The sequence below is a fragment of the Nonomuraea sp. NPDC059023 genome (genome assembly GCF_042740095.1).
Lineage (GTDB): Bacteria > Actinomycetota > Actinomycetes > Streptosporangiales > Streptosporangiaceae > Nonomuraea.
Genome location: NZ_JBHYIO010000030.1, coordinates 1 through 112,868 on the forward strand (window position 1 = coordinate 1; position 112,868 = coordinate 112,868).

The following is a 112,868-nucleotide window of genomic DNA, read 5'->3' on the forward strand; positions in this document are numbered from 1 at the left end:
GAGATCTTCGCCGCCGTGCTCGCCGTGCCCTCGGTGGGCGCGCTGGACGACTTCTTCCACCTGGGCGGCCACTCCCTGCTGGCCGTACGCCTGGCCGGGCGCGTCGCCACCGAGTTCGGCACCGCCACCACGGTCAGGACGGTCTTCGAGGCTCCCACGGTCGCGGCCCTGGCCCGGCACGCGTCCGGCGCCGTTCAGGACCACGGCAGGCCGCCGGTGGTGCGGGCGGAGCGGCCGGACGTCGTCCCGCTGTCGGCGGCGCAGCGGCGGCTGTGGTTTCTTCAGGAACTGGAAGGCGCCACGGCCACCTACAACGTGCCGTTCGCGGTCCGGGTACGCGGGCCGCTGGACCACGACGTCCTTCAAGCGGCGCTCGGCGACGTGGTGGCCAGGCACGAGGCGCTCCGGACGCTGATCGGGGAGCGGGACGGCGAGCCGTACCAGCTGATCCTTGACTCCGTCGAGGCACGGCGGCGGCTGGTCGTGCGCGACGGGGAAGGCGAGCCCGAGCTGCCCTTCGACCTGACGGCCGAGCTGCCGATCCGGGTGTGGGCGCGGGCGGTGGGCGGCGACGAGCACGAACTGCTGCTGGTGCTGCACCACATCGCCAGCGACGAGTGGTCCGTGGGCCCGCTGTGGGCGGATCTGTCCGCCGCCTATGCCGCGCGGCTGCGGGGACGGGCGCCGGACACCGAGCCGCTCGTGGCGCAGTACGCCGACTACACGCTGTGGCAGCGCGACCTGCTCGGCGACGAGGACGCCCCCACCGAGCTCGCCACGCGGCAGCTCGCCTTCTGGCGGGCCGCGCTCGACGGGGCCCCGGACCGCCTGCCGCTGCCCCACGACCTGCCGCGCCCGCCCGTCGCCTCGCCGGAAGGGGACTCGGTCGCCTTCGGCGTCGACGCGGACGGCCTGCTCGGGCTGGCGCGGGGGAGCGGGGTGACGCCGTTCATGGTGGTGCACGCGGCGGTGGCGGCGTTGCTGACCCGGCTGGGGTCGGGGACGGACATTCCGCTGGGTACGCCGGTGGCGGGCCGCCCGGACGAGGCATTGGCGGATTTGGTCGGATTTTTCGTGAACACGGTGGTGTTGCGGGCCGACACCGGCGGCGATCCGACCTTCCTGGAACTCCTGGAACGGGTCCGCGAGACCGACCTCGCCGCGCTGGAGCACGCCGACCTGCCCTTCGACCGGGTCGTCCGCGAGACCGCTCCGGCCCGGACGCTCGCCTGGCACCCGCTCTTCCAGGTCATGATCGCCCACCATGCGGCACAGCCGCCGCTCGAACCGCTGCCCGGCCTCGACGTCGAGCCCACCGGCGCGGGGACGGGCACGGCCAAGTTCGACCTGGCCGTCGCCGTGGGGGAGGACGGCTCCGGGGTGATCGAGTACCGGACCGACCTGTTCACCCGGCAGCGCGCCGAGGCGCTCGCCGACGCCCTGGCCACCCTCCTGACCAGCGCCACCGCCGACCCGTCCGCCCGCCTATCGGCCCTCCTGCCCGGCCCACCCGCCTTCCCCCGCCCCGACGCACTTGAGCCCGCCTTGGCCTGTCCGGACGCACTTGGGTCCGCCTTCGCGCGTCCCGACGCACTCGCGCCCGGCGGGCACGATGCGGCCGTGGCGGAACGGCTGGCCGGGCTGTTCGCCGAGGCGCTGGGCGGAGCCGTCCCGGACCACGAGGGGAACTTCTTCGAGCTCGGCGGCCACTCGCTGCTGGCCGCCAAGCTCGTCAACCGGATCCGCGCGGAACTCGGCACCCCGGTCTCGATCCGGGACCTGTTCGAGGCCCCCACCCCCGCCGGTCTGGCCACCAGGCTCGCCGCCCCCGGAGCCCGGGAAGGCGGGGCGCTCGACGCGCTGCTGCCGATCCGGACCGGCGGGGGCGGGCCGCCGCTGTTCTGCGTGCATCCGCTGTTCGGGCTGGCCTGGTGCTTCATGGGGCTGGCCGGGCTCATGGACGGCCCCGTCTACGGGGTGCAGGCACGCGGGCCGGCGGGGCCGTACCCGCTGCCCGGGACGCTTGAGGCCATGGCGGCCGACTACGTCGAGCGGATCCGCGAGGTCCAGCCCAGCGGTCCCTACCGCCTGATGGGCTGGTCGTTCGGCGGGGTGGTCGCCCACGCGATGGCCGCCGAGCTGGTACGGCGCGGCGAACACGTCGACCTCCTCGCCATGCTCGACTCCTACCCGCTGGGCCCTGGCGAAGAGCCGGAGACCGGCGACAATGAGCAGGACGCGCTGCGCTTCCTGCTGCGCGTCGCCGGACTGCCCGAGCCCGTCCGGCGCGTCGACCGGCGCGAGGTCGTCGCCACGCTCAGGAGGCGCGGCGGGCTGCTGGCGGAGCTGGACGAGGCCACGGTCGGCGCCATGATCGACGTCGCGGTGAACGCCGAGGACCTCATCAGACCGGGCGCGCACCCGGTGTTCGAGGGTGACCTGCTGTTCGTCACCGCGACCGCCGACAAGGCCGGTACCACGCTGGACGCCGCCCGCTGGCGCCCCTTCGTCACCGGCGCCATCGACGAGCACGAGATCGACTGCGAGCACTACGAACTGGCCGACCCGGAGCCCCTGGCCCGGATCGCCGCGATCATGAAGGAGAGACTGCGATGACCAACCCGTTCGAGGACGCCGACGGCGTGTACGTGGTCCTCGTCAACGACGAGAACCAGCACGCCCTGTGGCCGCAGCGCCTGCCCGCCCCCGCCGGGTGGACCCAGGCGTACGGCCCGGCGGGCCGCGACGCCTGCCTGGAGTACGTGGAGGAGTCCTGGAAGGACATGCGCCCGGCCAGCCTCATCCGCGCCATGGATTGACGTACCCGTCTGCCATCCTGTCCCGGTCGTTGAACGGAGAAAGGATGGCTGATGAGCGCTGACTGGTCGGGCATGGGATGGGACGCCTGGAGCGACCTGGGCACGGTTCGCGCCAGGTTAGCGGCGGGCGCGTCCCCGGACGCCGACGCTGACTATGGCCGGACGGCTCTGCAGGTCGCGGCCGAGGAGGGATCGACCGGCGTGGTCGCCGAACTGGCCGCCCGCTCCGCCGACGTGGACGCCGAGGTCGACGGCAGGACCGCGCTGTGGTCCGCGGTCTTCGCCGGCCGCGCGGACAACGCCCGTGTCCTCGCCGAGGCCGGGGCGAACCCGTGGCGGCCGATGATGAACGGCTGGCCGCCCGGCCGCCTCGCGCTGGCCGGGCCCACCCCCGACCTGTTCCCCAGGCCGGACGGCGAGCCGGGTCTCACCGACGAGGAGAGCGCCTTCGTCTCCAGGGCGCGCGGCCTGATCGCCGCCCTGGACGACATCACCGACGACGGTTACAGCGTCACGTGCGTCGCCGGGATCGACGCGGCGGAAGCCGTCCGCAGGCTGGGGGCCACGCCCGCCGCCGACGAGGAGATCGAAGACATCTACGAAGATCCCTTCGACGACATGGATGAGATCCTGAAGGTCCTTGGCGTGACCGACGTGCCCGGCGGCTGCGTCGTGGCCCAGCCGTGGGGGTACGGGGCCGGCATGCCAGGCGTCCAGAAGGCGCTGTCGGCCGGCACCCGCTGCTACGGCCTCTACGCCAACCCCAAGAGCGGCACCCAGGGCAGCGCCGCCGCTGACGGTGTCATCGTCGAGTGGGACACGCACCCGGGCGGGGGATACACCGACGAGTCGAAGTCGACGGAGGAGATTCTGCGGGCGTATCTGCTCCAGGATCACGCGGAAGCCGAACTCTGCTCCCGCGCGGGCCTGCTGCCGGCCGATTCGCGCTCGATCACCGGCACGCCCGACCTGTGGGTGAAGCTGCCGGACGGCGACCACTGGTCCTGATGCCGTCAGCCGCCGGCGGGCAGCGGGCGGGCGCGGCGCAGGGAGGGGATGGCCACGGCCAGCGTGACCACCCCGGCCACGCAGGCCAGCCCGCCGATCACCGCCGCGCCGCCCGGCGGTGCGAGGCGGGCCAGGCCGCCGGCGACCACGTTGCCCAGGGCCGGGCCGACGGTCGCCTCGGTCAGCCACAGGCTCGACACCCGCCCGAGCAGCCGGTCGGGCGTGCGTGACTGGATGAGCGCCCCGGCCAGCACCTCGGAGACCACCTGCCCGACCCCGGACAGCGCGAGGAACGCCAGCGCCATCGGCAGGCTCACCGGCAGCCACGCGCTGGCGCCGAACCCGGCCACCGCCAGCCCCCACAGCGCCACCGCGCCGATCAGCACCCGCCCGGGACGGCGTACCCGGCCGATCCAGCCGCTGGCCAGCGCCGCGAGCAGCGCTCCCGCCGCGGGGGCGCTGTAAAGCAGCCCGGCCGTGGCCGCGTCGCCGCCGTAGTGCGCCGCCACGAACGCGGGAAACAGCGCGTACGGCGTGGCCATCAGCGTCCCGCTGAGATCGAGCAGGATCACCCCGCCGATCACCGGATCACGCCGGGCGAAACGGATGCCTTCGGCGATCGAGCGCAGCGGATGGGCCTCGCCGCCGCCCCCGTCGGGCCGCAGCGGGCGCAGCATCCACAGCAGCACGGTCGTCACGACGGTGGTGGCGCAGGTGAGGGTGTAGCAGGCGCCGAACCCCGGCCCGGCGACCAGCAGCCCGCCCAGTGACGGCCCGGCGATGGTCCCGACCTGCGTGGTGATGGAGGTGAGCGCCTCGGCGGCGGCGAGCTTGTCCCGGCCGACGAGCGCGGGCACGGCCGCCATGAGGGCGGTCTCGCTGAGCCCGTCGGCCAGCCCGATCAGCCCGGCGCTCAGGTAGATCACCCCGAGCCGCGGCTCGGGCAGGAAGGCGTTGACCGCGAGCACCGCGAACCCCGCCGCCGCCCCCGCTCGCGAGCCCACGATGAGCAGCCGCCGGTCCATCCGGTCGGCGAGCACGCCCCCGGCGAGCGTGCCGGCGAGCAACGGCCCGCCCAGCGACAGGCTGATCAGGCTGACGTGGAGTGACGAACCGGTCATCGCGTACACCTGCATGGCCAGCGCCACACCGGTCACACCGATGCCGAGGAGGGAGACCATCCGGGCGGCGAAGACATAGCGGAAGTCGCGGCCGGTCCGTAGCGGAGTGATGTCGATGACCACGTGTCCCAGGCGCACGAGTCTCCCCAGACGGTCAAGATGACGTTAGATTACCCTAAAAAAGGGAAGCCTTACCTAACTTCTGAGAAGGGTAGTTTCATGGCATCCGGCATCACTCGTCGTCAGGCCCTCCGCGGCGGTTCCCTCCTCACGCTCGGAGCCCTCGCCGCCGCGTGCGGCACCGACGGCCGCGGCGGCCCGCCTGCCGCTCCCGCCGGCGCGGCGTCCAAGGCGGCGAGTACGGCGGGGCCGTGGTCGTTCACCGACGACCGGGGCAAGAAGGCGGAGGCGCCCGCCGCCCCCAAGCGGATCGTCGCCTACGTGGGCGCGGCCGCGGCGCTGTGGGACTTCGGCGTCCCGTCGGTCGGCCTGTTCGGCTCCACCACGCTCAAGAACGGCTCCAAGGACCCGCTCGCCGGGGACGTCGACCTGGCCAAGGCCACCTCGATCGGCACCGGCTACGGCGAGTTCAACGTGGAGAAGTACGCCTCGCTCCAGCCCGAGCTGCTGGTGACCACCAAGTTCAACGACCTGGTCTGGTACGTGCCGGAGAAGCAGATGGGCGACATCGAGGCGCTGGCCCCGCTGGTCGCGATCGAGACCGTCAAGGGCACCGACCTGAAGAAGGTCCTGGGCCGCTTCGAGGAACTCGCCCTCTCGCTGGGCGCCGACCCCGCCGCGCCCGCCGTCGCCCAGGGCAAGAAGGCCTTCGACGAGGCCTCGCAGAAGGTGACCAAGACCGCGGAGAAGGGGCTGAAGGTCCTCGCGGTCGCCGGCGGCCCCGACCAGTTCTGGGTGGCCAGGGCCGGGGCCGGCGGCTACACCGACCTCACCTACCTGGCCTCCCTCGGCCTCGCCATGGAGAAGGGCGCCGGCGACGACCCGCTGTACGAGACGCTGAGCTGGGAGCAGGCGGCCAAGTACGAGGCCGACGTCGTCCTCTACGACGCGCGCAGCCAGTGGCTCACGCTGGAGGACATGAAGAAGAAGGCCACCTTCGCCCAGATCCCGGCGGTCAAGGCCGGCCAGGTGATCCCCTGGGTGGTGGAGACCCCCTACAGCTACCAGCGCCAGGCCGCCTGGCTGGACAAGCTGAACGAGCAGTTGTCGGCGTTCAAGCCCCTGTGACCTCAGGCGGTACGGCGGCGGCCCAGCATCCACAGCAGGTAGCCGCCGCCGATGGCGCCCGTGACCACCCCGGTCGGCAACTGGGCCTGGCCGAACAGCCGCTGAGCCGCCAGATCGCTGACCACCATCAGCAGCGCGCCCATCGCCGCGCTCGCCCAGATCGGCGGACCCACCACCCCGGTCAGCCGCCGGGCCAGCTGCGGCGCGGTCAACGCCACGAACAGGATCGGCCCGGCCGTCGCGATGGCCACGCAGGTCAGCGCGCTCGCGCAGGTCAGCGCCGCCAGCCGGGCCCGCTCGGCGCGCACGCCCAGCCCGACGGCGACCTCGTCGCCCATCTCCAGCAGCCGCAGCCGCGAGGACATGGCGGCCAGCACGGGCAGCAGCACCCCGCACGCGATCCAGATCGCCGCGACATGGCCCCAGCGGCTCCCGGCGACGCTGCCGACCAGCCAGGTGGCCGCCTGATTGGCCGACCAGAGATCGGCCCGGGTGATGAGGTAGGCGTTGACCGCGCCGAGCATCGCGGCCACGCACACCCCGACCAGCACGAACCGGGCGCCGCGCAGCCCGCCGCGGAAGGCCAGCAGGTAGACCGCCACCAGCGCGAGCGCCCCGCCCACGACCGCGGAACCGGCGATCGCCGCCGACCCGCCGCCGAGCACCAGGATGCCGAGCAGCGCGCCCGTCGCGGCGCCCCGGTCCAGGCCGATGATGTCCGGGCTGCCCAGCGCGTTGCGGGTCAGCGTCTGCAGGACGGCCCCGCCCACCGCCAGCGCCGCCCCGACCCCGAGCGCCACCAGCAGCCGGGGCAGCCGCAGCCGCATCACCACGAACTGCCCGGCCGCGCCGCCGTCGCCGGTCAGTGCCGCGATGACCTGCGCGGGTGAGAGCGGATAGTCGCCGCTGCCCAGGCTGACCACGCCGACCGCGAGCGTGACCACGACCAGCGCGCAGGTCACCACGGCCGCGCGCAGCGACAGCCGATACGACCAGCCGCCCGCGCGCATCCTGAACCGCTTGACCGGGCGTTCCGCCAGGGTTCTGGTCACAGCTCGCCCACCCGCCTCCTGCCGCGCAGCAGTGCGATCAGCACCGGGGCGCCGGCGAACGCCGTGATGATCCCGACCTCCAGCTCGGCCGGCCGTACGATGATCCGGCCGAGGACGTCGCAGGCCAGCAGCAGCGACGGCGCGATCACCATCGAGTACGGCAGCAGCCACCGCTGGTCGGGACCGATCAGCGCGCGCACGATGTGCGGCACCGCCAGCCCCAGGAAGAAGATCGGGCCCACCGCGGCGGTCGCGGCCCCGCACAGCAGTGTCACCGCGGCCACCGCCAGCAGGCGCGCCCGCCCGACGTGGACGCCGAGCGCGCGGGCCGCGTCCTCGCCCAGCGCCAGCGCGTTGAGCGCGGGCCCGAGCGCCAGCGCGAACACCGCCCCCGCCACCAGGAACATCCAGATCTGGCCCAGGGCGGCGGAGTCGACAGCGGCCAGCGAGCCCACCGACCAGAACCGGTAGCGGTGCAGCGTGTCGGAGTCGAGCAGCAGCACCGCCCAGACGATCGACAGGAGCGCGGCGTCGGCGGCGGTGCCGACCAGGGCCAGGCGGATCGGGGTGGCGCCGCCGTACCCGCGCGAACCCAGCGTGTACACCAGCACGGTGGCAGCCGCGGCGCCCGCGAAGGCGAACCACACCGAACCCCGCAGGTCGGTCAGCCCGAAGACGGCGAAGGCGAGTGCCACGCCCGTGGCCGCGCCCGCGTTGACGCCGAGGATGCCCGGGTCGGCGAGCGGGTTGCGGGTCAGGGACTGCATGATCGCGCCGGCCAGGCCGAGCGCCGCCCCCACCCCCAGGCCCACGAGCGTGCGCGGCACCCGCAACTCCCAGATCGCGGTCACCCCCTCCGCGCCCTCGCGGCGCAGCAGCGCGTCGAGGAGGGCGGAGGGGGAGAGCTCGGCCGAGCCCAGCGCGATGCTCGCCGCGCAGACGGCCGCCAGCACCGCCAGAGCGAGGGTGAGGTTGCGCGCGTGGGCGGTGCGGCCTTTCCTGACGGTGAGGGACGTCACGTCACCTTAGGTTAGCCAAGCCTTATCCCGATGGCGAGGGATCCGACAGGTGCGCTGCCTTGAGGCCGAGATGGACGACCAGGCGGTCGTCGCCGTCGTCCAGGTCGCGGTTGAGCGCGCGCTCGGCCTTGCCGAGCCGGTAGTAGAGCGTCTGGCGGTGCACGCCCAGCTCCGCCGCCGCCTTCTGGGCGTGCCCGCCCAGGTCGAGGTACGTCTCGACCGTGCGGGCCAGCTCCCCGTCGAGCCCCGCCACCTCCGCGGCCAGCTCCCGCAGGTCCGCCCGGCTCAGGCGGGCCAGCAGCCGGTGCACGCCCAGGTCCTCCCAGCGGGCGACCGGGGCGAAGCGGGTGAAGTGCTCGGCGATGCGCAGCGCCTGCTGGGCCTCCCGCCAGCTCTGCCAGGCGTCGGCCGGGTCCTGCCGGGGGGCGCCGATGCCGGCGGCGGTGCCGTACACACTCTGGAGGGTGTGCGCGACCTCGGCGGCCAGGTGCGCGGGGGACAGCAGCGCCACCGGCGAGCCCGCGAGGGCGAGCACGCCGCGCGGCAGGGTCCAGAGGGCGGCCACGCGGTCGGGCGACTCCCTGACGGCGAGCGCGGCCACCGGGCCCGGCATGCCGGTCGAGGCGGTGGCGCGCTCCTCGGGGTCGGCCGAGAGCAGGGCGCGCAGCCCGCGCCCGGCGTCCTGGCGGCTGCGCGCCTCGTGCGCCAGCGCGCTCGCGGCCCGCGCGACCAGGCCGCCGGCGCGGGCGAGCACCTCGTCGGAAAGGGCGCCGGAGTCGAGCAGCCAGAGGTAGCCGTAGGTCACCTCGCGATGGCGCAGCGGCCAGCAGATGCGCGCCTTCAGGTCGTGGTCGGCGGGGATGCGGACGGGGCCGTGCGCCTTGGCGATGCCGAAGCGCTCGAAGTAGTCGCGCACCTCGCCCGTGGCGCGGCGGCGCAGGATCGACTCCTGGCGGACCGCGTCGATCTCCCCGTGCTGCGCGTTGTAGGCCAGCAGGCGGAACGAACGGTCCTCCAGCGTCGCGGAAGCCCCGAGAACGCGGGCTATCTCGTCGACGGTCTCCTGGAGATCGGCGGTGTTGTGCATTTGTATGACAGCCTGCCACATCCCGCGTTACGGACGTCGATGGCTGCGGTCTGAACAGGAGTTTTAGGCTGGATGCATGCTCGGTCAACTGCTACTCGCCACGTCACGGAGCAGGCTCGTACGCCGCACCGTGTCCGGCTTCCCGCTCACCCGCAAGGTGGTCGACCGTTTCGTCGCAGGCGAGAGCGCCCACGAGGCGCGCGCGGCGATCGAGCGGCTGGTCGACGGCGGACTGACCGTCACCGTCGACCATCTCGGCGAGGAGACCCACGACGCGGGCGCCGCCGCGGCCACCGCCAAGGCCTACGTGACACTGCTGAACACACTGCGCCCGCTGGAGCTCGGCGAGCGCGCGGAGGTGTCGGTCAAGCTGTCGGCCGTCGGTCAGGAGCTCTCCGACGACCTGGCCCTGGAGCACGTGCGCGACATCTGCGCCGCCGCTGCCGCCAACGGCTCGGCCGTGACGCTCGACATGGAGGACCACACCACCGTCGACTCGACGCTGGGCATCCTGCGCAAGCTGCGCGAGGAGTACCCGTCGACCGGTGTCGCGATCCAGGCCTACCTGTTCCGCAGTGAGGACGACCTGCGCGAGCTCTCCACCGAGGGCTCGCGGGTACGGCTGGTCAAGGGCGCCTACAACGAGCCCGCCGCGGTCGCCCACCAGGGCAAGGCCGAGGTGGACAAGGCGTACGTGCGATGCCTGCGGATCCTCATGGCGGGGAAGGGATACCCCATGGTGGCGACGCACGACGACCGCCTGATCTCCATCACCGAGCTGCTGGCCGACCGCTTCGGCCGCGCCATCGGGGACTACGAGTACCAGATGCTCTACGGGATCAGGACCGACAGGCAGGAGGCCCTGGCCGGAGCGGGCCACACGGTCCGCGTCTACGTGCCCTACGGCGACGACTGGTACGGCTACTTCATGCGCCGTCTCGCCGAACGCCCCGCCAACGTCGCCTTCTTCCTTCGTGCCCTTGGAGGCAAGTAAATGGACGCCATCAGCAACGTTCCCGCTCCGGCCAACGAGCCGGTGTACGGCTACGCCCCGGGCAGCGCCGAGCGCACCGCCCTGGAGAACCGGATCAAGGAGCTGGCCGGCAGCTCCATCGACCTGCCCATGACCATCGACGGGAAGTCCCGCATGGGCGGCGGCGCGCCGATCGACGTGGTGCAGCCGCACAACAAGGCCTCCGTCCTGGGGCGTACCAACGACGCTACGGCCCAGGACGTGAAGGACGCGGTGGACGCGGCGCTGCGCGCCGCTCCCGCGTGGCGGGCGCTGTCGTTCGACGAGCGGGCGGCGGTCTTCCTCAAGGCGGCCGACCTGCTGGCCGGGCCGTGGCGGGCGACGCTCAACGCCGCGACCGTGCTCGGGCAGTCGAAGTCGGCGCAGCAGGCGGAGATCGACGCGGCCTGTGAGCTGATCGACTTCCTGCGCTTCAACGTGGCCTACGCCCGGCAGCTCTACGCCGACCAGCCCGTCTCCTCGCCCGGTGTCTGGAACCGGATGGAGTACCGGCCGCTGGAGGGCTTCGTTCTGGCGATCACGCCGTTCAACTTCACCGCCATCGCCGGAAATTTGCCGACTTCGGCCGCTCTGATGGGCAATGTCGTCGTCTGGAAGCCGTCGCCGACGCAGCAGTTCGCCGCGCACTTCACGATGAAGCTGCTGGAGGAGGCCGGTCTCCCGCCGGGCGTCATCAACCTCGTCACCGGCAACGGCGCCGCCGTCTCCGAGGCCGCCCTGACCCACCCCGCGCTCGCCGGCATCCACTTCACCGGCTCCACCGCGACCTTCCAGCACCTGTGGGCGACCGTCGGCGCCAACATCACCGGCTACCACGGCTACCCGCGCCTGGTCGGCGAGACCGGCGGCAAGGACTTCGTCCTGGCCCACCCCTCCGCCGACCCCGCCGTGCTCACCACCGCGCTGATCCGCGGCGCGTTCGAGTACCAGGGCCAGAAGTGCTCGGCCGCCTCGCGCACCTACATCCCGCGTTCGATCTGGAACCGCATCAAGGACGACCTGGTGGGCACCGCCGAGTCGCTGACCGTGGGCGACGTGGCCGCCGACCTGTCGACGTTCATGGGCGCCGTCATCGACGAGCGCGCCTTCGCCAAGCACAAGGCGGCGATCGACCGGGCCCGCTCCTCGGCCGGGATCGAGCTGCTGACCGGCTCCTACGACGACTCCACCGGATATTTCGTGAAGCCGACCATCCTGGTGTCGGACGACCCGTCCGACGAGATCTTCGTCAAGGAGTACTTCGGCCCGATCCTCGGCGTCCACGTCTACGACGACGCCGCCTACGACACCGTCCTCGACCAGATGGAGTCCGTCTCGCCGTACGCGCTGACCGGCTCGATCATCGCCCAGGACCGCTACGCCGTCGCCTCGGCCAGCGAGAAGCTCCGCTTCGCCGCCGGGAACTTCTACGTCAACGACAAGCCCACCGGCGCGGTCGTCGGGCAGCAGCCCTTCGGCGGCGCCCGCGCCTCGGGCACCAACGACAAGGCCGGCTCGATCTTCAACCTGATCCGCTGGGTGAACGCCCGCACGATCAAGGAGACCTTCGTCCCGCCGGTCGACCACCGCTATCCCCACATGGGCTGACCTGCCGGCCCATCGACGTACGCCCCCGGTTCCTGTGCTGCTCCGGGGGCGTACGCCGTTCTAGGCCCTTGACGCCTTCTCGTACCACTCGTGCAGCGGGGCCGGGTCCTCGGGCGGGAGCCAGCCGTTGACGATCGAGAGCAGGCGAAGGTAGCGGGTCCAGCGCGGGTCGCCGGCGGCCTCCATGAGCGGGTTGCCCGTCTCCACCAGTGCCTTGGCCTGCGGTGATGCCGGGTCGACTCCGGCCGCCATGGCCTGCCGTACCTGGGAGCGGATGATCACGACCGGACCGGGGCGGGGCACGGACGCGCCCGCTTCGTGGTGTTCGGCCAGAAAACGGACGGCGGCGCGGAAGCCGGGGTCCTGGGTGAGTTCGGCCAGTTCTACCCAGGCCTCGACCTGCTCGACGTCGGGGTCGTCCGGGAGTTCCGGGGTGAGGGAGCGGCGGACTCCGGCGTGGACGCCGGTGACCGTCGCGTCGAGGAAGTCGTCGATCAGCCGGCGGCGCTCGTCCTCGGAAAGTCTGGCAAGTTTGTGCATGATGTCCGTCTCCTCGGGGGTGGATCCACGCCTGGCGACCGCTCTCAGCACCGCGCGCCGCAGCCGCAGCGTGCGCATCTGGACCTCCAGCGCCTCGGCGTGCGCGGCGGCGACCTCGGGCAGCGACAGCTCCCGGTTCACGACCTTGCGGATCGTGGCCAGGTCGAGGCCGAGTTCGCGCAGCGTGCGCACGAGGTCCAGGCGGGCCAGGGCGTCGAGGTCGTAGAGCCGGTAACCGGCGTGGCTTCGCCCTGACGGCGGCACGATCCCCTTGTCGGAGTAGAACCGCACGGTCTTGACCGTCAGCCCGGTACGGCGCGCGAGGTCGCCGATCGTGTAGCCGTCCATGCCGTTCACCCTCGCGCCTCCCCTTGGTGGAGACTCAAGTTACCCTCGCCGCTATGACGAAAGTCCTGATCACCGGCATGTCCGGCACCGGCAAGTCCACCGCCCTGCGACTGCTGGGCGAGCGCGGCCACCGTACGGTCGACACCGACTACGGCCCGTGGAACCACTGGGTGACCGGCGAGGACGGCGAACGCGACTGGGTGTGGCGCGAGGACGCCATGGCGGAGCTGCTGGCCGGGCACCGCGAGGGCGCCCTGTTCGTGTCGGGTTGCACCTCCAACCAGGTCACCTTTTATCCGGACTTCGAGCACATCGTCCTGTTGAGCGCGCCCGCCGATGTCATTCTGGCCCGCGTCGCCGCGCGCACCGACAACCCGTACGGCAAGCGCCCCGGGGAACGCCAGGAGATCCTGGACAACCTGGCCATGATCGAACCGCTCCTCCGCACGGGCGCCACGCTGGAGATCGACACCCGGGCGCCGCTCGACGAGGTCGTCGGGCGGCTGGAGGCCCTCGCGAGGTGAAGTAAAGAAAACTAGACATGATGTCGAGTTTGCTTTACCTTGACGGCATGACGATGAAGGCAATCACCCACGACCGCTACGGCGACGCCGGCGTCCTGGGCCTGACGGAGCGGCCCCGCCCGGTGCCCGGCGACGGGGAGGTGCTGGTGCGGGTCAGGGCGGCCGGGGTCGACGCCGGGGTCGTCCATCTCATGAAGGGCGAGCCGTACCTCATCAGGCCGATGCTCGGACTGCGCGCGCCCAGGAACAAGGTGCGCGGCAGTGACCTCGCGGGCGTCGTCGAGGCGGTGGGGGCGGGGGTGAGCGGGTTCCGGGCCGGTGACGCGGTGTTCGGCGTCTGCGACGCGGCCTTCGCCGAGTACGCCGTCGCCCGGCAGGACAAGCTCGCCGCGAAACCCGGCGAGGTGGGGTTCGAGGAGGCGGCCGCCATCCCGTCCTCCGGGGTCACGGCGCTGCAGGCGGTGCGCGGACGGGTCACACCCGGGCAGAAGGTGCTCGTCATCGGAGCCGGGGGCGGGGTCGGCAGTTTCGCTGTCCAGCTCGCCAAGGATCTCGGGGCGGAGGTCACCGGGGTGTGCGGGGCGGACAAGGCCGGGCTGGTGCGGTCGCTGGGGGCCGCGCACGTCATCGACTACACCCGTCAGGACGTCACCGCCGGTTCGCTCCGTTACGACCTCATCGTGGACACGGCGGGCAACCGGCCGCTGTCGCGGCTGCGTCGCGTGCTGGCGCCGCGTGGCCACCTCGTCATCGTCGGCGGGGAGGGTGGCGGGCGGTGGCTGAGCGGGCTGCAGCGGCAGTTGCGGGCGGCGCTGCTGAACCTGGTCACCGGGCAGACCCTCCATGCCCTGTTCGCCGTCACCCGGGCCGAGGATCTGCGTGAGCTGGCCTCGCTGGCCGCCGCCGGACGGGTCGGGCCGGTGATCAGCCGCACGTACCCGCTGGAGGAGGCGGCCCTGGCGGTCGGGGAGGTGGCGGGCGGGCACGGGCGAGGCAAGATCGTCGTGACCATCGGCACCGCCTGACCAGCGGAGCCCCGGTAACCTTCCTGGCGGAACCCCCTTTCCCGCTGAGGAGAAACACCCGCCCATGGGCGCCAACCACTCCCACGGCCCCGCCGTACCCCCGTCGAAGAGAGCCGTGCTGGCGGCGCTCGCCGTGCTGGTTCCGCTGGCGGTCGCCACCGTCGCCGCGCTCGTGTGGTTGTGGCCCTCACCTCCCGAGGCGCCCGCCTCGCCGGACGGCGGCCTGGCCCGCTACACCGCCACCATCCAGGCCATCACCCTGACCCCGTGCCCGGAGGAACCGCCGGTCGACGGCGGTCAGAAGCTTCCCCCGCCCGACCCCGCCAGCTGCGGCGACGCCGTGGTCAAACTCACCAGCGGCCCCAGCCTCGGCAAGGAGACCAAGCTCCAGCTGCCCAGCGGGCCCGGCGCCCAGATCTTCCACGCCGGCGACGACGTCATCGTGGTCTACGCGCCCGAGCCCACGCTCGACGTGTCGCCGTACCGCCTGTCCGACCATGACCGTTCGACGCCGCTGTGGTTGTTCGGCGCCGCGTTCGCGCTGGCCGTCGTGGCGTTCGGCCGATGGCGGGGGCTGAGCGCGCTGTTCGGGCTGGGGGTGACGTTCGCGGTGCTCCTGCTGTTCGTACTGCCCGGCATCCTGGACGGCAAGCCGCCGCTGCTGGTGGCGATCGTGGGCTCTGCGGCCATCATGCTGACGGTGTTGTTCCTGACCCACGGCTTCTCCCTGCCGACCGCGATGGCCGTGCTGGGCACCCTGACCAGCCTGGTGATCACCGGCGCCCTGTCGTACGTCTCCCTCGACCTGGCCCACCTGGCCGGCATCACCGACGAGGCCGCCTTCAACCTCGCCATGAGCTACGACATCGACACCCAGGGCCTGCTGCTGGCCAGCATCATCATCGGCTCCCTGGGCGTCCTGGACGACGTCACCGTCACCCAGGCCGTGACCGTCGCCGAACTCTCCCAAGCCAACCCGGGCTACGGCTTCCGCCGCCTGTACCGCGCCGGCGGCCGGGTCGGCAGGGCCCACATCGCCTCGGTCATCAACACCATCATCCTGGCGTACGCCGGGGCGTCGCTGCCGCTGCTTCTCCTGATCAGCGTGGGACGGGAGCCGCTGGGCCAGGTCCTCACGAACCCGGTGATCGCGCAGGAGATCGTCCGCAGCGTGGTGGGCACGCTGGGCCTGATCTCGGCCGTCCCGATCACCACCGCGCTGGCCGCTCTGGTGGCCCGCCGTACCGCCGACCCCTCCCCGCCCCAGCCCCCACGCCGCGCCCGGCACGCCGCCCACCACCCTTAGGAGCCGCACCCGCACGATCGAGGCGTCGGCCTCTGCATTGGCATCTCCGCCTGACCGGCGTCTGCCTGGCGCGAACCGGACCTATGATCGGGCAGATGGAAGATCACGCGCCCCTGTTCCTGCTGGCGGGCGCGCCGGGCGCGGGCAAGACCACCCTGCTGCCCCACCTGCTGCGAGCGGGGGACGGCCTGGTCGTCATGGACATGGACGAACTGCTGGAGGACGGCGCGCTGATCGGCGTGCCCATCGCCGAGCCCGGGGCCGCACCGGTGTGGCCCGCCTACGACCGGATGTGGCGGCGCATCGTGACCATGGTCCGCCGGTCGGGGCACCCGGTGCTCCTGCTGTGCCCGATCCCGTCCCCCGACGAGCTCCCGCCCGGCGCGCGATGGGACGCTCCGCTGCACTGGGCCCTGCTGGACTGCCCCGACGAGGTACGGCACCGCCGCCTGCGGGCACGCTCATGGGACCGGGAGTGGACAGCGGACGCGATGGCGGACGCGGCGGCGGGCCGGGCGATGATGCCGCTGGTCTTCCAGTCAGAGGACGCCGCCGTGCTGGCCGCGAAGATCGTCGCCTGGACCCGCCACGAGACTCTTTCGTGATCGGCAAGAACTAGACCCAGTTCCCTGGGCGACCACAACGACGACGGGGGCCGCCCCCACCGGTCAGCTCCGCGCATGGTCGGGAAGCGCGTCAGGTTCTCGGGTCGCGTTCGGGTTGCCGGTGCGGAGGCCGTCGAGGGTCAGGGTGAGGAGGCGGTCGGCGCGGGCCGGGCCGGGGGCGGACTGGGCGATGCCGGCCGTCAGTTCGACCAGGTCGGTGAAGTCGACGTCGGGACGCAGGCAGCCCTCCCGCTGGGCGGGCAGCAGGAGGCGGTCGGCGGCGGCGCGGAGCATGGCCCAGCAGTCCACGCCGGCGGCCGTGGTGGGGAGCATCATGCGCGCGCCCAGGCCCTTGTCGGTCATGGCGTGGCGGGTCAGCAGGCGTAGCCAGGCGATGAGCGCCTCGCCCGGGGGCTTGGCCGCGGCCAGTTCCTCCGACTGCTCGCACAGCCTCGACAGGCGGCCCTTGAACACGGCCGCCAGCAGCGCGTCCCGCGTGGGGAAGTGCCGGTAGAGGGTGCCGGGACCGACGCCGGCGCGCCGGGCGATCTCGTTCAGGGAGGCGTCGGGACCCTCTTCGGCGACCACCGCGATGGCCGCCGCCACCAGCAGGTCGCGGTTACGGCGGGCGTCGGCGCGCAAGGTCACGGGCACCTCCGGGCGAGTTGAAAGCGGAGAACTTCTCCGATTATAGTCCCGCAGTATCCGGAGAGGTTCTCCGGATGGAAGGGAAGCATCATGACGGACCACGGCCTCGGCAGGATCGGCGTCTGGACCTTCGCCTTCGACGGGCACCCCGCGTCGGAGGTACGCGAGGCGGCGGCCGAGATCGAGGAACTGGGGTACGGGACGCTGTGGTTCGGCGAGGCGTTCGGGCGCGACTCGGTGAGCCAGTCGTGGCTGCTGCTGTCGGCCACGCGGCGGATGACGGTGGCCGCGGGGATCGCCAACATCGCGCTGCGCGACCCGATCTCGATGGCCGCCGCGGAGCGGGCGATCAACGAGGCGTACCCGGGCCGGTACGTGCTCGGCCTCGGCGGGCACCGGATCAGCGACGAGCCGATCAAGATGGACGGCTACTCCATCCCCAGCAAGGGCAGGGCGGTGGCCTCCATGAGCGCCTACCTGGACGCCATGGACGCGATCCCGCTGGTGTCGGCGGCCTCGCCGTACCCGCCGAGGAGGGTGCTGGCGGCGCTCGGGCCGAAGATGCTGGCGGTGGCGGCCGGGCGCACGCTGGGCGCGCACCCGTACTTCGTGCCGGTGGAGCACACCGCGCGCGCCCGGGAGGCCATGGGGCCGGACGCGCTGCTGGCGGTCGAGCAGGCCGTGGTGCTCGACACGAACGTGAGCCGGGCGCGCGAGGTGGCCAGGGAGCACGTCGGCTTCTACGCCGCCGCCGCCCCGCACCAGATCGCCAGCCTGCGGCGGCTGGGGTACGGCGAGGACGAGATCAGCCAGGTGGGGGACCGTCTGGTGGACGCGATCGTGGCCTACGGCGACATGGCGGCGATCGAGAAGCGGGTGCGCGAGCACGTCGACGCCGGGGCGGACCATGTGTGCCTGCAGGTGCTCACCGCCCGTCCCGGCGAGATGCCGCGTGCCGAGTGGCGGGAACTGGCCGCGCTCTCCTAGGAGAACGGCGTCTTGGGGCGGTCCTGGAGCACCTCGTCCACGTAGATGTCGAGCTTCTCGTTGTAGAAGGAGATCAGGCCGGCGACCCGTTCGCTCTCCGGCAGCGGAGTCCGGTAGGACCAGGCCAGGTCCTTGCTCCCGTTGACCGTCCAGTACTCGGCCGTGCCCTTGTACGGGCAGCTCGTGGCCGAGTCCGTGTGTTCCAGCAGGTCGAGGCGGACGTCGGTCTTGGGCAGGTAGTAGCGGGCGGGCAGCCCGGTCTCGAACAGGATCATGGCGTGGGTGGAGTCGGCCACCGTGACGCCGTCCACCTCGACCCTGATCCGGCGGGAACTGGGCAGGATGTCCACGCGGGTGTACGGGTCGCGCGGGTGCACGTACACCTCCTCGTCCTCTTCGAACCAGGCGTCCATGGAGTCCCAGTCGAGGCGCACGTGCCCGCGCAGTTCCTCGATGGGCGAGTCCGGATAGGTGAGGGCGGCGTTCTCGGCGACCTTGCCCCCGGCGCTCACCGCGTGCACGACCGCCTCGCCCCGGCTCGGCGACCGGCTGGTGGCCCCGCTCGCCTTGAGCGCCCCGGAGGCCACGTCGTCGAGCGGCAGATAGTACGTCGGGTAGTGCGGGCTCTCCCAGACCAGCAGGGCCCTGGTGGTGTCGGCGACCAGTTGCCCACCGAGGTAGGCGCGTACCCGCTTGGCCGTCGGCTCGACTCTCAACCGGCTCTTCATAGCTGCGGCAACCGTACGCACCGCCCCGCTATTCCGGCCGATCACAGACCGAACGCGGTCAGGGTGGCCAGGGTGGTGGTCAGGCCGATGGCGGCGCCGGCGCCCACCTGGGCGGGGGTGTGGTGGGTCAGGCGTACCCTCGCCCAGCACACCAGCGCCACCACCGCGCCCCCGATCAGCACGGTCGGTACGGCGGGCAGGACGTAGGCCATGACGACCACGGTGCCCGCGCACACGGCGGCGTGGAAGGAGATCTTCCAGCGCAGCGTGATCGGGACCGTCACCGCCAGCGCGGCCAGCATCGCGGTGACGGTCGCGACCAGCAGGGTCGGGGCGCCCAGGGCGACGAGGAGGATCAGCGCGGCGGCCACCGCCGCCACGGCGCTGAGCAGCGGCCCGGTACGGCGGGCCCGATCGACGATGTGGTGGGAGTCCAGGCGGCCCGATCGTACGCCCGCGGCGATCACCGCCGCCGGGACGCCGCCGCACAGGGCCGCGGCGAGCACACCCCACGCGGCTCCCTCCCAGCCCGAGGAGACCAGGCCCACCAGCGGCGGCATCGCGATGACCAGGACCTGCGGCGCGAGCAGGTCGGTCACCTTCCGGGCGACGAGATCGGCCGTCATGCCAGTGATCATGACATGACGGCCGAATCGGTCTTCGGGCGGGGCCGGGGGGTTTCTGGAGACTTGGGGAAACCGATGCCGAGTGCGCAGCACAAAAGCTCATGAATTCCGCCCAGTGGTATAAAGAGCCGTGGCCGAGATCCCCCTGCTGCAGGCGTTCGCCGAGGTCGGCTACCAGGTGGCGGGCGGAGGCGGCGCCCACGGGGCCATGGCCGCGCTGCGCCGGGTCGTCCCCGTCGACGCCTACGAGTTCGTGGCCTACGACCCCGACACCGGACGCCACCGCAGCGTCGTCTCCAGCGGCCACGAGCGCATCGACGGCGACGCCGCCGAGGAGTGCGCCGCCCTCGACGCCTACAAACGCGCGATGGCCGCCCGCGCCCCGCTGGCCATGCCGGATCCGGGCACCCGCCGCTACTTCCGCCGCCACCTGGAGCCCTACGGCTGGCGCGCGGGCCTGACCGCGCCGCTGTTCCTGGCCGAGGGCCGCTACACCGGCCTGCTCCACCTGGCCTACCGCCAGGCGCCGCCCGAGGCCGCGGGCACGCTGGTCGAGGCGGCGGCGCCGACGCTGGCCCACGTCACGGACCTGTCGCGGTGCGTGGTCACGCCCACCGCGCCGCCCGCGGGCTACCGCGCCGTCGCCTTCGACCGGGCAGGGGTACGGCGGGCCGTACCGGGAACCGAGCCCTCGCCCGCCCTGTACGGCGAGCCCGGCCTGGCCGCCTTCGCCCGCGCCTTCATCGACTCGCGCGAGCTGAGCAGGCGCGGCCTGTGGCTGGACGCGGCCGGCCAGTGGCGCGACGTGCGCGTGATCAGGGCGGGGGTCGGCTTCCAGGGTTCCTTGCAGGGGGCGGTGGTCGCCGAGCGGCCGTGCGGCCTGCCGTACGAGCTGACCGGGCGTGAGGTGGACGTGCTGACCCGCGTGGCCGCGGGGGACTCCAACCCGCAGATCGCCGCGGCGCTGGTGCTCAGCGTGCGGACGGTCACCACGCACCTGGAGCACATCTTCACCAAGCTCGGCTGCGACAGCCGCACCCGGCTGACGACCAAGGCGCTGGCCGAGGGGTTGTGCCGGTTAGACCTGTAGCGCCCAGACCGCGGGGACGGTGACCTGCAGCAGTTCGAACCAGACGCAGTTGGCCCCGTTGGAACGTTCGAACCCCCAGCGGTGGCTGAGCGCCTCCAGCAGCGGCAGGCCCCGCCCGCTGGTGGTCAGCCCACCGGCGCGGCAGGCGCACGGCGGCGCGTCGGAGCCGGCGTCCTCGACGCACACCCGCACCAGGTCGCCGGTGGCCCGCACGCTGACGGTGAACGTGCCCCCGGCGCCCGACTGGGTGTGCAGGACGGCGTTGGTGGCCAGTTCGCTGGTGAGCAGCACGGCCTCGTCGTGTAAAGGGTGATCGCGCCCGATCGCGCTGGTCACGGCGTTCCTGGCCCGTGCGACCTGGGCCGGCGCCCCCGGTAGCCGGACGACCAACTGGCTGTGAAAGTCCGGCGCTGCCATGGCGACCTCCCCGAATTCGCTGACGTCATGAGACGCGCGAGGAGGGGGTCGCAGATTATCGCGAAAAGGTAGGAATGCCCTTTCCCATGGTCGCCTGCGCGGCCGTTTGCCATGACCAAGTACGCTGCGATCGACGAGTCCGCCGACGGAGGAGAGCACGGGTGAGCAGCCTCGAGGCCGTGTGGGTGCGACCCTACGACCAGCCGGGCGCGGCGTACGTGACCGGTGTGTTCGACATCCTGCACGTCGGCCACGTGCGCTATCTCGACGCCGTGGCCGCCCGCGGGCTGCCGCTGGTGGTCGGCGTCGAGGACGATCCCCGCGTACGCGCGTGGAAGGGACCCACGCGCCCGGTCAACCCCGCCGCCGAGCGGGCCGAGGTGCTGGCCGCGCTGCGCTGCGTGAGCGGCGTGTTCGTGGTGACCGGCCCGCCGGAGGCCCACGGCCCCGAGGACTACATCGACCTCATGGCGCCCATGCGCCCCGGCGCGCTGGCCCACACCGCGGGCGACCCGCACGCGGGCGGCCGGTGCGCGGCCGCGGCGCTGCTTGGCGCCGAGTGCTGGGAGCTGGAGGCCATCCCCGGCCGCTCCACCACCCGGATCGTGAATGCGGCACAGGGACGCTGATGCTACGGTGACCCTCATGCAGCGCGTTCACGTCACGACGACGCCGGACCCCGTCCCGGCGCGCTGATTCCTGCTCTCCGGGCGAACGCCCGGAGACGCGCTCGAAGGTCGTTCGCCCCCTTTCCACTCAGGGGAACCACCATGAACGATCACCGCAAGCTCGGCCGCGAACTCGCCATCTTCGGCACCGACCCGCTCATCGGCTCGGGACTGCCCTACCTGCTGCCCGCGGGCGCCGCCGTCCGCAAGGCCGTCGAGGACTACGTCCACGAGCTCGAACGCCGCAACGGCTACCAGCACGTCAACTCGCCCGTCCTCGGCAAACAGGAGCTCTACGAGCTGTCGGGCCACTGGTCGCACTACAGCGAGGACATGTTCCCGCCGATGGAGGTGGGCGGCGAGCGCTTCGTGCTGCGGCCGAGCCTGTGCCCCCACCACGCGCTCATCTACCGCTCGCGCCGGCGCAGCCATCGCGAGCTGCCGCTGCGCCTGGCCGAGCTGGGCGGGCAGTACCGCTCGGAGATGTCCGGCGTGCTCGGCGGCCTGAACCGGGTGCGCTCGATCCAGCTCAACGACGGCCACGTGTTCTGCCCGCCCGAGCGGGCCGCCGCCGAGGTGTCGGCCGCGCTCGACCTCATCGAGGCCGCCCACGCCCAGCTCGGCATCAAGGCCGCCCGCTACCGGCTGTCGCTGGGCGGCGCGTCGGGCAAGTTCGTCGACGACCCCGCGCTGTGGGCGAGCTCGGAACGGGTGCTGCGCGAGGTGCTGCACGCGCGCGGCCGGTCCTATGACGAGGAGTACGGCGAGGCCGCCTTCTACGGCCCGAAAATCGACATCCAGATAGCCGACCCGGCGGGCCGCGAGTCGACCCTGTCCACCGTCCAGGTCGACCTCTACATGCCCGAGCGCTTCGAGCTGTCCTACGTGGGCGGCGAGCGCCCCGCCATGGTGCACCGCAGCGTCGTCGGCGGCATCGAACGGCTGCTGTCGCACCTGGTCGAGGCGCACGGCGGCGCGCTGCCCGCCTGGCTGGCACCGGTGCAGGCGATGGTGGTGCCGCTGTCGGAGGCGGAGCTTCCCGCCGCCCACGACCTGCTGCGGCGCTGCGTCGAGGCGGGCCTGCGGGCCGAGCTGGCCCACCCGGACCGCGGCAGCCTCGGGGCCAGGATCCGGGCGCATCGGCTGGTGCCGTACCAGCTGGTGGTGGGGCCGCGCGAGGCGGCGGAGGGATCGTGCGCGGTGCGACGGCGCGACGGCGGTCAGGAGGGAAACGTACCCGTCGCCGAGCTTGCCGCGCGTTCCCGCCCGATTTTCTGACCGCTGAATTATCGTCGAGAAATCAATGAGATAACGGACCCTTCCCAGGGACCTAAACAGGCTCGTAAAGTCCCCCCAACGCCATGTCGGGGAGGCAAGAACGTGACCGAAGTAAGTGACAAGCGTGCCGCCGAGTTGGTCTCGGCCGCGGAGGGGGAACGTCCGGCCCGTGAATTGTCCGGGCCGTTACGGCTCGGCGTCTGGATCATCGGCGGCCTCCTGTCGGCCTACTCCCTCGTCGTGGTCTTCCAGCCGGTGGAGCCGGTGCAGCACCGGATGACGTTCCTGGCCGTGGCGCTGCCGCTGGTCTTCCTGCGTTACCGCTCCGGCCTGGTCTCCCTGGTGCGGCGCCTGCGCGGGCAGGAGCCTCCTGAGCAGCAGCGCGGCGAGGCGCCCACGATCATCGACTGGGTGCTCGCGGCGCTGTCGCTCGGCGTCCTGCTCTACCCGCTGCTCGACATCGACGCCTTCCGTGACCGCGGCTCCAGTTCCAACCTCAGCACCTGGGACATCATCGGCGGGCTGGGCCTAACCGTGCTGCTCCTGGAAGCGGTACGCCGCACGGTCGGCAGCGCGCTCAGCATCATTTGCGGAATTTTCCTGGTATACGCCTACCTCGGAAACTATTTGCCGGTCAGCTGGCCGATCGGGCACCGCGGATTCGACCTCGGCCAGATCATCTCCCAGCTCTACACCGGCACAGAAGGATTCTTCGGCGTCCCGATGCAGGTGGCGGCCAGCTACATCATCCTTTTCACGATCTACGGCGCGGTCCTCGACTACTCCGGCGCCAGCAAGTTCTTCATCGACCTGAGCTTCGCCGCCTTCCGCAAGTCACGTGCCGCCCCCGGCCGTACCGTCACCACCGCGGGATTCCTGCTCGGCACCGTCTCCGGCTCCGGCACCGCCACCACCGTCAGCCTCGGCAGCGTGGCCTGGCCGGTGCTCAAGCGGGCCGGCTACCCCCGCGAGGCCGCGGGCGGCATCCTGGCCGCCAGCGGCATCGGCGCGATCCTGTCGCCGCCCACGCTGGGCGCGGCGGCCTTCATCATCGCAGAGCAGCTCGGAGTCAGCTACCTGACGGTGCTGCTCTACGCGACGATCCCCACGATCCTGTACTACCTCGGCATCTTCCTGGCCATCGAGATCGACTCGCGGCGGTTCGGCACCCACGCCGTCGAGGTGGACGCGCCCAAGGCCGGCAAGCTCATGCTGCGCTTCGGCTACCACTTCAGCTCGCTCATCCTCATCATCGTGCTGATGGCGCTGGACCGCTCGGCCTTCCAGTCGGTCGTCATCGCCACCTTCGTCGCCTTCGCGCTGTCCTTCCTCGACCCCGCCCACCGCATGGGGCCCAAGCGCGTCGGGCAGGCGCTGGCCAAGGGCACGCTGGAGGTGCTGCCGGTCACCGCGGTCTGCGCGGCGGCGGGCATCATCGTCGGCGTCATCACCCAGACCGGGCTCGGGCTCAACCTCAGCTCGATCATCGTGGACGTGGCCGCGGGCAACCTGATCTTCACCACGATCATGGCGGGCCTGGCGGTCATGCTGCTGGGCCTGGCGGTGCCGGTGACCGCGAGCTACATCATCGCCGCGGTCATCATCGCCCCCGCGCTCATGACGCTCGGCGTCGACAAGGCCGAGGCGTACATGTTCATCTTCTACTACGCGGTGCTGTCGGAGGTGAGCCCGCCCACGGCGCTGTCGGCCGTCGCGGCGGCGGCCATCACCGGCGGCAACACCTATCGGACGATGATGATGACCTGGCGGTACACGCTGCCCGCCTTCCTGGTGCCGTTCGCCTTCGTGCTCACACCGAACGGGCAGGCGCTGCTGGCCCAGGGGCCGATCGGGACCATCCTGGCGCTGACCGCCGTCTCCGGGGTCGCCGTCCTGGCGCTGGCGATGGCCACCGGCGGCTTCACCGGATGGCCCGAGCGCGTGATCGCGGCGGGCGCCGGAATCCTGCTGCTCTTCCTCGAACCTGTCCCGATCGTCGCCGGATTCGCGGTTCTGGCCGTGGCGACAGCCGTACATCTCATTCGAAAAAGGAGAACACCAGCGTGAAACGTGTGCTCATCACCCTGGCGGCGGCTGTCGTGGCGCTCGCCGCGGCCGCGGGCTGCGGCGGCGGCAACAGGTTGTCCATCGCCACCGGCGGCACCACGGGCGTCTACTACGTCTACGGCGGCGGCCTGGCCAAGCAGATCCAGGCCAACGTCGCCAACACCCAGGCCACGGCCTCGGTCACCTCGGCCTCGGTGGAGAACATCAAGCTGCTGGCCACCGGCAAGGCCGACATCGGCTTCTCCCAGACCGACACCGCGGCCGACGCGGTCAACGGCGTCGGCTCGTTCACCGAGAAGCAGCCGATCCAGGCGATCGCCCGCATCTACGACAACTACGCGCAGGTCGTCGTCGCACCCGGCGTGGCCGCCACCAAGGTCGCCGACCTGAAGGGCAAGCGCGTCTCGCTCGGCCCGCCCAACTCCGGCACCCAGGTGATGGCCCGCCGCATGATGGAGGCGGCCGGGCTCAACCCCGACAGCGACGTCACCAAGTCGCAGCTGTCGATCAACGAGTCGGTGCAGGCGGTCAAGGACGGCACCATCGACGCCTTCTTCTGGGTCGGCGGCGTGCCCACCGCCGGAATCGTGGACCTGGCCAACAGCAAGCCGGACATGAAGATGCTCGACACCAGTGACGTGCTGGGCGGCATGCAGACCAAGTTCGGCAAGCAGTACGTGACGCTCGACGTGGACCTGGCGGGCTCCTACAAGCTCACCGGCGCGATCAAGACGATGGCCGTCGGCAACGTGCTGCTCGTGCCGGACAAGATGGACGAGCAGCTCGCCTACGACATCACCAAGACCCTGTTCGAGAAGAAGGCCGAGCTGGTCAAGGTGCACTCGGAGGCGAACAAGCTCGACCCCAAGCTCGGCCAGCAGGTCGAGCCGGTCGTGCTGCACCCCGGCGCGGCCCGCTACTTCAAGGAGACCCAGGGCTGATCAGGCTCCTGCTCGCGCTGCTCGCGGCCCTGGCGCTCGGTTCGGGCGCCGCCGCGGGCGGCCCCGCCGTCCACGGCCTGGCCCTGGGCCGGGGCGGCTTCGCCCTGACGTACGTGCACTCCGTGTACCACGCGCCCGCCGCGGAGATCTTCTCCGTGGCGGGCCGCCGTTTCACCATGCGCGCGGTGATCTCCGAGAGCGCCGGCGTGCTCGACTACTACGCCCTCGACGGCACCCGCTCGCGTACCGAGGGCGGCCTGTGGGTGCTGCGCCTGGCGGCGCCGGTCACCTACGACGGCCTGGACCTGATCGCCAGCCCCGTCGGCCGCCGCACGCTGGTGGCGGGCGGCCGCTGCCTGCCGCTCTACCCCGCCTCCGGCTCCACCCGGGTACGGCTGGCCGTCGGCGCCACCCCGCCGGGCGGCCCCGCCGCGGCCCCGTGCTACAACCAGTCCTTCTTCTTGAAGACGGTGTACAGAGCCACCGAGGCCCCCGCCACGACCATGGTCGACATCCAGAAGCCCCACGGCCGGCCCTCGCCCGGATAGGGCACGTTCTGCCCGTAGAAGCCGGTGATCGCGGTCGGGACCGCGATGATCGCCGCCCACCCGGTCAGCCGCTTCATGATCTCGTTGAGCTTGAAGCCCTGCTGGGCCAGGTGGGTCTCGCGCAGGTTGCTGATCAGCTCGCGCAGCGAGTCGACCCAGTCGGTCACGCGCAGCACGTGGTCGTAGACGTCCTGGTAGTAGGGGCCCATCTCGGCGTTGACCAGGACCTGCCGGTCGCGGCGCACCAGCGTCGAGAGCACCTCGCGCATGGGCAGCGTGACCTTGCGGAAGCGCACCATGTTCTTGCGCAGCCGGAACGTACGCCGCTGCAGCTCCCGGTTGTTGCCGCTCTCGCCGAACAGCGCGTCCTCCAGTTCCTCGACCTGGCCGTCGAGCGTCTGCACCAGCTCGAACTGCCCGTCCACGACGTAGTCGAGCAGCCCGTGCAGCAGGAAGGCCACGCCGTGGCGGGCGGTGTGCTCCCCGCTGGCGTCCCAGCGGGCGACCACCCCGTCGATGTCGAAGCGGTCGTTCTCCCGTACGGTCACCAGCGCGTTCTTCGTCACGAAGACGTTGATCTCCACCGGGTCGAGATCGCCCTCGTCGTCCAGGTAGATCCCGTACACGGTGATGAACAGGTGGCTGTCGTAGACGTCGAGCTTGGGCCGCTGGTGGTCGTTGAGCACGTCCTCCACGGCCAGCTCGTGCAGACCCAGTTCCTCGCTGATGACGCCGAGCTGGCCGGGGGTGGGGGAGCACAGGTCGAACCAGACCACGCAGTCGTCGTCGCAGACGTACTCGGAGACGTCGGCGATGGGGAAACCCTTCTTCACGACGACGCCGTCTTTATACAACCGGGTGCGCATTTACCGCATTATGGCCTATCGCTTAGCGGGCGCTGTTCCGGAACGGCTCCGCGGGCCTGCCCAGATTCGGCGTTCCCAGCAGTTTCCCGGACGAGAGCGCGTAGATGCCGTCGTTGGTGAACACCCACACGATCTTCCTGTCCCATTCGGTGTAGACGGCGTGGGTCTGGTTGCCGAGCGCGTAGTCGGGGACGGCGGCGCTGTATCCCGCGGGCACGAACTGGGCGGCGATCTTCGGCCGGCGCAGGTCACGGGTGTCGAAGAACTGCACGCCCGCGTTGTAGAAGGCGTAGGCGAGCAGGCCCTGGGCCGGGTCGCCGGGCGAGGTGTAGGAGCCGGAGCGCTTGGGGCCGAAGCTGCCGCCGCGCTGGCAGTAGTCGCCGAACCGGGCGCCCGGCGCGGGCTTCGGCCGGGGCAGCGCGCCGACGATCCTGGGCTTGGCGGGGTCGCGGGCGTCGACCTGGAAGACGTCCTTGTAGGGCTCGTGGCAGTCCTCGCCGAGCGGGTAGCCGGAGACGTAGACCATGCCGGTCTTCTCGTACTGGGAGACGTCCACGTTGTCGGCTTCGGTGCCGCCGGAGGAGACGGGGAGGTCCAGGTGCGCGATCTCCCGCATCTTGGACGGATCCGAAATATCGAGAATCGACAGGCCGTAGCCGCCCATGGCGGCGAAGCCGTACTTTCCGGCGACGAAGAACGGCATCCGGGCGCCCATCCACGACGTGCGGTTGCCGCAGCGCGGGTTCTTGGCGTAGGCGGCCTCCTCGCCCGCCACCTGGCCCTTGCGGTGCCACTCGCCGACCAGGCGCGGCCTGGTCAGATCGGACATGTCGTAGGCCTGGTAGCCGGGGGAGTAGAGGTAGGTGGGGACCTCGGTGTTGCTCCAGCTGTCCAGCGGCGCGACCGCGACGTACATGTACTTTCCGCCGGTCCAGTAGGGCACGTCGAGGGAGCCGGAGCCCTGCTGCACGCCCGGCTCCGGGCCGCTCAGCGTCGGGTCGGTGGTGACCGTGGACAGCAGCGTCCAGTCCTTCCTGCGCGGGCCGTCCAGGCGGTAGACCTTGAAGCCCTTGAACGTCGTCTGGGCGCGCAGCTTCGCCACGCCCTCCGGGTTGCCGAACTTCGACCGTTCCGGGCTGTCGCCGAGCTCCTCGACCTGCCGCTTCTGCTCGAACGACTGGATCATCACGTAGTGGCCGTCGCGCCACTGGATGGTGGCCGCGCCCCAGTAGTCGGCCTGCTTCCAGTCCTTGCCGGTGAGCCGCTCGACGATCTTCACCTTGCGTACGTCGGTGACGTCGTAGACCCGGGCCTCGGTGCGGTCGTACTGGAACAGGTAGCGGCGCCCGCCGAAGTCGACCACGTTCTGCCAGGTGTGGAAGTAGTCGGGGGTGAAGTCGGGGCCGCGGTAGGCCGCCTCGACCTTGATCGGGCCCTCGGTGTAGGAGCGGGGGTCGTAGCCCTTGGTCTTCGGGAACAGGTCCTTCGCCCCGCCGGGGAAGGAGTAGCGCTCCTCGCCCGGCGGGGTCAGGTCGGGGTGGCGGAAGGAGCCGTCGAGCTGCATGCCGTACGTGCCGGGGCCCGGGTCGTCGGGGCGGCGGTCACCGCAGACGGTGGGGACGCCGTCGCCGGCGGCCCGCGCGCTGGTCTTCGCGGTGGCCTGCGCGGTGGCCGGGGGGACTGTCAGCAGGCCGGCCACGCTCGCCGTGGCGAGGGCGCGGTGGAGGAGTCGGCGCATCGGGGGGTGCCTTTCGTGGGGGATGCGCCAAGAGTGCCGATCGCCGCTCATGTTCCCAAGAGCCGGTTCCACCGCGCGGAACCGGCCACGCGGCGTGGGTCAGGTGACGGCCAGGCGGACCGCGTACCTGTCCTCGCGCCACAGATCCTTCTCCAGTACCTCGGCCACGGTCTGGGCGGCGTTCCAGACGTCCACGTAGCGGGTGTAGAGGGGGGCGAAGCCGAAGCGCAGGATGTCGGGGGCGCGGAAGTCGCCGTGCACGCCGTGGTCGATGAGCGCGCGCATCACCGGGTAGCCGTCGTGGTGGTAGAAGCTCACCTGGCTGCCGCGGCGCTCGGGGTCGCGCGGGGAGGCCAGCTCCAGCCGGTCGCCGACCAGGTCGATGAAGAGCGAGGTCAGCGCCATGCTCTTGGCGCGGACCTGGTCGAGGTCGACCCGCTCCCACATGTCCAGCGCCGCCTCCAGCGCCGCGAACGACAGCACGTGCGGGGTGCTGACCGTGAAGCGCCGGATGCCGTCGGCCCGGCGGAAGCCGGGTTCGAAGGCGAACGGCTCGGCGTGGCCGTACCAGCCGGACAGGACGTTCTCGGCGGCGGCCTGGTGGCGGGGATGGACGCGCAGGAAGGCGGGGGCGCCGGGGCCGCCGTTGAGGTACTTGTAGGTGCAGCCGACGGCGAAGTCGGCGGCCGAGACGTCCACGCGCAGCGCGCCGACGCTGTGGCAGACGTCCCAGATCATCAGCGCGCCCGCCTCCTGGACGCGGGCGGTGACCTCGGGCACGTCGTAGCGGGCGCCGGTGCGGTAGTCCACCTCCGACAGCAGGACACAGGCGGCGTCGTCGAAGCGGCCCTCGCCGATGTCGCGCAGCTCGCCGAGGCCCTCGATCATGTAGTTGTCGGTGGGGAAGTTGCCACGGTCCACGACGATCACGTCACGGCCGGGGCGCAGGCGCATGGCGGCGTTGACGGCCTGGTAGACGGCGATCGAGGTGGTGTTGCCGGCCACGACCTCGCCGGGTCCGGCGCCGATCAGCGGGGCCAGGCGGTCGCCGGTGGTCAGCGGCTGGGCGTACCAGCCCGCCTCGTTCCAGCCGCCGACGAGGTGGCGGCCCCACTCGTCCTCGACGGCCTGCCGTACGCGCTCGGCGGCGGTACGCGGCGGCGCGCCCAGCGAGTTGCCGACCAGGTAGATCTCGTCCTCCGGCAGCACGAACTCGTCCCGGAACGCGCGCAGCGGGTCTTCTTGGTCCATGGCCAGGCAGGCCAGGCGATCAACCACTGGTCAGCTCCTCAATAAATGCACATTTAACGCCTATGTTGGTATAGAACCCCTGCTGGGGGATAGACAAGAATGCGTTCCGTGACACGGAACCCGGACCGTCTCTCGATGCTGGAGAAATCCTGGCTCGTGCTGGACGCCTTCCGCCCCACCGGCGGCCCGCTGCGCCTCATCGAGGTCGCCGAGCGCTGCCAGCTCCCCAAGACCACCGCCTACCGGCTCCTCACCGACCTGACCGCCATCGGCGCCGTCGAGCGCCGCGAGCGCGGCTACGTCCTGGGGCGGCGGCTGTTCGAGCTGGGCAGCACGGTTCCGCTGGAGCGCGACCTGCGGCACGCGGCGCTGCCGTTCATGCACGACCTGTACGAAGCCACGCGCGAGACCATCCACCTCGGCGTCCGCGACGGCCTCGACGTCGTCTACGTCGAGAAGCTGCGGGCGCACGAGTCGCTCGCGCTGCCCTCGCGCGTCGGCGGTCGGCTGCCCCTGAACTGCACCGGAGTGGGCAAGGCGCTGCTGGCCTACTCCTCGCCCGGCCTCATCGACGAGGTGCTCGCCCGTCCTCTGCGCCGGCTCACCGCGCACTCCATCGTGGACGCCAAACGGCTGGAGGAGGCGATCGGCCAGATCCAGGTGGCGGGGCTGGCCTATGAGCGGGAGGAGGCGCAGATCGGCGGCGCCTGCATCGCCGCGCCCATCTTCCGCGAGGGCACGGTCGTGGCCGCGCTCTCGGTGTCGGTCCCGCTGTCGCGCTTCCACCCGACCCGCCTGGCCCCCGCCGTCAAGACCGCCGCCCTGGGCGTCTCCCGCGCCCTGACCCGCTCCACCCTCCGCTGAAGACCCTCACCGAAGACCCTCGCCGGAACCCCGCTGGAAACCCCGCTGGAAACCCCGCTGAAGAGCCCCGCCGAAGACGCCGCCCTGACAGTGCGAAACCGGGGGCGAGCGGGCGTTACCGGGTGGCCGGAGCGCCGGTCACGAGGTCCTTGCTGCGGACCAGCGCCAGCGCGATGACCGCCGTCACGACCGACAGCCCCGCGGCCGTGTACATGACCAGGGAGGCGCCACCCGCCGCGTAGGGGATGCCGAGCAGGCCCACGCCCGCCGCCGCCCCGATGGCCAGCATGGTGTTGACCATGCCGGAGGCCATCCCGGCCCGTTCCTTCTCCACCACGTTGACCGCGAGCGTGGTCTTGGGCGTCGCGGCCAGGCCGCCGCCCACGCCCCACAGGATGAGGCCGGGCAGGAAGTCCCAGGCGCTCGCGCCCGGCGCGATGGTCATCGCCATGTGGACGCCGCCGAGCCCCAGAACGGCCGAGCCCCCGGCGATGAGGAACGACGGCGAGAACCGGGCCTGGAGCCTGCCCGCCAGCAGGCCGGTGAGCAGTTGGGGGATGAGGATGGCGGCCAGGAGCAGGCCGGTGGCCAGCGGGGTGAGGCCGAGCTCGCGTTCGAAGTACAGGACGTAGTAGACCGAGCTGCCGATCGTGGCCACCCGGGAGACGAACGCCAGCAGCGAGGCGGCCACGAAGGTCGGGATGCGGAACAGCGACAGGTCGAGGACCGGGGCTGCGGCCCGGCGTTCCACCAGGAGGAAGGCGGCCAGCAGGAGGACGGCGGCGGCGCCGTACCACCACTGGGCGAGGGTGAGGGCCAGGTTGGCCGCGGTGAGAAGGAGCAGCAGCAGTGTCGCGCCCGGCCAGTCGATCGGCGCGGTGCCGCGCGCGCCGTCGGCGGGCAGGACGCGGCGGCACAGGAACAGGGCCACGACGCCCACGGGGACGTTGACCAGGAACAACGCGCGCCAGTCCGCCACGGCGAGCAGGACGCCGCCGAGCACCGGCGCGGCGGCCCCCGCGGCGCCGAGCGTGGTGCCCCAGACGGCGATGGCCATGTTGCGGCGCTGGCCCTCGTAGGTCTGGGCGAGCATCGGCAGCGCGTTGGCCATGATCAGCGCGGCCCCGGCGCCCTGGGCGAGCCTGGCCAGGTCCAGGGCGAGCGCCGACTGGGCCAGGCCGCAGGCCAGCGAGGACACGGTGAACACGGTGATGCCCGCCGTGAACATCGTGCGCCGGCCCAGGCGGTCCGACAGCGAGGCGGCGGGCTGCTGCAGGGCGCCGAACGTGACGGTGTAGCCGATGATGATCCACTGCGCCGCGGCCAGCCCGCCGCCGAGGTCGGACTGGATGGCCGGCAGCGCGATGGAGACGATCGTGATGTCGATGACGAGCAGCGCGGTCGCGGCAATCGTCATGATCAGGACAGCCAAGGGGAGCTCCTTAGGGAAGGCTGCCCTCACCTTAAAGTCCACATGTGTGAACTTCAAGGCTGATAAGCTGCCGCCCGATGGAGCGCACCAGGAAACGGCCCGAGTTCCGCAAGGGGCGGCCGACGCTCACCCGCGAGGCCATCGGGCGCGCGGTGCTCGAACTCGGCGACGCGGAGCTGACCATGCGCGCGCTCGCCGCGCACCTGGAGGTCACGCCGCGGGCGCTGTACAAGTACGTGGCCGACCGCGACGACGCCGTACGCCTGGCCGCCGACCAGCTCCAGAGCCAGTGGCTCCTGCCCGAGCTCGACCCGGCCCACTGGCACGACAGCCTGCGCGAGCTCTGCCTCGGCCTGCTCGACCTCTACCGGCGCCACCCGGCGGCGCTGCGCCTGGCCGAGACCACCGCGCTCGACGTGCACGACAACACCCGGCGCTCCAACGAGGCCATGCTCGCCTTCTTCACGGCGCTCGGCCTGTCACCCGGCGACGCCCACCGCGCCTGGCGCCAGACGATCGCCGTCGTGGCCGGGCACAGCGAGATCGAGCGCTGGCGCGCCCGCGCCGCGGCCCACCGGGAGATACCCGCGGAGGAGGACACCTTCGGCGACGTCGTGGAGATGCTCGCCGCCTGGATCGCCACCCTCGCCGCCACCAGTACGTAAACCTTCCGATGCGCGCCCTGCCTGCCGAAACCACAATGGTGCCGGTGCCCGTCTCCTACACCCGGCTCGCCCCAGGCCGCACCGCCTTCACCGAGCTGGGCTTCGCCGCGACCGAACTGGTGCCCTCGTGGACCGCGAGCGCCCCGGAAGGCTCGTGGATCGAGGTCGCGCTGCAGGCCAGGCTGGACTCCGGTGAGCCGACCAAGTGGTACGTGATGGGCCGGTGGTCGGAGGAGCCCGGCCGTACGTCGGTGCCGGGCCAGGGCGACGAGCACGGCGACGTGGCCGTCGACACGTTCGTGGCCAAGGCGCCGGTGACCGCCTGCCGGGTGCGCGTGGAAACGCACGGCGCGGGCGCTCGGGTCAGGTCGCTCGGGGTGCTGGCCTCGGCGATCCCGCACCGCCCGAGCGTGGCGCCCACCCCCGCGGGTACGGCCGCGGCCGTGGAACTCGACGTCCCCCGCTACTCCCAGCGCGAGCACACCGGCCACTACCCCGAATGGGACGGCGGCGGCGCCAACTGGTGCAGCCCGGCCTCGGTCGCCATGGTCCTGGCCTACTGGGGCAGCGGCCCGGAACCCGCCGACCTGTCCTGGGTCACCCCCGGCGACCCCTGCCCCGCCGTCGACCACGCCGCCCGCGGCATGTACGACCAGAGCTACCAGGGCACCGGCAACTGGCCCTTCAGCGTCGCCTACGCCGGCCGCTACGGCCTGGACGGCTTCGTCACCAGGCTCCGCTCGGCCCTGGAACTGGAGACGCTCGTCAGGGCCGGTGTCCCGGTGATCACGTCCCTGTCGTTCAAGGAGCACGAGCTGCCCGGCTCGGGCTACTCCACCGGCGGCCACATCCTGGTCGTCGCCGGCTTCACCGCCACGGGCGACGTCGTCGTCAACGACCCCGCCGTCCCGGAGGTGCGCAGGGTCTATCCGAGGGCGGCGTTCGAGAACGTCTGGCTGAGGAGCTCGGGCACCGGCGGCATCGCCTACGTCCTGCACCCGTCCGGGCACGTGCTTCCCCCTTCCAACGGCAATTGGTGACCACCATGAGCATCAGCGCGATCGACGTGGCCAGAACCGACGGCGCCGCCCAGTGGGTGGAGGCCGTCCAGACGCCGGACGGCGTCGAGGTGTGGTGGGACGAGCCCCGCCCGCGGGAGGGCGGGCGCCGCTGCGTGGTGCGCCGCCTGCCGGACGGCTCGCGCCACGACGTCCTGCCGCGGGGATGGAACGCGCGCAACCGGCTCATCGAGTACGGCGGGCGGTCCTGGCGCCCGCTGCCCGGCGGCGCGCTCGTCTTCACCCACTGGGCCGACCAGCGCCTGTACCTGCTCCACCCGGAGAAAGACCCGATCCCCCTGACGCCCGAGGGCCCCCACCACTACGGCGACCTCTATGTGCCGCCCGGCCGCGAGGAGGTCTGGGCGGTCAGGGAGACCGGCGGCGCCGCCCGCGACCTGGTGGCGGTCCCGCTGGACGGCGGCGAGCCGCGGGTGATCGTCAAGGCCCACCACTTCCTCATGAACGCCCGCCTGTCGCCGGACGGGCGGCACCTGTCCTGGATCGGCTGGGATCACCCCAGCATGCCCTGGGACGGCACCGAGCTGTGCGTGGCGGAGCTGGACTCGGAGGGGGCGGCGGGGCCGTACCGGGTGGTCGCGGGCGGTGAGAGCGAATCGGTCGTGCAGGCCGAATGGCGCGACCCGGACACCCTCTACGCCGTCACCGACCCGACCGGCTGGTGGAACCTGCACGAGATCGCCCGCGACGGCTCCCGCTCGCGCAACCTGACGCCGGTGGAGCTGGAGTTCGGCAACGCGGTGTGGAAGCCGGGCGCCGCCTGGTTCGCGGTGGCGGGGGAGGGGCTGGTCGTCGTGTACGGCTCGCCCGACGATCGCCGGCTCGGGCTGCTCGACCCGGCCGGCGGCGCCATCCGCGACCTCGGCGGCGACGCCACCCACTGGGCCTCGACGGTGTCGGCCGCGGGCGGGATCGCGGCCGGGGTGGCGGCCTCGCCGTACACGCCGATGGAGGTGACGGCGGTCAGCCTCGCCGACGGCGCGCACACCGTCGTGTCGGCGCCCAAGCCGCTGCCGCCCCGCGAGCTGCTGCCCACGCCCGAGACCGTCGTGATCGAGGGCGTGCACGCCCACCTCTACCCGCCCGCGACCGGCCCCGCCCCCTACGTCGTCTTCGTGCACGGCGGCCCGACCGGCATGCACCCGCTGATGCTCGACCTGGAGATCGCCTACTTCACCTCGCGCGGGCTGGGCGTGGCCGTGGTCAACTACGGGGGCTCGACCGGGTACGGCAGGGCCTACCGGGAGCGGCTGCGGCATCAGTGGGGCGTCGTGGACGTGCACGACTGCGCCAAGGTCGCGCGCGGCCTGGTCGAGCTGGGACGCGCGGACGCGGCCAGGCTCGCCATCCGCGGCGGCAGCGCCGGCGGCTGGACCACCGTGGCCGCGCTGGTGCACAGCGACGTGTTCGCCGGCGGCGTGGCCCACTACGCGATCACCGACCCGGCGGCCTGGGCGGGCGAGACGCACGACTTCGAGTCGCGCTACCTGGACGGCCTCATCGGCCCGCTGCCCGAGACCGGTGAGCGCTACCGCGAGCGCTCGCCGCTGCTGCACGCAGGCCGCGCCTCGGGCCCCTGCCTGATGATGCACGGCCTGGAGGACAAGATCGTGGACGTGGGCCAGGCCGAGCGCTTCGTCGCCGAACTGGACAGGCACGGCAAAGAGTGGGCCTTGCTCACCTTCCCCGGCGAGCAGCACGGCTGGCGCCGGGAGGAGACTATCGTCGCGGCGCTCGAAGCCGAACTGGCCTTCTACGGCCGTATTTTCCACTTCGACACGCCGGAAGTGACCGCACTCGACCTTCGGGGAGCCAAGTGAAGAGCGTCGCCGAGATCTGCTCGGACCTGATCAGGTTCGACACCACCAACCCGGGCTCGGGCGAGCGTCCGGCCGCCGAGTACGTGGCCACGCTGCTGGAGGACGGGGGCATCGCCACGGAGGTGTTCGAGTCGGCGCCCAGGCGCACCACGGTCGTGGCCCGCATCGACGGCGACTCGCCCGACGCGCTGCTCATCCACGGCCACCTCGACGTCGTGCCCGCCGACCCCGCCGAATGGCGCATGCACCCCTTCTCCGGCGAGATCACCGACGGCTGCGTCTACGGCCGCGGCGCCGTCGACATGAAGGGCTCCTGCTCGATGACGCTCGCCACCGTCCTCGGCATGGCCGCGCGCGGCGAGCGCCCCAAGCGCGACCTGGTCCTGGCCTTCCTCGCCGACGAGGAGGCCACCGGCGAGTACGGCTCGCGCCACGCCGTCACCGAGCACCGCGAGCTGTTCGACGGCGTCACCGAGGCGATCAGCGAGTCCGGCGGCTTCAGCGTCCCGGCCGGCGACGAGCGCGTCTACCCGGTCGCCGTGGGCGAGCGCGGCACCGCCTGGATGAAGCTCACCGCCCACGGCGTGGCCGGCCACGGCTCCCGCCCCGCGATCGACAACCCGGTCGCCACCCTCGTCCACGCCCTGTCGCGCGTGGCCACCCACGAGTGGCCGGTACGCCTGACGCCGGCCGTGAAGGCCCTCATCCAGTCGTTGGCCGAGATCACCGGCGACCCCATCGACGTCGGCCGCCTGGACGAGGAGGCCGAGCGCCTGGGCGTGCTGGGCACCCTTTTCGAAGGCCAGATCCGCAACTCCGCCAACCCGACCATGCTGGACGCCGGCTACAAGGTCAACGTCGTCCCCTCCACCGCCTCCGCCCACGTGGACGGCCGCTACCTGCCCGGCCTGCAGGAGGAGTTCCTGGCCACCATCGACGACCTGCTCGGCCCCAAGATCACCCGGGAGTTCGTCAACCTGGAGGACGCCCCCGCCGCCCCCTACCCCTCGCCCTTCTTCGACGAGATGGCCGCCGCCCTGCTCGCCGAGGACCCGAAGGCCAGGCCCGTCCCGTACCTGATGAGCGGCGGCACCGACGCCAAGTCGTTCGCCAGGATCGGCATCGAGGGCTACGGCTTCGCGCCGCTGATGCTCCGCCCGGACCTGGACTACTTCGGCATGTTCCACGGCAAGGACGAGCGGGTGCCGGTGGAGGGCCTGGAGTTCGGCACCCGGGTGCTGACCCGGCTCCTTCGGGGAAATTGACCTTTCCCGACCGGAGACTTCACTAATAGGAAACTTTCCTTTTTTATGAAGGAGGAAGCAACCCCCTAGCCACCGTAGAGGAAGCATGACATGCGAAGGTTGATCACCTTCATTGCCATGGCGGTCGTCGCCACAACCACCGTTGTGTACAACGCCTCGCCCGCCTCCGCGCACGGCTTCATCACCAACCCGCCCAGCCGCCAGGCCAACTGCCACGCCGGCAAGGTCCCCAACTGCGGGCAGATCGTCTGGGAGCCGCAGAGCGTCGAAGGGCCCAAGGGCCAGCGCAACTGCCACGCCGGCGACGCCCGCTGGGCCCCGCTCAGCGACGACTCCAAGCCGTGGCCGGTCACGACCGTCACCAGCACCGTGAACTTCAAGTGGTACATCCCGGTCCCGCACTCCACCAGCACCTGGGAGTACTACGTGGGCACCGAGCGGGTCGCGGTGTTCAACGACCGGGGCAGGCAGCCGCCGTCCACGCTCACCCACACCGTCGACCTCGGCAACCGGACCGGCCGCATCAAGCTGCTGGCCATCTGGAACATCGCCGACACCCAGATGGCCTTCTACAACTGCGTCGACCTCCAGATCGGCAGCGGCCCCGGCGAGCCCACCCCCACCCCGACGCCCACTGTGACCCCGACGGTCACCCCCACCCCGACGCCCACGGCCACCGGTCCCGCCGGGACCTGGGCGGCGGGCACCTCTTACACCCCAGGCACGCAGGTGACCTACAACGGCGCCACCTACCAGTGCCTGCAGGCGCACACGGCGATCCCCGGCTGGGAGCCGCCGAACGTCCCCGCCCTCTGGCGCCGGACCTGACCTGACCCTGCCGGTGCCCGGTGAACCCGGGCACCGGTGGATGCCAGGGCGCAGCGCTGGATCATGCTGCGGTTGCCAGGAAAGAGGGGGCTTCGGGGTTGAATATGCGGAATGTAAACTGGTGGTCGTGACGCTGTCCGGCTGCAACGCCATCTGTCTCGGCGGGCCGTGCCATGGCGAGCTCGCCCACGTCGACCAGGACATCGGCATCCTGGACATCCCCGTCCCGCGCGGCCGGCCGGACGAGCCCGAGCGGCGCGCCGGGTACCGGATCACCCGCGAACGGGTCCGCTACTGGGGCCAGGCCGAGCCGTACATCGCCCTGCACTGGGCGGGGCCGCCCTGACCTCTAGGCCCTCCCCGTGGACAGGTCGGCCGTGATCTGGTCGGCGCTGATCGGCTCGCCGGGCAGCGGGGTCGCCTCCCGCGGGCGCAGGCCGTCCAGGAGCGTGGTCAGCATGCGGGCGCGTACCGCGTCGTTGAGCTGCTCGGAGACCGTCGGCAGCGGCCGGGTCAGCACGGCGAGGAACATCACCAGATCGGCCGCCCCGACGTCGTCGCGCAGCACCCCTTCCGCTCGGGCCGCCGCGAGGAGCGCCTCCAGCGCGTCCAGGAGTTCGGCGCGGGCCGTCTGGAACTGCGGGTCGGTCTCGACGTGGCCACCGAGGATGGGCAGCATCGCCACCACGCCCCGCTCGACCACCCGCGTGGCGAAGACCGTGAGCGCCCGCCGGGCGGTGGGCGCGGCGGCCAGGGTGCCGGTCGCCAGCGCGGCCATCTGGCCCATGTGATCGAAGGCCACGCACCTGATCAGCTCCAGGCGGGTGGGGAAGTGCCGGTAGAGGGTGGCGTTGCCCACGCCGGCCCGTTCGGCGATCTGGTCGAGCGGAGCCTCCGGCCCCTGCTCCAGGAAGGCCAGGTGCGCGGCGCGCAGGATCTGCTCCCTGTTGCGCCTGGCGTCGGCGCGTAGCTCTTTCACGGACCGCTCCCTAACCGTGGACACTCTCCCCGGTTATGTTACAGTCCGAACGAAGCGGGGAATTTGTCCCCACTTAGTGAAGGAGTGAGATGGGATCCATCGCGAGAACCTCGCTCTCCTGCGTCGTGACCGGCGGCGGCCCGGCGGGCATGGTGCTCGGCCTGCTGCTCGCACGGTCGGGCGTGGAGGTGGCGGTGCTGGAGAAGTACCCCGACTTCCTGCGTGACTTCCGCGGCGACACGGTGCACGCCTCCACACTCGGCCTGCTGGATCAGCTCGGCCTGGGCGAGCGGTTCGCCCGGCTGCCGCAGCAGCGTGAACGGCGGCTGCACATGCGCTTCGACGACGGCGCCGTCACCGAGGACTTCACCCGCCTGCCCGGCCGTCACCAGCACATCGCGCTGGTGCCCCAATGGGACTTCCTCAACCTGCTCGCCGAGGCCGCGAGCGCCGCACCGTCCTTCCACCTCGCGCAGAACGCCGAGGTGACCGACCTGATCACGACGGCGGGCCGGGTGGGCGGCGTGCGCTACCTGGACAAGGACACCGGCCGGACCCACCGCCTCGACGCGCCCCTGGTCGTGGCGGCCGACGGACGCCACTCCACCGTGCGCCGCCTGCTCGGGCTGCGTCCGCGCGCCGCCACCGCCCCGCACGACTGCCTGTACGTACGCGTACCGCGCGCCGACGGCGACCCGGAGGGCACGATGCTGCGCTTCTCCTCCTCCGGCGGCCTCATCATGATCAACCGCGGTGACTACTGGCAGGTGGCGCTGCTGATCGGCAAGGGTACGGCCGAGGCCGCACGTGCCCACGACGCCGCGTGGGTGCGCCGGACCATCGCGCGGCTGGCGCCGTACACGGAGGATCGGATGGCCGCGCTCGACCCGCACGACATCGCGGTCCTGCAGATCCGCATCGACCGGCTGGACCGCTGGTGGGCGCCCGGCGCGCTGCTGATCGGCGACGCCGCGCACGCCATGTCCCCGATCGCCGGCGTCGGCATCAACCTGGCCATCCAGGACGCGGTCGCGAGCGCCCGCATCCTGCTGCCCGCCCTGCGCCGCGGCCACGTCACCGACCGGGACCTGGCCCGCGTGCAACGGCGCCGCCAATGGCCGACCGTGCTCACCCAGCTCGCCCAGCGGCGGGCGCAGGAGAGCTTCGTGGCCGCCGGCATCGACGCCGCCGGCACCGGCGGCGCACCGCTGCGCATCCCGCAGCCCCTGCGCACGCTGCGGCATTGGCGGGGCTTCCCGCACCTGTTCGGGCGGATCGTCGCGTTCGGCCTGCGCCCCGAGCGGCTGACCGGGCCGCTGGAGCCGCTGAGCCATGCGTAGCCGGGTGTTCGTCACGCTCAACGTGCTCGCGGCGCTGGTGACGCTGGCGGTCTCGGTCCTCGTGATCGCCGACCCCGGTCTCGCGTTGCCCGCGGGGGCCGAGGTCACGCCGGGGGTGGACGTGTTCGCGCGGGCCTGCGCGGTCCGTTCGCTGGCGGTCGGCGGCGCGCTGCTGGTGTCGCTGGCCCGTGGCGCGCGCGGCGCGCTGACGGCGCTGCTGTGGGCGAGCGGGCTGATCCAGCTGGGCGACGCCGCGATCCACGCGCTGAACGGCAGCCTCGCCGCCGTGTCCGCCGGGGTGCTGGCGGCGGTGGCGTTCGGGTCGCTGTGGTGGCTGCACCGCGAGCCGCCTTTCGTCTGCCCTTCGGTAAAAGAATTGTCGCGATAATCAAGCCGTCCGCCGAAAGGGTTCAATGCGCGTTTTCGGGCGCCGGACGAGGGTCATATTCCCTGGGCGGCCCGCGATTCTAGAAGGAGCTCTCACATGGCGGATGGGTTGAATACCGGGGACTCCGCGTGGGTGCTGGTGAGTTTCGCGATGGTGCTTCTCATGACGCCGGGCCTCGCGCTCTTCTACGGGGGCATGGTCCGCGCGAAGAACGTCATCAGCGTGCTCTACATGAGCTTCGTCTCCATCGCCGTGGTGACGGTGATCTGGTTCCTGTACGGCTACGGCCTGGCGTTCGGCAGGGACCTGGGCGGGGCCGGGCTGATCGGCTGGGGCGACTGGGAGTTCTTCGAGGTCAGCCCATCCGTCCCCTACGGCAGGATCCCGCTCTACGTCTTCTCCCTCTTCCAGCTCGTCTTCGCGATCATCACACTCGCGCTGATCAGCGGCGCGGTGGCCAACCGGGTGCGGCTCGGGCCGTGGATGGTCTTCGGCGTCGTCTGGATGACGCTGGTCTACGTGCCGATCGCGCATTGGGTCTTCTCCAAGGGCGGCTGGATCAACCGCTGGGGGGTGCTCGACTTCGCCGGCGGCCTGCTCGTCGAGCTGAACTCGGGGGTGGCGGGGCTGGCGTTGGCGCTGGTGCTCGGTCCGTCGGTGCGCTTTCGCCGGGAGGGGCCGCCGCAGCCGGAGAACATCCCGATGGTGATGACCGGCATGGGCCTGTTGTGGTTCGGCTGGTTCGGGTTCAACGGCGGGTCGGCGCTGACGGACGGCGCCCTGGCGGCCAATGCCGTGACGAACACGATGATGTGCGCCTGCGTGGCGATGATCGTGTGGATGCTCCTCGAACGCCGGCGTTTCGGCCGGTTCTCCCGGCTGGGCGGCACCACCGGCGCGCTCGCCGGCCTGGTCGCGATCACCCCGGCCTGCGGGTACGTCAACCTCCTCGGCGCGACGGTCATCGGCATCGTGGCCGCCGTGGTCTGCTCGTACGCCGTGGAGATCAAGACGACCGTCGGCTACGACGACACCCTGGACGTCGTGGGCATTCACGGAGCGGGCGGCATCGTCGGCCTGGTGCTGCTCGGTTTCTTCGCCACCGGACAATACGGAAGCCCGATCGCCGGATTGTTCTTCGGCGGTTCCATCGCCTTGCTCGGCAAGCAGATCGTCGCCATTCTCGCAGTCGGCGCCTATTCTTTTGTGCTGACGTTTCTCATCGGAAAGGCCGTGGACCGCCTTTTCCGGCTCCGCGCCAGCGCGAGCGAGCAGGCCGAGGGCCTCGACAGCGAACTGCGCATGGGCTGACCGTCACTGCTTGCGGGCCTCCGGCGCCGGTACGCCCAGCAGCAGGCGGCGAACGGCGTCCCAGACACCGTGGAAGGCGGACAGGACCTCGGGGGAGCGCTCGCCGAGGAACCGGGCCCAGGCTCCCCGGCCTTCCGGCAGCACCGCCGCCCCGGCCCGCAGGCCGGAGCCCCTCAGCGCCTCGTGCATCGTGTCGGCGACCTCCTGCGCCGGATGGCCGCCGGTGACGACGTACAGGGTGGACACGACGCCGAAACCCGCCATGACCGCCGGCCCGTCCACCGGCCTGTCTCCGGGCACCAGGCGCATCGGGTCGGCGAACAGGAGATCGCCGCCGGGCTCGCGCACCTCCACGTCGGTGCAATAGGCCGTGTACGCGTGCCGCTCACCCCTGGCGAGCCGGCCCGCCAGCATCGTCTCGCCCAGCACCACGGTCGCGCCGGGCGCCGCGGTGACCGCGGTCCGCTGGTAGAAGCGGCTGCCGGCGAAGGCGATGGCGGGATCGGGCAGGTACTCGAGATACCCGCCGGGACCGACGTTCAGCTCGACCAGCTGCGTGGCGTAGTCGTGCTCCATCCGGTACAGCCGGGTCGCGCCCTGCGTGGTGAGATGCACCGACGCCCCGGCCGCGCACGAGACGTCCACGCGGTAGCGATCCCCCTGGAGCACGCCGCCGCCGGACATCATGAGCATCACGTACGGCATGCCCTGCACGGCCGGATCGTAGTAATGCGGCCGGGTGATGTGCAGCGGAGCCTTCTGGAAATGCCCGGTCAGCTCGGTCCGCTCACCCACGCGCCGGAACGCCAGATCCAGCACGCCGACCTTGCCGGGCGAGCCGACGGGCAGGGTGTCGAGCCGGCCGGAGTGGCGACGGACCGGCTCGGGGATCCAGTCCGGCTGGTAGCGCTCGGGAGCCAGCCGATCGGGTACGCCGCCGCCGCCGAGCACGGTCACGCCGGAGCGGTACACGCGGCCCCCGCCCGGCTCTGGATGAGGTCGGCGACCGCACCGACCCCCGTGCCGGTCAGGCAGTCGGTCAGCGCGACCGGGCCGTCGCCGCGTACCATCCGGGCGTCCCGCTCCATGACCCCCAGGTCGGTGCGCACGTACCGGGCGATGTCGATCTTGTTGATGACCAGAAGATCGGAGTTCGTGGTGCCGGGACCGCGTTTGCGCGGCATCTTCTCGCCCTCGGCGGTGTCCAGCACGAAGACGAACATGTCGGCGAGCACCGGGCTGAAGGTGAGGGTCAGGTTGTCGCCGCCGCTCTCGTAGAACAGCAGGTCGATGTCGGGAAAGCGGTCCAGCAGGTCGGCGCCCGCCGCCAGGTTCATCGTCGGGTCGTCGCGGACCGCCGTGTGCGGGCAGGCGCCGGTCTCGACGCCCACGATCCGCCCGGGGTCGAGGATGCCCGCCAGCGTGCGCCGTACGTGCTCGGCGTCCTCCTGCGTGTAGATGTCGTTGGTGATCACCCCGATGCTGTGGCCCCTGTCGCGCAGAATCGGGACGAGGGCCTCGATCAGCGCGGTCTTCCCCGAACCGACCGGGCCGCCGATCCCCACTTTGAAGACCTTCTCCAGTTCCATGTTCTCCGCCCTCTCGCGTGGTTGGTCAGGTGATGAACAGCCGGGCCGGCGCCCGCTGGTGCCCCGCCGCGACGGTGTCGGCGAGCGGAACCGAGCTGTGCAGGTCCCGCGGGTCCCCGGCGCCGAGCGCCGCCCGCGCGACACCCTCCAGATCCGGCCGTACGGCACGCAGCAACGCCTGCGCACGGCGGAAGTCGGTGCATCCCAGGCGGACCGCCGCCGTCACGTAGCCGGCGGCGAACGCGTACAGGTCGGCGGCCACGGCCCGCTCCTCGCCGACACCGAGGCCCGCGTACAGGGCGCCCACGACCACGGCGTGGTTGCCCGGCGTGGCCTTGGCGGCCACCAGCTCCGCCAGCCGCGCGGCCTCGGGGATCGGGAAGGCGAACGCGGCCGTGTCCAGGACCTGGCGTCCGGTGCGCACCGACGCCGTGCGCTGCTCCGGGACGAGCTTGGTCGCGTGCAGCCTGCGGTCGACCTCGGCCAGCCGTTCCCAGTCGTCGGCCAGGACCGCGCGGTGGGCCAGGACGAGCGCGGCGGCGTCCCCCGGCCCCACCATGTTGCGGAGCAGGTCGGCCAGCAGCTCGCGCAGCCCGTCCGGGCCCACCGGCCCGAGCTGGGTGTAGCCCTCGAGCCCGTGCGACAGCGTGTACATCCCGCTCGGGAAGCCGGAGTCGGTCAGCTGGAGCTGGGCCAGCAGCGCGCCGAGGTCCTCGCTCACAGGAAGAACAGCCGGTTCAGCGGCAGCTTCCCGGCCGGTTCGATGTGCACGGGCTCGCCGTTGAAGGTCACCTTGTAGGTCTCCGGGTCGACGCGGATGTCGCCCAGCGTCGCGTTGCGCACCATGTGCCGCTTGTCGACGGTACGGCACTGCCGTACCGGACGGACCATGCGGCGCAGGCCGAGACGGTCGGGCACGCCGTCGTCGATGGCCGCGCCCGACAGGAAGGTGACGCACGTCGCCGCCAGCGCGCTGCCGTAGGCGGCGTACATCGGGCGGTAGTAGATGGGCTGCGGGGTCGGCAGCGAGGCGTTGGCGTCGCCCATCTGGGCCCAGCTGATCAGGCCGCCCTTGATGACCATCGTGGGCTTGGCCGCGAACGTGGACACGGGCCACAGGACGATGTCGGCCAGCTTGCCGTCCTCCAGCGAGCCGATGGTGTCGGCCATGCCCGAGACGCGTGCCGGGTTGATCGTGAGCTTGGCGAGGTAACGCAGGACCCGGAAGTTGTCGTTGCGCGCGGAGTCCTCGGGCAGCGGGCCGCGCTTGTCCTTGCAGTGGTGGGCGACCTGGAAGGCGCGGGTGAACGACTCGCCGATGCGGCCCATGGCCTGGGAGTCGGAGCCGATGATGCTGATGATGCCCAGGTCGTGCAGGACGGTCTCGGCGGAGATGGTCTCGGCCCGCACGCGGCTCTCGGCGAACGCCACGTCCTCCGGCACGTCGTAGCTGAGGTGGTGGCAGACCATCGTCATGTCGAGCAGCTCGTCGATCGAGTTGACCGTGTACGGCAGCGTCGGGTTGGTCGAGGCCGGGCAGACGTTCGGCTCCCCGGTCACCCGGAGGATGTCGGGGGCGTGGCCGCCGCCGGCGCCCTCGGAGTGGTAGGTGTGGATCGCGCGCCCGTTGATGGCGCTGATCGTGTCCTCGACGAACCCGGCCTCGTTGAGCGTGTCGGTGTGCACGGTGATCTGGATGTCGAGCTGGTCGGCGACCGAGAGCGCGCAGTCGATCACCGCGGGCGTGGCACCCCAGTCCTCGTGGACCTTCAGCCCGCAGGCCCCCGCCCGGATCTGCTCCTCCAGCACGCCGGGCAGGCTGCTGTTGCCCTTGCCGAGCACGCCGATGTTGATCGGGATGTTCTCGAAGGCCTGCAGCATGCGGCCGATGTTCCAGGCGCCGGGGGTGGTGGTGCAGCCGCGGCTGCCGTCCGCCGGGCCCGTGCCGCCGGCGACCAGCGTGGTGACGCCGTTGCTGAGCGCGTTCTCGACCTGCTGGGGTGCGATGAGATGCACGTGGGTGTCGATCCCGCCGGCGGTGGCGATGAGGTTCTCGCCGGAGATCACCTCGGTGTTGGCGCTGATGATCAGGCGCCGGTCGACGCCGTTCTGGGTGTGCGGGTTGCCGGACTTGCCCACCCCGACGATCTTCCCGTCCTTGACGCCGATGTCGCCCTTGACGACCCCCAGGACGGGGTCGATGATCACCGCGTTGGTGATCACCAGGTCGAGGGCGACGGTCGCGCCGGTGGCCGGATCGGCGGCCATGCCGTCCCTGGCGGTCTTGCCCCCGCCGTACTGGGACTCGTCGCCGTAGTGGCCCTCGGTGTAGTCCTTCTCCACCTCGACGACCAGGTTGGTGTCGCCGAGCCGGATCCGGTCGCCCACGGTCGGGCCGTACATGGACGCGTACTGCCGGCGGCTCATGCTGGTCATGCGGCTCAGCCCTTCTTCCTGGACTTGGCGGGCTTCTTGCCGGTCTTGGCCGGTGCCGGCTCCGGCTCTTCGAGGTAGCCGCGCTCGCGCATGCGCCTGAGCGCCTCCTGGCGGGCGTCGCGGCTGCGGATGCCGCCGTTGAGCAGGCCGCCGAATCCGACGATGCGCCGGCCGCCGCCGTACTCGACGAGGGTGACCCGTTTGGTGTCGCCGGCCTCGAAGCGGACCGCGGTCCCGGCCGGGATGTCCAGGCGGGTGCCGAACGCCTGCTCGCGATCGAAGCTCAGGGCCCGGTTCACCTCGAAGAAGTGGAAGTGCGAGCCGATCTGGACGGCGCGGTCGCCGGTGTTGCGCACGGTGAGCGTCACCCGGGCCTGGCCGGCGTTCAGCTCGATGTCGCCTTTGCCGTAGAGGTATGGATCATCCGACATGAGTGCGTGTCTCCTCGTGGGTGTGGGTGTGCGGCATCGGTTCGGCCAGGCCGTCGTCGCGATGCCCGCTCCAGCGATGCTCGGCCTCCGTGGCGCGCCGGTGGATGAGCGTGATGAGGGAGGCACGCCCGAGGAGGGGCCCGGCCGTCCGCGTCCCGGGCCGGGCGGGCGCCGGGACGAAGGAGGCGGGCACCAGGACGACCTCCTCGGCGCCCAGCAGCCGGCAGCGCTCGACGCTCTCGTCCACGTCGGGGTCGCCGCCGCTCAGCGCGACCTCGACCCAGCGGACCGGGGTGAACTGCCGGACGAGCCGGGCGATCTTGAACAGCTCGGCGTCGGGCTCGGGCCCGATCGCGGGCGCCACCAGCAGGACGGCGGAGGCGGCCGTGAGCCTGGCGTGGACGAGCGCGGCCCGCAGCCAGCCGACCAGGTGACCGGTGCCGGCCAGCGGCCGGGCCAGGAGCAGTTCCCCCTCCGCCCGCCCGCGCGCCGCCCAGCGCAGGGCCTGGGCCGCCACGGGGGAGAGGTCCGGATCGCGGCCCAGCGTCATCGGCACGACCACGGCCGGGCGCCGCGAGATCGCCGACCGCAGCTCGCGATCAACCGCACAGATCCGCAGCGCGTCCGGGCCGAGCAGCGTCGGCAGGCAGCGGCCGCCGAGGCTCTCCGCCCCCGCCGCGAGCAGGATCTCGTAGCGCGGCACCGTCATTGCGCGCCGACCGGATCGTGACAGGACACCAGCTTGGTTCCGTCGTCGAAAACCGCCTCGACCTGCAGGAGCGAGAGCATCCCGCGCACCCCCGGCAGCACGTCGTCCGGGCCGATGACCTTCTTGCCGAGCTCCATGCACTCGGCGACCGACCTGCCGTCCCGCGCCGCCTCGACGACCGCGCAGCTGATCAGCGCGACCGTCTCCGGATAGTTGAGCTTCAGACCGCGATCCTTGCGCTGCCGCGCCAGCTGCGCCGCGGTGAACAGCAGCAGCTTCTCCATTTCCCTGGGGGTGAGATTCATGAGAGTTCCTTTCTGAACGAGTCACGCGTCACGTGCGCGCGATCCTGGAGAACATCGGCACAGCCGCCAGGAACGTCCACGTCACCAGCACGAACGGCCAGGTCAGGGTGTGGCCGCCGGCCACCGCGAACAGGTTGCTCACCCCGGCCGTGAGCCCGGCCGCGCCCACCACGCCGATCAGGGCGTAACCGGCGCTCACGGGCGTGGCCACGACGAACGTGCCGAACAGCGCGACCCCCGTCAGCACGGAGTTGTAGCCGTAGAGCCCGGCCCCCAGATCGGCCGCCTGAGCACCCAGCACCCAGCCCGTGAGCAGCCCGGCGACGCTGGACACCAGCGCCACCAGCCCCACCCGCCAGCCGGCCACCACCAGCCCGGTCAGGAAGATGAGGCCCACGTACCACTGGTCCTGGAGGAAGACCTGGCCGATCCCGGTGAACGTGCCCCGCCACAGGTGGTCCCAGTTCATGCCGGTGCCCGGAGCGGTCGCGGACGGCGCGGCCGTACTGACCTGCCGGGCCCAGACCCTGCTGAACGAGGACCCCCCGACCACCATCACCGTCGTGATCACACAGAAGGGCGCGGTCAGGCAGGACAGCCCGTACGGCTTCAGCAGCACGTCGAGCGCCGAGGTGAGCACGCTGCCCGCGACCGCGCCGAAGATCACGAGCAGGACGGTCATCCAGCTCACGTCGAAGTAGAGGGCCAGCCCCACCCCGATCAGCGTCCCGCTGAACCCCTCCAGACCGGGGGCCACCCGTTCGCTCCACGAGACACCCAGCAGATGGGCGGTGAGCGTGGCGGTCACCGCGCCCAACAGCCCGAACACCCCGAACCGCCAGCCGCCCGCGAACAACGCGACCAGAAACACCAGCCCCACCCAGGGATTCGGCTGGAAGACGACCTGGGCGACGCCCTTGAGGATCACCCGTGGCAGGTCGTGGCGCGGTACCCGAGATGTCCCCGATGACATGAACCAGCCGTTCCCGCCGCTACCGGATGATGACGCCGCGCAAAGGGGCGCGACACCTTGGCATCTATCCCTGACCGAAAGGGGAGAAGACCAAGGACGGCCATCGAGTGCACAAATTCATCGTGGCCGCCATCGACCGGGGCGCGGTGAGTGTGCGGGATGATCGACGGAGCGCGGACGAGCTCGATCGCGTCGGCTCGGGCGGCGGGAGTGCCGCCCTCATCCTGAGGGAGAACGTCACCTGATGAGGCGATGGACACCGGCCATGGTCCTCGCGCTGGCCGGATCCGCCCTGACCGGCGCGCCCGCTACCAGCGCGGCCGCGGTTGGCGATCCGGTCACCGCGATTCAGCACCAGATGGTCGAAGGTCGTGGTGTGCGGGTCGTCGTACACAGGACATACAACGACGGGCGTGGGTGGCGCCGCTTCAAGCCCACAAAAGGCGTGGTCGGGTTCGGTGCCGGCAAGGTGGTGGCCACCGACCTGGTGGATCATCAGGTAGGCGGCTCCCGCGACATCTGCATCGGAAAGCACCTGTGGCAGAAGGGCCCGCTGCAGACGCACGTCAAGGACAAGAAGTGGGTCCGCTATCCGTGGACGTGTGAGCTGCGTCTGGCGGCGGGCGATCTCCGTCTGGACAAGCCGGCCGTGCTCGCGGCCGTGCTGTCCACCACGACGTCGGAGCGGCCCTCCGGTACCTACGACGAGGTGTCCACGACCCTCCACCAGGGGGTGATGACGTTTCGCCGGCTGTGGGAGGTCCTGCCGGAACTGCGGCCGGAGCCTGAGGACGAGCGCGGCTCATGGCCGATCGAATGGCGCCTGTGGGTCGGTGAGGATGACCTCGTGCGCCGCGCCTGGGTCAGGTGGCGCCGGCCCGACCACAGTTCGTTCAAGGGAGCCACGCACGGGCAGGGATGGTTCGGCTTCGTCGAGGACATCCGGTACGCGGACTGGGGCATGAAGCTGACGATCAAACCCCCGCCTCCCGCTCAGACGAGGGCGATCAGCATTCCGGCGGCCGGGTAGGTACGGTCACGCCGTGCCTCTCAGAGGTACAGGCCGGTGGGTTCGGCGGTGGCGGCCGGGGCCAGGGCGGTGCCGTTGCGCTTGGCGTACAGTTCGGCCAGGGTGGCGCCTTCCGGGCCGATGCCGTCCTGGGTGCCCAGCCATGAGGTGGCCTCCGCGTGTGACAGGGCGCCGACCTCGATCTGGGCCAGGCAGCGGCCGGGCCGTACCACCGCGGGATGCAGGCGCGCGAGGTCCTCGTTCGTGGTGATCGCGACCAGCACGTCGCGGCCCTGTCCCAGCAGGCCGTCGGTCAGGTTGAGCAGGCGGGACAGGCCCTGGCCCGTCATCTCCTTCGCGCCGGAGCGGATGAGCTCGTCGCAGTCCTCCAGCACCAGCAGGCGCCAGCGGGAGCTGCCCTCGTCGTCCTCCTGGTCGTAGCCGACGGCGACCTCCATGAGGTAGCCGGGCTCGGCGAACAGGTGCTCCGGGTCCAGGACGCAGTCGACCTGGCACCATTCGCGCCACTGGCCGGCGAGGGTGCGCAGGAGCGTCGTCTTGCCGGTGCCGGGCGGGCCGTGGAGCAGGACCAGGCGGCCCGTCACCTCCGCGGGGGTGACGGCCATCAGGGCGTCTATGGAGGTACGGGCGGTGCCGGAGTAGTTGCCGGAGATCTCCGACCAGGCCTGCGTGGTGATCGGCTTCTCGGAGCGGTGGCCGCCGTGCGGGCCGCGCCACCAGAAGCCCATGCGGCTGTGGTCGTCGGCCGGCTCGGGCTCCTCCGCGCCGTCGGTGCACTCGCGCAGCACCGAGCGGGCCAGGTCCTCGCTGACGGCGGTGACGGAGACGGTGGCGGTGCGGTTGCGATGGCGTACGACGCGCAGCGTCCAGCCTTCACCGGTGACCAGGCGTGACTCGGTGCCCTCCTCGACCTTCGCGGTGCGTACCACCTTGCCGGTGGCGGGCTGCAGGGCGGCGTCGGGGCGTACGCGCTCCAGCTCGGCCTGCCGTGACCACGGCTGGGTGCCGGTGGCGAACGGGGACAGGGCGAGAGCGTCGATGACGTCGATGGCCGAATCGGCGTCGTCGAGCCACAGGTTCATGGGCAGGCCGGATGACATGAGCTCAATGATCCAGGTCAGCGCCATCCGGTGTCGAAGGATTTTGCGTGAAATAACGGTATACCACTATCTTCGGGGGATGACCGACCTGCTCCTGCGCGATGCCCGGATCTGGGGCTCCGACGCGCTCACCGACCTGCTCATCCGCGACGGCGCCGTCGCCGCCGCCGGTACGGACCTGGCCGCCGACGGCGTGCCCGTGGAGGGGCTCGGCGGCCAGTTGCTGCTGCCCGGGTTCGTGGACGCGCACGCGCACGTCGACAAGACCATGTGGGGCGGCCCCTGGGTTCCGCACGACGCCGGGCCCGGCCTCATGGGCAAGATCCGCAACGGCGTCGAGGCCCGCCCCGCGCTCGGCCTGCCCAGCGCCGACTACATCACCGCGCTCCTGCAGCAGATGGTCGTCTCCGGCACCACCCACGCCCGTTCGCACGTGGACGTCGACACCGCCATGGGCCTGGCCGCGGTCGAGGCGGTACGCGAGGCCGTGGCCCGCCTCGACGGCCGCATCACCGTGGACCTGGTCGCGTTCCCGCAGGCCGGCCTGCTCACCGCCCCGGGCACCGCCGACCTCATGGACCGGGCACTCGCCGCCGGCGTCGGTCTCGTCGGCGGCATCGACCCCGCGGGGCTGGAGAACGCCCCCGTCGAGCACCTCGACGTGGTCTTCGGCCTGGCCGAGAAGCACGGCGCGGGCGTCGACATCCACCTGCACGACGGCGGCCCGCTGGGCGTGTGGCAGTACGACCTGATCATCGAGCGCACCCTGGCGCTCGGCATGCATGGCAAGGTCACCATCTCCCACGGCTACGCGCTGGGCGAGGTGCCCGCCGACGTCCAGGCCCGCGTGATCGCCCGGCTGGCCGAGGCGGGCGTCTCGCTCGCCACCGTCGCGCCCGCGAGCGCCCCGCCGCTGCCCCTCACGGCCCTGCGCGAGGCCGGGGTCCCGGTCGGCGCGGGCAATGACGGGGTACGCGACCTGTGGAGCCCCTACGGCAACGGGGACATGCTGGAGCGGGCACTGTTCCTGGCCCAGCGCAGCCGGTTCGTCCGCGACGAGGAGATCGAGATCGCCCTGGAGGCCGCCACCCTGGGCGGCGCCCGCGTCACCGGCCGGCGCGCCGGGTTCGCGGTGGGGGACCCGGGCGACTTCGTGGTGGTGAACGCCCGCACCCCTGCCGAGGCGGTCTGCGTACGCCCGGCCCGGTCCCTGGTCGTCAAGTCCGGCCGGGTCGTCGCCCGCGACGGGCGCCTGGTGTGATCAGCTCGTGTGATCAGCTGGTGTGATCAGCGCCGGCGCAGGTCGCCGGTCTGGGTGACCAGGTCGTTGCCCGGCACGTCGCGCCACTTGTAGGCCAGGACGTCGCCGTTGAGCGTGAGCCAGATCGTGCCGGGAACGCACCCGCCCGACGAGGGACCGAGGGTGAAGATCAGCGTCTTGCCCTCGGCCTTGGTCAGCGGGATGGTCGCGGCGCACTCGGACTGCGAGTCCTTCTCGGTCCAGGACGCCGTGGTCGCGCCGGCCTTGAGCGTGACCGTGTTGATGGAGCCATCGGTGTCCAGGAAGTTGGTCGACTTGGTGTGACCGGCCCAGGAGCCCGCGAAATCCCTGGGGATCTTGACATTTCCGGACTTGACCGGGGTGGGCGGATCGCTCGCGGGCTCCTCCGGCGGCTGCGAGGTGACCGGCGCCGAGGCCGCGGCCGTGGAGGACGGCGGGGGCGTGGTGGAACGCGCGGACCACGGACTGTCCGGGTTCTGGTTCAGCAGGAAAACAGCGGCACCGCCCGCCGCCAGCGCGACCACCGCGGCGATCCCACCCAGGAGCACGCCGCGCCTGCGGTTGCGGGGCGAGCTCCGCGTGGTCAGCGCCGGTGACTGCGGGCCCGTCAGGTGGGCCGCACTCTGCATTCCGGCAACAGGTCCGGTGTACGGCACGCCGGAGATTTCAGACCTCTGGCCCCCGAAACCCGGACCGCCCGAAGCGGGGCCGTGGTGGAGGGGGAAGGCCGGGGCGGCCTTCGGGTCCACCAGGGCGACCATCAGGTCCCTGGCCCTCGGGCGGCCCGCCGGGTCCTTGGACAGGGCGGCGGCGATCGGGCCGCGCAGCCGTTCGGGAAGAAGGGACAGATCGGGTTCGGCGAACAGGACGCGCTGCATCGCCGCCGGCACCGTCTCCGCGCCGAACGGGCTGATCCCGGTCGCCGCGAACACCATCGTCGCCCCCCAGGCGAAGACGTCGGAGGCGGGCGAGGCGGGCGTGCCGTGGATCTGCTCGGGCGACAGGTACGCGGGCGTCCCGATCAGGCCGGAGGTCATCGTGGCCGCCCCCTCGGCGCGGGCGATGCCGAAGTCGACCACCCGCGGCCCGTCCGGCCCCAGCAGCACGTTGGCGGGCTTGAAGTCGCGGTGCACGATGCCGGCCGAGTGGATGGCGGTCAGGGCGGTGGCCGTACCGACGATGAGGCGCTCGAGGTCGCCCTCGCGCAGCGGGCCGAGCGAGCGCACGCGGTCGGCGAGGGAGGGCCCGTCCACGAACTCGCTCACCACGTACGGCCGCGAGCCCGACACCGAGACGTCGAGCACCCGGGCGGTGCAGAAGGAGGCGATGCCCTCCATCGCCTGGAGTTCGCGGGCCAGGCGGGCGCGGGTGACCGGGTCCCCGGTGCTGAGGAGTTTCACGGCGACCTGCCCGCCGGAGCGGGTGCGGGCGAGGTACACGATCCCCTGGCCACCCTCGCCGAGTCGGGCGTCGAGGACGTAATCGCCCAAAGTCTCCGGATCGCCTGGTGTCAGGGGGGTCACCATGGCCGATACGTTACCGGTCGGCATGCGTTTCGGCAGATCGCCCGGTACCTTGTGTCGTTGGTCAAATTTCCCCCTATGTGGAGGTATCGGGGTGTCCAGGGTGACGTTCCGCGAGCGTGCTCGGTACTGGTTCGACAACACCATGTCCAAGGGCACGCCGTCGCTGATCGGCTGGCTCGCCCTCGTCTCGGTCGCGCTCATCCTCGTGGTCAGCGGGCTCACGCTCTGGCTGGCGCCCGAGGAGCCGGAAGGCGTCGGCGGACCGGGCCACGTGCTCTGGATCTCGCTCATGCACGCCCTGACCCCCAGCAAGGTCGCCAGCGACAAGGGCAGCGTCGCGTACATGACGGTGATGTTCGCCGGTTCGCTCGGCGGCCTCTTCATCGTCAGCATGCTCGTCGGCCTGCTGTCCAACGGGCTCAAGCAGCGCGTCGACCGGCTGCGCCGGGGCCGCTCGCGCATCGCCGAGTCCGGGCACACCGTGGTGCTGGGCTGGTCGGACCAGGTGTTCACGATCGTCGGCGAACTGGCCAAGGCGCACGCCAGCCAGCGCGGCTCGGTCATCGCCGTCCTCGCCGACCGCGACAAGCTCGCCATGGAGGAGGAGATCCGCGAGCGCGCCGGCGACCTCGGCAGGACCCGCATCGTCTGCCGCACGGGACGCCCCACCGAGCCCCGCGACCTCAGCCTCATGAACCTGGCCGCCGCCCGCTCGGTCGTCGTGCTCTCCCCGGAGGGCGAGGACCCCGACGCGCACGTCATCAAGATCCTCCTCGCGCTCGCCAAGCGCTCCGGCATTCACCCGCCGGTCGTGGCCGCGCTCACCTCCGGCCGCAACATGGCCGCAGCCCGCCTGGCCGGCGGCCCGCTCGTGCACCTCGTCGACTCCGACGACACCGCCTCCCGGCTCATCGTCCAGTCCTCGCGCCAGTCGGGCATGTCGGTCGTCTGCATGGACCTGCTCAACTTCGACGGCGGCGAGATCTACCTGCGCCCCGCCGAACTGCTGGCAGGCAAGACGTACGGCGAGGCGCTGCACGGCTACCACTCCGCCACCGTCATCGGCCTGCGCACGAGCGCCGGCATCGCGCTGAACCCGCCCATGGACACCGAGATCGGTCCCAAGGACGAGGTCATCGTCATCGCCCACGACGACTCCTCGATCTGGCCCGCCGCCGGCGCCCCGAAGATCGACGAGTCCGCCGTGGCCGTCTCGGAACGTGCCAAGCACGCCCCCGAGCGCACCCTGCTGCTCAACTGGAACGGCCGCGCCGAGCAGATCGTGCGCTACCTCGACGGCTACGTCGCCCCCGGCTCCGTCCTGGAGGTCGCCGCCGACCACCCGAAGGCCGGGGCCGACCTCACCGGACTGCGCAACCTCACCGTCAACCTCAAGGACTGCGACACCACCGACCGCTTCGCCCTCGAAGCGCTCGGCCTCGGCCTGTTCCAGCACGTCATCGTGCTGTCCGACGACCGCTTCAAACCGGACCACGCCGACACCCGCACGCTCATGACGCTGCTGCAACTGCGCGACATGCAGACCAAGCTGGGCGAGCACTACTCGATCGTCAGCGAGATGCACGACGAGAGCAACCGCTCCCTGGCCGAGGTCACCGAGGCCGACGACATCGTCATCAGCGACACCGTCATCGGCCTGCTTCTGGCCCAGCTCGCCGAGAACCAGCACCTGGCCGACGTCTTCGGCTACCTCTTCGACTCCCACGGCTCGGAGATCTACCCCCGCCCCGCCGCCGCCTACGTCAGAACCGGGGTCGAGGTCGGCTTCTCCACCGTGGTCGAGGCGGCCCGCCGGCGCGGGGAGACCGCCATCGGCTACCGGACGGCGTACGCGCGCAACAAGCCCCCGCACTACGGGATCGTCCTCAACCCGGACCGCTCCCGGCGCGTGTCGTTCGGCCCGCACGACTCCGTCATCGTCCTGTCGGAGCGCTGAGGCCCCACAATGACCCTGTGAGGACCATTGACTGGGTGGACGGCGCCATCGAGCTCGTCGACCAGACGAAGCTGCCCGACGAGCTCGTCACCCTGCGGATCACCGACGTCGACACCCTGATCGCGGCCATCCGGCGGCTGTCGGTGCGCGGCGCGCCCGCGCTCGGCGTGGCCGGCGCCCTCGGCGTCGTCCTGGCGGCGGGCGACGCCGCCCAGATCGCCCGGCTGCGCGCCGCCCGACCGACCGCCGTCAACCTGGCCTGGGCCGTCGACCAGGTCGCCGCGCTCCCGCCGGAGAAGGCGCTGAAGGCGGCCCTGCGCATCAGGGACGAGGACATCGCCGCCTGCCACGCCATGGGCGCGCGCGGCGCCGACCTGCTCGAAGGCGACCGGCTGCGGGTCATGACCGTCTGCAACACCGGCGGCCTGGCCGCCGTGGAACGGGGCACGGCGCTGGGCGTCGTCCAGACCCTGCACGAGCGGGGCCGGCTCGGGGAGGTCCTGGCGCTGGAGACCCGGCCCCTGCTGCAGGGCGCCCGCCTCACCACCTGGGAGCTGGCCCGCATGGGCGCGCCACACCGGCTGGTGACCGACTCGGCCGGGCCGTACCTGCTGGCCAGGGGTGGCATCGACGCGGTGCTCATCGGCGCCGACCGCATCGCCGCCAACGGCGACGTCGCCAACAAGATCGGCTCGTACGCGCTGGCGCTCGGCGCCGAACGGGCCGGAGTCCCCTTCATCGTCGTGGCCCCCGAGTCCACGATCGACGAGGGCACCCCGTCCGGCGAGCAGATCTCCATCGAGGACAGAGGCTCGGAGGAGGTCACGGCCATCCGAGGTGTACGGCTGGCGCCCAAGGGCACTGAGGCGGTGAACCCGGCGTTCGACGTGACACCCCACGACCTCGTCACGGCGATCGTCACGGAGAGGCGGGTGATCCGGCCCTAGACGGCTCCAGACGACCCCAGAGGCCCCAGACGAATAAGGGCAACTCCCGGACCGGCCCGCACCTCCCGCGTTACGCTCAGTTGTCACCTCAACGTGATCCCCCGGGAGCAGACCGTGGCCATCGACCTCATTCTTCGACGCGCATGGAATGCTCGGCCGCCGCGTGGCGACTACACGCAGCTCGACTCCACACGCGGCGTGAAGGTCCACTACACAGGAGGCCGTGTCGACCCCGGCCTCACGCGTGACCACGCCAAATGCGTCGCTCTTGTCCAATCCATCCAGAACCACCACATGGACGGCAACGGCTGGATCGACATCGGCTACTGCGTCGACGAGGAGACGGAAATCCTCACACAGCAGGGCTGGAAGTCCTACCGCGAAGTTGAACAGGGAGACCTCGCACTCACGCTCAACCACCGGTTGGGGGTCTCGCAGTGGCAGCCGGTGCTCGAGGTGTGCGTCTTTCCTTCGATGCGCCGGGAGATGATCCGGATGGAGGGCCACTCGCACTCCTCCCTCACCACGCCCGAGCACCGCTGGCCGGTCGAGCGTTACCGCCGACGCACCGGCACGACGCGCCAGAAGGGGCCCGACGGTCTGTGGCTGGCCACCGGCGAGGCCAAGCGCACCGTCGTGGAGTACGAACGGCTCTGGGCGACCTCGGAGACGCTCGGCTACTGGGACCGCATCCCTTTGGCGGCCCCGTGCGCCGACCTGCCGGTCGAGGCCAAGTGGTCGGACGCCTTCGTCGAACTGGTGGCCTGGTTCTGGACCGAAGGTCACATCATGTCGCTGCGCGGCGGTGGTAAGTCCACCAGCGTGGCGATCTACCAGTCGGCGGCCAACGCCGCCAACGTCGCCAGAATCCGCGGAGCACTGACCGAGGTCTTCGGCCCCCCGGTGGAGTCCTTCCCACGCGTGGGGCGCGGTACGGACGGGGTGCCCCGCTGGCGAGAGGCGAGCAACCGGCATCTGGTGGAGTTCCATCTGTCCGCTGACGCCGGACGGCGGCTGCTGGAGAGCGCACCGGGCCGTGTCCCTTCGCACGACTTCCTGCTGACGCTCACAAAGGCCCAGCTTGGGCTGTTCATCGAGACCTCCCTGGCCGCGGACAACGCGGGCGAGGGCCAGCTCGCGCAGAAGGACCGCGCGATGGCAGAGGCCTTCATGTTCGCGGTGGTGCTGGCCGGGAAGGGCGCGTCCCTTCACCGGCGCCCGCCGAACGCGAGTTGCAAGACCGACATGTGGAAGGTCACCATCCGGCGGCAGGGATACCTCGCGCCGATGAGCGCCGCGAAACGGGCCACCGGCACCTTCGAGGTCCGGCGGGAGTTCTATGACGGCGAGATATGGTGCCCGAGAACCGACAACCAGAGCTGGCTGGCTCGTCGGCGCGGCACCGTCTACTTCACCGGCAACACGTACGCCGTTTGTCCGCATCGGAAGGTGTTCGAGGGGCGGGGGCCGCATCATCTGCCCGCCGCCAACGGGGCCGGGCTCAACGCCGGTCACTACGCAGTGCTAGGGCTCGTCGGCAACGCCGGGCTGGTGCAGCCGCCCGACGCCATGCTGCACGGCATCATCGACGCGGTCGAGCACCTGCGGGCCAAGGGCGCCGCCGGGCGGGAGATCAAGGGACACCGCGACGGCTTCGCCACCGACTGCCCGGGTGAGGCGCTCTACGCGTGGGTGCGCAAGGGCGCGCCGCGTCCCGGCGGGGGGCCGCCGGATCCCGATCCGCCGTCGGCGCCGCCCTTTCCGGGGCGGCTGCTGAAGTACCCGCCGGTCATGTCCGGACAGGACGTGCGGACCTGGCAGACGCAGATGAAGAAGCGCGGCTGGGAGATCGACGCCGACGGCGCGTACGGGCCGGCCTCGCGTGACGTGTGCCGCAGGTTCCAGCGCAACCAGGGCATCGCCGACGACGGGATCGTGGGACAGCTCACGTGGCGGCTCACGTGGGAGGCGCCGCTTCCCTAGGCGACCCCGGAGCATTGTTCTGGATCGGTTCCGCTTAATATCCGAGACATGGAACTGGCAGCCGGGTATCCCCCCGCCACCCGTGACGACTGGCACGCGATGGCGCTCGCCGTGCTGGGCAAGTCCGGCCTCGACTTCGAGGCGCTGACCAGCCGGACCTACGACGGGCTCACGCTCCAGCCGCTCTACGACGCCGCCGACCTGCCCGGCACGCCCCGGCCGCCGCTCGGCGCGCGTGGCTGGGACGTGCGCCAGCGGCATTCCGTGGCCGACCCCGAGGCGGTGCTCGCCGACCTGGAGAACGGCGTCACCTCGTTGTGGCTGGCCGTCGGCCCGGACGCGATCCCGGCCGCCGCCCTGCCGCGGGTGCTCAAGGACGTCTACCTGGACCTCGCGCCCGTCGTGCTCGACGCCGGGCCGCTGGCCGAGCAGGCCGCGGAGGTCCTGCTGGGGCTGGCCGCCGAACGTCAGGGGCCGGTACGCGGGAATCTGGGGGCCTCGCTCGCCTCGGTGGCGCCGCGGGTGGTGGCCGCCCTGGCCAGGCGGTGCGCGCAGGGGTACCCGGAGCTGCGGGCGGTGGTCGTGGACGCCACGCCGTACCACGACATGGGGGGTAGTGACGCGCAGGAGCTCGGCTGCTCGCTGGCGCTGGGCGTCGCGCACCTCAGGACGCTCACCGGCGCCGGGCTGAGCGTGGAGGAGGCGTTCGGGCAACTGGAGTTCCGGTACGCGGCGAGCGCCGACCAGTTCGCCACGATCGCCAAGCTGCGGGCGGCGCGGGTGGTGTGGGCACGGGTGGCCGAGGTGTGCGGCGGGCCCGCGCGGCAGGCGCAGCACGCGGTGACCAGTGCGGCCATGATGACCGCTCGCGACCCGTGGGTGAACATGCTGCGCACGACCCTGGCCTGCTTCGGCGCCGGGGTGGGCGGGGCGGACGCGGTGACCGTGCGGCCGTTCGACGCCGCGGTGAGGGAGCCGGACGCGTTCGGGCGGCGGATCGCCCGCAACACCCACGCGCTGCTGATGGAGGAGTCCGGCGCCGCCCGGGTGGCCGATCCGGCGGGCGGCTCCTGGTACGTGGAACGGCGTACGGCGGAGCTGGCCGAGGCGGCCTGGACGTGGTTCCAGGAGATCGAGGTGGCCGGAGGGCTGCCGGACGGGGCCGGGGAGCTGGTGGCCGGGCGCATCGCGGAGGTACGGGCCCGGCGCGAGGCCGACATCGCGCACCGGCGGCTGCCGATCACCGGCGTGAGCGAGTTCCCGAACCTGGAGGAGAAGCCGCTGCCGGGCGGCGCGCCGAGCAGGAGCGGGCGCTATTCCGAGCCGTTCGAGGAACTGCGGGACCTGGCCGACGCGCAGCCGGAACGGCCCACGGTGTTCCTGGCCACGATCGGCCCGGTCGCGGCGCACACCGCGCGGGCGGCGTTCGCCGCCAACCTGTTCCAGGCGGGCGGGCTGGCCATCGAGAGCGCCGGGCCCGGCGTGGACGCCGAGCGGATCGCCACCGCCTTCGCCGTCAGCGGCGCGCGGGTGGCGTGCCTGTGCTCCAGCGACAAGCTGTACCCCGAGCACGCCGAGGCGGTCGCCGCGGCGCTGAAACGGGCCGGCGCGAGACGCGTCTGGCTGGCGGGGAAGGGGGAGTACGAGCACGTGGACGGCCGCGTCTTCGCCGGGTGCGACGCGCTGGCGGTGCTCAGGACGACCTTCGACGACCTGGAGGTGGCACGATGAGCATCCCCGACTTCACCTCCGTCCCGCTCGCGGGCGGCACGCGGGAAGCCGGGCCCGAGGTGGCGGGCGAGGTGTGGGAGACGCCGGAGGGCATCGGGGTCAAGCCGCTCTACACGGCCGCCGACCTCGACGGGCTGGACTTTCTCCGGACCTATCCGGGGGCGGCGCCGTACCTCAGAGGGCCGTATCCCACGATGTACGTCAACCAGCCGTGGACGGTCCGGCAGTACGCGGGCTTCTCGACGGCGGAAGACTCCAACGCCTTCTACCGGCGCAACCTGGCGGCCGGGCAGAAGGGGCTGTCGGTGGCCTTCGACCTGGCGACGCACCGGGGGTACGACTCCGACCACCCGCGGGTGGCGGGGGACGTCGGGATGGCCGGGGTGGCGATCGACTCGATCTATGACATGCGGCAGTTGTTCGACGGCATCCCGCTGGATCGGATGTCGGTGTCGATGACGATGAACGGCGCGGTGCTGCCGATCCTGGCGCTCTACATCGTGGCGGCCGAGGAGCAGGGCGTGGCGCCCGAGCAGCTTGCCGGGACCATCCAGAACGACATCCTCAAAGAGTTCATGGTCCGCAATACCTATATTTATCCCCCGACACCCTCCATGCGGATTATTTCGGATATTTTCGCTTATACCAGCGAGAAGATGCCGAAATTCAACTCCATCAGTATCTCGGGCTATCACATCCAGGAGGCCGGGGCCACCTGCGACCTGGAGCTGGCCTACACGCTGGCCGACGGGGTCGAGTACCTGCGGGCGGGGGTGGGCGCGGGGCTGGACATCGACGTGTTCGCGCCCCGGCTGTCGTTCTTCTGGTGCATCGGCATGAACTTCTTCATGGAGGTCGCCAAGCTGAGGGCCGCGCGCCTGCTGTGGTCGCGCCTCGTTTCCGGATTTAACGCGAAAAATCCGAAATCTCTCTCATTGCGGACCCACTCGCAGACGTCCGGCTGGTCGCTCACCGCCCAGGACGTCTACAACAACGTCGTGCGCACCTGCGTGGAGGCCATGGCCGCCACCCAGGGCCACACGCAGTCGCTGCACACCAACGCCCTCGACGAGGCGCTCGCCCTGCCCGGCGACTTCTCCGCGCGCATCGCCCGCAACACCCAGCTCCTGCTCCAGCAGGAGTCCGGCACCACCCGCGTGATCGACCCCTGGGGCGGCTCCTACTACGTCGAGCGCCTCACCCACGACCTCGCCGAACGCGCCTGGGCCCACATCAGCGAGGTCGAGGAGGCCGGGGGCATGGCCAAGGCCATCGACGCCGGGCTGCCCAAGCTGCGCATCGAGGAGGCCGCCGCCCGCGCCCAGGCCCGCATCGACTCCGGCCGCCAGCCGGTGATCGGCGTCAACAGGTACCGGCCCGCCGCCGACGAGCCCATCGACGTGCTCAAGGTCGACAACAGCGCCGTGCGTGCCCAGCAGATCGACAAGCTGCGCCGCCTGCGCGCCGAACGTTCCGGCGACGAGGTACGGCAGGCGCTCGAAACCCTCACCAAGGCCGCAGACGCCGCCCAGAACGGCACCCGCGGCCCCGGCCTCGACGAGAACCTCCTGAAACTCTGCGTCGACGCCGCCCGCGCCAAGGCCACCGTCGGCGAGATCTCCGACGCGCTGGAGAAGGTGTACGGCAGGCACGCCGGCCAGGTGCGTACCATCTCCGGCGTGTACCGAGACGAGGCCGGCCCGGCCGCCAACATCGAGCGCGTCCGCGAGGCGTGCGCCGACTTCGAGCGCGCCGAGGGCCGCCGGCCGCGCATCCTGGTCGCCAAGATGGGCCAGGACGGCCACGACCGGGGCCAGAAGGTGATCGCGACCGCCTTCGCCGACCTGGGCTTCGACGTGGACGTCGGCCCGTTGTTCCAGACGCCGGAGGAGGTGGCGCGCCAGGCCGTCGAGGCCGACGTGCACATCGTCGGCGTGTCCTCGCTGGCCGCCGGGCACCTCACGCTGGTGCCGGCGCTGCGCGCGGCCCTCGCCGCCCTCGACGCGGAGGACACCATGATCGTGGTGGGCGGGGTGATCCCGCCCGGCGACTTCGCCGAACTGCGGGCGGCGGGGGCCGGCGCGATCTTCCCGCCGGGCACGGTCATCGCCGACGCCGCCCTCGGCCTCCTGAAGGACCTCACCGCGCGGCTGGGGCACTGACGGGCGAGCCCCCGGACAAGTGAGGCGCAAGTGTCGCGCATGCGAGCCGCAGTTGAATCCAGTCTGACAGCTCTGACTGGAAGGACGTGTGGTGTCCATGCCGTTGCACGATCAGTCCGAGGCTCCGGCGGCGTACGGTGTCGGCTGGGGCAGAGGCTCCCGATAGCGACAGATCGTCCGTCTCACCTTCCCGGAGGGCGGGTGCCTCCGGGAAGGTAGATCTGGTACTTGACGAAGCCCGGGTTGACGGCGACCTTGTCGTACAGGCGGCGGGCCGTGGTGTTGCCCTCCTGGGTGTGCCAGTAGACGCGGGCGCAGCCGTTGGCCTCGGCCCACTCGGTGACCGCGGCGATCAGGGCCCTTCCCGCGCCCTTGCCGCGTACGTCCGGGGCGGTGAAGAGGTCCTGCAGGTAGCAGAGGTCGGTGTCGGGAGCCGAGGTGCTGCCGTGGACGAGGAAGTGAGTGATGCCCACCAGCCGTCCGCCGAGCCGGGCGCCGAGCGCGTGCAGCCGGGTGCCGGACTGGAACTCCTGCCATGCCCTGTCGTACATGCTCTGCGGCTCGGCGCGCCCGTAGAAGGCGATGTAGCCGCGGAACAGTTCCTCCCAGACGTCGCGATCCGAGGGCAGCAACTTCTCCACAGTGACCATGTACCGAAATCTACGGACAAAGTCGCAGGTGGGGCATGGCCACTCGCGGTCCTTACCGCCCGACCACTACTCCTCGGGCCAGGGGGCGCCGTCGCAGGTGCTGAAGGTGAACGTCCGCGTCATGGCGTTGGGCGACAGCACCCGGAACTGCACCGTGTGCGCCCCGTCCGACCGGATGTGCGCGTACCCGAGCACCAGCTTCGTCGGCGCCGTCGCCGCGGCCTTGCCCATGTCGCGGCCGTCCAGGATCCACCGGTAGGTGAACGGCGTCTTCTTGCCCGCGCTCACGGTGGCGGCGATGTTCGACTGCCGGTAGCAGTCGCCGGTCCGCAGCCCCTCCGAGCGCAGGCTCACCGACCCCACCCGCCCGCTGGGCGCGGCCGGTTTGGACGTGGTGGGCTTCTGCGTAGGCTCGTCCGTGGTGGGCTGCTCGTCCGCCGTGGGCTTGGTGTCGGGAGTCTCCCGGGTACGGCTCGCGGCCGGCTTCGGCGTCCGGGACGGCCTGCCTGACTTCTTCGCCGTCGGCTTGGCCGGGCCCGCGCTGCTCGGCGGAGGCGTGCCCACGGACGGCAGCCCGAGCGGCGCCTGCGCGACCGGCCAGGAGATGCCGGTGACCAGCGCCGTGACCAGCCCCGAGGTCACCACCACCGCTCCCGCCGCCGCCCCGGCCACCAGCAGCGCCCGCCTCCTGCCATCCCCGCCGGAGGCGCGGGGCGCCTGGGAGCCCGCTCGCGGCCCCGCTTCAGAGGGCACGCCGATGAGCTGGAGCAGGACCTCCTGCATCGCCGGGCGGGCGGCGGGGTCCTTGGCCAGGCAGCGGGTGACGATCGGGCGCAGGGGGCCGGTGAGGTCGCCGAGGTCCGGGTCGGCGTGCTGGATCCTGGTGATGACCGCGGGCAGCGAGTCGTTGCCGAACGGCGGGCTGCCCGTGGCGGCGTACACCATGACGCCGGCCCACGCGAACACGTCGGTCGCGGGACCGATCCCCGCGCCGGCCAGCTGCTCGGGGGCCATGTAGGCGGGGGTGCCGACGATGCTGCTGGTCATCGTCAGGGAGGCGCCGGAACGGGCGATGCCGAAGTCGATCACGCGGGGTCCGTCCCGGCCGAGCAGGACGTTGCCGGGCTTGAAGTCGCGGTGCACCACGCCCGCGCGGTGGATGGCCGCGAGCGCGGTGGCGGTGGCCACGGCCAGACGTTGCAGCCCCGCCCCGCCGTGCCGCCCGGCCTCCGCCAGGGACGGCCCCTCCACGTACTCGGTCACGATGTACGGCCGGCCGCCGGTCGAGGCGTCCAGCACCTGCGCCACGCAGAACGGCTCCACCCGCCGCAGCGCCGCCACCTCCCTGGCCAGGCCGTCCCCGCCCTCGCGCAGCACCTTGACCGCGACCTTGGCGCCGTCCGGCGCCTGCCCGAGGTAGACCACGCCCTGGCCGCCCTCGCCGAGGCGCCCGGTCAGCCGGTAGGCGCCGATGGTCCGCGGGTCGTCGGGACGGAGCGGGCGCATCTACGACGTCGCGCACATCTTGAACGACACGGACGCGGAGCCGCCGCCGACCACCCTGTACGCGGCGGTGTGGGGGCCGTCGGACAGGGAGATCTGGCGTTTGGAGAAGACGTAGTCGCTGCGGCTGCCGTCCGGGAGCTTGCCGGAGCCGGTCTCGATGACCTCGCCGTCCACGATCCACTGGAAGGAGTACCGGGCGCCGGGGACGGTGGAGTCGATCCCGGCGCCGAAGTTCATGGAGCCCACGTAGCAGGTGCCCTCGTCCTTGATCTTGGACGCGCCTTGGGAGCGTACGTAGGCCACGGTGAATCGGGCGGCCTTGGTGGGGGTGGGGCGCTTGGTGGGGGTTCGGGCGGGGGTGGGTCTGGTGGGGCTCGGGCGTACCGGGGTGCGGGTCGCGGTGGGGCGTATCTGGGTGCGGGTGGGCGTCGGTCTGGTGGTCTTGGTGGCCGGTGTGCTCGCGCGGGCCGGGCCGTGGCCGGGTTTCCTGGTCTTGCCGGCGCGTCCGTCGCCCGGTCGGCCGGTGGCCGGGCGGTCGCCGGTGCGGGACTTGGCCTGGCCGCCCTTCTTCGACGCCTCCGCCGTGCCGGGCTGGAGGGCCAGCGTACTGGGCTGTCCGGCCAGGGTGACCTTCCACACGACGGCGGTTCCCGCGCTCAGCACCAGCGCGGTGGCCACCGCCGCCCCCGCCAGCACCGGCACCCGGATCCGCCGTCTCGGGCCCACGTCTGCCGGGACGGTCGTGGGTGCGGGGCTGCCCGCCGTACCTCTGCCGGTTGGGCCGCCGAGCAGGCGGAGCAGGACCTCCTCCATGGACGGGCGGGCGGCCGGGTCCTTGGCGAGGCACGCGTAGACCACCGCGCGCAGATGCTCGGGCAGGTCGCCGAACTGGGGTTCGTTGTGCAGGATGCGGTTGATGATCGCGGGCAGCGTGTCGTTGCCGAACGGCGGCGTGCCCGTCGCGGCGAACACGATCACCGACGCCCACGCGAACACGTCGGTGGCGGGCCCGACGCCCGTTCCGGCCAGTTGCTCGGGGGCCATGTAGGCGGGGGTGCCGACGACGCTGCTGGTGACGGTCAGGGAGGTGCCCGCGCGGGCGATGCCGAAGTCGATGACGCGGGGCCCGTCGCGGCCGAGCAGGACGTTGCCGGGCTTGAAGTCGCGGTGCACCACGCCCGCGCGGTGGATGGCCGCGAGCGCGGTGGCGGTGGCGACGGCGAGGCGGTCGAGATCGGCGCCGCCGTGGCGGCCCGCCTCCGCCAGCGAGGGCCCGTCCACGTACTCGGTCACGATGTACGGCGTGCCGCTCGCCGACGCGTCAAGCACCTGCGCGATGCAGAAGGGCTCCACCCGGCGCGCCGCCGCGATCTCCCGCTCGAAGCCGCCCTCGCGCAGCACCTTGACCGCGACCGGGGTGCCGTCCGGCGCCACGCCCAGATACACCACGCCCTGGCCGCCCTCGCCGAGCTTCCTGACGATGCGGTACGGCCCCACGCTCGGCGGTGTCACTAGTCCTCCATCGAGCAGACGCTGAACGGCATCGACCTGGCCGCGCTGCCCGGCGCGGTGACCTTGAGGGTGACGTTGTGCCCGCCGGTCTTGAGCATGTACTGGTGCGCCAGGGCCGGAGCGGTGAACTCACCCTTCGACACCCAGGTGCGGTTGCGGTGCTTGACCTGCCCGTCGACCACCCACGCGTAGCTGATCCACACCTCCGACCTGCTCGACTCCAACGAGCCGGAGAACCCGACCGGCGGCATGTAGCAGCTCGCCGTATGGTCCTGGCCGGGGCCGCCGTGCAGGTCGATGCCGAGAACCCGGACTCTGGCCGCGGCCGGTGCGGGCTTCTTCGTGGTGCGCACGGGGGTGGGGGTGGTGCGTTCGGGCGTCGCGCGTTCCCGCGTCGGGGTGGGGCTCTGGGTGGTGCGCTCGCCCGACGGCTTCGGCTTGGGGGTCTGCTTCGGGGTCTTCCTGGGGGTGGGCTTGCGGGTGGTCTTGGCGGGGCGCGGGGTCTTGCCGCCGTTCGCGGTGGGGGTCGAGGTGTACGGCGCGGCGGCCGCCCACAGCCCGGAGCCGCCGCCGAGCCAGGTCAGCCCCGACACCAGGCCACCGGCCACCACGACGGACCCGGCCACGGCCAGCGGCACCACGAGCGCGGCCCTGACCGGCTTGTTGCGCCGTACCCGATCGGTTGCCTGGTCGCGACGCGCGCCGGGATCGGTGACCGCCCCACCCTGGGCACGCTCCCACGCCGGACCCGCGTGTCCCCGTGCCTGATCCGGGACATCAGGGCCGGGGCGCTGGTCGCCGCCGAGGAGGCGTAACAGGACCGCGCGCATCGGCGGGCGCGCGGCGGGGTCCTTGGCCAGGCAGTCGTAGACGACGCCGCGCAACTGCCGGGGCAGCTCGCCGAGCTGGGGCTCGTTGTGCAGGATGCGGTTGATGATCGCGGGCAGCGTGTCGCTGCCGAACGGCGGCGTCCCCGTCGCGGCGAACACGATCACCGACGCCCACGCGAACACATCCGCCGCCGGCCCCACGTCGTGCCCGGCCAGCTGCTCGGGCGCCATGTAGGCGGGCGTGCCCACGATCCCGCTGGTCGCGGTAGCCGCCGCGTCGGTCGCGCGGGCGATGCCGAAGTCGATGACCCGCGGCCCGCCCGGCCCCAGCAGCACGTTGGCCGGCTTGAAGTCGCGGTGCACCACGCCGGCCTCGTGGATCGCCGCCAGCGCGGTGGCCGTCGCGACCGCGAGCCGCTGCAGGTCCGCGCCACTGTGCCGCCCCGCCTCGTGCAGCGACGGCCCTTCCACGTACTCGGTCACGATGTACGGCCTGCCGTACCCCCGAGCGGGAACGCCCTGCCCCGGACGGTGCCGCCGGCCGGGGCCCGGAGCGTCGCCGAGAGAGGCGTCGAGGACCTGGGCGATGCAGAACGGTTCCACGCGGCGCGCCGCCGCGATCTCCTTGGCGAAGCGGTCGTCGCCGCCCAGCCCGTCGCGCAGCACCTTCACCGCGACCGGGGGGCCGTTGCCGCTCTGCCCCAGGTACACGACGCCCTGGCCGCCCTCGCCGAGCCTGCCGACCAGTCGGTAGGGACCGATGGCGGCGGGGTCGTCGGGACCGAGCGGCGCGAGCGTGCCCATCTACTCCGTCCCCACCGGGCACACCTCGACCGCGATCGACTCGCGGGCCGTCACCGGCGAGGTGACGCGCAGGGTCACGGTGTGCCGTCCGGGCAGCGTGATGGCGGGCGGCGGGACGACGGCGCGGGTGCGCGCCTCGGTGATGTACGCCGTGCCGCGCCGCGCCACCTGCCCGTCCACGATCCAGGCGTAGCGGAAGCGCACCGGCCAGCGGGTTCCCTCGACGAGGCCGCTGATCACGGTGTCGCCCACCTGGCAGTCGCGGGTCTGGGCGGTTCTGACGCCTTGGGCGCGTACGTACAGGACCCGGATCGTGCCGACGTCCCGCGTGGAGGAGGCGCTGGGGGAGGACGTGGTGGAGGCGCCCGGGGAGGGGGTGCCGCTTGCGCGCGGGTGGCGGGCGCGGGTCTTGGCCGGCTTCGGGCTGGAGGAGGACGCCGAGGCCGGCGTCACCGTCGTGACCACGGGACCGGTGTCGCGGCGCGGGTCGGAGGTGAGCCAGACGATCGCCCCGGACAGGGCCAGCACCATCACCCCGGACACGCCGGCGATCAGCGCCCGCCGTACCCCGCGACGGGCGGGCGAGCGGCCCGCCTTCGCGGCCGGGAGCGGCTGCTCACCGCCCAGCAGTTGCAGGACGACCTGCCGCATGGCGGGGCGGAGCCCGGGATCCTTGGCCAGGCAGCCCTGCACGATCGCGCGCAGCGGCTGCGGCAGGTCGCCCAGTTCGGGCTCCTCGTGCAGGATCCGGTTGATCACCTCGGGCAGCGCGCCGTCGCCGAACGGCGGCCTGCCCGTCGCGGCGAACACCACCGTCCCCGCCCACGAGAACACATCCGCGGCGGCCCCGGCGCTCTGCCCCGACAACTGCTCCGGCGCCATGTAGGCGGGCGTCCCCGCCACCCCGCCCGCGCTCGGCGTGTGGTCGTCACCGGCCAGCCCGAAGTCGACCACCCGCGGCCCGCCCGGCCCGAGCAGCACGTTGGCCGGCTTGAAGTCCCGATGAACCACGCCCGCCTGGTGGATCGCCGCCAGCGCGGTCGCGGTCGCGTTGGCCAGCCGCTGGAGCTCGGCGCCGGTATGCCGTCCCGCCCGCTGCAGGGGCGGCCCGTCCACATACTCACTCACGATGTACGGCCGGCCGGCGAACGAGGCGTCCAGCACCTGTGCCACGCCGAGTGGTTCCACGCGGCGGGCGGCGGCGATCTGCTCGGCGAGGCGGTCGTCCCCTGTCCGGCCTTCGCGCAGCACCTTGACCGCGACCGGCACGCCGTTCCTGGCCTGGCCCAGATAGACCACGCCCTGACTGCCGGCGCCGAGCCGCCCGACCAGGCGGTAGGGTCCCACCACCGCCGGATCGCCCTCGCGCAACGGTTCGACGTGCGGCATGAGGGGAGTGACTCCTGTGACGGCTGAGATGAATCTCCAGAGACCCTAGCGCGTAGAGACACGATTTGTCGGAACTTAGTCCGATAAACACGTAAACACCCCCCACCACCAGCCCAAACCCCCAAGCATCCCGCGCCACGCGGCCAGCAGCCCTCCCCCGGGAACCCCTGAAGCCCCGAAGGGGCAGGACCCGATCGCACCCCGCAAGACCAGCCCCGGCCCACACCGCCCCCGAATGGCCGCCCCGTAGGGTCGCCCGCCCCCACGCAGGCCGCCCCCACGCAGGGCGCCCCCACGCGGCCCGCCCCCACGCGGCCCGCCCCCACAAAGGCACCCGCGTAGGGCCCGACCCCCACAAAGCCGACCGCCCTCACGCAGCCGCCTCCACGCAGCCGCCTCCGCACACCCGCCCCCACAGAGGCGCCCGCGTAGGGCCGCGCCCCGGAGAGCGGTGTGCCCGCGAGGCTGGAGGGCGGTTCACCCCGCGCTCGGCGGAGCCGAGCCCGCAGGGGGTGTGCCCGTGGGGCGTCCGCCGAAGTGCGGTGTGCTCTTGTGGGGGTGGTGGGGTGTGGGGGGCTGGGTGGGTGAGGGCGGGGAAACGTACGATCGGGGGCATGCGGTCGGTCGAGGACTATGTCGAGGGTGTGAAGGCCGGGTCCCGGACCTGGATCGGGCGGGCGATCACGCTGGTGGAGTCCACGAAGAGCGACCATGCGCGCTTGGCGCAGGATGTGCTGGTCGCGCTCACGCCGCTCGCCGGGCGGACGTGGCGGGTCGGGGTGTCCGGGGTGCCGGGGGTGGGGAAATCTACGTTCATTGATGGGTTCGGGACTTTGCTCACCGGGCTGGGGCATCGGGTGGCGGTGCTGGCCGTTGATCCCTCCTCCACCCGGACGGGCGGCAGCATTCTGGGGGACAAGACGCGGATGGGGCGGCTGGCGGCTGACCCACATGCCTACATCCGGCCTTCCCCCACCTCGGGGACGCTCGGGGGAGTGACCAAGGCGACCCGGGAGGCCATGGTCGTGGTGGAGGCCGCCGGGTACGACGTGGTGCTCGTCGAGACCGTCGGCGTCGGCCAGTCGGAGACCGCCGTCGCGGACATGGTGGACAGCTTTCTGCTGCTGAGCCTGGCGCGTACCGGGGACCAGCTCCAGGGCATCAAGAAAGGGGTGCTGGAGCTGGCCGACGTGATCGCCGTGAACAAGGCCGACGGGGAACACGAGCTGGCGGCGCGCAAGGCGGCCAGGGAACTGGCCGGTGCGTTGCGCATGCTGCGCTCGGAGGGGCCGCCGCCTCCGGTGCTCACCTGCAGCGGCCTGACCGGCGCCGGGCTGGAGGAACTGTGGCACCAGATCGGCGCCCACCGGGAACGGGTGGACGTGGCGGCCAAGCGACGCGCCCAGCAGGTCCGGTGGACATGGACACTGGTCCAGGACCGCCTGCTGGCCGAGTTGCACGGCGACCCCGAGGTGGCCGCGCTCACCAAGGAGGTCGAGCGCGAGGTACTGGCCGGCGAACTCACCCCCGCCCTGGCCGCCGACCGCCTCCTGGCCGCCTTCAAACGCCGGTGACCACCCCGCCGTAGCCACCCCGCCGTAGCCGCCCCACCAGTCCCCACCCCAAAGCGCCCAGAAACCCACACGCACCACCTGCCCCCACGCGCCGCAGCCCTCGCGCGCGCTGCCTGCCCTCACGCGGGGCCCACGCGCAGCCGCCTGCACTCCAGGGGTGTCCACGCGCGCCGCCTGCCCGCCCGTGCGTGTGCCGCCTGCCCACCGTGCGGGTGCTCCCCGCTCCAAGGGCTCCCGCTCCGGGTGTGCCGCCGTGCGCGAGACGCTTTCACAAGCGCCGCCATGGGGTCTGGAACCCAGAAAACAAAACGACCGGTCGTTCGTATATAGTCGGACCCATGACCGATGGACGCAGGTTGCGTGGGCAGCGGAGCAGGGAGGCGATTCTCGAGCGCACCGTCGCCCTCGCCTCCGTGGACGGGCTCAGCGGCCTCACCCTGGGGCGGCTGGCCGAAGAGTCCGGCATGAGCAAGTCGGGCTTCTTCGCTCACTGGCGTGACAAGGAACAACTCCAGCTGGACGCCGTCGACTGGGCCGCTCGCCAGTGGGTGGACCACATCGTCCGCCCCGCCATGCGCGCCCCCGCCGGTGTACGCCGCCTGTTCGCGATGCACGAGGCCCGCCTGCGCTTCTATGAGGACGGCGTCCTCCCGGGAGGCTGCTTCTTCTTCGTCGCCCAGGCCGAGTTCGACGACCGTCCGGGGAAGGTGCGCGACCGGGTGGCCAAGGCGATGGCCGACTGGCTCAAGGCCGTACGCGCGATGGTCGAGGAAGCCGTCACCCTGGGCGAACTCGGCGACGACACCGATCCGGGCCGCCTCGCGTTCGAGATCAACGCCCTGGGTGAGGCGACCGTCGTCCACGCCCGGCTGATCGATCCGGCCGAGGCCTACTCCTACTCCCGCGCCGCCGTCCTGCAGCGGTTGCGCGAACTCGCCACCGACCCCTCGCTCCTTCCGGAGGATTGACCGTGACCCAGTTCAAGCCCGTTCAGGTGCACTTCGACGACCTCGACGCCGTGGGCCTGCTGCACAACTCCCGCTACGCCCTGCTCGTCGAGCGCGCCGTGTCCGCCTTCTGGACCGAGGCGGGCTGGCGGTTCGACCCGGCGCTGTCGAAGTTCAAGGACTTCTACATGGTCGTGCGCGAGTTCAAGATCGTGTACAACACACCCGTGATGGGCACGGGCGACGTGCTCGTGGAGTTCTGGCTGGAGCGCATGGGAAGGACCTCCGGCGTGTACGGCTTCCGCGTCCTGTCCGCCGACAGGACGGTGGTCCACGCCGAAGGCCACCGCGTGAACGTCAACCTCGACTCCACCACCCTGAGGCCCACACCGTTCTCCCCGGAGATCCGCGAGGCGGCGGCCGTCCTGATGCGCGAACCCGCCGCATGCTGAGCACTCGCTGGCTGCCCGGCCCGCATGTGCCCGGCGACACCGCCGTGGTGGTCAGCGAGACCGCCTTCCAGCTCAACCGCGCCGTCGATCTGCCGCGCGCGTGCTGGGCCGGTTGGCGGCTGAGCCGGTTGTGGCCGGAGCTGGAGGGCGCCGTGGCGTTGCGGCTCTGGGCGGACCCGCTGCGGCGCCGTATCGGATCGGTGTCGGTGTGGCGGGAGGGCGCAGATCTCGACCGGTTCGTACGGCTGCGCGCGCACGCCGACATTGTCCGCGCCTACCGGGGCAAGGGCACGCTGACGACCAGGACGTGGGAGAGCATCGGTGTCCCCGGTGGGTGAACTATCCATCGCCGGGTGAAATATCGCTACTCGTTTCCGCACGGGCGGCTACCCAGAGGTGCGGCGTGTGCCACGATGGCGCGCAGTCGACGACGGGGAGACCGCACATGTGTGATGACCCGATGCTGCCCGAACCGGTCGCGGGGGCCCTGCGAGAGTACGGCGGGCTGCTCGGCGAGCACGGCATCACCTGGGGCGAACCGGAGATCCACTACGTCAAGCTCTTCGCCCGCCGGAGGGTGCTCCCGCCCGAGCTCCAGGACCGTTTCTGGCGGGTCGCCTTCGGCCGTCTGGCCGCCCGCCACCCCGGCGAGCCGCTGGAGGGCCTCGGCGCCCGCCTGGCCGAGCCCGACTACGACGAGATCCTGCGCGACACCCTGGACGGCGAACTCCCCGCCCACGCCGCCGCCCTCCGCCTCACCCCCGGGGGCCCGGTACTCGACGGCACCCCGCACGTGATCCTGCGCCCCGGCGACGACGCCCGCGTCCCGCTGCTGGTGGACTCGCAGCATCTCGATCAGGGCTCCGATCAGAGCCCCGATCCGACCACTGTCCGCATCGGCAGCTTATGTCGCGAAATATCGCCTCAAGGTGCTTGGCTGACCGAGATCACCCCCACCACCCAGGTCACCGTCGACGGCACCCCGGTGGACACGACACCCCTGTTCAGAGTCGCCGAGTTGGCCAGGGTGCGGCTCCGCTCGCCGTACCCCTGCCGCTGGAGTGTCACCGGCGACGGCGGCCAGGGCTGGTTCCCCACGGGCGCCCCGCACCGCCACGACTTCCACGGCCGCCCCTACTTCCACGGCGACGACCTCACCCTCGACGTCCCCGCCGAGCCCCTGACGATCACCGCCACCCGCGGCATGGAGTACGACCAGGTCCGCACGGAGCTCACCCCCCGTCCGGGCCACGACCACCAGGTACGGCTCGCGCCGCACCGCATCTACCACGCCGCCGCCCGCGGATGGTACGGCGGCGACCTGCACACCCACCTCAACTGGGCCGGTGACCTCATCGCCGCCCCCGCCGACGCCGCGGCCGCCCAGCACGGCGAGGACCTGCACGTCCTGAACCTGCTGGCGGGCAACGTCTCCGGCGCCCGCGTGTACGACCGCGAGGCCCTCGCGCACTGGATCGGCCGTGACCTGCCCTGGTCCGACGCCACGCACATCGCCAGGATGGGCGCCGAGTACCGCAACGACCTGCTCGGCCACGCCTATGCCTTCGGCCTGACCGCCGAGCCGGGCAGCCTGCACACCGGCTTCGACGGCGCGCCCGACTGGCCGCCGAACGCCGCCGCCCTGGCCGGGTTGCGGCGGCTCGGGGCGCTGCTCGGCTACAGCCACCCGTTCGGCCAGCCGGTGCGCGACGACGATCCGGCGAAGGCGTTGTTCGGGCCGGTGGCGCGTGACTGCTCGGCCAGCGCGCTCGTCGCCGACGCCGCACTCGGCCTGGTCGACAGCCTGGACGTGCTCACCCACGCCTCCATCCCGGCCACCGCGGCCGTCTACCGCCGCCTGCTGGGTGCGGGGAACCGGCTGGCCGTCACCGCCGGAACCGACACGATGATCTCCTTCACCCGTTCCGACAACCAGTCGAACCCGCCCGGCTGGGGCCGCGTCTACGCCCGCGTGGACGGGGCGCTCACCGCGGAGTCGTTCGCCGCGGCCGTGCGGGCCCGCCGTACGTTCGCCACGACCGGTCCGTGGCTGGAGCTGTCGGTGGACGGCCACGGGCCGGGCGCGACCATCGACGCGGAGCCGGGCGGGCGGCTGTCGGTCACCGCGACCGCGATCGGCCCCGAGGTGTCGGCGGTGCGCATCCGCACCGCCGACGGGGTACGCGCGGGCGCCGGACGGCTCGGCGGCGGCGACGACGCGCTGACCGTCACCGTCGAACTCGACGTCGGCGAGCCCACCTACGTGCTGGCAGAGGCCCTGTGCGAGCCGCACCCGCGCACGCTGACCGCCACCGGGTACGCCCTGACCAGCCCCGTGCACGTGGACGTCGGCGGCAGGCAGGTGGCGCGCGGCTCCGACGTGCGCTGGTGCCTGGACTGGCTGGACCTGCTGGAGGACCTGGTCAGAACCCACGCCAGGCTGGACGCGCCGGGCCAGCTGGAGGACCATCTGGAGCTGATCGAACGGGCCAGGGGAGTGTACAGAACCCGGCTAGGCTGATCGCCGATGGACATCAAGAACCTTCTGCGCGAGCACCCTGAGTGGCTCGCCCACCTCGAGTCGCTGGGCGGCTTCGAGGCCCGCCCGCCCGCGCCCGGCGACCTGCTCGGCGAGCTGATGCGGCTGACGGTCCCGCACGAGGACGTCGCCGGGGTGATGACGAGTGCGCCGGAGCCGGGCACGCCGCAGTGGTGGCTGCTCGAACGCTGCGCGCACTCCCTGGTCTCCACCATCGACGTGCTCGACGACCCGCCCTTCTTCCCCGATCTGCCCGAGCTGGGGCCGTACTTCTACGTGCACGTGTTCATGGCGGCGCTGCCGTACACGCGGGAGTTCCATCGCGCGCGCGGCATCTCCGAGGAGGTGTCGCACGAGACGCTCGCCGACATCGGCCGCAACATGGCCGTGCACCGCAAGCGGCACGGCCGGCCGGGGCTGCACGCGCCGTTCTGGTACATGGCGCACGTGCGGGGGATCCTCTACCAGCTGGGGCGGCTGCAGTTCGCCCGCGACCGGATGGGCGGCAGGACCCTGGAGGCGGTTCGCGCGGCCGGGGTGCCGGTGGGCGAGCACGGCCGGACGCTGGGGCTGCACATCCCCGACTTCTGCGGGCCGTTTCCGCCCTCGGCCTGCGCCGACTCCCTGGAGCGGGCGCGCGCCTTCTTCCCCAAGCACTTTCCCGACGAGGACTACCCGGTGGTGACCTGCAGCTCGTGGCTGCTGGACGACCAGTTCGCCCAGTACCTACCGGCGAGCTCGAACATCATGTCCTTCCAGCGCCGCTTCCGGCTGCTGCACCGCTTCGAGACCAGCGGGATGATGGACTTCGTCTTCGGCGCCGACGCCAAGGCCGACCCGCTGCCGCGGCGTACCAGCCTGGAGCGCGCGATCGCCGACCACCTCGCCGCCGGCGGCACCTGGTACGGCCGCGCCGGCTGGCTGCCCCTCTAGGCGGTCTCCACGAAGGCGGCCAGGCCGTCCAGCATGATCCTGAGGTTGACCGCGAAGATCTCCTCCAGGTCGGCCAGGACGTCCGGGCTGTCGCGCAGCGCGCTCTGGCGCGGGTAGCGGTCGGTGCCCAGCTCCTCGTAGACGGCGGGCACGGTCACCGCGCGCCACTGGCTGAGCGAGATCCCGCCCCGCCGGTCCGCGGTGACCTCGCTCACCCGTAGCAGCGCGAGCCCCTGCACGAGCCCGCTGATGCCCAGGTAGAGGCGGTGGGTGGTCACCGGGTCCAGGCCCAGGCCGTCGAAGGCGCCGAGCCCGCGCTCGAAGCGGGCCAGCAGGCTCGGGACGAGCGGCGGCCGGACGGTGGCGATCACCTCCAGCAGCCACGGGTGCGCGGCGTAGAGCTCCCACTCCCACCGGGCCGCGGCCTCCAGCTCGGCCCGCCAGCCTCCCGTGACCGGGAGCCCGGAGTCCAGGCCGTCGGCGAAGACGGCCTCGACCATGAGGTCGATCAGCTCGTCCTTGCCGGCGAAGTAGTTGTACAGCGACATCACCTTGACGCCGAGCGCGCTCGCCACGTGCCGCATGGACAGGCTCTCCAGGCCGTCGGCGCCGGCGATCCGCACGGCGGTGCGCACGATCAGCTCCCTGGACAGGCCCGCCTCGCCGCGCTGCTCCCGCACCGGCGCCACGACCACGGACCGGCGTGCCCGGTAGGCGCGGGCCTGGCAGGAGCGCGAGCAGTACAGGGGTCTGCGGCCCCGCTCGGGAAGCACGAGTTCCTTTCCGCACCGCGCGCATTTCGCCATTTCATCACACCCTTTTTCTGTGACGAAATGATATCACTTCCCAGTAAATAGCCGATAGGAAGGGAGTCACGTACATCGTAAGGAGGCACGATGAAAAAGGCGGGCCCGCGGGAATGGGCGGGGCTGGCGATCCTCATGCTGCCCGTCCTGCTCATCTCGGTCACGGTGACCGTGCTGTTCTTCGCGCTGCCGGCGCTGACCGCGGAGCTGGAGCCGAGCGGCACGCAGCAGTTGTGGATCGTGGACGTCTACGCGTTCCTGCTGGCCGGGCTGCTCATCCCGATGGGTCATCTGGGCGACAGGATCGGCCGCAGGCGGCTGCTCCTGCTGGGCGCGGTGGCCTTCGGCGTGGCCTCCGCGGCGGCGGCGTTCGCGCCCAGCGCCGACCTGCTCATCCTCGCCCGCGGCCTGCAGGGCGCCGCCGCGGCCACGCTGATGCCGCCCACGCTCGCGCTCATCCGGGTCCTGTTCGCCGACCCGCGGCAGTTGCGGATGGCGATCGCCGTCTGGGCCGCGGTCTTCACGCTCGGCAGCGTGGCCGGGCCGGTCGCCGGAGGGTGGCTGCTGGAGCACTTCTGGTGGGGATCGGTCTTCCTGATCAACGTGCCGATCATGCTCGTGCTACTGGTGCTCGGCCCGTTGCTGCCGGAGTACCGCGATCCCGCTCCCGGCCGGTTCGACCCGGCCGGCGGGGTGCTCGTCCTGCTGGCCGCGCTGCCCCTGGTGTACGCGGTGAAGAAGGCCGCCGGGCAGGACTTCTCCGCGGCCATGTGGGCCGCCGCCGCGGCCGGGCCGGTGTTCGCCGCGCTGTTCCTGCGCAGGCAGCGCGCCCAGGCGGACCCGATGCTCGATCTGACGCTCTTCCGGCGGCCCGGCTTCGGCCTGTCCCTGGCCGCCGCCACGCTCGCGGTCTTCGCGCTGGTCGGGACGTTCTACTTCCTCACCCAATACCTGATGTCAGTGCTCGGCATGCGGCCGATCGCCGCCGGGCTCATGATCGTGCCGGCCGCCGTCAGCTCGGCCGCCGGATCGGTGCTCGGGACGGGCCTCACCCGGTGGCTGCGGCCCGGCCACGTCATGGGGTCGGGGATGGTCTGCGGGGCGGCCGGGTTCCTGCTGATCGCGGGGCTGGGCACCGAGGCGGACCTGCCGCTGCTGTTCGGCGGGCAGATCCTGCTGGGCTGGGGCATCGGATCGGTCCAGGCGCTCGCCTCCGGCCTGGTCATCTCCACGGCGCCGCCGGAGAAGGCCGGATCGGCCTCCGGCCTGTTCGAGTCGGCCACGGAGTTCGGGCAGGCGCTCGGCGCGGCCGTACTCGGGAGCATCGGCATGGCCGTCTACCGCGCGGCGCTCGCCGCGTCCATGCCGCCGGAGGTGCCCGGCGGGCAGGCGGCGGTGGCCAGGGAGACGCTGGGCGGCGCCCTCGCCCTCGACGCCGGTACGGCACTCGCCGCCGCGGCCCGCGCCGCCTACGTGGACGGCATGCGTACGGCGGCGCTGGCCGGAGCCGTCGTCATGCTGACCATGGGCGTTCTCGTCCTGCGCGCACGTTCTGGCCGACTGTGCTAAATTCTGGCCATGCGGTCAGAAAATAAGCCGACTGGCCAACGATCGTTCATCGAAGAGGCCAGGCGGACGCAGATCATCGCCTCGGCCATCGAGGTCCTGGCCGAGGCGGGGTGGGCGGGCGCGTCCCTGGCGAACATCGCCAAGCACGCCGGCATCAGCAAAGGCGTCATCTCCTACCACTTCGCCGGCAAGGACGAGCTGATGGAGGAGGTCGTCGAGCAGGTCTACGCGCAGATCGCCGAGTACGTGCTGGCGAAGATGGAGGGCGAGAAGTCCGCCACCGAGCTGCTGCGCACCCACGTCCTGGCGGTCGCCGAGCACATGCGCGGCAACCGCACCCGGCTGAAGGCCATCGGCGAGATCTTCCACAACCTGCGCGGCCCGGACGGCGGAGCCCGCTACGGCCCCCAGACCAACGAGGAGATCTACCAGGCCCTGGAGCTGGTCTACAAGCTCGGCCAGGACACGGGCGAGTTCCGCGCCTTCGACCGGCGCGTCATGGCGGTCACCCACTCAGCCGCCGTCGACGCCATGTTCACCTACTGGGTGGTCATCCCCGGCCACGACCTCGACGCCCACGCGCGCGAACTGGCCGACCTCCTCGAAAGGGCCGTCAAGTGAAGACCGAGACCCGCACGAGGCTGCTGGCCGTCGACAACCTGCGCGTCGTGCTGACCGCGCTCGTCGTCGTCCACCACGTCGCCGTCACCTACGGCAACATCCCCGCCTGGTACGTCTTCGACAAGGCGCGGGACGGCACCGGCCTCGCCCTGGACGTCCTGGTCATGTTCAACCAGGCGTTCTTCATGGGGTTCTTCTTCCTCATCTCCGGCTTCTTCACCCCGCGCTCCTACGACCGCAAGGGCCCGGGACCGTTCATGCGCGACCGGCTGAAGCGGCTCGGCATCCCGCTGCTGGCCTACCTGCTGTTCCTGCGGCCCGTCGCGCTGGCCGGGGTCTACGACGGCTCCATGCCGTACTGGCACTTCTACATCGGCTCGTGGGACCCGGGACCGATGTGGTTCGTGGAGGTCCTGCTGGTCCTGACCGGCCTCTACGTGCTGTGGCGCCGCTCCGGGCGGCAGCTCGCGGACCGGCGCGGCGAGCTGACCTTCCGCGCGATCGCGCTGTTCGTGACCGGGCTGACGCTGGCCGTCTTCGCCTGGCGGTTCCTGGTGCCCGTGGGGCAGTACTGGCCGGTCGCCGGCCTGCCGACGCCCTCCTACCTGCCGCAGTACGCCTCCATGTTCGTCCTGGGCCTGATCGCCCAGCGGCGCGGCTGGTTCGAGACGCTGCCCAGGTCGGCGGCTAAGTACGGGTTCATCGCCGCCGGTATCGCCTCGGCGGTGCTGCTGCCGGCCGGGATGTGGACCACGGGCTGGGCCGCCCAGCTCGGCACGGCGGCGTGGGAGTCGGTGTTCGCGGTCTCGATGGTCATCGCGCTCAGCGTCTGGTTCCGCGAACGCTTCGACCGGCAGGGCCCGTTCGGCAGGTTCCTGGCCGACCAGGCGTTCACCGTCTACATCATCCACCCGCTCGTGCTCGTCGGCATCAGCACCCTGCTGTCCGGGCTGGCGGCGCCGGCCATCGCCAAGTTCGCGCTCGTGGCGGCCCTGGCACTGCCGATCTGCTGGGGGCTGGGCTACCTGGTGCGCTCGATCCCCGGCGCCCGGCGGATTCTCTGAGCGGCGGGAACCCCGCGCGGCCGGGCGGTGTATCCGGGACATGAGACGCACGCTCCTCGCCGCGACCGCCCTGCTGCTGAGCGGCTGCGGCGCCGCCACCGGCGGCACCATACCCTCCACCGTGCGCGAGCCTCCCGGCCAGCGCGTCTGCGCGGGCGCCAACCAGCAGGACTTCGACGCCGGCCTCGACGACCGCGTCGTCGTCTCCGGCCCGGCCGCGCTGCTCGCCTTCGGCCTGGCCCCGCCCCCGAGCACTCCGCCGTCCGGGGGCGGGCAGCCGGTGCGCGGCTTCAAGCTCGCCGTCCGCGCCGAGCCGGGCGCCGACTTCACCGTCACGACCCGCACGGCCGGCACCGCCCTGCTGTTCGACCGCGCGAAGTACCGCCGCGACAACGCCCACACCCTGTCCGACGGCACGCCCTCCTACCGCTTCACCGGCTGCGCGGACCAGCGCGCGCTGTGGGTGGGCAGCGTCCTGACGACCGGCCCGGCCAAGGTCGAGCTCTCCATCCGGTACGGCGCCGCCGACCACCCCGTCACGATCACCGCCTACGCCAGAAAGTGACGCCCGGCGCCCGCTCCCGCGCGTGACCCCGGGCGGCGATTGGGCAGTATGGGGTGTATGCGACTCCGCTCCCGCCTGCACCGCTGGGACAAACGCCTGTTCAAGGCCGTTGCCAACGCGCACCTGCCCGGCCTCGAAAGCGTCCTGCCCCCGCTGTCCAACGCGGCCAACAACGCCGTGCTGTGGGGCCTGATCTCGGGCGGGCTCGCCTTCACCGGCAGGCGCAGGCTGCGCAGGGCGGCCACCCGCGGCCTGCTGGCCATCAGCGTGGCCAGCCCGCTGGCCAACATCGCCGCCAAGCGGGCCTTCAACCGCAAGCGCCCGCTGGCCGACTTCCTGCCGCTGGCGCGGGTGCTGAGGACTCCGTCCTCGACCTCGTTCCCCTCGGGCCACTCGGCCACGGCCGCCGCCTTCGCCACCGCGGTCGCGCTGGAGGCGCCCCGCCGGATCAGCGTGCCCGTCGGCGTGGTGGCGGGGGCGGTCTGCTTCTCCCGCGTGTACACCGGCGTGCACTACCCGGGCGACGTGCTGGCCGGGGCGGCCATCGGGGTGGCCGCCGGGCTGTTCACCCGGCGGCTGTGGCCGAACGTGGGCGAGGCCGTACCCGTGCTGAGGAAGACGCGCGCGAAGCGTCAGTCGGAGTAGAAGCCGTCCAGCACCTTGCCGTGGTGCTCCTCCACGACCTTGCGCTTGATCTTGAGGCTGGGCGTCAGCTCCCCGGTCTCCACCGTGAAGTCCCCGGCCAGCACGGCGAACTTCTTCACCGTCTCGTAGCTGGCCAGGCTCGCGTTGACCTCGTCGATCGCCCTCTGGACCTCCGCGCGCATCCTCGGGTGCTCGCGCAGCGCCTCGGCGTCGGCGGGCAGGTTCTCGGCCTCGGCCCAGGGCCGCACCACGTCCATGTCGAGCGTGACCAGGGCGGTGCAGTAGTTGCGCCGGTCGCCGTGGACGAACACGTGCGACAGGTACGGGCAGGCGGCCTTGATCCGGCCCTCCAGGTAGGTGGGCGCGACGTACTTGCCGCCGGAGGTCTTGATGAGCTCCTTCTTGCGGTCGGTGATGCGCAGCCGGCCCTCGTCGTCGAGTTCGCCGATGTCGCCGGTGCGCAGCCAGCCGTCCTCCAGCGCCGCGGCGGTGTCCTCGGGCAGGCCGTGGTAGCCGCGCATGATGCCGCGCCCGCCGATGAGCACCTCGCCGTCCTCGGCGATCTTCACGGTGGTGCCGGGCAGGGGCGGGCCCACGGTGCCGAACTTGACGGTGGCGGGCCGGTTGAGGAAGCTGCCGGCCGACGACTCGGTCAGGCCGTAGCCCTCCAGGATGGTCAGGCCGGCGGCGTCGAAGAACTCGGCGATGTCCTGTGACAGCGGGGCCGCGCCGGAGATGAAGAAGCGGATGCGCCCGCCGAAGCGCTCACGCAGCTTGGCGAAGACGAGCCGGTCGGCCAGGCGGTACTCGAAGCCGGTGGTGACCGGGATGGACGCGCCGCGCTGGCGGGCCCGCACGACACGTACGCCGGTGGCCTTCGCCCAGGTGAAGATGCGCAGTTTGAGGCCGCCCTCGTTGCGCATGTTCGCGGCCACCGTGTTGTGGATCTTCTCGAAGATGCGCGGCGCGGCGGCCATGAAGGTGGGCCTGAGCACGCCCATGTTCTCGGCGATCTTGTCGAGCCGGCCGTCGAGTGCGGTGGGCACGCCGCAGTCGATCATCACGACCTCCAGCAGCTTGCCGAAGGAGTGGGACAGCGGCAGCCACAGGAAGTGCAGGTCGTCGGGGCCCAGCAGGCCGAGTTCGCGGACCGACGCGGCGGCGAACAGCCAGTTGTCGTGGGTCAGCTCCACGCCCTTGGGCCGCCCGGTGGTGCCGGAGGTGTAGATGAGCGTGGCCAGGTCGTCGGCGGAGATGGCCTCGACCATGGCGTCGTAGTCGCCCTCGCCGGCCACGTCGGCCAGGGGAACCACCCAGCCGTCGTCGGCGGCCGTGCCGTCGATGACCACGACGTGCCGGACGTCGGGCAGCTTCTCGCGCACCGAGCGCAGCTTGGCGACCTGGGCGTCGTCCTCGGCGATGACGAGCGTGCTGCCGGAGTCGGTGATCACGAACGCGGACTCGTCGGCGGTGTTGGACGGGTAGATCGTCGTGGTGGCCGCGCCGGTGGACAGCACGGCCAGGTCGGCCAGGATCCATTCCAGGCGGGTGGAGCACAGCAGAGCCACGCGCGCGCCCGGCTCCGAGCCCAGCCCGGCCAGGCCGAGCGCCAGTTCGCGCACCCGGTCGCCGGTTTCTCGCCACGACAGGGACGTCCAGCCGCTCTCGGACGGCGTGCGGTATGCCTCGGCGTCCGGGGTGGCGTTGACCCGGTCGCGCAACAAGGCGGGAATGCTGGACATGCCTGACCTCCTGAGGGGGGTGTTGGTGCCGACAATAGGACGAACACCCTCGGAGAGTCGATGGTGCCGGTCAGTCACATCCCACGCGTGTCGCGGCGATCGCGACATCCGCCCCGCCGCTCGCCCGCACCTCCCAGGCCCCGCAGTCACAGCGGAAGTACGCGACCAGGCCCTCGGACGTGCGATGGGAGGAGACGGCGGTCAGTTCGTGCAGGTGTGTGGAGCGCATGCCTCCAGCCTGATGTAATGAGCTTGTGCATTTCAACGCTTACGGAGGCAACGGGGCGGCCCTGTCCGCCGACCTGGTCAACACCGCCGACTACTCACCCGGCGCGCTGACGGCGATCCTGTCCGCGAACGCGATGCTGCGCGCCGAGCTCACCCCGGCCCAGGCGGAGGAACTGGAGCTCTGGGCGGCCCGGCTCGATCCCGTCTTCGGCGAGCGCGACCAGGAGACCCAGATCGCTCTGGTCAACGACCTGCTGAAGATGACCGCGGCGACGCCGTACGTCAGCGCGCACGACGGCAGGAAGCCGCACCTGCACTTCTTCGCCATCGACGCCGACATCACCAGCCGGGCCAAGGACACCACCGCCGGCGGGCTGGCCATGGCCATCTCCTTCTCCGACGGCCGCCGCCTGGGCCGCTGCGACCGCGAGGGCTGCCCGACCGTCTACGTCGACACCTCGCGCAACGGCCGCCGCCGCTTCTGCTCGCTGGCCTGCGCCAACCGGGTCAACGTGGCCAACCACCGGGCCCGCCGGGTCACTCCCTGACCAGGCGGTCCAGCCGAGGCGCGTAGGTGACGTGGAAGACCAGCGACGCCGCGCCGATCGCCGCCGCGTCCGCGGCGATGGGGGAGACCTCCACGCGTACGGCCTGCAGCCCGCGGGCCAGCACCCGGGTGGAGACCGCCCGCCCGATCACGTCCCGGTAGAGCCCGCCCAGCTCCCGCACCGCCGGCCCGCCCAGCACGAGCAGGTCCACGTCGAGCATGTTGACGACCGAGACGGCGGCGTCGGCCAGCCGGTCGGCCGCCTCGGCGGCCACCGACAGCGCGAGCGGGTCCCCGGCCGCCGCGGCGGCGCACACGGCCGCGTGGCTGAGCCGCCCGCGCGTCAGCACCGACTCGGCGCCCAGCGCCAGGCGTTCCCTGGCCGTGGCCACCATCGCGCTCGGGCAGCACAGCGCCTCCACGCAGCCGCGGTTGCCGCAGTAGCACTCGGGCCCGTCCGGCATCACGGTGACGTGGCCGAACTCGGCGGCGTTGAGGGTGCGGCCCCGGTAGACCTGCCCGTCCAGGAACAGCCCGCCGCCGATGCCGGTGCCCAGGTACAGGTAGGCGAAGCTGGGCACGGCGCGGGCCAGGCCCGCCCAGCGCTCGCCGATCGCCGCCGCCGTGGCGTCGTTGTCGACGGTGACGGGGTAGCCGACGTGGCGTTCCAGCAGGCTCCTGATCGGGACCCCGTCCCAGCCGGGCAGGCGCGGCGGGGTGACGATGACGCCGTCGGGGTCGAGCGGGCCGGGGGAGGCCAGGCCCACTCCGAGCACCTTGTGATCCGGTACGCCGGCCTCCTTCAGCAGGCGGCGGGCGGTACGGGCCAGCGTCCTGACCACCGGCTCCGGCCCGGCCCCGCGTACCGGGCGGTGGAGCTTGACCAGCGGGCGGCCGGCCAGGTCGGCGAGCACGTAGGAGACCTCGCCGGGGTCGAAGTGGATGCCGACCGCGTACCCGGCGGCCGGGTCGACGCGCAGGATCGTGCGGGGCTTGCCGCCGGCGCCGGGCGCCGAGCCGTCCTCGACGACCAGCCCGTCCTCCAGGAGTTTGCGGACGATGACGGAGACGGTCTGCGGCGTCAGCCCGGTGATGCCGGCGATCTGGACCCGGCTGATGCCGTCGGAGGCCTGGACGGCCTCCAGCACGACCGCCCGGTTGTAGGTGCCGACCTTGGGCAGGTTGGTGCCCATCTGCATGAGGTCAATCTCACACGAAGGCGTTGACTCTGTAAATCAATTTGATTTACGTTGCCGGTTAACCGGCGACATAGGGGAGTCCCCCGATGAAACGTGTCCTGATCGCCTCAATCCTCGTCATCGGCGTGGCGGCCTGCGGCTCCGGAACGAAGGAGCCCGCCGCCGGCGGCGCCAAAGAGCTCGAAGTCCTCTACAAGGTCGAAACCACCTGGCCGTACCTGGAGAAGATGCTCCAGAACGCCAAGAAGCAGTACGAGGCCACGCACAAGGGCGTGACGATCAAGCTGACCCCGGTGCAGGGCAACAACGAGGCCTACTACACCAAGCTCGCGCTGCTCAACCGCTCCGCCGACTCCGCGCCCGACCTCTACTACCACGACACCTTCCAGGTCAACGCCGACGTCGCCGCGGGCAAGCTGGCCCCGCTCGACGAGTACCTCGGCTCCTGGCCCGACTGGGGCACGCAGTTCCCCGACTCGGTCAAGCAGGCGGCCAAGGGCGGCGACGGCAAGATCTACGGGGTCCCGATCAGCACCGACACCCGCGGGCTCTGGTACCACAAGGACGTGCTGGCCAAGGCCGGCATCGCCGTACCGTGGGAGCCCAAGACGTGGGCGGACGTGCTCACCGCGGCCCGCGCGATCAAGCAGAAGGCCCCCGGCGCCATCCCCTTCAGCATGTACTCCACCAAGATCCACGGTGAGGCCGCCACCATGCAGGGCTTCGAGATGCTCCTGTACGGCACGCCCGCCGGCACCCTCTACGACCAGACCCAGAAGAAGTGGATGGCCGCCGGCAAGGGCTTCACCGACTCCCTGGCCTTCATCAACACGATCTACCGCGAGAACCTCGGCCCCAAGCTGTCCGACGCCCACAACGCCAAGCTGAACGACAAGCACACGCTGGAGTGGTTCCCGCAGGGCAAGCTCGGCATCCTGCTCGACGGCGCCTGGACCCCCTCGGCCTGGAAGCCGACCGGCACCAAGCCGTGGCCGGAGTGGACACAGAAGATGGGCTGGACGCGGATGCCGACCCAGAACGGCCAGGCGCCCGGCGCGGTGAGCATGTCGGGCGGCTGGGTGATGGCGATGAGCTCCTACACCCCGCACAAGAAGGAGGCCTTCGACTTCATCACCACCGCCACCAACAAGGAGAACTCGATGCTCTACTCGGTCGGGACCGGCGACCTGGCCACGCGCAAGGACGTCGCCGCCGACCCCGCCTACAGCGCCGACAACCCGTCGGTGAAGTTCTTCACCGACCTGGCGGAGGTCACCCACTACCGCCCGGCCTTCGAGGAGTACCCGAAGGTCTCGGCCGAGGTGCAGGAGGCCATGGAGGCGGTCACCACCGGCGCGCGCGGCCCGGAGGAGGCGGCCAAGGCCTACTCCGACACCCTGCCCGGTGTCGTGGGCGGCCCTGACAAGGTCGTCGCGGGCGGATGACGGCCACCGCCCTTTCCCGGCCGGTGGCGCGGGGCCCGTCGGGCAGGCGGCGCGCCCTGCGCCGGCTGGCGCCGCTCGGGCCCGCGGTGGTCCTGCTGGTGCTCTTCCTGGCCGGCCCGATCCTGTGGAGCCTGTACGTCGCGTTCACCAACGAGACCCTGTCGGGCACGAACTCGGTCAGCCCGAGCTTCGTCGGCCCGGCCAACTTCGTGCGCATGTTCGGCGACGCCGACTTCGTCAACTCCTTCACGCTCACCTTCGCCTTCGTGCTCGGCTCCGCCGTCATCGGGCAGAACACGCTCGGCCTGATGATCGCGCTGCTGCAGCGCGGGCGCTCGCGGGCCACGCGCAGCGTCGTCAACGGCGTGGTGATCGCGGCGTGGGTCATGCCCGAGGTCGTCGCGGCGCTGTGCTGGTTCTCCTTCCTGGCCGAGGACGGCACGCTCAACACGCTGACCGGCATCGGCCAGGAATGGCTCTACACCGCGCCGATGGTCGCGGTGATCCTGGCCAACGTCTGGCGGGGGACCGCGTTCTCGATGCTGGTGTACTCGGCCGCGCTGTCGGAGGTGCCCGCCGAACTGGTCGAGGCGGCGGCCGTCGACGGCGCGGGCACCTGGCAGCGGCTGTGGCACATCACGCTGCCGCTGATCCGGCGCTCGATCATGGCCAACCTCATGCTGATCACCCTGCAGACGCTGGCCAGCTTCGGGCTGATCTACACCCTCACCGGCGGCGGACCGGGCAACGCCAGCCAGACCACGCCGCTCTACATGTACGACAAGGCCCTGCGCTACGGCGAGATCGCCTACGGCTCGGCCATGGCGCTGGTGATGCTGGTGATCGGGGCGCTGTTCTCGCTGGTGTACCTGCGGCTGATCAAGGTGGAGGACTGAGGGATGGGCCGACTCGCCGCCCGGATCGCGCTGCTGGTGGTGGCCGTGTCGTTCGCGGCGCCGTTCCTGTGGGTGGTCATCGCCTCCGTCCAGCCGGGCGCGGGCCTGTCGGCCCAGCCCACGGGGGAGTTCTCGCTCGGCAACTTCCAGGCGGTGCTCACCTGGGAGACCACGATCCTGCCGGTGATCAACTCCATCGTGATCTCGGCGGGGACCGCGCTGATCACCGTGCTGGTGGCGGCGCTGGCCGCCTACCCGCTCTCGCGCTACGAACTGCGCTACAAGCGCTCGTTCATGCTGACGTTGCTGTTCACGACCGGGCTGCCGCTGACGGCGATCATCGTGCCGGTCTACTCGATGTTCTACCGCTTCAACCTCTACGGGTCGGTGCCGGCGATGGTGCTGTTCCTGGCGGCCAGCGCGCTGCCGTTCGCGATCTGGCTGATGAAGAACTTCATGGACGGCGTACCGGTCGGCCTGGAGGAGGCGGCCTGGGTGGACGGGGCCGGCTGGGTGCAGTCGCTGGTGCGCGTGGTCGGCCCGCTGATGGCGCCGGGCATCGCCGTGGTCGGCATCTTCGTCTTCGTCGGCCAGTGGGGCAACTTCTTCGCCCCCTTCGTGCTGCTGGACGAGCCGGAGGAGGCGCCGGCGGCGGTCACCATCTACACCTTCTTCTCCCAGTACGGCCAGGTGGCCTACGGCGAGCTGGCGGCGTTCTCGATCATCTACACGGCCCCGGCGGTCGTGCTCTACGTGGCGGTCAACAAGTATCTGGCCGGCACCTTCAACCTCGGCGGCGCGGTCAAGGGCTGAAATGGAGCTTGCGGCGAAATCTTGGGTCACCTACACTTTTCCACGTCTTATCGCCGAGCCCAGGGGGCAGCTGACGTGAGGGTTTGAGGTCGCGGGCACCGCGCCGTTCCGCCCTGTCGTGGGCACGCGCGCAACCTGGACCTCTGGCGTTCCGCCACCTCACATGGGCGTTTCGCGGTGTTTCCCGCCAAGTCACGAATGGTTGATCTTTGTGATGGGAGCCACCTCATGTCTTTTTCCGTGGTCATCGACCGCGTCTCCTACGGCTGGGCCGACGGAACGCTGGTGCTCGACCGGCTCGAAACCGCCTTCCCCGCGGGGCGTACCGGGCTGATCGGCGCCAACGGGTCGGGCAAGTCCACGCTGCTCAAGATCCTGGCCGGGGAGCTTCAGCCCACCGGCGGCAGCGTGAGCCTGGCCGGCCGGGTCGGCTACCTCGCGCAGAACCTCACCCTGCGCCGGGAGTCCACCGTCGCCGGCCTGCTCGGCGTCGCCGGGATCCGGGCGGCGCTGCACGCCATCGAGTCCGGCGACGTCGCCGTCGCGCACTTCGAGACCGTCGGCGACGACTGGGACGTCGAGGAACGGGCCCGCGCCGAACTCGACCGGCTCGGCCTGGACCACGTCGGCCTCGACCGGACCGTCGGCACGCTGTCCGGCGGCGAGGTCGTCATGGTCGGGCTGGCCGCGCAGTTCCTCAAGAACCCCGAGGTGCTGCTGCTCGACGAGCCCACCAACAACCTCGACCTCCAGGCGCGCGAACGGCTCTACGCCGCCGTCGCCTCCTGGCCGGGAGTGCTGGTGATGGTCAGCCACGATCGCGCCCTGCTGGCGCTCGCCGACCAGATCGCCGAGCTCCGCGAGGGCCGGGTCCGCGTCTTCGGCGGCAACCTGGACGACTACGAGCGCATGCTCGCGGCCGAGCAGGAGAGCGCCGAGCGGACCGTACGCACCGCCGAGGCCGACGTGCGCAGGCAGAAGCGCGATCTCGCCGAGGCGCACATGAAGCTCGACCGCCGGGTCCGCTACGGCAACAAGATGAGCGCCCAGAAACGGGAGCCGAAGATCATCATGAACGCCCGCAAGCGGGAGGCCCAGGTCTCCGCCGGCAAGCACCGGATCATGCACACCGAGAAACTGGAGGGAGCCCTCGACCGGCTGACCGAGGCCGAGCAGGCCGTCCGCGAGGACCGCGAGATCCGCATCTCGCTGCCCGAGACCGCCGTGCCCTCCGGGCGGGTGGTCCTGGACCTGCCGCTGGAGCACGCCGGGCGGCGGGACGGCGGGGCCGTACTGGAGAAGCTGCTGGTGCAGGGGCCCGAGCGGATCGCGCTGACCGGCGCCAACGGCTCGGGCAAGACCACGCTGCTGCGGCGGATCGCCGGGCAGGGCGCCCTGGTGCCCTCCCGGTACCTGCCGCAGCGCCTCGACCTGCTGGACGAGGGCAGGAGCGTGCTCGACAACGTGCGCCTCCTGGCCCCGGACGCCGGGGTCACCGAGGTGCGCTCGCGGCTGGCCAGGTTCCTGTTCCGGGGCGAGCGGGTGCACCAGCCGGTGTCCACGCTGTCGGGTGGCGAGCGCTTCCGCGCGACGCTGGCGGCGCTGCTGTCGGCCGACCCGGCGCCGCAACTGCTCCTGCTGGACGAGCCCACCAACAACCTCGACCTGGCCAGCGTGCGGCAGCTCACCCAGGCGCTGTCGGCCTACCGGGGCGCGCTGATCGTGGCCAGCCACGACCTGCCGTTCCTGCGGGAGCTGGGCATCACCCGCTGGCTGCGCCAGGACAGGGAGCATGGCCTGTCGGAATCGTGAATTGACGCAAGGGGATCAACCGGGCAATAGTGTGGCAGGTGGCTGTCCCCCGGTTGATGACCTGCGTGCTCGCCCTCGCGACCCTTACCGCCTGTACCTCAGGTGTCAGCGGACCTACCGGTGGTGAGCCCGTCGCCAGGGGCGTGGCCGGCGGCCCCGGCACCGCCAAGCCCAGCACCGGCACGGGAACCACCGCACCGCCCGCCACGGCGCTCACCCCGGAGAGCTACAAGAGCGAGCTGTCGGGCCGCAAGCAGGCCATGACCGACGCGATCGACTCCATGATGGGCGCGCGCACGGTCAAGACCCTGAACACGCGGGTGGAACGTGCCGAGGAGGCACTGCGCGGCGCCGCCGACGAGCTGTCGGCGGTGACGCCCCCGCAGGAGGTCAAGGCCCAGCACGACGCCTATGTCGGCAGCCTGCGCGAGTTCGCCGCCCAGCTCGGCTCGACCCTCGGCAAGGTCGGCAGCCGTGACGTGTGCACCCCGGGCGGCGTGCTCACCGATCTCAGCGCCGCGCTCAAGCAGCTCGACGAGACCGGCGCCGCGCTGCAGGCGGCCGGCGACTACCCGGCCGACGTCATCCAGGTCAAGGCCGCGGCCAAGCAGAGCCGGCGGCTGAGCACCGGCAAGTTCATCAAACGCGAGAACCTCAACGGCCGCAGCTCGCTGCAGATCGACAACGGCTCCACCCGCGACGCCGTCGTGACCGTGATGCGCGGCGGCACCAAGGCCTTCAGCATCTACGTCCGCAAGAAGGGCAAGTACAAGGTACGCGGCGTCCGCGACGGCAACTACAAGATCTACTTCACCCACGGCGTCGACTGGGACGGCAAGAACAGGGCCTTCACCCGTGACTGCAGCTTCGAGCGCTTCCAGAAGTCGGTGAAGTTCAAGACCACCTACACCGCCTCGCAGATCCTCTGGCACGACTGGAGGATCACCCTGCACGCGGTCTCCGGCGGCAACGCGCCGACCGACCCGGTGGACCCGGAGAGCTTCCCCAAGTAGGCCGAAGGGCCGCGCGGACGCCCGCGCGGCCCTCTCACGTCACGTCAGGACGAGACGTTCAGGACGAGACGTTCAGGACGAGAACAGCATGCCGAGGAAGCTGTCCTTGCGGCGGTGACCGTGGTGGTAGCCGCCACCGTGGTGGCCGCCGTGCGACGGAGCGCCCCAGGCCGGGCCGCCGGGCGCGGGCGGCGGAGCGCTGCGGTACTGCGACTCCATCCTGGTGATCGTCTCGAGCTCGCCATAGTCCAGGAAGATCCCCCGGCAGTTGTCACACTGCTCGATGTGGACCCCGTTGCGCTCATATGTCCGCATGTTGCCGCGGCACTTGGGGCACTGCATCCGCTTGATCTCCTTGCCGTCAGGGGAAAACTCTGTGCGTGCGCCACTATGGCAGGCCCTGAGGGAGCCCGACAATTCTGTCGCACGCCTCGATCAACGAATGCTCCACCTCGTCGAGTTCCCGGCCGTCGCGGGCGGCGTTCACGACCGCGACCGCCGCCAGTTGGGCGGTCAGCGCGCGGGTCGGCACATCCAGCCTGGCCCACGGGTCGGCCGGGTCGAGCGCGGGGCCGCCGGAGGCGAGATAGGCGCCCAGGAAACGGTCCCAGATGGGCGCCTCGAGCAGCCCTGCCGCGTACCAGGCCGCCGGCCGGGCCAGGTCCCAGACCGGGTCGCCCACGCCCAGGTCGTCGATGTCGATGAGCAGCCAGCGCTCCCGCCGTACCAGCTGGCCCAGATGCCAGTCGCCGTGGGTCAGCAGGCCGGGGACGGGCTCGGGCTCGGGCAGACCGGCGAAGGTCATCCGGATGAGCTGCTCGACCGGGCCGTCACCCGCCATGCGCCGCACCGCGCGGGCGGCGCGCGCGGGACCGCCCGCCGCCGGCAGCGGCGACACCACCGGCAGGGGTACGGCATGCAGCCGCGCCAGCAGCCTGGCCCCCTCCTCCCACGGCGCGGTGTCCGGGTCGACGGTCTGCCCGGCGGGCCAGACCGTGACGGCCCGCCCCGCCACGTCGAGCACCTCGGTGTCGAGCGGCGTGAGCATGATCCCGCTGAGCGCGGCGGCACCGGCGGCCCGCAACCGGGGCGCCAGCAACACCGGGTCGTCGCGCACGGAGTGCGCCTTGACCACGACCTCGCCCCTGCGCAGCACGACCACGTCCGTGCGGCTGGGATGGACGTCGGGCGCGCCCGTGCCCCCGTAGTCCGCCGCCACCCTCGCCAGTTCTTCCGTGAGACCCACTTGATAAGACTAGGTGTCCCAGCACGATGCCAAAGCGGGAGATGTCATGAAGATCAGCTTCGGGGTGCCGATCTCAGGGCCGTGGGCCCGGCCGGACAACATGCGCACGGTGGCCGTCCGCGCGGAGGAGCTCGGCTACGCGGGCCTGTGGACCTTCCAGCGCCTGCTCTACCCGGAGGGCCACCCCATGGGGCCCGTCTACCGCAGCGTGCACGACCCGCTCATCACGCTGGCCCACCTGTCGGCCGTCACCGAGCGGGTCGAGCTGGGCGTGGGGGTGGTCAACGCGTTCATGCAGCCGGTGATGCTGGCCAAGCAGCTCGCCACGCTCCAGACGCTCGCCGGCGGGCGGCTGGTGGCCGGGGTGGGGCTGGGCTGGCTGGAGGAGGAGTTCGCCGCCTCGGGCGTGGACTTCGCCGGGCGCGGGCGCAGGGGAGAGGAGTTCGTCCGGGTGTTGCGCGCCTGCTGGAACGACGAGGTCGTGGCCCATGAGGGCGAGTTCTACCGGGTGCCGCCCGCCCACATGGACCCCAAGCCGGAGCCCGGCCCGCCGCCCGTCCTCATGGGCGGGGTCGCCGAGCCGGCGCTGCGCAGGGCCGGGCGGATCGCCGACGGCTGGATGAGCTCAAGCCGCGAGGACCTGACCACGATCGACCGGAAGATCGCCCAGGTGAAGGCGGCGGCCGAGGAGGCCGGGCGCGACCCCGGCGCCCTGCGCTTCGTCGTCAGAGGCGTCACCCAGGTCAGGACCGGGCAGCGCGCGCCGCTGACCGGCACCTACGCGGAGATCCGCGCCGACGTGGACGAGCTGGCCGCCAAGGGCGTCACCGAGGTCTTCCACGACCTCAACTTCGACCCCGAGATCGTCACGGCGCCCGCGCCGGAGGCCATGCGCCGGGCAGAGGAGGCGCTGGAGGCGCTCGCCCCCGGTTCCTGACGCCGGGTGACTCGTGCGCGGGCGGGGGCGCCACGGCTTTCGCGCGTGCGGGGGCGCCGCCACGGCTTTCGCGTGAGCGGAGCGCTCCTTCGGCTTTTGCCTGAGCGGAGCGCCGCCACGGCTTTCGCGCGTGTGGAGCGTGTCTGCGGGGTGGTGTGGCTATTGCGCGAGCCGGAGTGCTTCCGTGGCGACGGCGTGGCGCAGGGCGCGGATGCCGTCCCTGCCGCGCACCGGGTGGACGGCGTTGGTGAGCAGGACGACGGTCAGGCGGCGCACGGGGTCGACGACCAGCGAGGTGCCGGTGAAGCCGGAGTGGCCGAAGGCGCCTTCCAGCGGCCCGACGATGGACGGGTCGCCGATGCGCACGCCGAGCCCGTGACGGAACGCGGCGCCCTCCGCGCCCTGGTCGCGGAGCATCTCGGCGACCGTGTCCGGCCGCAGCACGGGCCCGCCGCCGAGCCGGAGGTTCTCGCCGAAGCGCAGCACGTCGTCGGCGGTGGAGAAGACCCCGGCATGCCCGGCGACGCCGCCGAGGCCGTACGCGGTCTCGTCGTGCACCCGGCCGCGCACGCAGCCGGGGCCGGGGCGCTCCGGCTTCCACTCGGTGGCGGCGATCCTGGGCAGCCTGTCCGCGCCGGGGTTGTAACCGGTGTCGGCCAGGCCGAGCGGCCCGGTCACGCGGGCCCGTACGAGCTCGTCGAGCGGCGCCCCACCGGCGAGCTCGGCGATCCGTCCCACGGTGACCATGCCGACGTCGGTGTAGAGGTACGGCCCGCCGACCTCACCGGTCACCGGCGTCGCGACCATGGCGGCCATGCGCGTGGCCGGGTCGGCGTCCGGCAGTTCGAGGTCGATGCGGCGCGTCGCCTGCAGCCCCGCGGTGTGGGTGAGCAGCCGGCGCAGCGTGACGCGCGGATCCCTGCCGGGCAGCCACCGCGCCACCGGCTCGTCCAGCCCGGCCTGCCCGTCCTCGGTCAGCGACAGCACGGCCGCCGTGGTGAACAGCTTGCTGATCGAGGCCAGGTCGAAGATCGAGTCGCGCTGGGCCGCCGGCCGTTCGGGAGCGAGGGTGAACTCCAGGTCGGTGTAGCGGACCAGCTCTCCCGCGACCGAGGAGGCGGCCACGACGCCGTCGACGGCGATGACCGCCACGGCCGCCGAGGCGGTGCCGGGAACCGCTTGCGCCAGGATCGCGTCGAGCCGGTCGGACATCAGCTCTTCGCGCCTTCCAGTGCGTCGGCCAGCCGTTCGCCGTGCTCCTCCAGCAGCGTGCGGGCAGCCTCGACGCCGATGCCGTGCCTGATCATCAGGACGGCGACCTTGGCCTGTCCGTCGGCGGCCTCGAGCGTCGTGCGGGCGGTCTCGGCGTCGGCGCCGGTGATGTCGCCGACCATGCGCACGGCCCGCCCGGCCAGCTTGGAGTTCATGGCCGACATCTCGATCATCTGGTTGCCGTAGGTACGGCCCAGCCTGATCATCGAGATCGTGGAGATCATGTTCAGCACCAGCTTCTGGGCGGTGCCCGCCTTGAGCCGGGTCGAGCCGGTCACCACCTCGGGGCCGACCACGACCTCGATCCCGTGCTCGGCCGCCGCCGACAGGGGCGCGCCGGTGTTGCACGACAGGCCGACGGTCAGTGCCCCGCGCCCGGTCGCCTCACCGAGCGCGCCGATCACGAAAGGGGCGCGCCCGCTGGCCGAGACGCCGACGACCGAGTCGTCCGCGCCGACCTCCAGCTCCGCGATCGCGGCCGCGCCCGCCTGGGCGTCGTCCTCGGCGCCCTCGATGGACCGGGTCAGCGCGTCGGGCCCGCCGGCGATGATGCCCTGGACCAGCGACGGGTCCGTGCCGAACGTGGGCGGGCACTCCGAGGCGTCCAGCACCGCCAGCCGGCCCGAGGTGCCGGCGCCGACGTACAGCAGCCTGCCCCCGGCGGCCATCCGCGCGGCGATCGCGTCGATGGCGGCGGAGATGTCCGGCACGGCGGCGGCGACCGCGGCGGGGACGGACGCGTCGGCCTGGTTCATCAACTCGGCGATCTGCTCCGTCGGCAGCCGGTCAATCTGGCTGTAGCGCGGATCGCTCTGTTCCGTGGACAGCTCCGGATCACTCATGACGCTAATTTCCACCATCTACTTCTCTCTTGTAAATAACTTTCAGACAATGGGTTCATGCAACACGTAAGAACCGGAGCCGAACGGCTGGCCAACGACCCCACGCTCGTCCCCGGCGAGCGGATCGGCCTCATCACCAACCCGACGGGCGTCCTGCCCGACCTGACCCCCACCCTGGAGGCGCTGCTGGCGGCCGGAGTGCCGGTCACCGCGCTGTTCGGGCCCGAGCACGGCATGCGCGGCACCGCCCAGGCGGGCTTCAGCGAGAAGGACGCGCTCGACCCCAGGACCGGACTGCCCGTCTACGACACCCACCAGATCTCCGGCGACGAGCTGGACGCCGTCGTGGCCGCCTCGGGGGTGGACACGCTGGTCTTCGACATCGCCGACGTCGGCACCCGCTTCTACACCTACATCTGGACGATGTACGACCTGCTGACCTCCGCCGCCCGGCTCGGCGTGCGCTTCGCCGTCCTCGACCGGCCCAACCCCCTCGGCGGGACCGTCGTCGAGGGCCCCCTGCTCGACCCCGCCTTCGCCAGCTTCGTCGGTCGCTTCCCGCTGCCGATCCGCCACGGCAGGACCGCGGGGGAACTGGCTCTGACGTTCGACCCTGACGTGCTGGTCGTCGAGATGGACGGCTGGACGCGCGAGATGTCCTACGCCGAGACCGGGCTGCCCTGGGTGATGCCGTCGGTCAACATGCCGACCGTCGACACCGCCCTGGTCTACCCCGGGACCGGGCTGTTCGAGGGCACCAACTTCTCCGAGGGCCGCGGGACCACCCGGCCCTTCGAGCTGATCGGCGCGCCGTACGCGGACGAGCGCTACGCCCGCGAGCTGAACGCCCTCGGCCTGCCCGGCGTGCGCTTCCGCGAGGTGTACTTCACCCCCACCTTCCAGAAGCACGCCGGGACCACCGTCTGCGGCGTCCAGCTGCACGTGCACGACCGGCGGGCCTTCCGCCCCGTGCTCACCGGCCTGTCGATGCTCCACCTGGCGCGCACCCTCTACCCCGGCGACTTCGCCTGGTGGGGCCCCAACCTGTTCATGGAGCACCTGTGGGGGTCCGACACGCTCACGCGCTGCCTGGACGACGGCGGCGACCCCCGCGAGCTGTGTCCCGACCCTAGCCTCCCCGATGGCCACCTGCTCTACCCCAGCTCGCGGCGGTAGAGCCAGAAGACGCGTTCGGCTCGCGCGCCCACGGCGCGCGAGTAGAACCGCAGGGGTCCCACCCACCCGATCTGCGCGCTGGCCTGCCCCTCGTCACGCTGGCAGGCCAGCGCGCGGCGCAGCAGCACCCGGCCCACGCCCAGCCCCTGCGCCGCCGGAGCGGTGCCCATCGGGCCGAACCAGCCCGGCCGCCCGCCCCACGCCGCGAACGCCAGGATCTCCCCGTCGCGCTCGGCGTAGACGACGCCGTCGGCCGTCTCGGCCTCCCAGGCCCAGCTGTCGTTCCAGTTGCGGCGGGTGAACTCCACGATCGGCTCGCGGTCGCCGCCGCGCGTGCTCACGCCGACCCGCACGCCCTGCCCGGCCAGCCGGGCCAGGTCCTCCTCGACCGACAGGTCCGTGCCGAGGTCGGCGGTCATGTTCCACGCCACGTGGTAGCGCTCGTATCCCAGCCGCTCGGCCAGCGCCGCCGCGGGCGTGTAGCGCACGTCGATGCCCGGCCACGCGTAGCACGGCGGGTTGCCGGCGAAGCGCGCCTGCGCCGCGCCCCGCGCGCGCAGCCACTCCTCGGCCGCGCCCACCAGTTCCCGGCCGCGCCCCTTGCCCTGCTCATCCGGATGTACGGCCAGCAGGTCGATGTGCCCGAGCGCGGCGTCCCGCGTCGACATGGAGGCGAAGACCACCCCGCCGCCCTCGACGATCGCGGTCCAGCGCCGGTCGGCGGGAGGCCGCGCCAGCCGCCTGACCAGCGCCGCCCCCTCCGCGGAGTCGTACGTCAGCGCCGCCCGCGCGATCCGCCCCGCCTCCTCCAGGTCGGGCTCGGCCCCGCGCGTTCCCCCCACGGGCCTCACACCCCGCTCATCGGCCGGGCGATCACGTCGCGGCGCTCGGGGTAGAAGCAGGCGTGCTCCTGCGGCGCCCCCTCGGTCACCTGGAGCACCGGCCGCTCGGTCTCGCAGCGGTCCTGGCGGAACGGGCACCGGCTGGCGAACAGGCAGCCCTGCGCCTCCTGGCTGCCGTCGAGGGCCTCCACGGGCACGACCGGCTGGGCGCCCGGCGTCTCCAGACCGTGCAGCACCGGGATGGCCGACAGGAGCGACTGCGTGTACGGGTGCACCGGGTCGGCGATCACGGTGTCCACCGGGCCACGCTCGACGACCTGGCCCCGGTAGATGACGTACATCTCGCCGTCGTCGCCGATGTAGCGCGAGGTCGCCACGTCGTGGGTGATGAACAGCACGCTGACGCCCAGCCGTTCGCGCAGATCCTTCAGCAGCGCCAGGATGCCCAGCCGCAGCGACACGTCGATCATGGAGACGGCCTCGTCGGCGACCAGCACCTCCGGGTCCACCGTCAGCGCGCGGGCGATGACCACGCGCTGACGCATGCCGCCGGACAGCTGGTGCGGGTAGCGCGACAGCACGCTGCCCGGGTCCAGGCCCACCAGCGCCAGGACCTCCGCCGCCCGCTCGTCGATCCACTTCTCGTCGCGGCCCGTCTGCTTGGCGCGCAGCTTGAGCGGCGCGTAGAGCGTCTGGTGGATGGTCCGCGTCGGGTTCAGCGCCGAGTACGGGTCCTGGTGGATCATCTGGATGCGCCGGAAGTACGGCTGGCGCTGCTTCGGCTTCAACGACGACATCTCGGTGCCGTTGATGCCGATCTCGCCGCCGTCGTAGGTCTCCAGCCCGGCGATGATCCGGCCCAGCGTCGTCTTGCCGCAGCCCGACTCGCCGATGAAGGAGACCGCGCCGCCCTTGGGGATCTCGAAGTCCACCCCGCGCAGCGCCTGGACCTCCCGGCCGGCGAGCACACTGCCCCGCTGCTTGAAGGTCTTGGTGATGCCTTTCCCCGTGATCACGCGTGCTCGCCTTCCCTGGATGGCACCTTGACGGCGCTGTCGACGGCGTGACAGGCCACGATCCGCTCGCCGTACGCCTGGGCCGCCGGGTCGACGGTGTCGCAGACGTCCATGCGCAGCGGGCAGCGCTCGCGGAACACGCACCCCTCCTTCGGCACGGTGGCCAGGGTGGGCGGGCGTCCCGGCAGCGCCTGGGCCTCGTTGATGTCGCCCACCAGGCGGGGGATGGCCCTGATCAGGCCCCTGGTGTACGGGTGCCGCGGGTCGGCCAGGACCTCGCGGGTGGGGCCCTGCTCGACCAGGCGGCCGCCGTACATGACCGCCAGCCGGTCGGCCACCTCGGCCACGACGCCGATGTCGTGGGTGATGACCAGCGTGGTGAGGCCGCGCTCGGCGTGCACCTCGCGCACGATCTTCAGGATGTTCGACTGGGTGATCATGTCGAGCGCGGTCGTGGGCTCGTCGAGCACCACGAGGTGCGCGTTGAGCACCAGTGCCAGCATGATGCCGACGCGCTGGCGCATGCCGCCGGACAGCTCGTGCTGGTGGGAGTCCAGCACCCGCGCGCCGTCCAGGCCCATCCGGCCCAGCAGCTCCTTGGCCTCCCTGACCAGGGCGCGCAGGTCCTCCACGCCGTGCGAGCGGCCGAGGTCGAGCAGCTGCTTGCCGACGGTCTTGAGCGGGTTCAGCGAGTTCTGCGCGGCCTGGAAGACGTAGCCGATGTGCCGGCCGCGGGCCTTGCGCAGCTGCTCGCCCCGGAACTCGGCGACGTTGCCGAGCCCGTCGATCTCCACGCTGCCGTGCTGGATGCGGCCGGGCGGCTGGACCGCGTTGAGCAGCGACAGCGCCATCGTGGACTTGCCCGAGCCGGACTCGCCCACGATGCCGGTGATGGTGCCCGGCTTCAGTTCCAGACTGACATCGCGCACGGCGGGCAGTTCGCCCGCCGGGGTCTTGTAGACGACCGTCAGGCCGTCGATGCGCACTCCCGGCGCCTGTTTTGCCACCTCTACTCCTCGCGCAGCCGGGGGTTGAAGATCTCGTCCATGGCGTCGACCACGAGCACGATGCCGAGCGTGAGCAGCAGGATCGCCAGCAGCGGGGCCAGCAGATACCCGAGCGCGTACGGCTGGATCATCGCACCGGCCTGGAAGACCGCCAGGTTGAGCATGACGCCCCAGTTGTCCGACTCATAGGGCAGGACGCCGAGGAAGAACAGGCCGACCTGCGCGTAGACGGCGCCGGTGACCGCGATGAGCATGTTCATGGCGATGTAGGGCGCCATGCTCGGCAGCAGTTCCTTGCCGACGATGTGCGTCGTGGAAAGGCCGAGCCCGCGCGCCGCCTCGATGAAGCCGCGCTCGCGCAGCGACAGCGTCTGCGCCCGTACGGCCCGCGCCACCCCGCCCCAGCCCAGCAGTCCGAGCACCAGTCCCATCTGGAACGGGTTGCCGAACTTCCACACCGTGGCCAGCACCAGCAGCAGCGGCAGGCCGGGGATGGTGAGCTTCATGTCGGTGACCCGCATGAGCACGGTGTCCCAGCGGCCCCGCTTGAAGCCGGAGAACAGGCCGAGGCCGGTGCCGACGACGACCGTGATGACCGCGGTCACCGCCGCGCTGAGCAGGACGTAGCGCGAGCCCTTGATGACCAGCGCGACCACGTCGCGGCCCTGCGGGTCGGTGCCGAACCAGTGCTCCCAGCTCGGCGGCTGGGTGACGGCGTTGGCGTTGTCGGGAAGGATGTCCGGATAGAACATCGGCCCGAAGATACCCATGAACGCGAAGCCCAGGATGATGACGACGCCGACCATGCGGCTGGGCTTGCGCTTCATGACGCGCCACACGCCGTGCCAGAAGTTGCGGCGCATGGTGGCGCTCGTGCTCGTGCTCTCCAGGATGACGCTCATGAGGCCTCCTCCCCGCCGCGTACCCGCGGGTCGATCACGGTGTAGAACAGGTCGGCCACGATGTTGGCCACGATGACCGAGGCGGTGATCAGCAGGAACGCGCCGCCCATGAGCGGGTAGTCACGCAGGTTGATGCTGTCGATGAGCAGCAGTCCCAGACCCGGGTAGTTGAAGATCTTCTCGATGAAGACGGCGCCGCCGAGCAGCAGGCCGAGCGAGAGCGCCAGGATCGTGAACAGCGGCAGGATCGCGTTGCGGGCGATGTAGCGGAAGACGATCGAGCGCTTCATCCCGCGCAGTTCCGCGGCCAGGATGAAGTCGTCGCCGAGCACCGTCACCACGCTCGACTTCATCGCCAGGATCCAGCCGCCGTACGCCGACAGGGCGTAGGTGGCGACGGGAAGGACGGCGTGCTGGGCCAGCGAGCCCAGATAGCCGCTGTTCCAGCCGGGCTCGAACAGGATGTCCACCGGGCTGTCGGGCGGCAGCAGCGGGATCAGCGTCGAGAAGATGACCACCAGCAGCATCGCCAGGATGTACTGCGGGATGCCGTGCAGCAGCGAGCCGGAGATGGCCAGCGCGTCGCCGAGTTTGCCGGTGCGCTTGATCGCCGCGTAGACGCCGAAGATGACGCCGACGAGGAAGCTCAGCAGGGTGCCGATGAGCACCGGAAGAACGGTCCATTTCGCCGCCTCGGCGAGCACGTCCGTGACCGGCTGTCCCGGCCGGGTGATGGAGATGCCGAGGTCGAAGCGGAACAAACCGCCCATGTAGGCGAGGTACTGCTCCCACATCGAGCCCGAGGGCAGGAAGCCGTACATCACCTTCGTGGCCTGCAGCGCCGCCTCGGGCGACATGCCGCCTTCGAGCAGCTTCTCGTAGCGGGCCGCCACCGGGTCGCCCGGGATGTTGTTGACGATGAAAAAGCTGATCGTCGCGACCACGAGGATCATGACGATCCCGCGGGCCAGGTGGCCCGCGAGACGCCGCGCGATAACCGTCATGGGTGCCTTACTGCTTCTTCTTGACCAGACCCTGCTGGATCCAGACACCCGAGGGAAGGACGCCGGTTCCGAGGCGCAGGACCTCGTCGTCGTGGGGCCAGCCGGTGAAGCGGCTGTTGTTCACGAACTGGTTGTTGACGTAGTCCCAGAGCTGGATGACCGGCAGGTCCTGGTTGGCCGCCTGGGCCAGCTGGCTCATGATCGGCTTGGCCTCGTCGGGGCCGACCGAGTTCAGCTTGGCGGTGAGCTCACCGGGGTTGATCTTGCCGCCCTCGACCTCGATCTGCTCGGGGCTGCCCATCCAGTTGCCGCTCTTGCCCGCGGCCGAGTGCTTGATCTTGCCGCCGACGTTGGCCCAGCCGTTCGAGGCGCCGTAGAGGCGCTGGAAGATGTCGTACGGCGCGGGCCCGAGCGCGATCAGCCAGAAGCCGACGTCGTACTTGCCCGCGGCGAGCTCTTCCAGGTAGACCGGGTAGTCAGCCGTGGTCACGACCTCGGCCTCGATGCCGGCCTTGGTGAGCTGGCTCTTGATGTTCTCCTGCGCCGACAGCCAGTCGGAGAACCCGGCCGGCGCGTGCATGGAGACCTTCCACGGCGAGCCGTCGGCCAGCGTCCACTTGCCGTCCTTCTTGGTCAGGCCGGCGGTCTTGAACTCCTCCTCGGCCTTGGCCAGGTCCGCCTTGTACGGCTCCAGCTTGGGCAGCGTCTCGGGGATCCAGGCGTCGGCCGCCTTCTGGTGGATGCCGCTGGTGGTGGTCGCGGCGGTGCCGCCCTCTGGCGAGGCGACCTTGGTGACCTGCTCGCGGTCGATCAGGTAGGCCAGGCCCCTGCGCACGTGCACGTTGTCGTAGGGCTTCTTGCTCTGGTTGAAGGCCATGCTCACGGCGACGGGGGAGTACCCCTTGATGACCTCGCTGCCCGGAGCGGCCTTGATGCGGTTCATCACGTCGGTCGGAGCGGCGACGAAGCCGGAGTGGTCGAGCTTGCCCTGGGTCAGGTAGTTCCAGATCTGCTCGTTGCCGGTGTAGTTGAGGAACTTCACCTGGTCCGGCGCGACGTTGGCGGCGTTGAAGAAGTTCTTGTTCTTGACCAGCAGCGCCTCGCCGGGGTTCGCCCGCTCCAGCACGAACGGGCCGCCGGCGATGTCCTTCTGCGGTGCGAAGGCGATCACCTGCTGGCCCAGCTTGGTGATGTCCTCGCGGGCCTTCTCGGCCTCGGCGCCTTCACCGCGCGCGGTCTTGATCGTGTCCCAGATGGTGGCGGGGACCGCGGCGCTCCAGATGTGGGCGGGCAGGACCGTGGTGTCCAGCACGCCGCGGGCGAACTTGGGGCTGGGGTTGGAGAGATCCTGCGTGATCTTGACGGTCTTGTCGTCCACCACGGTGACGTCGGCCGCGGCGCCCGCGGCGCCCGGGGTGACGGCGAAGGCCGTGCTGCCCTGCGTGTAGGCGAGGGCGATGGAGAGCTTGACGTCCTCCGCGGTCACCGGCTTGCCGTCCGACCACTTGGCGTTCGGCTGCAGCTTCAAAGTGATCGAGGAGTTGTCCGGCGCGATCTCCCAACTGGCCGCCATACCCGGCAGGGCCTTGTTGGGGTCGGTCAGGTGGTTGACGACCCAGCCGATCTTCATCGTGGTGTACCCCGGGAAGGCGTTGCCCTTCGGGTTGTACGGGTTCGGCGGCGCGCTCGCGTCGATGCCCGGCCTGTTCACGTCGATCGTGGTGAAGAGCCCGCCACCACCGCCCGAGCCGGACTTGTTGGTGGTGCCGCTGCCGCCGCTACACGCTGTCACGCCGGCTGCAAGGCCCAGCAACGCCACTACCGCTGCTAGTCGCTTCATTTACCGCTCCGGAGATAGTTCTGGGGTTGTCCGGACCTTATGGGCAGGTGGAGGAGGCGTCAATAATCTCCAGAGGTTGTGAGGTTAATGTAACTTTCCTTCATGGACCCCTTGTGTGGCGCTTGGCGCCATCACCCGATGATAAGCACCGCTGCGCCGCTGACCTGCCCGTTTGCCAGCTCGATGAGCGCCTGAGCGGCTTCGTCGAAGCTGTAGGCGGTGGTTTTCACGCTCGGCGGGTGCTGACCGGCCAGGCGCAGGTAGGAGCGTCCGTCCTGCCGCGTGTTGGCGGTGACGCTGCGTAGCACCCGCTCCTGGAACAGGTGGCGGTCGTAGTCCAGCGCCGGGATGCCGGTCAGGTGGATGCCCGCCACGGCCAGCGTGCCGCCGCGGTCGAGCGCCTCCAGGGCGGGCGGCACGAGGTCGCCTACCGGGGCGAACAGGATCGCCGCCTCCAGCGGCTCCGGCGGCTCGTGCTCGCGGGCCGAGGCCGCGCCCAGTTCCAGGGCGAGCCGCCTGGCCGCCGGCGAGCGGGTGACGACGTGGACCGTGTGGCCCAGCGCGATCGCCGCCTGGGCGGTGAGGTGGGCGGAGGCGCCGAAGCCGTAGATGCCCAGCCTGCCGCCGGACTCCGGCAGGCCCGCCTTCATCAGGGCGCGGTAGCCGATGATGCCCGCGCACAGCAGCGGCGCCAGCCGTTCGGCCGGGACGTCGCCGGGCAGCGGGTAGACGTAGTCGGCCCTGGCCACCACGTACTCGGCGTACCCGCCGTGCGCGTCCCAGCCGGTGTAGGCCGAGTCCGGGCACAGGTTCTCGTCGCCGCGCAGGCAGTACCGGCACCGGCCGCACGTGCTGCGCAGCCAGGCCACGCCCACCCGGTCGCCGCCGCGCACGCGGCCCACCACCTGGTGACCGGGCGTGACCCGCGGACGGCGCGGCGGCAGATCGCCCTCGGCCAGATGCAGGTCCGTACGGCAGAGCGCGCACGCCTCCACCTCGACCAGCACCTCACCCGGCCCCGGCACCGGAATCGGGCGTTCCTCCATGACCAGCGGCCGCCCGGGGGTGTCCACCACCCAGGCGCGCATCGTCCCTACAGGCGGGGTATCGGATCCCATGGCGTGTCCTCATAGACGGTGAGGATGGGGGAGAGGTCCTGCGGCTCGGCGGACAGGACCAGATCGTCCACCTGGCCGACGGGGCTGACGCCCCAGGAGTTCGTGAGGAAGACCGCGGCGAAACCGGCCAGGTCCGCGGGCTTCAGCGTGCGGACGGTCTGCGGGATGCCGGCCAACGGCAGCCGCCGTCGCAGGAGTTGCAACGTGATGCCCTCCAGCATCGCCGCCTGCGGCCACACGACGCGCGAGCCGTCGAAGCAGCCCAGGTTCGTGATCGTGCCCTCGGAGATCGTGCCGTCGTCGGCGACGAGCAGCGCGTCGTCGAAGCCCTCCGCGGCGGCCCTGCGGCCCAGGTGGATGGAGGGGAACCCGCCGCCGTGCTTGATGTGCGGCAGAAAACGCTGGTACGCCACCGTCATCAGCCGCCGCGGCGCGGACGGCGCCTCGACCGGCGCGCCCGTGGTCACGATGACGTGCAGTCCGGCGGTCAGTACCACGTTCACCCGGACCGAGGCGTCGTGCAGGTCACCGCCGAGCGCGGCGGCGATCGACTCGACGACCAGGTCACGGTCGACGGGCAGGCCGTAGAGCTCCTCCGTGGCCTGGTCGAGACGGTCGAGATGCAGATCCAGACCACGAACCGCGTGGTTCCTGACCTGCATGGCGGTGAAGTGCCCGCCTCGGGCGGCGATCCCGAGCCCCACGTCGCCGCCGGTAGCCGGCCGCCCGTCCACCACCGCACGCTCCAGACCGATCACCCCTCCACCATATGACCGAGTCAAGAACCCACCCCACCCAGGAGCCACCCAACCAACCCACCAAAGAGCAGCCAACCCAGCCAAACAGCGCCCGACCGATCAGGCAGCGGGCAGTGGCTTGGCAGGTCAAAAGCAACTAGCCGGTCCGGTAACGGCTTGGCCGGTCAAGGGGGGCCGTGACGGTGGTGCGTCTGTCCGACGTGAGAAGCGACCCCCACGATCGGCGCCCGCCCAGGGCGGCGGGTGGCGTGGGGGCGGCTTCGCCGTAACGTAGAGGAGGGCTTGTCAGAGAGAAGAGAGGCGAAGGTGGGCGAGGGCGGCGTAGAGGGCGGCGCCGTCGGGGAGGACGGCGTCGTCGAAGGCGGCCTCGGGTGAGTGGTTGTACGGCGCGCTGGCCGGATCGCGGTCGGCCGGGCAGGCGCCCAGGAAGATGAAGGCGCCCGGCACCTGCTCCAGCACGTACGAGAAGTCCTCCGAGCCCATCACCGGCTGCGGCGAGACGAAGAACCGGCCCGGCCCGAACAACTCCTCGACCGTCTGCCCCGCGAACTCCGCCTCCGAGGCGTTGTTGACCGTCACCGGGTAACCCATCCCGAACCCGGCCTCCACGGCCATGCCGTTCGCGGCGGCGATGCCCTCGACCACCTCGATCACCCGCCGCTTGACCAGCGCCCTGTTCTCCTTGCTGAAGGTCCGGATGGTGGCCTGGAAGTGCGCGTCGTCCGGGATGACGTTGTCGACCGTGCCCGCGTGGAAGCTGCCCACCGTGATGACGACCGGGTCGAAGACGTCGAACTGCCGCGTCACCAGCGTCTGCAGCGCGGTCACCATCTCGCACGCGGCCGGGATCGGGTCGAGCGCGCGGTGCGGCGAGGAGCCGTGCCCGCCCTTGCCCTTCACCGTGACCAGGAACGTGTCGGCCGCCGCCATGAGCGGCCCCGGGCGGCTGGCGAACAGCGCCGGCGGCAGCATCGCCGACACGACGTGCATGCCGTAGGCGGCCGCGACCCGCTGGCCGGGCGCGTCGAGCACACCCTCGTCGATCATGTACTTGGCGCCCTCGTAGCCTTCCTCGCCGGGCTGGAACATGAACACCACGTCCCCGGCCAGCTCCGTGCGCCGCGCGGCCAGCAGGTGGGCGGCCCCGGCGAGCATCGCGGTGTGCAGGTCGTGGCCGCAGGCGTGCATCTGGCCGTCGTTCTGCGAGATGTAGGGCAGGTCGTTGCGCTCGGCGACGGGCAGCGCGTCCATGTCGCCGCGCAGCAGTACGGCGGGGCCGGGCCGCCCCCCGCGCAGCACGGCGGTGACGGAACTCAGCGACGAGCCGGTCGTGATCTCCAGCGGAAGGCCGTCGAGCGCGGCCAGGACCTTCTCCTGCGTACGTGGCAGGGTGAGGCCGATCTCGGGCGTGGTGTGCAGAGAGTGGCGGAGCCGGACGAGCTCGTCCCGCATGTCCTGGGCGGATTCCGTGAACGACGACATGCCGTCATTCTTCACATCCCTGTTGCCATGTTGACAAGCGGGGCTCGCTACGATTGTCCACGTGACTGAGCGTAAGCGCATCGACTCCTGGTTGTCCGACATGGATGGCGTTCTCGTGCACGAGGGGCTGCCGGTGCCGGGGGCCGATGAGTTCATCAAGCGGCTGGCCGAGTCCGGCAAGCCCTTCCGGGTGCTCACGAACAACTCGATCTACACCCCGCGCGACCTCTCCGTACGGCTGCGCGCCGCCGGCCTCGACGTGCCGCCCGAGTCGATCTGGACCTCGGCCCTGGCTACGGCCCAGTTCCTTCAGGACCAGCGCCCCGGCGGTTCCGCGTACGTCGTCGGCGAGGCGGGGCTGACCACCGCGCTGCACGAGGCCGGTTACGTGTTGACCGACCTCGACCCCGACTACGTGGTGCTCGGCGAGACCCGCACCTACAGCTTCACCCAGATCACCCGCGCCATCCGCCTCATCGAGTCCGGCGCCCGCTTCATCGCCACCAACCCCGACCCCGTCGGTCCCACAAACGAGGGTTCGCTGCCGGCCACCGGTGCGGTCGCCGCGCTGATCACCAAGGCGACCGGCGTCGAGCCGTACTTCGTCGGCAAGCCCAATCCGGGCATGATGCGCAGCGCGCTCAACGCGATCGAGGGCCACAGCGAGAACACCGCGATGATCGGCGACCGGATGGACACCGACATCGTCGCCGGCATGGAGGCCGGCCTCTACACGATCCTCGTCCTGACCGGCGTGATCCAGCGAGACCAGGTGGACCGGTATCCGTACCGGCCGTCGCTGGTCGTGGAGTCGGTCGCCGATCTCATCGACCTAATCTGACACGTACTGACAGGTATGACTGCGAGGCTGGAAAACATGACCCGCATCTACCTGGAAAGCGGCCTGAAGAGGGTCTTCGCCTGCTCGCTGGAGTGGCCCGGCTGGTGCCGTAGCGGCAGGTCGGAGGAGCAGGCGATCGAGAACCTCATGCACTACGCGCCCCGCTACGCCGTCGTGGCCGGACGGGCCGCGCTCGCCTTCGAGCCGGGCGAGCCCGAGGTCGCCGAGCGGCTGAAGGGCGGCGCCACCACCGACTTCGGTGCGCCGGAGAAGGAGCCGGAGGCCGACCACGCGGCGCTCGGCGCGGACGCCGCCGCCCGTGACGTCGCGCTCATGCGCGCGGCCTGGCGGTTGTTCGACGAGACGGCGGCGATCTCGCCGGAGGAGCTGCGCAAGGGGCCACGCGGCGGGGGCCGCGACCGGACGAAGATGGTGAATCACGTCACCGAGGCCGAGCGCAACTACGCCCGCCAGGCCGGCGTGCGCCACCCGCCCTACAAGTCGGCGGCGGACCGCGACGCGATGCGCGACGAACTCGCCGCCGTGCTGGGGCGGCCGTGGCAGGGCGGCTGGGACCACAAGTGGACGCCGCGTTACGTCGTGCGCCGCGTCACGTGGCACGTCCTCGACCATCTGTGGGAAATGGAGGACCGCTCGGCCTGATCCTTGTGGGTTTCGCACACAAAAGGCGGTTTTGCCCATCGGGTAGCCTAACCTACGGTGCCGTAACTTCAAGGAGACGATCTTTTATGGCGATGACTCAGACGGAACTGCTGCACGCGCTGGAGCCCGTGGTCGCGGGCGAGCTCGACCGCCATCTCAAGGTGGCCAAAGAGTGGTTCCCGCACGAGTACGTTCCTTGGAGTCAGGGCCGCGACTTCGACGGCATCTACCAGGGCGAGGCCTGGCAGGACAGCGACTCCAAGATCCCCGAGTCGGCGCGGGTGTCGCTGATCGTGAACCTCCTCACCGAGGACAACCTCCCCAGCTACCACCACGAGATCGCCACCACGTTCGGCCGTGACGGCGCGTGGGGCACCTGGGTGCACCGCTGGACCGCCGAGGAGGACAAGCACGGCACCGCGATCCGCGACTACCTCACCGTCACCCGCGCCGTCGACCCGGTGGCGCTGGAGCGGGCCCGGATGATCCACATGGAGCAGGGCTTCCAGACCGAGTACGGCACCATGCTCCAGCAGCTGGCCTACGTCTCCTTCCAGGAGCTGGCCACCCGCATCTCCCACCGCAACACCGGCAGGGCCACCGGCGACGAGGGCTGCGAACGGCTGCTGGCCAGGATCGCCGCCGACGAGAACCTGCACATGCTCTTCTACCGCAACCTGCTCAAGGCCGCCTTCGAGCTGGACCCCAACCAGACCATGCGCGCCGTCACCGACGTGGTCACCACCTTCCAGATGCCCGGCTCCGGCATCCAGGGCTTCGCCCGCAAGGCGATGATCATCGCCAACGAGGGCATCTACGACCTGCGCCTGCACCTGGACGACGTCCTCATGCCGGTGCTGCGCCAGTGGGCCGTCTTCGACCAGACCGGGCTGGACGCCGAGGGCGAGAAGGCCCGCGAGGAGCTGGCCGGGTTCCTGGAGAAGACCGAGGTCACGGCCGCACGGTTCGTCGCCCGCAGGGAAGAGCGCAGGGCCAGGGCCGCCAACATGGGATGATCTCCCGCATGGACGTCCAGACCTCCCTTTTCTTCTCGTTCGCCGTCCTGGTCATGGTCTTGATCGTGGCCAGGCTGGCGCAGCGGCTGCTGGGCGTCCATCTCGGCGGGTTCCGCGTGTTCCTCGCCGCGGCGATCGGCTTCGCGTTGTCGGGGCCGATCTTCGCGCCGATCATCGGGGGGTTCCAGAACCTCCGGCCGGGGGAGGACCCGGGCTTCGGCGCCGTCTGGGTCATGCTCATGCTCGGCATGCTGGCCGTCCTGATCCCGATGGTGATCCTGGTGATGGCCGAGGCGCTCGTGCCGCCCGGCTCCATCCCCGGCCCCATCGAGGTGATCAAGGGACTGCGTGGCCGGATCTCCCGTGGCCGCCGCTACTCCCAGATCACCCGCATCGCGATCAGGCACGGCCTCGGCCCCTACCTGCGCGGCCGGGGCGAGAGCCTGCACGACCGCTCCGGCAAGGTACGGCTGGCCCGCTCGCTGCGCGAGGCACTCGACGAGGGCGGCGTCACCTTCGTCAAACTCGGCCAGGTGCTCTCCACCAGGCGCGACCTGCTTCCGCCCGAGTTCGTCGACGAGCTCGGCCGGCTTCAGGACCAGGTGGCGCCGCTGCCGTGGGAGCGCATCGAGCCGGTGCTCGCCGCCGAGCTCGGCGGGCCCGTCGACCAGGTGTTCGCCGCCTTCGACCGGGTCCCGCTCGCCGCCGCCTCCATCGCCCAGGCCTACACCGCCCGCCTGCACACCGGCGAGGAGGTCGTGGTCAAGGTCCAGCGGCCCGGCATCGGCACCGTCGTGGCCAAGGACCTCGACATCGTGCGCAGGCTGGCCGTCACCCTGGAGTCACGCACGAAGTGGGGGCGATCCCTCGGCATGCGCGACCTGGCCGAGGGGTTCGCGGTCGCGATCCGCGAGGAGCTCGACTTCCGCATCGAGGCGGCCAACATGGCCGCCGTCGCCGCCACCCCGAGCGACCAGGTCACCTACCCGGTGCCGTACCCGCGCATGTGCACCGACCGGGTTCTGGTCATGCAGCGGCTGAACGGCAAGCCGCTGGCGGGCGTACCGGGGGAGAGCGCGCGGCTGGCCCGCGACCTGCTCGACACGCTGCTGCGCCAGATCCTGCTGGAGGGCGTCTTCCACGCCGACCCGCACCCCGGCAACATCATGGTCCTGGACGACGGCAGCCTCGGCCTGCTCGACTTCGGGTCGGTCGGCCGCCTGGACGCCTCCGTGCGCGCCGCCCTGCAACGTTTCCTGATGGCGCTCAACCGGCAGGACCCGCTCGGCGTTACCGACGCCCTGCTGGAGGTCGTCCCGCGCCCCGAGGACATCGACGAGGCCGGGCTGGAGCGCGCGCTCGGCCAGTTCATGGCCCGCCACCTCGGGCCCGGCATGGACAGCGCCGCCATGTTCACCGACCTGTTCAGAATCGTCTCCGAGTACGGGCTGTCGATCCCGCCGGAGGTCGCCGCCGTCTTCCGCGCGCTGGCCACACTCGAAGGCACGCTGGTACGGCTGGCGCCCGGCTTCAACCTCATCACCGAGGCCCGCGCCTTCGCCGGCCGCTACCTCGCCGAGCAGATGTCCGGCACCACCCTGAAGGAGGCCGTGGTCCAGGAGGCGGCCGCGCTGCTGCCGATGGTGCGCCGCCTGCCGCGCCGGATCGAGCGCATCGCCAGCGCGGCCGAGCACGGGCGGTTCTCGGTCAACGTCCGGCTGTTCGCCGACGAGCGTGACCGGCGCTATCTCACCGGTCTGCTGCACCAGATCCTGCTGACCGTGCTGGGGGCCACCGCGGGGATCATGGCGGTGTTCCTGCTGGGGACCGAGGGCGGGCCCGTGTCGGTCGCGGCCCTGAACCTCGGCCTGTTCGATCTGCTGGGCTACAACCTGCTGGTCATCGCGGCGATTTTGGTGCTGCGCGTGCTCGTGCTGATCTTCCGCCGCAAAGAGGACGTTCCATCGTGATCGGGTGTCGAGAGGAAGGCCGAAGATGATGATTTATCCGCCTAAACCGCAGGCGGGGGACAAGGTGGCCGTGCTCTCGCCGTCGGCCGGGCTGCCGGGGATCCTGCCGCTGCCGTTCGAGGCGGGGCTGCGGGTGTTGCGTGAGGAGTTCGGGCTGGTGCCGGTGGAGTTCCCGGCCACGCGGGTCATGGGGGCGAGCGCGCGCGAGCGGGCCGCCGACGTCAACGCCGCCTTCGCCGACCCGTCGATCAAGGCCGTCATCGCCAGCATCGGCGGCGACGACCAGATCACGGTCACGCCGTACCTCGACGACGAGGTCATCCGGGCCTGCCCCAAGCCGTTCTTCGGCTACAGCGACAACACCAACCTGCTGCTCCACCTGTGGAACCTCGGCATCGTCGCCTACCACGGCGGGTCGGTCATGTGCCAGTTCGGACGGTGCGGCGGCATGCACCCGGCCAGCGCCGAGTCGCTGCGCGCCGCCCTGTTCACCTCCGGCCCCTACAAGCTGCCGGAGTCCTTCGAGTTCAGCGATCTGGACAAGCCGTGGGACGACCCGGCCTCCTTCGACGCGCCAGCGCCGACGCGCCCGTGCGACGGCTGGTACTGGCACAACCCGGACCGGGTCGTCGAGGGCGCCACCTGGGGCGGGAACCTGGAGATCCTGTCCTGGCTCCTGATGGCCGATCGCGGCATCCGGGCCGCGCCGGCGTACGAGGGCATGGTTCTGATCGTCGAGACCAGCGAGGAACTGCCATCCTCCGAGGAGGTCTTCCGCATCCTCCGCAACATGGGCGAACGCGGACTTCTCGCGAAATTTCCGGCTATCTTGGTCGGCCGCGCCAAGGCCTGGTCCTTCAACCGCCCCCTGACTCCGGAAGAGCAGACCGCATACGCCCGCGACCAGCGCGCGGCGGTCCTGAAGGCCCTCGCTCACTACGCCCCGGACACGCTGGCGGTCTTCGACGTCGACTTCGGCCACACCGACCCCCAGGTGGTCATCCCGTACGGCGGCCAGATCCGCGTGGACGGCCCCGCCCGCACCATCACCGTCACCTACTGACCACCCACGACGCTCGGACCCCGTCCGAGAACCGTGCCGGAGGCGTGCGGGAAAAATCAGTGCGGAAATCCTGGGCCCGGCATGTCGAGAACGTCGCCCCGGCTTCTACGTCCCCGATGAGAACACAACCTCACAACTTGGAGGAAGTCAGATGGAGACTCTCATCGGCGGCGGCGCGTTCTTCGAGGGCGCGCGCTGGCACGAGGGCCGGCTGTGGGTGTCGGACTTCTGGCGGCGCCACGTCCTGGCGGTCTCGATGGACGGCACCGCCGAGGTGGTGGCCGAGGTCCCGGGGTCGCCTTCCGGGCTGGGCCGGCTGCCCGACGGAAGCCTGCTGGTCGTCTCGATGATGGACCGCCAGGTGCTCCGGATCGCCGACGGCGAGACGAGCGTGCACGCCGACCTGTCCGCACTGACCGACCTGCCGGTGAACGACCTGGTCGTGGACCCGTCGGGCCGCGCCTACGCGGGGGCGTGCGACTTCGGCGGGGCGCCGACCAGCCTGTACCGGGTGGACCCGGACGGCGGCGTGCGCGAGGCGGCCGGCGACATGGCCTTCCCGAACGGCCCCGCCATCACCCCGGACGGCCGCACCCTCATCATCGCCGAGTCCTACGCCAACCGGCTGACCGCCTTCGACCTCGCCCCCGACGGCGCCCTGGTGAACCGCCGCGTGTGGGCGGACCTGGGCTCCGCCAACCCCGACGGCATCGCGCTGGACGGCGAGGGCGCCGTCTGGGTGGCCGACGCGGGCGGCAACCGGGCGATCCGGGTGCGGGAGGGCGGCGAGATCGTCCAGGAGATCAGCACCGGGGACGTGGGCGTCTTCGCCTGCGCCCTCGGTGGCCCGGACGGCCACACCCTCTTCCTGTGCACCGCCCCCACCCACGAGCCGGAGGAGGCCGCCCGCATCCTGAAAGCCGAGATCCGCACCATCCGGGTGGCCGTCCCCGCCTGACCCCACCCCCCGAACCCCTTCCCGTAATGCCGCACGGAGCGGCGGGTCAGGGGTTCGGGCGCCGGTCTCGCCGAAGGCGCGGGCTCGGTTCCGAGATGGCCGCCGAAGAGGCGGGCGCGCCGCCGTACCCCGCTAGACGTCGCGGCGCAGGCGCTTCACGTCGGAGCGGGCCTTCTTGGAGGCCAGGCGGCGCTCGACCGAGCCCCGGGTGGGCTTGGTCGCGCGGCGGCGCTTGGGCGGCGGTGCGATGGCCTCGCGCAGCCGCTGGGCCAGGCGCTGGACGGCGGCCTCACGGTTGCGCAGCTGCGAGCGGTACTCCGAGGCGGCGATGGTGATCATCGGCCCGCCCAGCCGGGCCAGCGCGCGCTCCTTCAGGGCGGGGGGCAGCGCGGTCGTGGCGGAGACGTCGAAGAGGAGTTCCACCCGGCTGTCGGTGGTGTTCACGCCCTGGCCGCCCGGTCCCGACGAACGGGAGAAACGCCAGACGAGCTCGGCGTCCGGGACGAC

107 protein-coding genes and 1 pseudogene (1 of these 108 running past the window's edge) are annotated in these 112,868 nt (G+C 71.6%); 60 read left to right on the forward strand and 48 right to left on the reverse strand.

Annotated elements, in window-relative coordinates; all coding sequences use genetic code 11:
- The 3 genes from ACFWYW_RS39575 to ACFWYW_RS39585 all read left to right on the forward strand — a co-directional run.
- Positions 1-2,616 (forward strand): condensation domain-containing protein (locus ACFWYW_RS39575; protein WP_379641223.1); only part of this gene is annotated, 2,616 nt, incomplete at its 5' end.
- Complete coding sequence (locus tag ACFWYW_RS39580; RefSeq protein ID WP_379617420.1) at positions 2,613-2,819, forward strand: MbtH family protein; 207 nt, start codon at positions 2,613-2,615, stop codon at positions 2,817-2,819. The genes ACFWYW_RS39575 and ACFWYW_RS39580, both read left to right, overlap by 4 nt.
- A gap of 51 nt (positions 2,820-2,870) precedes the next feature.
- Positions 2,871-3,827 carry an ankyrin repeat domain-containing protein gene (locus tag ACFWYW_RS39585; protein ID WP_379617418.1) on the forward strand — a complete coding sequence of 319 codons (957 nt, stop codon included), beginning with the start codon at positions 2,871-2,873 and terminating at the stop codon, positions 3,825-3,827.
- A 5-nt stretch (positions 3,828-3,832) separates the two neighbouring features.
- Here ACFWYW_RS39585 and entS read toward each other — a convergent pair whose 3' ends face one another.
- Positions 3,833-5,086, reverse strand: a complete 1,254-nt coding sequence (gene entS / locus ACFWYW_RS39590; RefSeq protein WP_379617416.1) for an enterobactin transporter EntS — start codon at positions 5,084-5,086, stop codon at positions 3,833-3,835.
- An 81-nt stretch (positions 5,087-5,167) separates the two neighbouring features.
- Between entS and ACFWYW_RS39595 the strand changes: the two genes are divergently transcribed.
- Complete coding sequence (locus ACFWYW_RS39595) at positions 5,168-6,196, forward strand: ABC transporter substrate-binding protein (protein ID WP_379617414.1); 1,029 nt, start codon at positions 5,168-5,170, stop codon at positions 6,194-6,196.
- 2 nt (positions 6,197-6,198) lie between these two features.
- Here the strand turns inward: ACFWYW_RS39595 and ACFWYW_RS39600 are convergent, their stop codons facing one another.
- Genes ACFWYW_RS39600 through ACFWYW_RS39610 form a run of 3 tightly spaced genes read right to left on the reverse strand, consistent with a single transcriptional unit; the run spans position 6,199 to position 9,354 of the window.
- Entirely contained in the window at positions 6,199-7,248 is a 1,050-nt protein-coding gene (locus tag ACFWYW_RS39600) for a FecCD family ABC transporter permease (protein ID WP_379617412.1), read from the reverse strand.
- Entirely contained in the window at positions 7,245-8,267 is a 1,023-nt protein-coding gene (locus tag ACFWYW_RS39605) for a FecCD family ABC transporter permease (RefSeq protein ID WP_379617410.1), read from the reverse strand. The genes ACFWYW_RS39600 and ACFWYW_RS39605 overlap by 4 nt, the downstream gene beginning before the upstream one ends.
- A gap of 22 nt (positions 8,268-8,289) precedes the next feature.
- Positions 8,290-9,354, reverse strand: coding sequence for a PucR family transcriptional regulator (locus tag ACFWYW_RS39610; RefSeq protein ID WP_379617408.1), 1,065 nt, complete (start codon positions 9,352-9,354; stop codon positions 8,290-8,292).
- A 76-nt stretch (positions 9,355-9,430) separates the two neighbouring features.
- On the opposite strand from ACFWYW_RS39610, the gene ACFWYW_RS39615 reads away from it, so the two are divergent.
- Positions 9,431-10,348, forward strand: coding sequence for a proline dehydrogenase family protein (locus ACFWYW_RS39615; RefSeq protein ID WP_379617406.1), 918 nt, complete (start codon positions 9,431-9,433; stop codon positions 10,346-10,348).
- Complete coding sequence (gene pruA / locus ACFWYW_RS39620) at positions 10,349-11,974, forward strand: L-glutamate gamma-semialdehyde dehydrogenase (RefSeq protein ID WP_379617403.1); 1,626 nt, start codon at positions 10,349-10,351, stop codon at positions 11,972-11,974.
- A 60-nt stretch (positions 11,975-12,034) separates the two neighbouring features.
- Here pruA and ACFWYW_RS39625 read toward each other — a convergent pair whose 3' ends face one another.
- Positions 12,035-12,862 (reverse strand): MerR family transcriptional regulator, encoded by an 828-nt coding sequence (locus ACFWYW_RS39625; RefSeq protein ID WP_379617401.1) that lies wholly within the window; start codon positions 12,860-12,862, stop codon positions 12,035-12,037.
- A 53-nt stretch (positions 12,863-12,915) separates the two neighbouring features.
- Between ACFWYW_RS39625 and ACFWYW_RS39630 the strand changes: the two genes are divergently transcribed.
- The 4 genes from ACFWYW_RS39630 to ACFWYW_RS39645 all read left to right on the forward strand — a co-directional run bounded on the left by ACFWYW_RS39630 (position 12,916) and on the right by ACFWYW_RS39645 (position 16,322).
- A complete protein-coding gene (locus ACFWYW_RS39630; RefSeq protein WP_379617399.1) occupies positions 12,916-13,386 on the forward strand; it encodes an AAA family ATPase in 471 nt (156 codons plus the stop codon).
- 47 nt (positions 13,387-13,433) lie between these two features.
- On the forward strand, positions 13,434-14,411 hold the full coding sequence (locus ACFWYW_RS39635; RefSeq protein WP_379617397.1) for an NAD(P)-dependent alcohol dehydrogenase: 978 nt from the start codon (positions 13,434-13,436) through the stop codon (positions 14,409-14,411).
- Positions 14,412-14,475: 64 nt separating this feature from the next.
- The gene (locus ACFWYW_RS39640) at positions 14,476-15,717 is read left to right on the forward strand and encodes a YibE/F family protein (RefSeq protein ID WP_379617395.1); all 1,242 of its coding nucleotides are present in this window, start codon (positions 14,476-14,478) and stop codon (positions 15,715-15,717) included.
- Positions 15,718-15,812: 95 nt separating this feature from the next.
- Entirely contained in the window at positions 15,813-16,322 is a 510-nt protein-coding gene (locus ACFWYW_RS39645; protein WP_379617393.1) for a hypothetical protein, read from the forward strand.
- A 63-nt stretch (positions 16,323-16,385) separates the two neighbouring features.
- Here ACFWYW_RS39645 and ACFWYW_RS39650 read toward each other — a convergent pair whose 3' ends face one another.
- Positions 16,386-16,970: a TetR/AcrR family transcriptional regulator gene (locus tag ACFWYW_RS39650; RefSeq protein ID WP_379617391.1), complete on the reverse strand. Its 585-nt coding sequence runs from the start codon at positions 16,968-16,970 to the stop codon at positions 16,386-16,388.
- A gap of 90 nt (positions 16,971-17,060) precedes the next feature.
- On the opposite strand from ACFWYW_RS39650, the gene ACFWYW_RS39655 reads away from it, so the two are divergent.
- Positions 17,061-17,957: a TIGR03620 family F420-dependent LLM class oxidoreductase gene (locus tag ACFWYW_RS39655; protein WP_379617389.1), complete on the forward strand. Its 897-nt coding sequence runs from the start codon at positions 17,061-17,063 to the stop codon at positions 17,955-17,957.
- Here the strand turns inward: ACFWYW_RS39655 and ACFWYW_RS39660 are convergent.
- Positions 17,954-18,685, reverse strand: coding sequence for a DUF427 domain-containing protein (locus ACFWYW_RS39660; RefSeq protein ID WP_379617387.1), 732 nt, complete (start codon positions 18,683-18,685; stop codon positions 17,954-17,956). The genes ACFWYW_RS39655 and ACFWYW_RS39660 overlap by 4 nt on opposite strands.
- A gap of 41 nt (positions 18,686-18,726) precedes the next feature.
- Positions 18,727-19,311, reverse strand: coding sequence for a hypothetical protein (locus tag ACFWYW_RS39665; protein WP_379617385.1), 585 nt, complete (start codon positions 19,309-19,311; stop codon positions 18,727-18,729).
- Between the two features lie 130 nt (positions 19,312-19,441).
- Here ACFWYW_RS39665 and ACFWYW_RS39670 point away from each other — a divergent pair, with 130 nt between their 5' ends.
- Positions 19,442-20,401, forward strand: coding sequence for a response regulator transcription factor (locus tag ACFWYW_RS39670; protein ID WP_379641225.1), 960 nt, complete (start codon positions 19,442-19,444; stop codon positions 20,399-20,401).
- Here the strand turns inward: ACFWYW_RS39670 and ACFWYW_RS39675 are convergent.
- Positions 20,390-20,818 carry an ATP-binding protein gene (locus ACFWYW_RS39675; RefSeq protein WP_379617379.1) on the reverse strand — a complete coding sequence of 143 codons (429 nt, stop codon included), beginning with the start codon at positions 20,816-20,818 and terminating at the stop codon, positions 20,390-20,392. The two genes, ACFWYW_RS39670 and ACFWYW_RS39675, sit on opposite strands and share 12 nt — an antisense overlap.
- Before the next feature lie 161 nt (positions 20,819-20,979).
- Here ACFWYW_RS39675 and ACFWYW_RS39680 point away from each other — a divergent pair, with 161 nt between their 5' ends.
- From ACFWYW_RS39680 to ACFWYW_RS39695, 4 genes are all read left to right on the forward strand, one after another.
- Positions 20,980-21,447: an adenylyltransferase/cytidyltransferase family protein gene (locus ACFWYW_RS39680; protein ID WP_379617377.1), complete on the forward strand. Its 468-nt coding sequence runs from the start codon at positions 20,980-20,982 to the stop codon at positions 21,445-21,447.
- Between the two features lie 141 nt (positions 21,448-21,588).
- Positions 21,589-22,764 (forward strand): threonine--tRNA ligase, encoded by a 1,176-nt coding sequence (gene thrS / locus ACFWYW_RS39685; RefSeq protein ID WP_379617375.1) that lies wholly within the window; start codon positions 21,589-21,591, stop codon positions 22,762-22,764.
- Positions 22,765-22,866: 102 nt separating this feature from the next.
- Entirely contained in the window at positions 22,867-24,831 is a 1,965-nt protein-coding gene (locus ACFWYW_RS39690; protein ID WP_379617373.1) for a TRAP transporter permease, read from the forward strand.
- Positions 24,828-25,772 (forward strand): TAXI family TRAP transporter solute-binding subunit, encoded by a 945-nt coding sequence (locus ACFWYW_RS39695; RefSeq protein WP_379617371.1) that lies wholly within the window; start codon positions 24,828-24,830, stop codon positions 25,770-25,772. Before ACFWYW_RS39690 ends, ACFWYW_RS39695 begins: the two co-directional genes overlap by 4 nt.
- Here the strand turns inward: ACFWYW_RS39695 and ACFWYW_RS39700 are convergent.
- The gene (locus tag ACFWYW_RS39700) at positions 25,748-25,891 is read right to left on the reverse strand and encodes a hypothetical protein (RefSeq protein ID WP_379617369.1); all 144 of its coding nucleotides are present in this window, start codon (positions 25,889-25,891) and stop codon (positions 25,748-25,750) included. The two genes, ACFWYW_RS39695 and ACFWYW_RS39700, sit on opposite strands and share 25 nt — an antisense overlap.
- Between ACFWYW_RS39700 and ACFWYW_RS39705 the strand changes: the two genes are divergently transcribed.
- The gene (locus tag ACFWYW_RS39705; protein WP_379617367.1) at positions 25,886-26,320 is read left to right on the forward strand and encodes a hypothetical protein; all 435 of its coding nucleotides are present in this window, start codon (positions 25,886-25,888) and stop codon (positions 26,318-26,320) included. The two genes, ACFWYW_RS39700 and ACFWYW_RS39705, sit on opposite strands and share 6 nt — an antisense overlap.
- On the opposite strand, the gene ACFWYW_RS39710 is transcribed toward ACFWYW_RS39705, so the two are convergent.
- From ACFWYW_RS39710 to ACFWYW_RS39720, 3 genes are all read right to left on the reverse strand, one after another.
- Complete coding sequence (locus ACFWYW_RS39710) at positions 26,215-27,186, reverse strand: magnesium transporter CorA family protein (protein ID WP_379617364.1); 972 nt, start codon at positions 27,184-27,186, stop codon at positions 26,215-26,217. The genes ACFWYW_RS39705 and ACFWYW_RS39710 overlap by 106 nt on opposite strands.
- Positions 27,187-27,208: 22 nt before the next feature.
- Positions 27,209-28,924: a hypothetical protein gene (locus ACFWYW_RS39715; protein WP_379617362.1), complete on the reverse strand. Its 1,716-nt coding sequence runs from the start codon at positions 28,922-28,924 to the stop codon at positions 27,209-27,211.
- Between the two features lie 99 nt (positions 28,925-29,023).
- Complete coding sequence (locus ACFWYW_RS39720; protein ID WP_379617539.1) at positions 29,024-30,175, reverse strand: kynureninase; 1,152 nt, start codon at positions 30,173-30,175, stop codon at positions 29,024-29,026.
- Positions 30,176-30,310: 135 nt separating this feature from the next.
- On the opposite strand from ACFWYW_RS39720, the gene ACFWYW_RS39725 reads away from it, so the two are divergent.
- Positions 30,311-31,039: an IclR family transcriptional regulator gene (locus tag ACFWYW_RS39725; protein WP_379641226.1), complete on the forward strand. Its 729-nt coding sequence runs from the start codon at positions 30,311-30,313 to the stop codon at positions 31,037-31,039.
- 115 nt (positions 31,040-31,154) lie between these two features.
- Here the strand turns inward: ACFWYW_RS39725 and ACFWYW_RS39730 are convergent, their stop codons facing one another.
- The gene (locus tag ACFWYW_RS39730) at positions 31,155-32,471 is read right to left on the reverse strand and encodes an MFS transporter (protein WP_379641228.1); all 1,317 of its coding nucleotides are present in this window, start codon (positions 32,469-32,471) and stop codon (positions 31,155-31,157) included.
- A 77-nt stretch (positions 32,472-32,548) separates the two neighbouring features.
- Between ACFWYW_RS39730 and ACFWYW_RS39735 the strand changes: the two genes are divergently transcribed.
- The 6 genes from ACFWYW_RS39735 (at position 32,549) to ACFWYW_RS39760 (ending at position 38,474) form a co-directional block, all read left to right on the forward strand.
- Positions 32,549-33,136 carry a TetR/AcrR family transcriptional regulator gene (locus tag ACFWYW_RS39735; protein WP_379617356.1) on the forward strand — a complete coding sequence of 196 codons (588 nt, stop codon included), beginning with the start codon at positions 32,549-32,551 and terminating at the stop codon, positions 33,134-33,136.
- 44 nt (positions 33,137-33,180) lie between these two features.
- Positions 33,181-34,176, forward strand: coding sequence for a C39 family peptidase (locus tag ACFWYW_RS39740; protein ID WP_379617354.1), 996 nt, complete (start codon positions 33,181-33,183; stop codon positions 34,174-34,176).
- A gap of 5 nt (positions 34,177-34,181) precedes the next feature.
- Complete coding sequence (locus ACFWYW_RS39745; RefSeq protein WP_379617352.1) at positions 34,182-36,035, forward strand: prolyl oligopeptidase family serine peptidase; 1,854 nt, start codon at positions 34,182-34,184, stop codon at positions 36,033-36,035.
- On the forward strand, positions 36,032-37,300 hold the full coding sequence (locus ACFWYW_RS39750; protein ID WP_379617350.1) for a M20/M25/M40 family metallo-hydrolase: 1,269 nt from the start codon (positions 36,032-36,034) through the stop codon (positions 37,298-37,300). Before ACFWYW_RS39745 ends, ACFWYW_RS39750 begins: the two co-directional genes overlap by 4 nt.
- A 90-nt stretch (positions 37,301-37,390) precedes the next feature.
- Complete coding sequence (locus ACFWYW_RS39755) at positions 37,391-38,128, forward strand: lytic polysaccharide monooxygenase (protein ID WP_379617348.1); 738 nt, start codon at positions 37,391-37,393, stop codon at positions 38,126-38,128.
- 127 nt (positions 38,129-38,255) lie between these two features.
- Positions 38,256-38,474, forward strand: coding sequence for a hypothetical protein (locus tag ACFWYW_RS39760; RefSeq protein ID WP_379617346.1), 219 nt, complete (start codon positions 38,256-38,258; stop codon positions 38,472-38,474).
- A 3-nt stretch (positions 38,475-38,477) separates the two neighbouring features.
- On the opposite strand, the gene ACFWYW_RS39765 is transcribed toward ACFWYW_RS39760, so the two are convergent.
- On the reverse strand, positions 38,478-39,107 hold the full coding sequence (locus ACFWYW_RS39765; RefSeq protein ID WP_379617344.1) for a TetR/AcrR family transcriptional regulator: 630 nt from the start codon (positions 39,105-39,107) through the stop codon (positions 38,478-38,480).
- A gap of 89 nt (positions 39,108-39,196) precedes the next feature.
- Here ACFWYW_RS39765 and ACFWYW_RS39770 point away from each other — a divergent pair, with 89 nt between their 5' ends.
- The 3 genes from ACFWYW_RS39770 to ACFWYW_RS39780 all read left to right on the forward strand — a co-directional run bounded on the left by ACFWYW_RS39770 (position 39,197) and on the right by ACFWYW_RS39780 (position 42,146).
- On the forward strand, positions 39,197-40,447 hold the full coding sequence (locus ACFWYW_RS39770; RefSeq protein ID WP_379617342.1) for an FAD-dependent oxidoreductase: 1,251 nt from the start codon (positions 39,197-39,199) through the stop codon (positions 40,445-40,447).
- Positions 40,440-40,835 (forward strand): hypothetical protein, encoded by a 396-nt coding sequence (locus tag ACFWYW_RS39775; protein WP_379617340.1) that lies wholly within the window; start codon positions 40,440-40,442, stop codon positions 40,833-40,835. Before ACFWYW_RS39770 ends, ACFWYW_RS39775 begins: the two co-directional genes overlap by 8 nt.
- Positions 40,836-40,931: 96 nt before the next feature.
- On the forward strand, positions 40,932-42,146 hold the full coding sequence (locus tag ACFWYW_RS39780; RefSeq protein ID WP_379617338.1) for an ammonium transporter: 1,215 nt from the start codon (positions 40,932-40,934) through the stop codon (positions 42,144-42,146).
- Positions 42,147-42,149: 3 nt separating this feature from the next.
- On the opposite strand, the gene ACFWYW_RS39785 is transcribed toward ACFWYW_RS39780, so the two are convergent.
- From ACFWYW_RS39785 to ACFWYW_RS39820, 8 genes and pseudogenes are all read right to left on the reverse strand, one after another.
- Positions 42,150-43,103 carry an urease accessory protein UreD gene (locus ACFWYW_RS39785; protein WP_379617336.1) on the reverse strand — a complete coding sequence of 318 codons (954 nt, stop codon included), beginning with the start codon at positions 43,101-43,103 and terminating at the stop codon, positions 42,150-42,152.
- On the reverse strand, positions 43,100-43,735 hold the full coding sequence (gene ureG, locus ACFWYW_RS39790) for an urease accessory protein UreG (protein WP_379617334.1): 636 nt from the start codon (positions 43,733-43,735) through the stop codon (positions 43,100-43,102). Before ureG ends, ACFWYW_RS39785 begins: the two co-directional genes overlap by 4 nt.
- Before the next feature lie 25 nt (positions 43,736-43,760).
- Positions 43,761-44,456: an urease accessory protein UreF gene (locus tag ACFWYW_RS39795; protein WP_379617332.1), complete on the reverse strand. Its 696-nt coding sequence runs from the start codon at positions 44,454-44,456 to the stop codon at positions 43,761-43,763.
- Complete coding sequence (gene ureC / locus ACFWYW_RS39800) at positions 44,453-46,171, reverse strand: urease subunit alpha (RefSeq protein ID WP_379617330.1); 1,719 nt, start codon at positions 46,169-46,171, stop codon at positions 44,453-44,455. The genes ACFWYW_RS39795 and ureC overlap by 4 nt, the downstream gene beginning before the upstream one ends.
- A 128-nt stretch (positions 46,172-46,299) precedes the next feature.
- Positions 46,300-46,602: pseudogene (ureB, locus tag ACFWYW_RS39805) on the reverse strand (urease subunit beta); the annotation flags it as partial.
- Positions 46,592-47,311, reverse strand: coding sequence for a sirohydrochlorin chelatase (locus ACFWYW_RS39810; protein WP_379617328.1), 720 nt, complete (start codon positions 47,309-47,311; stop codon positions 46,592-46,594). The pseudogene ureB and the gene ACFWYW_RS39810, both read right to left, overlap by 11 nt.
- Positions 47,308-47,616, reverse strand: a complete 309-nt coding sequence (locus ACFWYW_RS39815; RefSeq protein WP_379617326.1) for an urease subunit gamma — start codon at positions 47,614-47,616, stop codon at positions 47,308-47,310. Before ACFWYW_RS39815 ends, ACFWYW_RS39810 begins: the two co-directional genes overlap by 4 nt.
- A gap of 28 nt (positions 47,617-47,644) precedes the next feature.
- Positions 47,645-48,544, reverse strand: a complete 900-nt coding sequence (locus ACFWYW_RS39820) for an urea transporter (protein WP_379617324.1) — start codon at positions 48,542-48,544, stop codon at positions 47,645-47,647.
- 152 nt (positions 48,545-48,696) lie between these two features.
- Here ACFWYW_RS39820 and ACFWYW_RS39825 point away from each other — a divergent pair, with 152 nt between their 5' ends.
- The gene (locus tag ACFWYW_RS39825) at positions 48,697-48,834 is read left to right on the forward strand and encodes a hypothetical protein (RefSeq protein ID WP_379617322.1); all 138 of its coding nucleotides are present in this window, start codon (positions 48,697-48,699) and stop codon (positions 48,832-48,834) included.
- On the forward strand, positions 48,834-49,619 hold the full coding sequence (locus ACFWYW_RS39830; RefSeq protein ID WP_379637420.1) for a hypothetical protein: 786 nt from the start codon (positions 48,834-48,836) through the stop codon (positions 49,617-49,619). Before ACFWYW_RS39825 ends, ACFWYW_RS39830 begins: the two co-directional genes overlap by 1 nt.
- A 20-nt stretch (positions 49,620-49,639) precedes the next feature.
- On the opposite strand, the gene ACFWYW_RS39835 is transcribed toward ACFWYW_RS39830, so the two are convergent.
- Entirely contained in the window at positions 49,640-50,719 is a 1,080-nt protein-coding gene (locus tag ACFWYW_RS39835) for a DUF5925 domain-containing protein (RefSeq protein WP_379617318.1), read from the reverse strand.
- Between the two features lie 79 nt (positions 50,720-50,798).
- On the opposite strand from ACFWYW_RS39835, the gene ACFWYW_RS39840 reads away from it, so the two are divergent.
- Positions 50,799-51,980: an amidohydrolase gene (locus tag ACFWYW_RS39840; RefSeq protein WP_379617316.1), complete on the forward strand. Its 1,182-nt coding sequence runs from the start codon at positions 50,799-50,801 to the stop codon at positions 51,978-51,980.
- Positions 51,981-52,006: 26 nt separating this feature from the next.
- Here ACFWYW_RS39840 and ACFWYW_RS39845 read toward each other — a convergent pair whose 3' ends face one another.
- Complete coding sequence (locus ACFWYW_RS39845; RefSeq protein WP_379617314.1) at positions 52,007-53,527, reverse strand: protein kinase; 1,521 nt, start codon at positions 53,525-53,527, stop codon at positions 52,007-52,009.
- 91 nt (positions 53,528-53,618) lie between these two features.
- Here ACFWYW_RS39845 and ACFWYW_RS39850 point away from each other — a divergent pair, with 91 nt between their 5' ends.
- The 5 genes from ACFWYW_RS39850 to scpA all read left to right on the forward strand — a co-directional run bounded on the left by ACFWYW_RS39850 (position 53,619) and on the right by scpA (position 62,307).
- Positions 53,619-55,484 carry a potassium transporter TrkA gene (locus ACFWYW_RS39850; protein WP_379617312.1) on the forward strand — a complete coding sequence of 622 codons (1,866 nt, stop codon included), beginning with the start codon at positions 53,619-53,621 and terminating at the stop codon, positions 55,482-55,484.
- Between the two features lie 17 nt (positions 55,485-55,501).
- On the forward strand, positions 55,502-56,431 hold the full coding sequence (mtnA, locus tag ACFWYW_RS39855; RefSeq protein WP_379617310.1) for an S-methyl-5-thioribose-1-phosphate isomerase: 930 nt from the start codon (positions 55,502-55,504) through the stop codon (positions 56,429-56,431).
- A gap of 114 nt (positions 56,432-56,545) precedes the next feature.
- Complete coding sequence (locus tag ACFWYW_RS39860) at positions 56,546-58,414, forward strand: peptidoglycan-binding protein (protein WP_379617308.1); 1,869 nt, start codon at positions 56,546-56,548, stop codon at positions 58,412-58,414.
- 48 nt (positions 58,415-58,462) lie between these two features.
- A complete protein-coding gene (locus tag ACFWYW_RS39865; protein ID WP_379617306.1) occupies positions 58,463-60,145 on the forward strand; it encodes a methylmalonyl-CoA mutase family protein in 1,683 nt (560 codons plus the stop codon).
- Complete coding sequence (scpA, locus tag ACFWYW_RS39870) at positions 60,142-62,307, forward strand: methylmalonyl-CoA mutase (RefSeq protein WP_379617304.1); 2,166 nt, start codon at positions 60,142-60,144, stop codon at positions 62,305-62,307. The genes ACFWYW_RS39865 and scpA overlap by 4 nt, the downstream gene beginning before the upstream one ends.
- 182 nt (positions 62,308-62,489) lie before the next feature.
- Here the strand turns inward: scpA and ACFWYW_RS39875 are convergent, their stop codons facing one another.
- The 5 genes from ACFWYW_RS39875 to ACFWYW_RS39895 all read right to left on the reverse strand — a co-directional run bounded on the left by ACFWYW_RS39875 (position 62,490) and on the right by ACFWYW_RS39895 (position 68,998).
- Complete coding sequence (locus ACFWYW_RS39875; protein ID WP_379617302.1) at positions 62,490-62,957, reverse strand: GNAT family N-acetyltransferase; 468 nt, start codon at positions 62,955-62,957, stop codon at positions 62,490-62,492.
- Between the two features lie 66 nt (positions 62,958-63,023).
- Positions 63,024-64,463, reverse strand: a complete 1,440-nt coding sequence (locus ACFWYW_RS39880) for a protein kinase (protein WP_379617300.1) — start codon at positions 64,461-64,463, stop codon at positions 63,024-63,026.
- On the reverse strand, positions 64,464-65,975 hold the full coding sequence (locus ACFWYW_RS39885; RefSeq protein ID WP_379617298.1) for a serine/threonine protein kinase: 1,512 nt from the start codon (positions 65,973-65,975) through the stop codon (positions 64,464-64,466).
- Complete coding sequence (locus ACFWYW_RS39890; RefSeq protein ID WP_379617296.1) at positions 65,975-67,609, reverse strand: serine/threonine protein kinase; 1,635 nt, start codon at positions 67,607-67,609, stop codon at positions 65,975-65,977. The genes ACFWYW_RS39885 and ACFWYW_RS39890 overlap by 1 nt, the downstream gene beginning before the upstream one ends.
- Entirely contained in the window at positions 67,610-68,998 is a 1,389-nt protein-coding gene (locus ACFWYW_RS39895; RefSeq protein ID WP_379617294.1) for a serine/threonine-protein kinase, read from the reverse strand.
- Between the two features lie 614 nt (positions 68,999-69,612).
- Here ACFWYW_RS39895 and meaB point away from each other — a divergent pair.
- The 6 genes from meaB (at position 69,613) to ACFWYW_RS39925 (ending at position 75,443) form a co-directional block, all read left to right on the forward strand.
- Complete coding sequence (gene meaB, locus ACFWYW_RS39900; protein WP_379617292.1) at positions 69,613-70,572, forward strand: methylmalonyl Co-A mutase-associated GTPase MeaB; 960 nt, start codon at positions 69,613-69,615, stop codon at positions 70,570-70,572.
- A 338-nt stretch (positions 70,573-70,910) separates the two neighbouring features.
- Positions 70,911-71,540, forward strand: coding sequence for a TetR/AcrR family transcriptional regulator (locus ACFWYW_RS39905; RefSeq protein WP_379617290.1), 630 nt, complete (start codon positions 70,911-70,913; stop codon positions 71,538-71,540).
- Between the two features lie 2 nt (positions 71,541-71,542).
- Complete coding sequence (locus ACFWYW_RS39910) at positions 71,543-71,971, forward strand: acyl-CoA thioesterase (RefSeq protein ID WP_379617288.1); 429 nt, start codon at positions 71,543-71,545, stop codon at positions 71,969-71,971.
- Positions 71,965-72,309 carry a hypothetical protein gene (locus ACFWYW_RS39915; protein WP_379617286.1) on the forward strand — a complete coding sequence of 115 codons (345 nt, stop codon included), beginning with the start codon at positions 71,965-71,967 and terminating at the stop codon, positions 72,307-72,309. The genes ACFWYW_RS39910 and ACFWYW_RS39915 overlap by 7 nt, the downstream gene beginning before the upstream one ends.
- A gap of 107 nt (positions 72,310-72,416) precedes the next feature.
- On the forward strand, positions 72,417-74,492 hold the full coding sequence (locus tag ACFWYW_RS39920) for a CehA/McbA family metallohydrolase (protein WP_379641229.1): 2,076 nt from the start codon (positions 72,417-72,419) through the stop codon (positions 74,490-74,492).
- Positions 74,493-74,498: 6 nt separating this feature from the next.
- Positions 74,499-75,443: an acyltransferase domain-containing protein gene (locus tag ACFWYW_RS39925; protein ID WP_379619802.1), complete on the forward strand. Its 945-nt coding sequence runs from the start codon at positions 74,499-74,501 to the stop codon at positions 75,441-75,443.
- Here ACFWYW_RS39925 and ACFWYW_RS39930 read toward each other — a convergent pair.
- On the reverse strand, positions 75,440-76,216 hold the full coding sequence (locus tag ACFWYW_RS39930) for a TetR/AcrR family transcriptional regulator (protein WP_379619800.1): 777 nt from the start codon (positions 76,214-76,216) through the stop codon (positions 75,440-75,442). The genes ACFWYW_RS39925 and ACFWYW_RS39930 overlap by 4 nt on opposite strands.
- Positions 76,217-76,339: 123 nt before the next feature.
- On the opposite strand from ACFWYW_RS39930, the gene ACFWYW_RS39935 reads away from it, so the two are divergent.
- From ACFWYW_RS39935 to ACFWYW_RS39955, 5 genes are read left to right on the forward strand one after another with little or no spacing between them, the layout of a single operon-like run.
- Positions 76,340-77,818, forward strand: coding sequence for an MFS transporter (locus ACFWYW_RS39935; RefSeq protein ID WP_379619798.1), 1,479 nt, complete (start codon positions 76,340-76,342; stop codon positions 77,816-77,818).
- A 9-nt stretch (positions 77,819-77,827) separates the two neighbouring features.
- Positions 77,828-78,439, forward strand: a complete 612-nt coding sequence (locus ACFWYW_RS39940) for a TetR/AcrR family transcriptional regulator (protein ID WP_379619796.1) — start codon at positions 77,828-77,830, stop codon at positions 78,437-78,439.
- Entirely contained in the window at positions 78,436-79,503 is a 1,068-nt protein-coding gene (locus ACFWYW_RS39945; protein ID WP_379619794.1) for an acyltransferase family protein, read from the forward strand. Before ACFWYW_RS39940 ends, ACFWYW_RS39945 begins: the two co-directional genes overlap by 4 nt.
- Positions 79,504-79,543: 40 nt before the next feature.
- Entirely contained in the window at positions 79,544-80,068 is a 525-nt protein-coding gene (locus ACFWYW_RS39950) for a hypothetical protein (protein WP_379619792.1), read from the forward strand.
- Between the two features lie 57 nt (positions 80,069-80,125).
- Positions 80,126-80,713 carry a phosphatase PAP2 family protein gene (locus ACFWYW_RS39955; protein ID WP_379619790.1) on the forward strand — a complete coding sequence of 196 codons (588 nt, stop codon included), beginning with the start codon at positions 80,126-80,128 and terminating at the stop codon, positions 80,711-80,713.
- On the opposite strand, the gene ACFWYW_RS39960 is transcribed toward ACFWYW_RS39955, so the two are convergent.
- Both ACFWYW_RS39960 and ACFWYW_RS39965 read right to left on the reverse strand, forming a co-directional pair.
- Entirely contained in the window at positions 80,701-82,455 is a 1,755-nt protein-coding gene (locus ACFWYW_RS39960) for an AMP-dependent synthetase/ligase (RefSeq protein WP_379619788.1), read from the reverse strand. The genes ACFWYW_RS39955 and ACFWYW_RS39960 overlap by 13 nt on opposite strands.
- 70 nt (positions 82,456-82,525) lie before the next feature.
- Positions 82,526-82,684 (reverse strand): hypothetical protein, encoded by a 159-nt coding sequence (locus ACFWYW_RS39965; RefSeq protein ID WP_379619786.1) that lies wholly within the window; start codon positions 82,682-82,684, stop codon positions 82,526-82,528.
- A gap of 25 nt (positions 82,685-82,709) precedes the next feature.
- Here ACFWYW_RS39965 and ACFWYW_RS39970 point away from each other — a divergent pair, with 25 nt between their 5' ends.
- Entirely contained in the window at positions 82,710-83,231 is a 522-nt protein-coding gene (locus ACFWYW_RS39970; RefSeq protein ID WP_379619784.1) for a CGNR zinc finger domain-containing protein, read from the forward strand.
- Here the strand turns inward: ACFWYW_RS39970 and ACFWYW_RS39975 are convergent.
- Positions 83,221-84,429, reverse strand: a complete 1,209-nt coding sequence (locus ACFWYW_RS39975; RefSeq protein WP_379619782.1) for an ROK family transcriptional regulator — start codon at positions 84,427-84,429, stop codon at positions 83,221-83,223. The genes ACFWYW_RS39970 and ACFWYW_RS39975 overlap by 11 nt on opposite strands.
- A gap of 86 nt (positions 84,430-84,515) precedes the next feature.
- Between ACFWYW_RS39975 and ACFWYW_RS39980 the strand changes: the two genes are divergently transcribed.
- From ACFWYW_RS39980 to ACFWYW_RS40000, 5 genes are all read left to right on the forward strand, one after another.
- Positions 84,516-85,874, forward strand: a complete 1,359-nt coding sequence (locus ACFWYW_RS39980; protein WP_379619780.1) for an extracellular solute-binding protein — start codon at positions 84,516-84,518, stop codon at positions 85,872-85,874.
- Positions 85,871-86,770, forward strand: a complete 900-nt coding sequence (locus ACFWYW_RS39985; protein ID WP_379619779.1) for a carbohydrate ABC transporter permease — start codon at positions 85,871-85,873, stop codon at positions 86,768-86,770. The genes ACFWYW_RS39980 and ACFWYW_RS39985 overlap by 4 nt, the downstream gene beginning before the upstream one ends.
- A gap of 3 nt (positions 86,771-86,773) precedes the next feature.
- Complete coding sequence (locus ACFWYW_RS39990) at positions 86,774-87,583, forward strand: carbohydrate ABC transporter permease (RefSeq protein ID WP_379619778.1); 810 nt, start codon at positions 86,774-86,776, stop codon at positions 87,581-87,583.
- 228 nt (positions 87,584-87,811) lie between these two features.
- Complete coding sequence (locus ACFWYW_RS39995) at positions 87,812-89,395, forward strand: ABC-F family ATP-binding cassette domain-containing protein (RefSeq protein WP_379619777.1); 1,584 nt, start codon at positions 87,812-87,814, stop codon at positions 89,393-89,395.
- A gap of 38 nt (positions 89,396-89,433) precedes the next feature.
- On the forward strand, positions 89,434-90,408 hold the full coding sequence (locus ACFWYW_RS40000; protein ID WP_379619775.1) for a hypothetical protein: 975 nt from the start codon (positions 89,434-89,436) through the stop codon (positions 90,406-90,408).
- 72 nt (positions 90,409-90,480) lie between these two features.
- On the opposite strand, the gene ACFWYW_RS40005 is transcribed toward ACFWYW_RS40000, so the two are convergent.
- Both ACFWYW_RS40005 and ACFWYW_RS40010 read right to left on the reverse strand, forming a co-directional pair.
- Positions 90,481-90,750 (reverse strand): zf-TFIIB domain-containing protein, encoded by a 270-nt coding sequence (locus ACFWYW_RS40005; RefSeq protein ID WP_379619773.1) that lies wholly within the window; start codon positions 90,748-90,750, stop codon positions 90,481-90,483.
- Positions 90,751-90,796: 46 nt separating this feature from the next.
- Positions 90,797-91,654 carry a phosphotransferase gene (locus ACFWYW_RS40010; RefSeq protein WP_379619771.1) on the reverse strand — a complete coding sequence of 286 codons (858 nt, stop codon included), beginning with the start codon at positions 91,652-91,654 and terminating at the stop codon, positions 90,797-90,799.
- A gap of 46 nt (positions 91,655-91,700) precedes the next feature.
- On the opposite strand from ACFWYW_RS40010, the gene ACFWYW_RS40015 reads away from it, so the two are divergent.
- On the forward strand, positions 91,701-92,591 hold the full coding sequence (locus tag ACFWYW_RS40015; RefSeq protein ID WP_379619769.1) for a TIGR03619 family F420-dependent LLM class oxidoreductase: 891 nt from the start codon (positions 91,701-91,703) through the stop codon (positions 92,589-92,591).
- A 159-nt stretch (positions 92,592-92,750) separates the two neighbouring features.
- On the opposite strand, the gene ACFWYW_RS40020 is transcribed toward ACFWYW_RS40015, so the two are convergent.
- Both ACFWYW_RS40020 and murQ read right to left on the reverse strand, forming a co-directional pair.
- On the reverse strand, positions 92,751-93,803 hold the full coding sequence (locus ACFWYW_RS40020) for a serine hydrolase domain-containing protein (RefSeq protein ID WP_379619767.1): 1,053 nt from the start codon (positions 93,801-93,803) through the stop codon (positions 92,751-92,753).
- Positions 93,803-94,705: an N-acetylmuramic acid 6-phosphate etherase gene (gene murQ / locus ACFWYW_RS40025; protein ID WP_379619765.1), complete on the reverse strand. Its 903-nt coding sequence runs from the start codon at positions 94,703-94,705 to the stop codon at positions 93,803-93,805. The genes ACFWYW_RS40020 and murQ overlap by 1 nt, the downstream gene beginning before the upstream one ends.
- Before the next feature lie 57 nt (positions 94,706-94,762).
- Between murQ and ACFWYW_RS40030 the strand changes: the two genes are divergently transcribed.
- Positions 94,763-95,881 carry an exo-beta-N-acetylmuramidase NamZ domain-containing protein gene (locus ACFWYW_RS40030; RefSeq protein ID WP_379619763.1) on the forward strand — a complete coding sequence of 373 codons (1,119 nt, stop codon included), beginning with the start codon at positions 94,763-94,765 and terminating at the stop codon, positions 95,879-95,881.
- Here the strand turns inward: ACFWYW_RS40030 and ACFWYW_RS40035 are convergent.
- The 9 genes from ACFWYW_RS40035 to ACFWYW_RS40075 all read right to left on the reverse strand — a co-directional run bounded on the left by ACFWYW_RS40035 (position 95,860) and on the right by ACFWYW_RS40075 (position 105,850).
- Positions 95,860-96,723, reverse strand: a complete 864-nt coding sequence (locus ACFWYW_RS40035) for a GNAT family N-acetyltransferase (RefSeq protein WP_379641230.1) — start codon at positions 96,721-96,723, stop codon at positions 95,860-95,862. The genes ACFWYW_RS40030 and ACFWYW_RS40035 overlap by 22 nt on opposite strands.
- A 5-nt stretch (positions 96,724-96,728) precedes the next feature.
- Positions 96,729-97,739 carry an ABC transporter ATP-binding protein gene (locus ACFWYW_RS40040; protein WP_379619759.1) on the reverse strand — a complete coding sequence of 337 codons (1,011 nt, stop codon included), beginning with the start codon at positions 97,737-97,739 and terminating at the stop codon, positions 96,729-96,731.
- Entirely contained in the window at positions 97,736-98,746 is a 1,011-nt protein-coding gene (locus ACFWYW_RS40045; RefSeq protein WP_379619757.1) for an ABC transporter ATP-binding protein, read from the reverse strand. The genes ACFWYW_RS40040 and ACFWYW_RS40045 overlap by 4 nt, the downstream gene beginning before the upstream one ends.
- Positions 98,747-98,748: 2 nt before the next feature.
- Positions 98,749-99,648: an ABC transporter permease gene (locus ACFWYW_RS40050; RefSeq protein WP_379619755.1), complete on the reverse strand. Its 900-nt coding sequence runs from the start codon at positions 99,646-99,648 to the stop codon at positions 98,749-98,751.
- Positions 99,645-100,652 (reverse strand): ABC transporter permease, encoded by a 1,008-nt coding sequence (locus ACFWYW_RS40055; RefSeq protein ID WP_379619753.1) that lies wholly within the window; start codon positions 100,650-100,652, stop codon positions 99,645-99,647. The genes ACFWYW_RS40050 and ACFWYW_RS40055 overlap by 4 nt, the downstream gene beginning before the upstream one ends.
- Before the next feature lie 7 nt (positions 100,653-100,659).
- Positions 100,660-102,444: an ABC transporter substrate-binding protein gene (locus ACFWYW_RS40060; RefSeq protein WP_379619751.1), complete on the reverse strand. Its 1,785-nt coding sequence runs from the start codon at positions 102,442-102,444 to the stop codon at positions 100,660-100,662.
- A 179-nt stretch (positions 102,445-102,623) separates the two neighbouring features.
- Positions 102,624-103,610 (reverse strand): zinc-dependent alcohol dehydrogenase family protein, encoded by a 987-nt coding sequence (locus ACFWYW_RS40065; RefSeq protein WP_379619749.1) that lies wholly within the window; start codon positions 103,608-103,610, stop codon positions 102,624-102,626.
- A complete protein-coding gene (locus ACFWYW_RS40070) occupies positions 103,586-104,368 on the reverse strand; it encodes an aminotransferase class IV (protein ID WP_379619747.1) in 783 nt (260 codons plus the stop codon). The genes ACFWYW_RS40065 and ACFWYW_RS40070 overlap by 25 nt, the downstream gene beginning before the upstream one ends.
- Before the next feature lie 285 nt (positions 104,369-104,653).
- The gene (locus ACFWYW_RS40075; protein WP_379619745.1) at positions 104,654-105,850 is read right to left on the reverse strand and encodes a M20 family metallopeptidase; all 1,197 of its coding nucleotides are present in this window, start codon (positions 105,848-105,850) and stop codon (positions 104,654-104,656) included.
- 61 nt (positions 105,851-105,911) lie between these two features.
- Here ACFWYW_RS40075 and ACFWYW_RS40080 point away from each other — a divergent pair, with 61 nt between their 5' ends.
- The 6 genes from ACFWYW_RS40080 to ACFWYW_RS40105 all read left to right on the forward strand — a co-directional run bounded on the left by ACFWYW_RS40080 (position 105,912) and on the right by ACFWYW_RS40105 (position 112,361).
- On the forward strand, positions 105,912-106,691 hold the full coding sequence (locus ACFWYW_RS40080) for an HAD-IIA family hydrolase (protein WP_379619742.1): 780 nt from the start codon (positions 105,912-105,914) through the stop codon (positions 106,689-106,691).
- A gap of 36 nt (positions 106,692-106,727) precedes the next feature.
- Positions 106,728-107,354, forward strand: coding sequence for a hypothetical protein (locus tag ACFWYW_RS40085; RefSeq protein WP_379619740.1), 627 nt, complete (start codon positions 106,728-106,730; stop codon positions 107,352-107,354).
- 86 nt (positions 107,355-107,440) lie between these two features.
- The gene (locus ACFWYW_RS40090; protein ID WP_379619738.1) at positions 107,441-108,370 is read left to right on the forward strand and encodes an acyl-ACP desaturase; all 930 of its coding nucleotides are present in this window, start codon (positions 107,441-107,443) and stop codon (positions 108,368-108,370) included.
- An 8-nt stretch (positions 108,371-108,378) separates the two neighbouring features.
- Positions 108,379-110,340: an ABC1 kinase family protein gene (locus ACFWYW_RS40095; RefSeq protein WP_379619736.1), complete on the forward strand. Its 1,962-nt coding sequence runs from the start codon at positions 108,379-108,381 to the stop codon at positions 110,338-110,340.
- Positions 110,341-110,365: 25 nt separating this feature from the next.
- A complete protein-coding gene (locus ACFWYW_RS40100; protein ID WP_379619734.1) occupies positions 110,366-111,403 on the forward strand; it encodes a S66 peptidase family protein in 1,038 nt (345 codons plus the stop codon).
- A gap of 151 nt (positions 111,404-111,554) precedes the next feature.
- Positions 111,555-112,361, forward strand: coding sequence for an SMP-30/gluconolactonase/LRE family protein (locus ACFWYW_RS40105; protein ID WP_379619732.1), 807 nt, complete (start codon positions 111,555-111,557; stop codon positions 112,359-112,361).
- A gap of 132 nt (positions 112,362-112,493) precedes the next feature.
- Here the strand turns inward: ACFWYW_RS40105 and arfB are convergent, their stop codons facing one another.
- Positions 112,494-112,868, reverse strand: the 3' portion of a protein-coding gene (gene arfB / locus ACFWYW_RS40110; protein WP_379619730.1) for an alternative ribosome rescue aminoacyl-tRNA hydrolase ArfB. Its footprint extends 33 nt past the window's final position; 375 of the gene's 408 nt are visible here — the last part of the coding sequence; the start codon falls outside the window, past its right edge — the gene reads right to left on this strand; its stop codon occupies positions 112,494-112,496.

Coding starts and splice junctions, on each gene's coding strand:
- ACFWYW_RS39935 (WP_379619798.1), top strand. CDS start 76,340: ATGAAAAAGGCGGGCCCGCGGGAATGGGCGGGGCTGGCGATCCTCATG.
- ACFWYW_RS39890 (WP_379617296.1), bottom strand. CDS start 67,609: ATGGGCACGCTCGCGCCGCTCGGTCCCGACGACCCCGCCGCCATCGGT.
- ACFWYW_RS39915 (WP_379617286.1), top strand. CDS start 71,965: ATGCTGAGCACTCGCTGGCTGCCCGGCCCGCATGTGCCCGGCGACACC.
- ACFWYW_RS39980 (WP_379619780.1), top strand. CDS start 84,516: ATGAAACGTGTCCTGATCGCCTCAATCCTCGTCATCGGCGTGGCGGCC.
- ACFWYW_RS39630 (WP_379617399.1), top strand. CDS start 12,916: ATGACGAAAGTCCTGATCACCGGCATGTCCGGCACCGGCAAGTCCACC.
- ACFWYW_RS39865 (WP_379617306.1), top strand. CDS start 58,463: ATGGAACTGGCAGCCGGGTATCCCCCCGCCACCCGTGACGACTGGCAC.
- ACFWYW_RS40030 (WP_379619763.1), top strand. CDS start 94,763: ATGCAACACGTAAGAACCGGAGCCGAACGGCTGGCCAACGACCCCACG.
- ACFWYW_RS39755 (WP_379617348.1), top strand. CDS start 37,391: ATGCGAAGGTTGATCACCTTCATTGCCATGGCGGTCGTCGCCACAACC.
- ACFWYW_RS39810 (WP_379617328.1), bottom strand. CDS start 47,311: ATGACGGTGCCGCGCTACGAGATCCTGCTCGCGGCGGGGGCGGAGAGC.
- ACFWYW_RS39725 (WP_379641226.1), top strand. CDS start 30,311: ATGCTGGAGAAATCCTGGCTCGTGCTGGACGCCTTCCGCCCCACCGGC.
- ACFWYW_RS39625 (WP_379617401.1), bottom strand. CDS start 12,862: ATGGACGGCTACACGATCGGCGACCTCGCGCGCCGTACCGGGCTGACG.
- scpA (WP_379617304.1), top strand. CDS start 60,142: ATGAGCATCCCCGACTTCACCTCCGTCCCGCTCGCGGGCGGCACGCGG.
- ACFWYW_RS39990 (WP_379619778.1), top strand. CDS start 86,774: ATGGGCCGACTCGCCGCCCGGATCGCGCTGCTGGTGGTGGCCGTGTCG.
- ACFWYW_RS39770 (WP_379617342.1), top strand. CDS start 39,197: ATGGGATCCATCGCGAGAACCTCGCTCTCCTGCGTCGTGACCGGCGGC.
- ACFWYW_RS39845 (WP_379617314.1), bottom strand. CDS start 53,527: ATGGTGACCCCCCTGACACCAGGCGATCCGGAGACTTTGGGCGATTAC.
- ACFWYW_RS39635 (WP_379617397.1), top strand. CDS start 13,434: ATGACGATGAAGGCAATCACCCACGACCGCTACGGCGACGCCGGCGTC.
- ACFWYW_RS39955 (WP_379619790.1), top strand. CDS start 80,126: ATGCGACTCCGCTCCCGCCTGCACCGCTGGGACAAACGCCTGTTCAAG.
- ACFWYW_RS39895 (WP_379617294.1), bottom strand. CDS start 68,998: ATGCCGCACGTCGAACCGTTGCGCGAGGGCGATCCGGCGGTGGTGGGA.
- ACFWYW_RS39880 (WP_379617300.1), bottom strand. CDS start 64,463: ATGCGCCCGCTCCGTCCCGACGACCCGCGGACCATCGGCGCCTACCGG.
- ACFWYW_RS39815 (WP_379617326.1), bottom strand. CDS start 47,616: ATGAATCTCACCCCCAGGGAAATGGAGAAGCTGCTGCTGTTCACCGCG.
- meaB (WP_379617292.1), top strand. CDS start 69,613: ATGCGGTCGGTCGAGGACTATGTCGAGGGTGTGAAGGCCGGGTCCCGG.
- ACFWYW_RS39965 (WP_379619786.1), bottom strand. CDS start 82,684: ATGCGCTCCACACACCTGCACGAACTGACCGCCGTCTCCTCCCATCGC.
- ACFWYW_RS40055 (WP_379619753.1), bottom strand. CDS start 100,652: ATGACGGTTATCGCGCGGCGTCTCGCGGGCCACCTGGCCCGCGGGATC.
- ACFWYW_RS39925 (WP_379619802.1), top strand. CDS start 74,499: ATGGACATCAAGAACCTTCTGCGCGAGCACCCTGAGTGGCTCGCCCAC.
- ACFWYW_RS40095 (WP_379619736.1), top strand. CDS start 108,379: ATGGACGTCCAGACCTCCCTTTTCTTCTCGTTCGCCGTCCTGGTCATG.
- ACFWYW_RS39830 (WP_379637420.1), top strand. CDS start 48,834: ATGAGGCGATGGACACCGGCCATGGTCCTCGCGCTGGCCGGATCCGCC.
- murQ (WP_379619765.1), bottom strand. CDS start 94,705: ATGAGTGATCCGGAGCTGTCCACGGAACAGAGCGATCCGCGCTACAGC.
- ACFWYW_RS40005 (WP_379619773.1), bottom strand. CDS start 90,750: ATGCAGTGCCCCAAGTGCCGCGGCAACATGCGGACATATGAGCGCAAC.
- ACFWYW_RS39660 (WP_379617387.1), bottom strand. CDS start 18,685: ATGAAGAGCCGGTTGAGAGTCGAGCCGACGGCCAAGCGGGTACGCGCC.
- ACFWYW_RS39580 (WP_379617420.1), top strand. CDS start 2,613: ATGACCAACCCGTTCGAGGACGCCGACGGCGTGTACGTGGTCCTCGTC.
- ACFWYW_RS39675 (WP_379617379.1), bottom strand. CDS start 20,818: ATGGCAGCGCCGGACTTTCACAGCCAGTTGGTCGTCCGGCTACCGGGG.
- ureG (WP_379617334.1), bottom strand. CDS start 43,735: ATGGAACTGGAGAAGGTCTTCAAAGTGGGGATCGGCGGCCCGGTCGGT.
- ACFWYW_RS39775 (WP_379617340.1), top strand. CDS start 40,440: ATGCGTAGCCGGGTGTTCGTCACGCTCAACGTGCTCGCGGCGCTGGTG.
- ACFWYW_RS39950 (WP_379619792.1), top strand. CDS start 79,544: ATGAGACGCACGCTCCTCGCCGCGACCGCCCTGCTGCTGAGCGGCTGC.
- ACFWYW_RS39585 (WP_379617418.1), top strand. CDS start 2,871: ATGAGCGCTGACTGGTCGGGCATGGGATGGGACGCCTGGAGCGACCTG.
- ureC (WP_379617330.1), bottom strand. CDS start 46,171: ATGACCAGCATGAGCCGCCGGCAGTACGCGTCCATGTACGGCCCGACC.
- ACFWYW_RS39715 (WP_379617362.1), bottom strand. CDS start 28,924: ATGCGCCGACTCCTCCACCGCGCCCTCGCCACGGCGAGCGTGGCCGGC.
- ACFWYW_RS39710 (WP_379617364.1), bottom strand. CDS start 27,186: ATGCGCACCCGGTTGTATAAAGACGGCGTCGTCGTGAAGAAGGGTTTC.
- pruA (WP_379617403.1), top strand. CDS start 10,349: ATGGACGCCATCAGCAACGTTCCCGCTCCGGCCAACGAGCCGGTGTAC.
- ACFWYW_RS39940 (WP_379619796.1), top strand. CDS start 77,828: ATGCGGTCAGAAAATAAGCCGACTGGCCAACGATCGTTCATCGAAGAG.
- ACFWYW_RS39720 (WP_379617539.1), bottom strand. CDS start 30,175: ATGGACCAAGAAGACCCGCTGCGCGCGTTCCGGGACGAGTTCGTGCTG.
- thrS (WP_379617375.1), top strand. CDS start 21,589: ATGAACGATCACCGCAAGCTCGGCCGCGAACTCGCCATCTTCGGCACC.
- ACFWYW_RS39780 (WP_379617338.1), top strand. CDS start 40,932: ATGGCGGATGGGTTGAATACCGGGGACTCCGCGTGGGTGCTGGTGAGT.
- ACFWYW_RS39920 (WP_379641229.1), top strand. CDS start 72,417: ATGTGTGATGACCCGATGCTGCCCGAACCGGTCGCGGGGGCCCTGCGA.
- ACFWYW_RS39745 (WP_379617352.1), top strand. CDS start 34,182: ATGAGCATCAGCGCGATCGACGTGGCCAGAACCGACGGCGCCGCCCAG.
- ACFWYW_RS39995 (WP_379619777.1), top strand. CDS start 87,812: ATGTCTTTTTCCGTGGTCATCGACCGCGTCTCCTACGGCTGGGCCGAC.
- ACFWYW_RS39835 (WP_379617318.1), bottom strand. CDS start 50,719: ATGTCATCCGGCCTGCCCATGAACCTGTGGCTCGACGACGCCGATTCG.
- ACFWYW_RS40075 (WP_379619745.1), bottom strand. CDS start 105,850: ATGTCGTCGTTCACGGAATCCGCCCAGGACATGCGGGACGAGCTCGTC.
- ACFWYW_RS39610 (WP_379617408.1), bottom strand. CDS start 9,354: ATGCACAACACCGCCGATCTCCAGGAGACCGTCGACGAGATAGCCCGC.
- ACFWYW_RS39640 (WP_379617395.1), top strand. CDS start 14,476: ATGGGCGCCAACCACTCCCACGGCCCCGCCGTACCCCCGTCGAAGAGA.
- ACFWYW_RS39655 (WP_379617389.1), top strand. CDS start 17,061: ATGACGGACCACGGCCTCGGCAGGATCGGCGTCTGGACCTTCGCCTTC.
- ACFWYW_RS40020 (WP_379619767.1), bottom strand. CDS start 93,803: ATGTCCGACCGGCTCGACGCGATCCTGGCGCAAGCGGTTCCCGGCACC.
- ACFWYW_RS39960 (WP_379619788.1), bottom strand. CDS start 82,455: ATGTCCAGCATTCCCGCCTTGTTGCGCGACCGGGTCAACGCCACCCCG.
- ACFWYW_RS39905 (WP_379617290.1), top strand. CDS start 70,911: ATGACCGATGGACGCAGGTTGCGTGGGCAGCGGAGCAGGGAGGCGATT.
- ACFWYW_RS39985 (WP_379619779.1), top strand. CDS start 85,871: ATGACGGCCACCGCCCTTTCCCGGCCGGTGGCGCGGGGCCCGTCGGGC.
- ACFWYW_RS39665 (WP_379617385.1), bottom strand. CDS start 19,311: ATGACGGCCGATCTCGTCGCCCGGAAGGTGACCGACCTGCTCGCGCCG.
- ACFWYW_RS39615 (WP_379617406.1), top strand. CDS start 9,431: ATGCTCGGTCAACTGCTACTCGCCACGTCACGGAGCAGGCTCGTACGC.
- ACFWYW_RS39645 (WP_379617393.1), top strand. CDS start 15,813: ATGGAAGATCACGCGCCCCTGTTCCTGCTGGCGGGCGCGCCGGGCGCG.
- ACFWYW_RS39875 (WP_379617302.1), bottom strand. CDS start 62,957: ATGGTCACTGTGGAGAAGTTGCTGCCCTCGGATCGCGACGTCTGGGAG.
- ACFWYW_RS40050 (WP_379619755.1), bottom strand. CDS start 99,648: ATGAGCGTCATCCTGGAGAGCACGAGCACGAGCGCCACCATGCGCCGC.
- ACFWYW_RS40015 (WP_379619769.1), top strand. CDS start 91,701: ATGAAGATCAGCTTCGGGGTGCCGATCTCAGGGCCGTGGGCCCGGCCG.
- ACFWYW_RS39975 (WP_379619782.1), bottom strand. CDS start 84,429: ATGCAGATGGGCACCAACCTGCCCAAGGTCGGCACCTACAACCGGGCG.
- ACFWYW_RS40065 (WP_379619749.1), bottom strand. CDS start 103,610: ATGGGATCCGATACCCCGCCTGTAGGGACGATGCGCGCCTGGGTGGTG.
- ACFWYW_RS40105 (WP_379619732.1), top strand. CDS start 111,555: ATGGAGACTCTCATCGGCGGCGGCGCGTTCTTCGAGGGCGCGCGCTGG.
- ACFWYW_RS40100 (WP_379619734.1), top strand. CDS start 110,366: ATGATGATTTATCCGCCTAAACCGCAGGCGGGGGACAAGGTGGCCGTG.
- ACFWYW_RS40085 (WP_379619740.1), top strand. CDS start 106,728: ATGACCCGCATCTACCTGGAAAGCGGCCTGAAGAGGGTCTTCGCCTGC.
- ACFWYW_RS40090 (WP_379619738.1), top strand. CDS start 107,441: ATGGCGATGACTCAGACGGAACTGCTGCACGCGCTGGAGCCCGTGGTC.
- ACFWYW_RS39840 (WP_379617316.1), top strand. CDS start 50,799: ATGACCGACCTGCTCCTGCGCGATGCCCGGATCTGGGGCTCCGACGCG.
- ACFWYW_RS39735 (WP_379617356.1), top strand. CDS start 32,549: ATGGAGCGCACCAGGAAACGGCCCGAGTTCCGCAAGGGGCGGCCGACG.
- ACFWYW_RS39595 (WP_379617414.1), top strand. CDS start 5,168: ATGGCATCCGGCATCACTCGTCGTCAGGCCCTCCGCGGCGGTTCCCTC.